This window comes from Mycobacterium sp. (assembly GCF_002863225.1).
In the GTDB taxonomy this organism is placed as follows: Bacteria; Actinomycetota; Actinomycetes; order Mycobacteriales; family Mycobacteriaceae; genus Mycobacterium.
In genome coordinates this window covers 1-83,388 of the sequence record NZ_PKEK01000073.1, presented here as the reverse complement: position 1 = coordinate 83,388, position 83,388 = coordinate 1, and the positions used below count along the sequence as shown (strand labels likewise).

The 83,388-nt window shown below is 67.4% G+C and carries 73 protein-coding genes and 3 pseudogenes; 23 read left to right on the top strand and 53 right to left on the bottom strand.

The genetic code is table 11. From position 1 onward, the window contains the following. The first annotated feature begins 500 nt into the window (after positions 1 to 500). The 3 genes from CYU59_RS22825 (at position 501) to CYU59_RS22815 (ending at position 4,892) form a co-directional block, all read left to right on the top strand. Complete coding sequence (locus CYU59_RS22825; RefSeq protein WP_293003057.1) at positions 501 to 3,602, top strand: AfsR/SARP family transcriptional regulator; 3,102 nt, start codon at positions 501 to 503, stop codon at positions 3,600 to 3,602. A 10-nt stretch (positions 3,603 to 3,612) separates the two neighbouring features. Next, positions 3,613 to 3,978 (top strand): hypothetical protein, encoded by a 366-nt coding sequence (locus CYU59_RS22820; RefSeq protein ID WP_293003055.1) that lies wholly within the window; start codon positions 3,613 to 3,615, stop codon positions 3,976 to 3,978. An 83-nt stretch (positions 3,979 to 4,061) separates the two neighbouring features. After that, positions 4,062 to 4,892, top strand: a complete 831-nt coding sequence (locus CYU59_RS22815) for a hypothetical protein (protein ID WP_293003053.1) — start codon at positions 4,062 to 4,064, stop codon at positions 4,890 to 4,892. Between the two features lie 7 nt (positions 4,893 to 4,899). Here the strand turns inward: CYU59_RS22815 and CYU59_RS22810 are convergent, their stop codons facing one another. The 4 genes from CYU59_RS22810 to CYU59_RS22795 form a co-directional block, all read right to left on the bottom strand. Beyond that, a complete protein-coding gene (locus CYU59_RS22810; RefSeq protein WP_293003051.1) occupies positions 4,900 to 5,226 on the bottom strand; it encodes a TM2 domain-containing protein in 327 nt (108 codons plus the stop codon). Next, complete coding sequence (locus tag CYU59_RS22805; protein WP_293003049.1) at positions 5,223 to 5,435, bottom strand: hypothetical protein; 213 nt, start codon at positions 5,433 to 5,435, stop codon at positions 5,223 to 5,225. Before CYU59_RS22805 ends, CYU59_RS22810 begins: the two co-directional genes overlap by 4 nt. Positions 5,436 to 5,437: 2 nt before the next feature. Continuing rightward, positions 5,438 to 6,793: a neutral zinc metallopeptidase gene (locus CYU59_RS22800; RefSeq protein ID WP_293003047.1), complete on the bottom strand. Its 1,356-nt coding sequence runs from the start codon at positions 6,791 to 6,793 to the stop codon at positions 5,438 to 5,440. A 91-nt stretch (positions 6,794 to 6,884) separates the two neighbouring features. After that, complete coding sequence (locus CYU59_RS22795; RefSeq protein WP_293003081.1) at positions 6,885 to 7,418, bottom strand: DUF4333 domain-containing protein; 534 nt, start codon at positions 7,416 to 7,418, stop codon at positions 6,885 to 6,887. Between the two features lie 221 nt (positions 7,419 to 7,639). Here CYU59_RS22795 and CYU59_RS22790 point away from each other — a divergent pair, with 221 nt between their 5' ends. Further along, complete coding sequence (locus tag CYU59_RS22790; RefSeq protein WP_293003045.1) at positions 7,640 to 8,260, top strand: hypothetical protein; 621 nt, start codon at positions 7,640 to 7,642, stop codon at positions 8,258 to 8,260. A 42-nt stretch (positions 8,261 to 8,302) separates the two neighbouring features. Here CYU59_RS22790 and ribD read toward each other — a convergent pair whose 3' ends face one another. From ribD to CYU59_RS22755, 7 genes are all read right to left on the bottom strand, one after another. Continuing rightward, complete coding sequence (gene ribD / locus CYU59_RS22785) at positions 8,303 to 9,319, bottom strand: bifunctional diaminohydroxyphosphoribosylaminopyrimidine deaminase/5-amino-6-(5-phosphoribosylamino)uracil reductase RibD (protein WP_293003043.1); 1,017 nt, start codon at positions 9,317 to 9,319, stop codon at positions 8,303 to 8,305. Next, complete coding sequence (gene rpe, locus CYU59_RS22780; RefSeq protein WP_293003041.1) at positions 9,316 to 10,014, bottom strand: ribulose-phosphate 3-epimerase; 699 nt, start codon at positions 10,012 to 10,014, stop codon at positions 9,316 to 9,318. The genes ribD and rpe overlap by 4 nt, the downstream gene beginning before the upstream one ends. Before the next feature lie 4 nt (positions 10,015 to 10,018). After that, complete coding sequence (locus tag CYU59_RS22775) at positions 10,019 to 11,494, bottom strand: RsmB/NOP family class I SAM-dependent RNA methyltransferase (RefSeq protein ID WP_293003039.1); 1,476 nt, start codon at positions 11,492 to 11,494, stop codon at positions 10,019 to 10,021. Further along, the gene (gene fmt, locus CYU59_RS22770) at positions 11,491 to 12,432 is read right to left on the bottom strand and encodes a methionyl-tRNA formyltransferase (protein ID WP_293003037.1); all 942 of its coding nucleotides are present in this window, start codon (positions 12,430 to 12,432) and stop codon (positions 11,491 to 11,493) included. The genes CYU59_RS22775 and fmt overlap by 4 nt, the downstream gene beginning before the upstream one ends. Positions 12,433 to 12,504: 72 nt before the next feature. Next, on the bottom strand, positions 12,505 to 13,212 hold the full coding sequence (locus CYU59_RS22765) for an LpqN/LpqT family lipoprotein (protein ID WP_293003035.1): 708 nt from the start codon (positions 13,210 to 13,212) through the stop codon (positions 12,505 to 12,507). A 55-nt stretch (positions 13,213 to 13,267) separates the two neighbouring features. Then, positions 13,268 to 15,214 carry a primosomal protein N' gene (locus tag CYU59_RS22760; RefSeq protein ID WP_293003079.1) on the bottom strand — a complete coding sequence of 649 codons (1,947 nt, stop codon included), beginning with the start codon at positions 15,212 to 15,214 and terminating at the stop codon, positions 13,268 to 13,270. Positions 15,215 to 15,267: 53 nt separating this feature from the next. Continuing rightward, positions 15,268 to 15,999 carry a lysoplasmalogenase gene (locus CYU59_RS22755; protein WP_293003077.1) on the bottom strand — a complete coding sequence of 244 codons (732 nt, stop codon included), beginning with the start codon at positions 15,997 to 15,999 and terminating at the stop codon, positions 15,268 to 15,270. Here CYU59_RS22755 and CYU59_RS22750 point away from each other — a divergent pair. The 3 genes from CYU59_RS22750 to CYU59_RS22740 all read left to right on the top strand — a co-directional run bounded on the left by CYU59_RS22750 (position 15,998) and on the right by CYU59_RS22740 (position 19,473). Continuing rightward, complete coding sequence (locus CYU59_RS22750; protein ID WP_293003033.1) at positions 15,998 to 16,948, top strand: alpha/beta hydrolase; 951 nt, start codon at positions 15,998 to 16,000, stop codon at positions 16,946 to 16,948. The genes CYU59_RS22755 and CYU59_RS22750 overlap by 2 nt on opposite strands. A gap of 4 nt (positions 16,949 to 16,952) precedes the next feature. After that, positions 16,953 to 17,912 (top strand): alpha/beta hydrolase, encoded by a 960-nt coding sequence (locus CYU59_RS22745; RefSeq protein ID WP_293003032.1) that lies wholly within the window; start codon positions 16,953 to 16,955, stop codon positions 17,910 to 17,912. Between the two features lie 73 nt (positions 17,913 to 17,985). Continuing rightward, positions 17,986 to 19,473, top strand: a complete 1,488-nt coding sequence (locus CYU59_RS22740) for an NAD(P)/FAD-dependent oxidoreductase (protein ID WP_293003030.1) — start codon at positions 17,986 to 17,988, stop codon at positions 19,471 to 19,473. A 51-nt stretch (positions 19,474 to 19,524) separates the two neighbouring features. On the opposite strand, the gene metK is transcribed toward CYU59_RS22740, so the two are convergent. The 12 genes from metK to pyrR form a co-directional block, all read right to left on the bottom strand. After that, positions 19,525 to 20,736: a methionine adenosyltransferase gene (metK, locus tag CYU59_RS22735; RefSeq protein ID WP_293003027.1), complete on the bottom strand. Its 1,212-nt coding sequence runs from the start codon at positions 20,734 to 20,736 to the stop codon at positions 19,525 to 19,527. 108 nt (positions 20,737 to 20,844) lie between these two features. After that, positions 20,845 to 22,086: a bifunctional phosphopantothenoylcysteine decarboxylase/phosphopantothenate--cysteine ligase CoaBC gene (coaBC, locus tag CYU59_RS22730; RefSeq protein WP_293003075.1), complete on the bottom strand. Its 1,242-nt coding sequence runs from the start codon at positions 22,084 to 22,086 to the stop codon at positions 20,845 to 20,847. A gap of 69 nt (positions 22,087 to 22,155) precedes the next feature. Next, positions 22,156 to 22,482: a DNA-directed RNA polymerase subunit omega gene (rpoZ, locus tag CYU59_RS22725; RefSeq protein WP_293003025.1), complete on the bottom strand. Its 327-nt coding sequence runs from the start codon at positions 22,480 to 22,482 to the stop codon at positions 22,156 to 22,158. 64 nt (positions 22,483 to 22,546) lie between these two features. Continuing rightward, positions 22,547 to 23,140, bottom strand: a complete 594-nt coding sequence (gene gmk / locus CYU59_RS22720) for a guanylate kinase (protein WP_293003072.1) — start codon at positions 23,138 to 23,140, stop codon at positions 22,547 to 22,549. Positions 23,141 to 23,252: 112 nt separating this feature from the next. Then, a complete protein-coding gene (gene mihF / locus CYU59_RS22715; RefSeq protein ID WP_003932123.1) occupies positions 23,253 to 23,570 on the bottom strand; it encodes an integration host factor, actinobacterial type in 318 nt (105 codons plus the stop codon). Positions 23,571 to 24,001: 431 nt separating this feature from the next. Then, positions 24,002 to 24,817, bottom strand: a complete 816-nt coding sequence (gene pyrF / locus CYU59_RS22710) for an orotidine-5'-phosphate decarboxylase (protein ID WP_293002949.1) — start codon at positions 24,815 to 24,817, stop codon at positions 24,002 to 24,004. Between the two features lie 2 nt (positions 24,818 to 24,819). Then, complete coding sequence (gene carB / locus CYU59_RS22705) at positions 24,820 to 28,167, bottom strand: carbamoyl-phosphate synthase large subunit (protein WP_293002947.1); 3,348 nt, start codon at positions 28,165 to 28,167, stop codon at positions 24,820 to 24,822. Between the two features lie 93 nt (positions 28,168 to 28,260). After that, complete coding sequence (gene carA / locus CYU59_RS22700; protein WP_293003070.1) at positions 28,261 to 29,367, bottom strand: glutamine-hydrolyzing carbamoyl-phosphate synthase small subunit; 1,107 nt, start codon at positions 29,365 to 29,367, stop codon at positions 28,261 to 28,263. Between the two features lie 5 nt (positions 29,368 to 29,372). Further along, complete coding sequence (locus CYU59_RS22695) at positions 29,373 to 29,885, bottom strand: transporter (RefSeq protein ID WP_293002945.1); 513 nt, start codon at positions 29,883 to 29,885, stop codon at positions 29,373 to 29,375. A gap of 84 nt (positions 29,886 to 29,969) precedes the next feature. Then, the gene (locus CYU59_RS22690) at positions 29,970 to 31,274 is read right to left on the bottom strand and encodes a dihydroorotase (RefSeq protein ID WP_293002943.1); all 1,305 of its coding nucleotides are present in this window, start codon (positions 31,272 to 31,274) and stop codon (positions 29,970 to 29,972) included. Beyond that, positions 31,271 to 32,245, bottom strand: a complete 975-nt coding sequence (locus CYU59_RS22685) for an aspartate carbamoyltransferase catalytic subunit (protein ID WP_293002941.1) — start codon at positions 32,243 to 32,245, stop codon at positions 31,271 to 31,273. The genes CYU59_RS22690 and CYU59_RS22685 overlap by 4 nt, the downstream gene beginning before the upstream one ends. After that, a complete protein-coding gene (gene pyrR, locus CYU59_RS22680) occupies positions 32,242 to 32,817 on the bottom strand; it encodes a bifunctional pyr operon transcriptional regulator/uracil phosphoribosyltransferase PyrR (protein ID WP_293002939.1) in 576 nt (191 codons plus the stop codon). The genes CYU59_RS22685 and pyrR overlap by 4 nt, the downstream gene beginning before the upstream one ends. A 126-nt stretch (positions 32,818 to 32,943) precedes the next feature. Between pyrR and CYU59_RS22675 the strand changes: the two genes are divergently transcribed. The 3 genes from CYU59_RS22675 (at position 32,944) to CYU59_RS22665 (ending at position 36,506) form a co-directional block, all read left to right on the top strand. Next, a complete protein-coding gene (locus CYU59_RS22675; RefSeq protein WP_293002937.1) occupies positions 32,944 to 34,674 on the top strand; it encodes a hypothetical protein in 1,731 nt (576 codons plus the stop codon). 78 nt (positions 34,675 to 34,752) lie between these two features. Beyond that, positions 34,753 to 35,967, top strand: coding sequence for a serine hydrolase domain-containing protein (locus tag CYU59_RS22670; RefSeq protein ID WP_293002935.1), 1,215 nt, complete (start codon positions 34,753 to 34,755; stop codon positions 35,965 to 35,967). Continuing rightward, positions 35,967 to 36,506 (top strand): GNAT family N-acetyltransferase, encoded by a 540-nt coding sequence (locus tag CYU59_RS22665; RefSeq protein WP_293002932.1) that lies wholly within the window; start codon positions 35,967 to 35,969, stop codon positions 36,504 to 36,506. Before CYU59_RS22670 ends, CYU59_RS22665 begins: the two co-directional genes overlap by 1 nt. 26 nt (positions 36,507 to 36,532) lie before the next feature. On the opposite strand, the gene CYU59_RS22660 is transcribed toward CYU59_RS22665, so the two are convergent. From CYU59_RS22660 to CYU59_RS22630, 7 genes and pseudogenes are all read right to left on the bottom strand, one after another. Further along, positions 36,533 to 37,699, bottom strand: a complete 1,167-nt coding sequence (locus CYU59_RS22660) for an acyl-CoA dehydrogenase family protein (RefSeq protein WP_293002930.1) — start codon at positions 37,697 to 37,699, stop codon at positions 36,533 to 36,535. 47 nt (positions 37,700 to 37,746) lie between these two features. After that, the gene (locus CYU59_RS22655) at positions 37,747 to 38,310 is read right to left on the bottom strand and encodes a TetR/AcrR family transcriptional regulator (RefSeq protein ID WP_293002928.1); all 564 of its coding nucleotides are present in this window, start codon (positions 38,308 to 38,310) and stop codon (positions 37,747 to 37,749) included. Between the two features lie 171 nt (positions 38,311 to 38,481). After that, positions 38,482 to 41,205 (bottom strand): annotated as a pseudogene (locus tag CYU59_RS22650) (aminotransferase class I/II-fold pyridoxal phosphate-dependent enzyme); the annotation flags it as partial. A 94-nt stretch (positions 41,206 to 41,299) separates the two neighbouring features. Then, positions 41,300 to 41,662, bottom strand: coding sequence for an antitermination protein NusB (locus CYU59_RS22645; RefSeq protein WP_293002926.1), 363 nt, complete (start codon positions 41,660 to 41,662; stop codon positions 41,300 to 41,302). Further along, positions 41,659 to 42,201 (bottom strand): transcription antitermination factor NusB, encoded by a 543-nt coding sequence (nusB, locus tag CYU59_RS22640; RefSeq protein WP_293002924.1) that lies wholly within the window; start codon positions 42,199 to 42,201, stop codon positions 41,659 to 41,661. The genes CYU59_RS22645 and nusB overlap by 4 nt, the downstream gene beginning before the upstream one ends. Beyond that, a complete protein-coding gene (efp, locus tag CYU59_RS22635) occupies positions 42,198 to 42,761 on the bottom strand; it encodes an elongation factor P (protein WP_293002922.1) in 564 nt (187 codons plus the stop codon). The genes nusB and efp overlap by 4 nt, the downstream gene beginning before the upstream one ends. Positions 42,762 to 42,775: 14 nt before the next feature. Further along, a complete protein-coding gene (locus tag CYU59_RS22630) occupies positions 42,776 to 43,876 on the bottom strand; it encodes a Xaa-Pro peptidase family protein (protein ID WP_293002920.1) in 1,101 nt (366 codons plus the stop codon). 33 nt (positions 43,877 to 43,909) lie between these two features. Between CYU59_RS22630 and CYU59_RS22625 the strand changes: the two genes are divergently transcribed. Next, complete coding sequence (locus tag CYU59_RS22625) at positions 43,910 to 44,632, top strand: B-4DMT family transporter (RefSeq protein WP_293002918.1); 723 nt, start codon at positions 43,910 to 43,912, stop codon at positions 44,630 to 44,632. On the opposite strand, the gene aroQ is transcribed toward CYU59_RS22625, so the two are convergent. The 4 genes from aroQ to aroC are packed head-to-tail and all read right to left on the bottom strand — an operon-like array spanning position 44,629 to position 48,010. After that, on the bottom strand, positions 44,629 to 45,069 hold the full coding sequence (gene aroQ, locus CYU59_RS22620) for a type II 3-dehydroquinate dehydratase (RefSeq protein ID WP_293002916.1): 441 nt from the start codon (positions 45,067 to 45,069) through the stop codon (positions 44,629 to 44,631). The two genes, CYU59_RS22625 and aroQ, sit on opposite strands and share 4 nt — an antisense overlap. Beyond that, positions 45,066 to 46,145, bottom strand: a complete 1,080-nt coding sequence (aroB, locus tag CYU59_RS22615; protein ID WP_293002914.1) for a 3-dehydroquinate synthase — start codon at positions 46,143 to 46,145, stop codon at positions 45,066 to 45,068. Before aroB ends, aroQ begins: the two co-directional genes overlap by 4 nt. Next, positions 46,142 to 46,804 carry a shikimate kinase gene (locus tag CYU59_RS22610; protein WP_293002912.1) on the bottom strand — a complete coding sequence of 221 codons (663 nt, stop codon included), beginning with the start codon at positions 46,802 to 46,804 and terminating at the stop codon, positions 46,142 to 46,144. Before CYU59_RS22610 ends, aroB begins: the two co-directional genes overlap by 4 nt. Next, the gene (gene aroC, locus CYU59_RS22605; protein ID WP_293002910.1) at positions 46,805 to 48,010 is read right to left on the bottom strand and encodes a chorismate synthase; all 1,206 of its coding nucleotides are present in this window, start codon (positions 48,008 to 48,010) and stop codon (positions 46,805 to 46,807) included. A gap of 130 nt (positions 48,011 to 48,140) precedes the next feature. Here aroC and CYU59_RS22600 point away from each other — a divergent pair, with 130 nt between their 5' ends. Together CYU59_RS22600 and CYU59_RS22595 are read left to right on the top strand one after the other, a co-directional pair. Beyond that, complete coding sequence (locus CYU59_RS22600) at positions 48,141 to 49,271, top strand: ferredoxin reductase (protein WP_293002908.1); 1,131 nt, start codon at positions 48,141 to 48,143, stop codon at positions 49,269 to 49,271. A gap of 16 nt (positions 49,272 to 49,287) precedes the next feature. Then, positions 49,288 to 50,496, top strand: coding sequence for an acyl-CoA desaturase (locus tag CYU59_RS22595; RefSeq protein ID WP_293002906.1), 1,209 nt, complete (start codon positions 49,288 to 49,290; stop codon positions 50,494 to 50,496). Here CYU59_RS22595 and CYU59_RS22590 read toward each other — a convergent pair. Then, a complete protein-coding gene (locus tag CYU59_RS22590) occupies positions 50,493 to 50,891 on the bottom strand; it encodes a hypothetical protein (protein WP_293002903.1) in 399 nt (132 codons plus the stop codon). The genes CYU59_RS22595 and CYU59_RS22590 overlap by 4 nt on opposite strands. Before the next feature lie 155 nt (positions 50,892 to 51,046). Between CYU59_RS22590 and CYU59_RS22585 the strand changes: the two genes are divergently transcribed. After that, positions 51,047 to 51,868, top strand: a complete 822-nt coding sequence (locus CYU59_RS22585) for an alpha/beta hydrolase (protein ID WP_293002901.1) — start codon at positions 51,047 to 51,049, stop codon at positions 51,866 to 51,868. Here CYU59_RS22585 and CYU59_RS22580 read toward each other — a convergent pair. The 9 genes from CYU59_RS22580 to CYU59_RS22540 form a co-directional block, all read right to left on the bottom strand. Next, positions 51,860 to 52,273, bottom strand: coding sequence for an A24 family peptidase (locus CYU59_RS22580; protein ID WP_293002899.1), 414 nt, complete (start codon positions 52,271 to 52,273; stop codon positions 51,860 to 51,862). The genes CYU59_RS22585 and CYU59_RS22580 overlap by 9 nt on opposite strands. 10 nt (positions 52,274 to 52,283) lie before the next feature. Then, a complete protein-coding gene (locus CYU59_RS22575) occupies positions 52,284 to 53,090 on the bottom strand; it encodes a shikimate dehydrogenase (protein ID WP_293002897.1) in 807 nt (268 codons plus the stop codon). After that, positions 53,080 to 54,348, bottom strand: coding sequence for an endolytic transglycosylase MltG (gene mltG, locus CYU59_RS22570; protein ID WP_293002895.1), 1,269 nt, complete (start codon positions 54,346 to 54,348; stop codon positions 53,080 to 53,082). The genes CYU59_RS22575 and mltG overlap by 11 nt, the downstream gene beginning before the upstream one ends. After that, complete coding sequence (gene ruvX / locus CYU59_RS22565) at positions 54,341 to 54,838, bottom strand: Holliday junction resolvase RuvX (RefSeq protein ID WP_293002893.1); 498 nt, start codon at positions 54,836 to 54,838, stop codon at positions 54,341 to 54,343. Before ruvX ends, mltG begins: the two co-directional genes overlap by 8 nt. Further along, the gene (alaS, locus tag CYU59_RS22560; protein ID WP_293002891.1) at positions 54,839 to 57,541 is read right to left on the bottom strand and encodes an alanine--tRNA ligase; all 2,703 of its coding nucleotides are present in this window, start codon (positions 57,539 to 57,541) and stop codon (positions 54,839 to 54,841) included. A gap of 103 nt (positions 57,542 to 57,644) precedes the next feature. After that, positions 57,645 to 58,034, bottom strand: coding sequence for a secondary thiamine-phosphate synthase enzyme YjbQ (locus CYU59_RS22555; RefSeq protein ID WP_293003068.1), 390 nt, complete (start codon positions 58,032 to 58,034; stop codon positions 57,645 to 57,647). A gap of 143 nt (positions 58,035 to 58,177) precedes the next feature. Beyond that, entirely contained in the window at positions 58,178 to 59,086 is a 909-nt protein-coding gene (locus tag CYU59_RS22550; protein WP_293002889.1) for a CoA ester lyase, read from the bottom strand. Positions 59,087 to 59,100: 14 nt separating this feature from the next. After that, complete coding sequence (locus CYU59_RS22545) at positions 59,101 to 60,285, bottom strand: CoA transferase (protein ID WP_293003066.1); 1,185 nt, start codon at positions 60,283 to 60,285, stop codon at positions 59,101 to 59,103. Beyond that, on the bottom strand, positions 60,285 to 61,637 hold the full coding sequence (locus CYU59_RS22540; RefSeq protein ID WP_293002887.1) for an LLM class flavin-dependent oxidoreductase: 1,353 nt from the start codon (positions 61,635 to 61,637) through the stop codon (positions 60,285 to 60,287). Before CYU59_RS22540 ends, CYU59_RS22545 begins: the two co-directional genes overlap by 1 nt. Before the next feature lie 77 nt (positions 61,638 to 61,714). Here CYU59_RS22540 and CYU59_RS22535 point away from each other — a divergent pair, with 77 nt between their 5' ends. Further along, positions 61,715 to 62,407 (top strand): GntR family transcriptional regulator, encoded by a 693-nt coding sequence (locus CYU59_RS22535; RefSeq protein ID WP_293002885.1) that lies wholly within the window; start codon positions 61,715 to 61,717, stop codon positions 62,405 to 62,407. 28 nt (positions 62,408 to 62,435) lie between these two features. On the opposite strand, the gene CYU59_RS22530 is transcribed toward CYU59_RS22535, so the two are convergent. After that, positions 62,436 to 63,776 (bottom strand): replication-associated recombination protein A, encoded by a 1,341-nt coding sequence (locus CYU59_RS22530; RefSeq protein WP_293002883.1) that lies wholly within the window; start codon positions 63,774 to 63,776, stop codon positions 62,436 to 62,438. A 119-nt stretch (positions 63,777 to 63,895) separates the two neighbouring features. Between CYU59_RS22530 and CYU59_RS22525 the strand changes: the two genes are divergently transcribed. After that, the gene (locus CYU59_RS22525; protein ID WP_293002881.1) at positions 63,896 to 64,933 is read left to right on the top strand and encodes a hypothetical protein; all 1,038 of its coding nucleotides are present in this window, start codon (positions 63,896 to 63,898) and stop codon (positions 64,931 to 64,933) included. A 3-nt stretch (positions 64,934 to 64,936) separates the two neighbouring features. On the opposite strand, the gene CYU59_RS22520 is transcribed toward CYU59_RS22525, so the two are convergent. Continuing rightward, positions 64,937 to 65,773 carry a DUF3097 domain-containing protein gene (locus CYU59_RS22520; protein ID WP_293002879.1) on the bottom strand — a complete coding sequence of 279 codons (837 nt, stop codon included), beginning with the start codon at positions 65,771 to 65,773 and terminating at the stop codon, positions 64,937 to 64,939. 118 nt (positions 65,774 to 65,891) lie between these two features. Between CYU59_RS22520 and CYU59_RS22515 the strand changes: the two genes are divergently transcribed. Next, entirely contained in the window at positions 65,892 to 69,230 is a 3,339-nt protein-coding gene (locus CYU59_RS22515) for a transglutaminase family protein (protein WP_293002877.1), read from the top strand. A gap of 14 nt (positions 69,231 to 69,244) precedes the next feature. Continuing rightward, a complete protein-coding gene (locus CYU59_RS22510) occupies positions 69,245 to 71,911 on the top strand; it encodes a circularly permuted type 2 ATP-grasp protein (protein ID WP_293003063.1) in 2,667 nt (888 codons plus the stop codon). 9 nt (positions 71,912 to 71,920) lie between these two features. On the opposite strand, the gene CYU59_RS22505 is transcribed toward CYU59_RS22510, so the two are convergent. Together CYU59_RS22505 and CYU59_RS22500 are read right to left on the bottom strand one after the other, a co-directional pair. Continuing rightward, entirely contained in the window at positions 71,921 to 72,976 is a 1,056-nt protein-coding gene (locus CYU59_RS22505; protein ID WP_293002875.1) for a putative zinc-binding metallopeptidase, read from the bottom strand. Next, positions 72,969 to 73,859, bottom strand: a complete 891-nt coding sequence (locus CYU59_RS22500) for a transglutaminase family protein (protein WP_293003061.1) — start codon at positions 73,857 to 73,859, stop codon at positions 72,969 to 72,971. Before CYU59_RS22500 ends, CYU59_RS22505 begins: the two co-directional genes overlap by 8 nt. 164 nt (positions 73,860 to 74,023) lie before the next feature. Here CYU59_RS22500 and CYU59_RS22495 point away from each other — a divergent pair, with 164 nt between their 5' ends. After that, positions 74,024 to 74,413 carry an MmcQ/YjbR family DNA-binding protein gene (locus tag CYU59_RS22495; protein WP_293002873.1) on the top strand — a complete coding sequence of 130 codons (390 nt, stop codon included), beginning with the start codon at positions 74,024 to 74,026 and terminating at the stop codon, positions 74,411 to 74,413. Between the two features lie 315 nt (positions 74,414 to 74,728). Then, positions 74,729 to 75,085: a transglycosylase family protein gene (locus CYU59_RS22490; protein WP_293003059.1), complete on the top strand. Its 357-nt coding sequence runs from the start codon at positions 74,729 to 74,731 to the stop codon at positions 75,083 to 75,085. A gap of 100 nt (positions 75,086 to 75,185) precedes the next feature. On the opposite strand, the gene CYU59_RS22485 is transcribed toward CYU59_RS22490, so the two are convergent. Both CYU59_RS22485 and aspS read right to left on the bottom strand, forming a co-directional pair. Continuing rightward, on the bottom strand, positions 75,186 to 75,623 hold the full coding sequence (locus CYU59_RS22485; RefSeq protein ID WP_293002871.1) for a nitroreductase family deazaflavin-dependent oxidoreductase: 438 nt from the start codon (positions 75,621 to 75,623) through the stop codon (positions 75,186 to 75,188). Between the two features lie 120 nt (positions 75,624 to 75,743). Beyond that, positions 75,744 to 77,555 (bottom strand): aspartate--tRNA ligase, encoded by a 1,812-nt coding sequence (gene aspS / locus CYU59_RS22480; protein WP_293002869.1) that lies wholly within the window; start codon positions 77,553 to 77,555, stop codon positions 75,744 to 75,746. A gap of 65 nt (positions 77,556 to 77,620) precedes the next feature. Here aspS and CYU59_RS22475 point away from each other — a divergent pair, with 65 nt between their 5' ends. Beyond that, entirely contained in the window at positions 77,621 to 78,502 is an 882-nt protein-coding gene (locus CYU59_RS22475; RefSeq protein ID WP_293002867.1) for an oxidoreductase, read from the top strand. Positions 78,503 to 78,528: 26 nt separating this feature from the next. Here CYU59_RS22475 and CYU59_RS22470 read toward each other — a convergent pair. Then, positions 78,529 to 79,995 (bottom strand): annotated as a pseudogene (locus CYU59_RS22470) (carboxylesterase family protein); the annotation flags it as partial. Positions 79,996 to 80,075: 80 nt separating this feature from the next. Between CYU59_RS22470 and CYU59_RS22465 the strand changes: the two are divergent. Beyond that, entirely contained in the window at positions 80,076 to 80,960 is an 885-nt protein-coding gene (locus CYU59_RS22465) for a neutral zinc metallopeptidase (protein WP_293002865.1), read from the top strand. 1 nt (position 80,961) lies between these two features. Here CYU59_RS22465 and CYU59_RS22460 read toward each other — a convergent pair whose 3' ends face one another. Beyond that, positions 80,962 to 81,972 (bottom strand): Rv2578c family radical SAM protein, encoded by a 1,011-nt coding sequence (locus tag CYU59_RS22460; RefSeq protein WP_293002863.1) that lies wholly within the window; start codon positions 81,970 to 81,972, stop codon positions 80,962 to 80,964. Between the two features lie 176 nt (positions 81,973 to 82,148). On the opposite strand from CYU59_RS22460, the gene CYU59_RS22455 reads away from it, so the two are divergent. Next, positions 82,149 to 83,120, top strand: coding sequence for a hypothetical protein (locus CYU59_RS22455; RefSeq protein WP_293002861.1), 972 nt, complete (start codon positions 82,149 to 82,151; stop codon positions 83,118 to 83,120). A 146-nt stretch (positions 83,121 to 83,266) separates the two neighbouring features. On the opposite strand, the pseudogene CYU59_RS22450 reads toward CYU59_RS22455, so the two are convergent. Then, a pseudogene (locus tag CYU59_RS22450) lies at positions 83,267 to 83,388 on the bottom strand (type VII secretion protein EsxI); the annotation flags it as partial.

Genomic DNA, 83,388 nt, shown 5'->3' with positions numbered 1-83,388 from the left:
GGGCGCGTTGCTGGGCCTGCTGATCGGCGGCAGGGGCCAACATGCCGACGAGCCCGAGGCTCTCGAATCCGAAGCCGTCAGCCCCGGGCTGTGATCGTGTTGATCCAGTCGGTGTTGGACGCGGCATAGAACGCCACCTCGCCTGAATGCATTCGCACGACGACGTGCGAATGCCCGCCTCGCACAGATCCTTTCGCCTCACAGACGGCTGACGATCTCGGACACCGGGATGTCAATTCCCTTGCCGGTCAACGTGATACCACGGCGAGCGGGGCTGGGTCCTGATGTCTAATCCGACGTTTTCGCCGTCGACCTTGATGCGCATGTGCGCGATGTAGGGCCCCTTCGGAGGGCGTCACAGTATGGCTGACGGCCTCCGCAATCCACAGGGTTTTCGCAGGCCGTACCACTGGTGTGCTGCAACCAGCAGGCGGTCCGACCTGGCGCCATGTATCGTTTGACCGCTAACAACGGTCAGAATCTTCGCTTGCGGTGGGGTCATGGTCGAATACCAGCTGTCCGGCGCGGTCGAGGCCCGCGTCGGCGGGGCACTGGTGCCGCTCGGCGGCCCCAAACAGCGATGCGTGCTGGCCATGCTGTTGGCCAACCACGGGACAGTGGTCAGCGTCGACCGGTTGATCGACGCGGTGTGGGATGACAAACCGCCCCCCAAAGCATTGGCCTCGCTGCGGGCCTACGTCACCAATTTGCGTCGTATCCTGCCGGTGTCCGCTGACGGCGCGTCGCCGACCACTCGACTTGCCTCCCGCGCTTACGGCTACCAACTCACGCTGCTCGACGGCGATTCGGTGGATCTGCACAGATTCGAGGCACTCGTCAAAGACGGTCGCGCGGCGCTGGTGCGCGGAGCTGCCGCGGAGGCGTTCGACAAGCTCAGCACTGCGCTGACCTCGTGGCAGGGCGACCCGTTCGGCGAGTTCACCCACCGCGACTTCGCGCACGCCGACGCGACTCGTTATATCTCGTTGCGGCACACCGCCATCGAAGCCCGGTTCGACGCGGCGCTGCAATCCGGTGACGGTGGCGACCTGGTCCCGGAAATCGAAGCTGCGATTGCGGCCGACCCGACCGAAGAGCGACTGTGGGGCCACTTGATGGTGGCGCTCTACCGCGCCGGACGGGCCTCCGACTCGGTCCGCGCATTCGACCGTGCCCGAGACACATTGGACCGTGAACTCGGTACGACGCCGGGCGACGGACTGCAGACCCTCTATCGCAAAATCAGCGACAAGGCTGCCGACCTGCACTTCGCATCTCCGGCCGATCCGGCGGCCGGCGCGCTCGGTCCCGGGCCGCACGGACGGATTCCGTTCGTGGGGCGGACATCCGAACTGGAGACAGTCGCAGCCGCACTGAGTCGGGCCCGCGGCGGATCGGGCGGGTCGATCCTCTTCACCGGCGAAGGCGGGATCGGCAAGACCGCACTCGCACAAAGGATCTCAGCACAATCCGGACAGTCCGGGATGACGATGGCATGGGCCGCTCATCCGCCGGGTGTCCGGTTGCCGTTGATGTGGACCTGGATACAGCTGCTGCGCCAACTCGGTGACCAACTCGGCCAGCCCGGCCGCAACGCGGTTCGTCGCGTCGCCCCCGGAGTGGTCGACGCGCTGGTCCCCGAATGGACCGACCGCGACGCCGTCAATCCCGGGGTTCGAACTGCGGCAACCGGTTTCGCGCTGATCGAGGGCGTGGTGGCCGCGCTGTGCGAGCTCGCCGCGCTCCGCCCGCTGCTGCTCATTCTCGACGACTTGCAGCTCGCCGATCCGCCATCTGTCAACGCGCTGTCTCTCCTGAGCGGACAACTCGAGCGCCTTCCGATCCAGGTGATCGGAAACTGGACGTACTTCGGTAGCGGCCGTCCCATCAACAGGTCCAGCTTCGAGCGGCTGGTCCGGTTGGAGGCGGTCCGGACAACCCATCTCGAGGGCATCGGGCAGGACGCCGCTGCCGCACTCGTCGATGCGCTCTCCGGAGCCGTCGCCGAGGGCGACGTGTCGCGGCACGTGTGGTCCCGTACTGGTGGAAACCCTTTGTACATCCGGGAACTCGTCTCGGTGTTGGTTGCGCACAACCGGCTTCAAGACGCCACCGACGGAAGCACCGACGACGTGTCTGCTGCCGTCGCGGGCATGGTCGGTCAGCGGTTGGGCCGCCTCGACCGGCCCAGTAGGCGTGCGCTGGCCGCCGCCGCGGTGATCGGATCGGAATTCGACGTCGCCGACCTCGCAGATGTCGTGGACCTGTCGGTGTCCACCGTGCAGGCCCGCCTGCGACCCGCCTACGAAACGGGCCTTCTCGACGAGGTGGTCGACCGGCCGGGCTGCTACCGGTTCGGGCACGGACTACTGCACGACGCAGTGCTGACCCAGGTTCCCGGTCCAGAGCAGGCGGCCGTCCACGCGGCCATCGCCGACAACAGCGCCGCGGGCATCGCCACCGCCGCTTACGAAGACGTCATCTCGGTCGCCGACCACGCCTGGCGGGCCGGTACCGAACTCAATCCCGAAACCGCACTCGCGATCTACGAGACGGCGATAGAACGGGCCCTCACCCGATCGGCTTACGACGACGTCGCCAATCTCGCCGACCATGCCATACAGGTGTGCCGCCGGCTTCCGCCCAAACCCGAACCCCTGCAACGCCAGGCCACGCTCTGGCTTCACCTGGCCGGTGCCCGCGCAATTCTCAACGGCCAGAACAGCCCAGCCGCCTCAGCCGCCGTACAGCGCGCATTCGAGATCGGTGAACACGCCAGCGGCAGGCATTACCACGGCGCCGTCGCCATGCAGTGCTACATGCTCTCCGTGCGTGGACGTCTCGACGAAGCGCAGGCTTTGGCCAGCGGGCTGGCTGCACAATACGCGGCATCCGGCGACCCCGACGTCGGAGTATCGAGTCACTTCGTCGCGGTCATGCTGCATTGGCTGCGCGGCGAGCTGGACGCAGGTGAAGCGGTCGCCGGAACCATGATGGCCCGATTCCCCCCGCCGGAGACCGTGGCTGACCCGTTGATCTTCTTCCATCCACGCGTGTACTGCTGGCTGGCGCTGGCCAGGGCGCTGCGGGGGGACCGCGCCGGCGCGCACCGCCAACGCCTGGTCGCGCTGGAATTGGCGCAGAGTCGCCGGTCCCACTTCGATGTGCTCGCAGCCAACATCGTCACGATCGAGATCGACGCGATCCTGGGCGTCACCGACGGCACCGTCGCCGCAGCCGAGGACGTCTACCACGAGTTGCTTGCCGCCGGCTCAGCCCAGTGGGCGGCCTGCGCTCGCTTGATCGGCATTTGGGCGCAGACCTTTTCGGGGGTCGGTGGCGATCCCGCGCTGGCGTTCGAGGCGTTCGACGACTACACCCGCGATGGCACGGTGGCGATGTCGCCGTTCTTCCTTGGGTTGCTCGCTGAGATCGAAGACCACCACGGCCGCGTGGATCATGCCGAACAACTGCGTGGCCGCGCCCGGGCGGTAGGCGATGCCACCGGCGAGCACGCGTGGGACCGGCTGCTGACGCGCCGGATCCCGGTTGCCAAAGCCAAGCGGCCGCGCTCCAATCAGGATCCAATTCCTCTTGGTTAGCGTCTTGCGGATGAGCATCAGCGAACCGCCCCCGCCCGAGCGCGGGCTCACCCGCGACGAGCGGGGACGAGACGTCAGCCCCGCGCAGGCCGAGGCTGAAGCGCAGACTTCCACCGTCCGTGGGCTTCTGCGGACGATGAGCCCCCGCTTCGTCTGGTCGCAGGCCGATGGCTATCCGGTCGTCATCAAGCAATTCCTGCAGTTCTGCCTGATCCTCATCTACCCGGCTTGGGTCTTCGGAATCCTGGCCTCCGTAGTGGCTCACTACGCGTTCTACGTCACCGTGTATCCCGTGTTGTGGGTGCTGTTTTGGCCCGTTCGTGCCTGGATGAAGAAGAACCGGCCCGAAGAATACGCAGCGAGCCAACAGAAATAGTGCGACGTCTTCTCCGTCCGGCCCGAGCACAGGTGACCGTGTCCCCGTCGGTCGTGTCGCCGGGTCAATCAGTTGACGTACGGGTGACCACGCCCAAAGCGATCGGCGGCGTGACGTCGGCACGTATCGAGCTGGGCTACCGGAATCACTTTCGCTACCGGTGGGCCGGGCACGCGGACGCCGCGGCAACGACTGCGACCGATACGATGTGGCTGACCCAGGACGTCGGAACCACCTACGGCACCGATCGCAACACCAAGGAATGGATCGGCATTTTTGTCGCCGAATTAGCCACTCCGACTTCCGAATTCACAGACGGATCGGCTACATTCCGGATTCCGTCGTGGGCACCGGCGTCGTCCGACCAGATCGCCACGTGGTTGTGCCGCCTGATTGTGCAGCGCCGCGGCATAGATGTCGACGAAGAGGCCGAGTTCACCGTGGCGACGCGCGTCGGCGACGCGTCGACTGATGTCGGGGAGCTCGAGCAGGTCACCGGTAGCGCAGCGTCCCGGCTCGACATCGAGTTGCCCCGCAGGGTGTTTCGGGCCGGCGAGATCATCAACGGAGGGGTCGTCGTCACCCCGAGCCGCGATCTTCCCGTCGGCGATGTTCGGGTGAAGTGGCAGTATCAACGGGACTCCCATCCACTCACCCGCATCCCGGGATTCGACGAGATCGTCAACGGGCGAAGCGTGCAACTCGGCAAGCACGTGGTGTTGCGCGAAGGCACCCCGGTGCGACTGCCGTTCCAGATCGCGCTCCCCGCGGACGCGGCTCCGACCGCCAGTGCCGTCAACTCGTCGCTTCGCTGGTTCGTCGGCGTCACAATGTATTACGCCGGATTCTCCAGTCCGGGCACCGAGTCCGTGCGATTGCCCATCACGGTGGTCAGCGCGGCCGGAGCAGAGTAACCACTTTTCAATCGCGCAAAATGCGACCCTGCGCGTCGGGCACTTTCCTGTTCAGGATCATGATGGCGTCGATCAACGGCCACAGCCCACCGAGTCCACAGGTCAACCACGTCACGGCGATCTGCGCGACACCCACCCCGAGGTAGCCGAGGTAGAAGCGGCCCACCCCGAGGGACCCGAAGAAGATCCCCAACAGTCCCGCCGTCACCCTGCTTCGGTCCGAAAGCGGTCGACCGTATGCGTCGACCGCCGACGGCCAACCGGGCGGCGGTGGATGCACCGGTGGCGGGTACGGGAAATCCTCAGCGGGGTAGGGATATTCGTGTGCCGTCACGTCAGCGACCCAGCCGCCTGGACCTGCCCGGCGCGGCGGCGGGCGATCGACCGCCGAATGCCGATGCCGCTGAACACCACCACCCCGATGAGGGCCAGCGACGCGTAGACCGTGACCGCGACGGTGAACATGATCGTCAAGACGTTGATCACCATCGCGACCGCGCCCAGGGCCAAAAACCCCAGCGAGAAACCGAGAACCGTGAACACGGTCAGCGAGTCACGCAGGCTTTGGCGCCGTTCATCACTCCGTCGCGGTAGGCGTCGACTCGGACCGAACCATGCCCCTGACGCGCCACATCACCGGAACCGCGAAAGACGATCAGTGCGGTGATCCCCTTGTCGAGGTCACCGGGCGACATCTTGAAGGCGCTGTCCGGGCGGTCCTCCAACAGGATGCTGGCAGCCCAAGCCCCCGCCATGCAATCGGCGCGTAGCGAGGAGGTCTTGTCGGACGCGTCCTGGCCGCCCCGCGAGAGCACTGCCAGCCCGTACTGGGTCGCGATGAGGGTGGCAACGGCGAAATCGCCGCCCTGGTCGTAGATCTCGGGCATCGCCTTGACCGCGTCGAACCCGACGTAATCCTCGGGCACGCAGTAGAAGAGCACATAGGCGGTAGTGGGCTGACCGCCACAGGTGGGCGCCTCAGCCGGATCGAACGCCCGCACCGGCTGCAGCGGCTTCCAAGGGTCTCCCCCGGCCAACTTCGGGTAGACCTGCGACCAGTAGTCCTCCAGATCAGCAGGTACACCCTTGACGATGTCCTCGTACGGCGCGTTGCCCCCGCTCTGGACGTCCGCCGCGCTGTTGAACGGGATCTCGACCACCGGCGGATCGCCGACTTTGTACCCCTTGCATGCGCCCGGACCGTTGTCGAATCCGGTTTGGAACGAGTTCACCCGGTCGAAGCCACTGCCGTGCGCCTGCGGGTCGTGCTTCTCCGTACCCGGCTCGTCACGCAGGAACAGGAAGCCGGCCAGAGCGTTGTCCAGGTCGTCTTCGCTGGGCTTGAACGTGTCGCTCTTGGCCGCGTGCGCCGCCCATGCTCCCGCGAAGCAGTCGGCCTGTATCTCCTTGACCACTGTCGGTCCCTGGAAATTGGCCCTCGCCTGGATGGCGTGACCCCACTCGTGAGCCAGCACCACCGGAATGACGAAGTCGCCGAAGCGCTTTCGCAGACTGGGCAGCAACTCTTCGATGTCCCACGCGACATCGTCGGCCTTGGAGCAGTAGAAAGCGTTGCCGGAGATGTCTGCGGCCGCCGTCGCGCACGGTGCGAAGTGGCCGGATGACGGCGTGACCGCGTAGAAGCCGCCCTTCACCGGCGTGTAGTCGTGACCATAGAGCTTGGGGAATTCACCGCCCCAGTAGTGCTGCAGGTCGGCGATCGCCTTGATGACGATCTTGTTCACCGGGTTGGAGGCATCACCGTGGATCTGCACCGAATCGGCGGCGTTGGCTGCGGTGGGTGCCGGCGCCGACGATTTCGTCGAACTGCAGCCACTACACGCCAGGACTACCGCTGCAGCAAATACCGCGAACCGTGAATACCAATTGTTTACTGGCATCAGCCGCCCTTCTATAGCTACCATTTTCTACATATGGCGCGGAGATATTACGCACCGATGTTTGGAAATTGATTGGAAACCGTTTGCGTCATTACTTTGCGTGATCGTCGACCTTGAAATCGAAGTGCACGTCGCCGGCGTCGACATCGGTGACGGTCACCGTCAGGCCGTAGGTTTCGCTGCCGTCCTTGAGCTCGCAACGCAGCGTCGAGCCCGGAGTCCCCTTCAGGTTGTCGGGACAGGTGACGGAGTCCGGCTTTTGTCCGACCTTCTCCGTGAGCTGCTCGCTGACCTTGCTCGCGACCAGGTCTTTGTCCACGGTCTCGACCATGTCGAACTCGACGTCATCGCCCTTTACGCTGGTAGCCGTCACGTTGACGTTGTAATCCTGGCCCTTGATCTTCATCGCGCAGTTCAGCTGGGCCCCGACCTGGCCTTTCAGCCCGTCGGGGCACGAGACCGAATCGGGCTTGTTGCCGGACGCGTCGGTCATCTTGGCGGTGATCTGCTTGGCGACGTCGTCCTTGCTCACCATCTTCGGACCGCTCGAGCAGGCCGAGACGCCGATCAGGGTGCCCGCAATTGCACCAGCGACAAATAGAGTCTTTGAAACCGAGTGAGCCATGTCCGCCTTTCGGGCATCTGAAGAAGATGAATCGGCGAAGTATTGCACGCTAAAGGAACCTGCCGGGTTGCAATAAACGTAAATTCTGGGTTAACTAGAGCAACCAAAACCCGATATTCATCGTCACCGACAGCTATGCGTCAGCTACGGTGCCAACAACCCCGGAATCGCTCTCCAGTCAATTGCGGAGCGGGCGGGCGAACCGACGAAGGAGCGCATTGATGAAAACCCCGGTGATAGCGGTAGCGGGCCTGACGGCAGCCACCGTGCTGGTGGGTCTGTCGACGACCGGCTGCAGCAAGTCGGACAAGCCGGCTTCGACGTCGTCCTCGGCATCGGCCACCGCGAAAAGCTCTGCCAGCTCCGAACCGAGTTCGTCGGACACCGCGTCGGGTGGTTACGCCAAGCTGTTGATCAAGCCTGACGAGATCGCGCTGCCCGGGGACACCTTCACGCTCACGCCGCCGACCGAGAACCCGAACGGAAAAGCCGGTGTCGCTGGGGTTTTCAGCAATCAGGCCGACACCCGTGAGATCGGTGACACGATCCTGATCCTGCCGGACGCGGCCGGCGCGGCCGCGGCGCTGGAGGGCGCGAAGTCGGCTGTCGGCAGCAACGTGACCGGGGACCCGCAGCCCGCCGCGGTCGGTGAGGGCGGAACGATCGTGCAGGGCCCCTCGCCGGACGGCTCGAAGTCGGTGACGGTGTTGCTCTTCACCGAGGGCAAAGCGTTTGTGACGCTCGAGTTCGACGGCAAGCCGGACGACCCGGTACCACCCGCGTTTGCCACCGACATCGGCCAGAAGCAGGACGCCGCTATCAAGAGCGGCCTCGCAGGCTGATCAGACCAGCTTGGTGCCGCGATTCCGGGACGGCGCTTGCGCCTATCGCGGCACCAAGCTCAACACCACGTCCGGGCCCACCCGCTCGATGCCGTCGTAGCGCCAGCGCAAGGCCCGGGTGAGGCTCGGCACCCCGACGTCGTCGACCGCGGTGATCGGTCCGCCGAGCAGAATCGGCGCGACGTAGGCCAGAATGCGGTCGATCGCCCCGGCCCGCAGAAACGCGCCGGCCAGGGTGGGGCCACCTTCGAGAAACACGTCGGTGCGATCGGACAAGGCTCGGAGCACCTCCGCCGGCTCATGGGTCCGAATCACCATCGTGCGCGAGTCGTCGTTGAGAACCTTTGACTCCGAAGGGATGTCGCGCATCCCGACCACGACGCGCATCGGCTGACGGTCCCGGAGACTGCCGTCGGGCAGGCGGGCGGTCAGGGTCGGGTTGTCGGCGAGCACCGTGCCGGTTCCCACCACGATCGCGTCGGCGCTGGCGCGCCGCACGTGCACGTCGGCGCGAGCGGCTTCGCTGGTGATCCACTGACTCGAGCCGTCCGCGGCCGCACTGCGACCGTCGATGCTGGCGGCGTACTTCCACGTCACGTGCGGCAGGCCGGTGCGTTGCTTGTGCAGCCATTCTCGCAGCGGTCCGGCGGTCACCAGATCGGTCTGCACGTCGCCGACGACACCGATGCCGGCTGAGGCCAGCCGCGCCGCTCCCCCGGCCGCGGCCGGATTGGGGTCGCTGACCGCGTAGATCACCGACGCGATGCCCGCCTCGATCAGCGCGTCGACACAGGGCGGAGTCTTGCCGTGGTGATTGCAGGGTTCCAGCGTGACCACCGCCGTCCCGCCGCTCGCCAGCCGGCCCGCCCGACGCAGTGCCATCACTTCGGCGTGAGCGCCGCCCGTCCGTTGCGTGCCGCCGACACCGACGACCCGGCCGTCCCGGTCCAGGATGACGGCGCCGACCGGTGGGTTGGGGTACGTCTTGCCTTTGACGAGATCCGCCTGCTCGACGGCCAATTGCATGGCGGCGTCGTAGGTGAGCGTCGCGCCAGTCATTGACGCAGATGCGGTGACACGGCACCGGCCTGGCGCCGCAGTGCCTGGACCGCGGCGGCCGGGTCGTCGGCGCCGTACACCGCCGACCCCGCGACGAAGCAGTCGACACCGGCCTCGGCGGCCTGCTCGATCGTGTCGGCGTTGATGCCGCCGTCGATCTCGACCAGGATCCTCAATTCGCCGGAGTCGACCAGCTTGCGCACCGCGCGCACCTTGCTCAACACCTCAGGAATGAATTTCTGGCCGCCGAAACCGGGTTCGACCGACATCACCAGGAAGGTGTCGAAGTCCTTGAGGATGTCCAGGTATGGGTCGAGCGGGGTGCCGGGCTTGATGCTCAGCCCCGCTTTGGCGCCTGCGGCGCGGATGTCGCGCGCCACGCCCACCGGATTCTCGGTGGCCTCCGCGTGGAACGTGACGTTGTAGGCACCGGCTTCGGCGTATGGCGGCGCCCACCGGTCCGGGTCCTCGATCATCAGGTGGCAGTCCATCGGAATGTCACTGGCGGCCAGCAGGCTTTCCACCACCGGCAGTCCGAGCGTGAGATTCGGCACGAAGTGTGCGTCCATGACGTCGACGTGCAGCCAGTCCGCGCCCTCGACGTCGGCGGCGGCGTCGGCGAGCCGGGCGAAATCGGCGGCCAGTATCGAGGGCGCGATCAGCGGCCGGTCGGTCTTGCCTGACATGTTCGTCACCTTACTAAGCGTCGACGTTGGGCGATGATGCGCGCCGCGCGCCACGCGAAGGCGCCGGCCCGTCGGACTTGCGCAGGGCCGCAGCGAACATCGCGTCGGTGCCGTGGCGGTGCGGCCACAGCTGAACGTAGGGTCCCGCTCCCAGATCGGGCACCGGGTCGAACAGCGGCCGGGTGTCCAACGCGGACACCGGATGTCGCCGTAGCGCGTCGCCGACGACTCCGACCGTCTCGGCCAGGTGTGGCGAGCAGGTGGCGTACAGCACCACCCCGCCGGGCCGGGTCAGCACGATCGCGGCCGCGAGCAGTTCGCGTTGCAGCTTGGTCAGCGCCGGCACATCCGCGGGCTGCCGCCGCCAGCGGGCATCCGGGCGACGCCGTAGCGCGCCCAGCCCGGTGCAAGGCACGTCGACCAGCACCCGGTCGAATCCCGGTTCGAGGCCGCTGCTGCGCCCGTCGACCCGCAACACGTCGACCGGCAGGCCGGCGGTGTTCTGGACGACGAGGTCGGCCCGGTGCTCGGCGGGCTCGACCGCGGTGACCCGGGCACCCGACCCGGCGGCCAGGGCGGCCAGCAACGCGGTCTTGCCGCCCGGGCCCGAGCACAGGTCCAACCAACGGCCCGCATCGTCGGCCACCGGCGCCAAAGTGAGTGCGCGCGCGACCAATTGACTGCCCTCGTCCTGGACCAGCGCCTCGCCGTCGCGGACCGCTGCGACGTCCGCGGGGTCGCCGGCGGGCAGATATACCGCGTACGGCGAATACCGGCCGACGGTGCCGTCGACCGCCAGGGCGAGATCCTCGGCGGTCAACACTCCGGGCCGGGCAGCCAGATGTACCTGTGGGCGCGCATCGTCGGCCTGCAGCGCCGCCGCGAGCTCGCCGGCGGCGCCGCCCAGCGCGTCGACGAAAGACTGCGCGATCCACCGTGGGTGGGCGTGCACGAACGCGGCGTTACCGATCGGGTCGGCGGACTTGGCGGGTGCGAGCTCGTCGAGCCACGACTGCTCGTCGCGGGTGCTGATGGTGCGCAGCACACCGTTGACGAAACCCGCTCGCGCCGAGTCGAATTCGATGGCAGCGTGTTCGACGGTGGTGGAGACCGCGGCGTGAGCGTCCACCCGGGTCCGCAGCAACTGATAGGTGCCGAGCCTCAGCAGATCCAGCAGCACCGGATCGATGCTGTCCGGTGACCGGTTGGCCGCCGCCCCGATGACAGCGTCCAGCAGCCCCCGCACGCGGCTGCTGCCGTAGGTCAGCTCGGTGGCGAAAGCGGCGTCCCGGCCGCTGATCCCGCGCTCGCGCAACAGAACCGGCAACAACAGGTTGGGGTAGGCGTCGCGTTCGCGAACCGCCTGCAGGACGTCGAAGGCGGCGCGCCGCGCCGGGTCCAACGGCTTGCGCCGCGGCGGACGTGCCGAGCGTTGCGGGGTGCGGGCCGGCGGCCGGTGGCCGCGTGACTTGTCCGGCGGTGGGCTCACGATGCGCGCACCCCGGCGTCGAGGCGCGCTCCACGGGCCCAGTCGACGGCGTTCATCAGCTTCTTACCCGGCGCCTGCACCTGGCCCAACCGCACCGCCTGCGACGCGGTGCCGACCCGCACGCTGCGCCTGTCGACGTGAATCTCACCGGGCGTCAATGGTTTCGGCAAGCTGTGCTCGTCGGTGTCGAGGTACACCGGCCCGAGTTTCACCCGCAGGTCACCGATCAGGGTCCACGCCCCGGGGTTGGGTGTGACGGCGCGGATGCGCCGATCGACGACCTCGGCCGGCAGGTCCCAGCGCACCTGAGCCTGCTCGACGGTGATCTTCGGTGCGACGCTGACGCCTTCGGCGGACTGCGGCACCGGGGTCAGCGTCCCGTCGGCAATGCCGTCGAGGGTGGCGGACAACAACGCTGCCCCCGAAATCGCCAGCCGGTCAAGGAGATCCGCGGCGGTGTCGATCGGGCGCACCGACTCGGTGACCACGCCGTAGACCGGCCCGGAATCCAGACCGGCTTCGATCTGGAAGGTGGTGGCGCCGGTGACGGTGTCACCCGCCGCGATGGCCGCCTGCACCGGAGCCGCCCCGCGCCAGGCCGGCAGCAATGAGAAGTGCAGGTTCACCCAGCCGCGCGGCGGTACCGCCAGCAGCTCGTCACGCAGCAGCGCGCCGAAGGCGACCACCGGGCAGCAATCCGGCTCCAGCTCGGTCAGCTCGGCGACGAACTCTGCCGAGTTCGGCCGCTGCGGGCGCAGTATCGGAACGCCGTGGTCCATGGCGAGCCGGGCCACGGGTGAGGGCTTCGGCTTGCCATGCCGGCCCGAGGCGGCATCCGGCCGGGTCAGCACCGCGACCACCTCGTGGCGTGACGAGTCGAGCAGACTCTGCAACGCAGGCAGCGCGGGTTCAGGAGTTCCGGCAAAGACGAGACGCACCGCATCAGTGTAGGAAGCCGTTGAGTCCGCTTCCCCGCCCAGCCGCGCCGTTCCGTGTCTGCGCGGGGCGGCCTAGTTGGTGATCGTGGTCTTCTCGTCGATCGTGACGGTCGCCGGGAGCGCCTGCGGAACCTGGTCCGGCAGGCAGTCGGCGTTGAGTTCCAACAGATAGATGTTGTCGTTGCCGTTGATCACGACGACCTTGTCCGCCACCGCCCGCTCCTGACCGTCCTGGGTCCAGGTGCCGCCCAACTGGAAGGCGGGAAATCCGCCGAGGTTGTCCTCGTTGCCGTCACCCATCGGCTTGAACCCGGGCAGGTTCTTCGTGGCACCGCCCGCGAGCTCGATCAGCTTCTGCGGGTCCACGTCGCCTTCGAGTTTGGACACCGTCGCGACGATGCTCGGGCTGTACTTGGCCGATTCCGGCCCTTTGTCGATGATGGCCCAGTAGGCCGTGGGTGGGGTGTCGGGGCCGGCGTCGGCCCATCCGTCCGGGAGCGGGAAGTTGATGGTCGGCGCGCCGGGGTCGCCCTTGTGGACGGGCGTCGCGTTGATGTGACTGTCCCTGAGATAGCTGGCGATGCTTGGGTTGGGACCCTCGGCGATGAGCCGCGGCGCCACCTTCGCCTGCGGCTTCGCCGGGGCCGACGTCGCCGCGGATGCGGTCGGTGTGTTGCTCGACGCGTTGTGGTTTTCGCTGGGCTGGGAACTGCATCCGGCCGCGGTGATCGAGGTGGCGACGATGGCGATGGCCGCCGCGCTGACTGCTGTCCGCTTCATTGAACTGCTCCTGTCGGTGGACGATTGGCCGAAGCATAGCCCGCTCGCCTTGGAGCTAGCCGATGTGAAGCGGGTCGATCTGCACCCGGACCGGGTCGCTGGTTTGGCGTGCGCTGACCACCGCGACACCGCGGCGCAACTCCCCGGCCAGCGCCAGGCCCTGATCGCGGCTGACCCGCACCAGCATCCGGGTGGCCGGCTCGTCGGCGGCCATCCCGGGTGGTCGTCGCACTCCCGGCGGCAGCGGCACCGGGCCGAGCAGCTCGGCGGTGTCCGGCAGCCGAACCTCCGCCAGCAGCGTCTCGACCGCCGCCCCGGCCCCGTCGACGGCGGCCATGTGCGCGCTGGGCGGCAGTGCGACCTCGGTGCGGGCGGCCAACTCTGCGTCGGCGTGGCCGACGGGATCCCAGCGGATCAGCGCCTGCACGGTCGGCACCGATGCTTCGGCGACGACGGTCACCACCCCGCCGTCCGCGCGGGATCGGACCAACGACGCCGCCGCCATCCATCGGCGCAAGGTGTCCTCGGCCGCGCGCAGATCCTGGCGGCCCAGCAGCGCCCAGCTGTCCAGCAGCAGCGCGGCGCCGTAGCCACCGACGGCGCGCGGTTCGGCACCGGGCGTCGCCACCACCAGGGCTGGTCGGGCGTCGACCTCGGCGACCATCGCCTCGCCTGCGGAGGTGATCACCGTCGTCCCCGCGAAGGCGCGACCGAGCTCCTCCGCGGTTCGGCGGGCACCCACCACGACCGCGCGCACCGCGTCGGACCCGCATGAGCCGCACCGCAGCGCGACCTCGGCCCGGCCGCACCAGCGGCACACCGGCGCCGATCCGTCCCGGTCGTTCAGCGACAGCGGGCCGGTGCAGTGCCGGCAGCGGGCCACCGCCCGGCACCTGGCGCACGCCAGCGACGGGACGTAACCGCGTCGCGGCACCTGCACCAGCACCGGCGCCCCTTCCTGGAGCGCCGCACGGGCGGCCCGCAAAGCGACCGACGGCAGTCGCGCGGTGCGCGCCGCGGGATCGCGCTCCTCGGCGTAGCCACCGTCGTCGAGGGCCACCACCCGAGGGCTGCGCGCGCGCACCACCGGCCGTGCCGCAACCAGGTCGTGCGCCCAGCCGCTGCGGACCAGCGCCTGCGCTTCGGCGGTCCGGGCGTATCCCCCGATCATTGCGGCGCAATGCATTTGGTGCGCCCGCAGCATCGCCACCTCGCGTGCATGCGGGTAGGGGGCCCTCGGCTCGGACAGCGTGTCGTCGCCGTCGTCCCACACCATCACCAAACCGAGATCGCTCACCGGCGCGAACACCGCGCTGCGGGTGCCGATCACCATCCGCGCGGTGCCGCGCAGCGCGGCGAGCCAGCGCCGATAACGCGCCGACGGACCCAAACCGGCCGACAACGCGACCACCCCGGCCTCGTCCAGCAGCCGCGTCGCGGCCCGCCAGAGCGTGTCGACGTCGGTCTGGTCCGGCACGATCGCCAGCACCGCGCGACCGGTCTGCACGGTCTGCGCGGCGGCCTCGGCGAACCGGTCGGCCCACGACTCTCCGGGTAGCGCCTGCCACACCGCGCGGGCAGCGCGGGTCTCGGCCAGTGCTGTCAGGAACTGCCCACCGCTGCCGTACGCCTCCCACCCGGCCCGGTCGACATCACCCACCGCGGAAAGCACCGGCGCAGTAGAGGTTTCACCCTCCACCTTGGCGTGCCGCGGCGGCACTGCCAGGCGCAGCACGTCAGGACGGGTTCCGGCGTAGCGTGCCGCGACGGCGTCGACCAGCCGACGGATCTCGGGGGTGAGGACCGTCTCGGACGACACCACCCGGTCCAGCCAGGCCAGCTTGCCGACGTGATCGGTGTCGGTGCGGCGTTCCAGGACGAACCCGTCGACCAGCCGGCCGTGGAAACGCAGCCGCACCCGGACACCGGGTTGGGCGTCGTCGGATTGTTCTTCGGAGACCAGGTAGTCGAAGTCGCGGTCAAGGTGCGGCACCGACAGCATCGGCAACACCCGCGCGACTGGTTCGAAAGCGGCGGCCTGCCGGGTCCGCGTGGTCACTCGCCAGGTGTAGCAGAGGTGGACGACGTCCGCCCGAAGAAAAAGCCGGCGGTGATCAGCACCTGAGCGGCCGCGTAGGTCCACCAGATCGGCACCGCCAGCGCCTCACTGCCGAGCACGAATCGGCTGATCCCGATCATCGAATCCGACCAGGCGAAGCTCACCGCGCCGACCGCGGTGAACACCGTCGGCAGCCGGGCCAGCAGCGCCGCCGACACCATCGCGACCAGCACCAGCATGTACACCGTGACGGGAATCGTCATTCCGTCGCGGCCCAGTTGCGGCCAGAACCAGATCAGCAGACCCACGCACGCCACACCGATCAGCCCGACCCCGATCACGCGGGCCCGCGGCCGATCCGATCGACGCGCAAGGGGGACCAACGCACCGAGAAAACACAAGTGCGCCAACAGGAATGCGCCCAGGCCCAACACGAAGGACGGCGGCCACCACGGCATGGCCAGCAGTGCGTCGCCGGCCGCCGAGAACAGCAGCGCCGGCATCAGCCAGCGGCGTTCCCGGACAACCGGATGCGCGGCCGATGCCACCACCAGCACCAGCGCCATCGACGCCTTGAACGCCGGCTGGCCGCCCCACACTCCGGTCAGTTCCGCGCCGGGCGGCGAACGCAGCGCCACGATGGTCAGGAAAACGCCGTAGCTGATACCGGCCCAACCGGCGGCCACCCAGGCGCCGAGCACCACCCGCGGTGCGTACGGTGTCTGCATGCCCAGCGTCGACGACCCCGGATCCGCGATCGATCCCATCCTGCAGAAGGTACTGGACAGGGTCCCGTTCCGGTTATCCGCCGACGACGGAATCGAGGCGGTCCGCGCAACGTTGCGGGATGTGCCGCGGCGCGCCTTTCATCCCGACCTCCGCGTCGAAGACCGCGCCATCGATGGACCCGCCGGACCGATCAACATCCGGATCTACTGGCCGCCAACCGATGACTCCGCTCCACCAGTGGTGGTGTTCTTCCACGGCGGCGGCTTCGTGGCCGGCGATCTCGACACTCACGACGGGACCGCGCGCCAGCATGCGGTGGGCGCCTCCGCGGTGGTGGTGTCGGTCGACTATCGGCTAGCGCCCGAACACCCCTACCCGGCCGCGATCGACGATGCTTGGGCGGCAACGCGATGGGTCGCCGAGCACGGTGGCGAGATCGGCGCCGACGCCGGTCGGCTCGCGGTGGCCGGTGACTCGGCGGGCGGCAACATCTCGGCGGTCGTCGCGCAGCGCACGCGGGACGAGGGCGGGGCGCCAATTCTGTTCCAGCTCTTGTGGTATCCGGCCACCCTGTGGGACTCGTCGCTGCCCTCGTTCAGCGAGAATGCCGACGCGCCAGTGCTGGACAGCGCAACCGTCGCCGCGTTCAGCCGCCACTACGCGGGCGGGATCGACCTGTTCGATCCTCCGGTCGGCATGGCGCCGGGTCGGGCCGAGAACCTGGCCGACCTGCCCGCCACTTATATCGCTGTTGCGGGCCACGATCCGCTGCGCGACGACGGGGCGCGCTACGGAGAGCTATTGGCCGCGGCGGGCGTTCCGGTCGAGGTGCACAACGCCACGTCGATGGTGCACGGCTACCTCGGCTACGCCGGCGTGGTCCCCGCAGCCACCGAGGCGATGGACCGCGGGCTGGCGGCACTGCGCGAGGCGCTGCACGTACGGTAAATCCATGACGGAGCCGACCACTACCCGACCGGAGATCGACCCCACGCTGAAGGCCCTGGTCGACGCATTCCCGATGACCTTCAAGGCATCTGACGGTGTGGAGGTCGCCCGGGCGCGGCTGCGGCAGCTGAAGGCGCCGCCGGAGATGCTGCCGGATCTGCGCATCGAGGACCGCACGGTCGGCCACGGCGATGTCACCGACGTCCCGGTCCGGATCTACTGGCCGCAGTCGGAACCCGGTAACCTGCCGATCGTCGTCTTCTACCACGGCGGCGGCTTCGCCCTGGGCGACCTCGAAACCCACGACCCGGTCGCGCGCGCCCACGCGGTCGGCGCCGAGGCGATCGTGGTCTCCGTCGACTATCGGCTGGCTCCCGAGCACCCGTATCCGGCCGGGCTGGACGACTGCTGGGCCGCATTGCAGTGGACCACCGACCACGCCGCGGAACTGGGCGGTGACCCCGCCCGGATCGCCGTGGCCGGCGACTCGGCCGGCGGCAACCTGGCCGCCGTGGTGGCCCAGCGGGCCCGCGACGAGGGCGGACCGCGTCTGGTGTTCCAGCTGCTCTGGTATCCGACCATCACCGCCGACCTGTCGCTGCCGTCCTTCACCGAGAACGCCGACGCACCGATCTTGGACCGCAACGTCATCGACGCCTTCCTGTCCTGGTACGTCCCCGGGCTCGACATCAGCGACCCGAAGTCGCTTCCCGCGACGCTGGCGCCGTGCAACGCCGCCGACCTGTCCGGGCTCGCACCGGCGTTCATCGGCAGCGCCGAGCACGATCCGTTGCGTGACGACGCGGCGCTCTACGCCAAGCTGCTGACAGCCGCGGGCACCCCCGCTGTGCTGAGCAACGAGGGCACCCTGGTCCACGGCTATGTCAGCTTCGCGCTGATCATCCCGGCCGCCGCGGAAGCAACCAATCGCGGTCTCGCCGCATTGCGAACGGCGCTGCACTAGCTTCATTCCGAGCCGAAAACGCGGTACCGTCGGTATCGGATATCGGCGCGGTGGCCGAACAAGGAGGTACTCGGTGAACGATGATCGGCCCGACTACCACTGCCTGATCGTCGGCGCGGGCTTCTCCGGCATCGGTGCCGCGATCAAGCTCGACCGGGCGGGCTTCACCGACTACCTGGTCGTCGAGGCCGGCGACGAGGTCGGCGGCACCTGGTACTGGAACACCTATCCCGGTATCGCCGTAGACATTCCGTCGGCGTCCTATCAGTTCTCGTTCGAGCGGCGGCCGGACTGGTCGCGGACCTACGCACACGGCGGTGAGCTGAAGGCGTATGCCGAGCATTGCACCGACAAGTACGGAATCCGGCCGAAGATCCGGTTTCGCACCAAGGTGCTCACCGCCGAGTTCGACGACGAGCAGTCGCTGTGGCGGGTCGCGCTCGATCCCGGCGGCGAGGTCACCGCACGCTTCATCTACAACGGATGTGGTGTGCTCACCGTGCCCAAGCCGCCCGACATCGACGGCGTCGACTCCTTCAGCGGAACCGTCGTGCACACCGCCCGCTGGGACCACTCCCTCGACCTGACCGGAAAGCGGGTCGCGGTGATCGGCACCGGCGCCTCGGCGGTGCAGCTTATCCCGCAGATCGCACCAATCGTCCAGCAGCTCAACGTCTTCCAGCGCACGCCGATCTGGTGTTTCCCGAAATTCGACGTGCAGCTGCCCAAGCTGGCGCATTGGGCATTACGCGTGCCCGGCGCCACCGCCCTGCAACGGCTGCTCACCCAGACCTACGTCGAGCTGACCTTTCCGCTGCCGGCGCAATATTTCACGGTCTATCCGCTGGCCCGGTGGATGGAGTTGCTCGGCCGCACCTACCTGCGACGTAAGGTGCGCGATCCCGTAGTGCGCAAAAAGCTCACCCCGAGCTACGCGATCGGCTGCAAACGTCCCGGCTTCCACAACAGCTACCTGTCGATGTACAACCGCGACAACGTCCGGCTGGTCACCGAACCGATCGACAAGATCACCCCGTCCTCGGTGAGCACCGCCGACGGCACCGACCACGAGATCGATGTGCTGGTGTTGGCCACCGGGTTTCACGTCTTCGACGCCGACACCACGCCCACCTTTGCGGTCACCGGCAGCGGAGGTAAGTCGCTGACCCGCTTCTGGGAGGACAACCGGGCGCAGGCCTACGAGGGAACCACCATTCCCGGCTTTCCCAACTTCTTCTCCACGATGGGCCCCTACGGCTACGTCGGGTCGTCGTACTTCGCGTTGATCGAGGCGCAGACCCATCACATGGTGCGCTGCATGCAGCGCGCGCAGCAGCGCGGCGCCACCCGCGTCGAGGTCAGCGAGGAGGCCAACGCCCGCTACTTTGCCGAGCAGTTGCGCCGCCGGCACAAGCAGGTGTTCTGGCAGGACAGTTGCCAGGCCGCCAACAGCTACTACTTCGACAAGAACGGCGACGTGGCGCTGCGGCCGGCGCACACTTTCGAGGTGTATTGGCGCAGTAGGCGTTTCGACCTCGACGACTACAACTTCACCAGTTGATGCGAAAAGCCCCCGCACGCACCAGCGTGGCGGGGGCTTTCGCGAAGGAAACTAGACGGCGCGCTTGAGGTCCTCGACCTTGTCCAGCCGCTCCCACGGCAGGTCGATGTCGGTGCGACCGAAGTGGCCGTAGGCGGCGGTCGGCGCGTAGATCGGACGCAGCAGGTCCAGGTCGCGGACGATGGCGCCCGGGCGCAGGTCGAACACCTCGGGCACGATCTTCTCGATCTTGACCGGGTCGACGGTGGCAGTGCCGAACGTCTCGATGAACAGGCCGACCGGGGCCGCCTTACCGATCGCGTAGGCAACCTGGACCTCGACCCGCTCCGCCAAGCCGGCGGCGACGATGTTCTTGGCCACCCAGCGCATCGCGTACGCGGCCGATCGGTCCACCTTTGACGGGTCCTTGCCGGAGAAGGCGCCGCCGCCGTGGCGGGCCCAGCCACCGTAGGTGTCGACGATGATCTTGCGGCCGGTCAGGCCGGCGTCACCCTGCGGGCCGCCGATGACGAACTTGCCGGTCGGGTTGATCAGCACGCGGGTCGACGAGGTGTCCAGTGTCTCGTGGGCCAGCTCGGCCAGCACGGCCTTGATGACGTGCTTCTGGAGATCGGGGTCCAGGGTCTTGACCAGGTCGATGCCTTCGGCGTGCTGGGTGGAGATCACCACGGTGTCCAGTCGGGTCGGGACGTTGTCCTCGTACTCGATGGTGACCTGCGTCTTGCCGTCCGGGCGCAGGTAGTCCAGCGTGCCGTCCTTGCGTACCTCGGTCAGCCGCCGCGCCAGGCGGTGGGCCAGCGCGATCGGCAGGGGCATCAGCTCGGGGGTGTCCGCGATCGCGTAGCCGAACATCAGGCCCTGGTCGCCCGCACCCTGCGAGTCCAGCGGGTCGGCTGCACCTTCGACGCGCGTCTCGTGGGCGGTGTCAACGCCCTGGGCGATGTCGGGCGACTGGCGGCCGATGCCGATGTTGACGCCGGCGGTCTCGCCGTCGAAGCCCTTGTCGGACGAGTCGTAGCCGATGTCGAGGATCCGCTGACGGACGATGTTGGGGATGTCGGCGAACGCCTCTTTGGCGTTCGTGGTGACCTCACCGATGACGTGGACCTGACCAGTCGTGACAGCCGTCTCGACGGCGACACGGGAGCGCGGGTCTCCGGCCAGCAGCGCGTCGAGCACCGAGTCGCTGATCGCGTCACAGATCTTGTCTGGATGCCCCTCGGTCACCGATTCGCTGGTGAACAACCGACCCTGTTCGCTCACACTCTCTCCCTTTCAAGGCATGTGGAAAAACGTTAGTTAGGCAAATTATATCGCCAGGCTGGTACATGTTACCGACCGATCCGTGGCGCATCAGAAGCCGCGTCGCGTCTAGGTGGCTTCCTCGGCACCCCGCTGCAGGAACGTGGCGATCGCGTCAACGATACGGCTGGCCATCAAAGTCTTCGACCCGGGTTGCAGCGCCGACTCGGTTCCGTCGGCCGCCAGCAGCCAGCCGTCGTTGTTGTCCACCTCGAAGGCCTTGCCGTCGCCGACCGCGTTGACGACCAGAAGGTCGCATCCCTTGCGCCGCAACTTGGCCCGCGCATGAAACAGCACGTCACCGTTGGCGTCGCCGGTCTCGGCTGCGAAGCCGACGATGGCCCGCATGTTCGGCAGCTGGCCCGCGCTGCGCGCCTGTACGGTCGCCGCGAGCACGTCGTCGTTGCGAATCAGGTCGATTCGCGGCGCCGAGTCGTCGGAGGCGACCTTTTTAATCTTCGCGGTTGCGACATGGGTGGGGCGGAAATCGGCGACCGCTGCCGCCATCGCCAGGACGTGGAAGTCGGGCGCGTGTTTGGACACCGCGTCACGCAGTTGCTGCGCGGTGCTGATGTGCACGACGTCGACGCCGGCCGGGTCGATCAGCCCGGCCGTGTGCCCGGCGATCAAAGTGACTTCAGCGCCGCGCTGGGCGGCGACCCGGGCCAGCGCATAACCCTGCTTGCCCGAGCTGCGGTTGCCGATGAAGCGGACGGGGTCGATCGGCTCGCGGGTGCCACCGGCGGTCACCAGGAGTTTGACGCCGGCCAGGTCGTAGGGCATGGCGTCGTGACGGTCCAACAGCAGCTTCGCGAAGGTGGTGATCTCTCCGGCTTCGGGCAGCCGGCCCGCACCGCTGTCCTCCCCCGTCAGCCGGCCGGACGCCGGTTCGAGCACGATCGCACCGCGGCGGCGGAGCGTGGCGACGTTGTCGACGGTGGCGGGGTGCTGCCACATCTCGGTGTGCATGGCCGGGGCGAACAGCACCGGACATCGTGCGGTCAGCAGCGTTGCGGTCAGCAGGTCGTCGGCACGGCCGTGGGTGGCCCGGGCCAACAGGTCCGCGGTGGCCGGGGCGATGACGACGAGGTCGGCGGCTTGCCCGATCGTGACGTGCGGCACCTGCGCAACGTTGTCGAACACCCCGGTCTGCACCGGCTGGCCGGACAGCGCTTCGAAAGTCGCGGCGCCGACGAATTTCAGCGCGGACTCGGTGGGGATGACGCGAACCTGGTGGCCGGCCTCGGTGAGTTGACGAACGACGGTGGCGGCCTTGTACGCGGCGATGCCCCCGGCGACGCCGACGACGATCCGCTTACGGTCCGTCGGCTCGCCCGTCGGGCTCCCTGAGCCGGTCACAGCAGGCCCGCCCCGATCCCGCTACTCGCCTTCGGTGTGCTCGAGCAGGTCGCTGTGGATCTCGCGCATGGCGATCGACAGCGGCTTCTCCTGCAAGCCCGGCTCGACCAGCGGGCCGACATACTCGAGGATGCCCTCGCCCAGCTGGTTGTAGTAGTCGTTGATCTGGCGGGCGCGCTTGGCGGCGTAGATCACCAGGGCGTACTTGCTCGATACCCGCGCCAGCAGCTCGTCGATGGGCGGGTTGGTGATACCCAGCGGCGTGTCGTACGCGCCGATCCCACCGGCTGACGGGTCGAACTGGTCTGGGACGGCGGCTAACGAAGCGTCGGTCTGCGAGCTACTCACTAAATATTCTCCTGGCGGCATATAGCGATCTGCGAAAATTCTCGAATCGAGTCCGGTTGGAAGATCACGCCGTCTGCGGCGCGGGTCCGACCAGCAATGATACCAATTCTGAGCACGCTGTTTCCAATTGACGATTCACGACCACTTCGTCGAAGTCGTGCTGAGCCGCCAATTCGGTGCGGGCGGTGGCCAGTCGACGCTCGATCACCTCGGGTGTCTCGGTGCCGCGGCCGATCAGCCGGGCCTCCAGCGCCTCCCAGCTGGGCGGGGCGACGAACACGGAGATCGCCTCGGGCATAGCCAGTTTGACCGCGCGGGCGCCGGCCAAGTCGACCTCGATCAGGACCGGGTGCCCGGCGCTCACCGCCGCACGGACCGGGGCGGCCACCGTGCCGGACCGGTGCAGACCGCCGTGAATTTCAGCCCATTCGAGCAGGGAACCACTGTCGATCAGGTCCTGGAAGCGGTCCTGCGACACGAAGTGATAGTCGACGCCGTCGACCTCACCAGGCCGAGGAGCCCGGGTGGTCGCCGAAACGCTGAAATGCAGATCTGGTATCCGCTCGCGAAGGCAGCGGACCAATGTTGACTTGCCCACCGCGGACGGACCGGACAGCACGATCACTCGTCCCGTGCCGACCGGTCCCCCGTCGGTGATCAACGACTCTCCCGGAAGATGCCCGGCTCTCCCTCAGGCCGTGCGGACGGTCGTCGAATCACCCAACCGTCCGACGCCTGGCCAGGCCTGACGGCCTGCATCGTCGCCGGGCTTAAGAAAAGTCGAACTTTTCCAGCAGGGCCTTGCGCTGACGGTCGCCGAGACCGCGCAGGCGGCGGGTCGGGGCGATTTCCAGCTCGGTCATGATTTCCTGCGCCTTGACCTTGCCCACCTTCGGCAATGCCTCCAGCAGCGCGGAAACTTTCATCTTGCCCAAGACCTCGTCGGTCTCGGCATCCTTGAGCACCTGCTTGAGATTGGTGCCGCCACGCTTCAGCCGGTCTTTGAGCTCGGCTCGCGCTCGACGTGCGGCGGCAGCCTTCTCCAACGCTGCCGCGCGCTGCTCGTCGGTCAACTGGGGAAGGGCCACGATTCCTCCGTATCAATCAGCAACAAATATCGATCTTTGTTTGTCTCGGCCAGGTAGTCCAGCCAGCGGTGACGACCGTACCCACGCCTTCAGACGAAATCTAACCCGCCCCCCTGGTTGAAGCTACAAAGACGCAGCTTATGGCGTCGAGAACGCACCTCCAGGGTGCTCGGCACAGGGTCCGCCGACCGGGCCTTCACCGCGCTCGGGCGATCCCCTCCACCGTGGCAAAATTGCTTTCACCTGCACTTTTGCCACAGCAGGCAGTGCCGCTGGGTGATCGCGAAGCCCACCGCCCGATCCACTCGAGACCGGGCGAAAAGCGAATTCTGGCCGGATCGCGATCGTCGCGGCGTGTCGCGCGTGTCGCCGCACACCTGGACCGGGGCTCGAAAGTGAACGACGTCGTGTCGTAGATCGCCCCAACCGGTTCAGCGAGCCAGGTGAGCCACCGCGTCGCGCATGCGCTCACCGGCCGCGCGAACGGCTGCCACGTCCGGACCGTCCCGCAGCACCTCCCGCGACACCGCGGGCAACAGCTGCCCGGAAACGGCCCCACCGAGGCCGCTGAGGGCATCAGGCCGCCCACCCTGGAAGCCGACACCGGGTACCAGGACCGGGCCGTCGAGCCCGCTGACGTCGGGCACCGCGGTCAAGGTGGCTCCGACCACGACGCCCACGGTGCCGGAGCCCAGGGCCCGGTTGCTGGCGGCGGCGTGGTCGACGATCGACTGCGCCACCGAGACGCCGCCGATCTCCGCGCGCTGCACGCCGGCGCCCTCCGGGTTGGACGTCGCCGCCAGGACGAACACCCCGGTGCCGCCCGCTGCGGCGCTGTCCAGCAGCGGCTGCAACGAGCCGAAGCCCAGATACGGCGAGGCGGTGACCGCGTCGGACGACAGCGGCGAGTCGCCGGTCCAGGCCGCCGCGTAAGCCGCCATGGTCGATCCGATGTCGCCACGCTTGGCGTCGGCCAGCACCAGCACGCCCGCCGCACGCAAGGCGGCGATGGTGCGCTCCAGCACGGCGTAGCCCGCGGCGCCGTAGGTCTCGAAGAACGCCACCTGGGGTTTGACGACGGCGAAATCGGCGTAGGCCGCGACGCAGATGTCGGAGAACTCGGCCAGGCCGCCGGCGCTGACCGGCAGACCCCACGCCTGCAGCAGTTCGGGATGCGGGTCGATACCCAGACACAACGGCCCGCGCCGGGATATCGCGTCGGCCAGCCGGGCGCCGAACCCGGGCATGACTACTTGCCGCCGCGATTCAGCGTGCTGTGCAACTCCTGCAGCGAGCGGACACCGATGTCGCCACGGATCCCCGCTTCGATGCCCTGCACTGCGGCCGACACTCCCTGGACGGTGGTGACGCACGGGATATTGACTCCGACTGCGGCCGAACGGATTTCATACCCGTCGATACGCGGTCCGGAGTTGCCGTACGGAGTGTTGAAGACCATGTCGACCTCCCCCGCGCGAATGGCGTCCACGGCGGACATCTTGGGCCGGCCCGGCTGCGCCTCCTCGAAGTGCTTGCGCACCTCGTCGCAGGGAATCCCGTTGCGGCGCAGCATTTCCGCGGTACCTTCGGTGGCCAGTACCCGGAACCCCAGATCGGCCAGTCGCTTCACCGGAAACACCAGGGAGCGTTTGTCCCGGTTGGCCACCGACACGAAGATCGTTCCCGACACCGGCAACGATCCGTAGGCCGCGGTCTGGCTCTTGGCGAAGGCGCTGCCGAAGTCACGGTCGATGCCCATCACCTCACCGGTCGACTTCATCTCCGGCCCCAGCAGCGAGTCCACCCCGGAGCCGTCGGCGCGACGGAAACGGTGGAACGGCAGCACCGCTTCCTTGACCGCGATCGGCGCGTCCGGCGCCGCGTTGCCGCCGTCGCCGGACGGCGCCAACAGTCCTTCGGCGCGTAGATCAGAGATCTTGGCGCCCAGCATGATCCGGGCACAGGCTTTCGCCAGCGGAATGGCGGTGGCCTTGGACACGAACGGCACGGTCCGGCTGGCCCGCGGATTGGCTTCCAGCACGTAGAGCACGTCGTCCTTGAGCGCGTACTGCACGTTGAGCAAACCCACCACGCCGATGCCATGCGCGATCGCCTCGGTGGCTGTGCGCACCTTCTCGATGTCGCTGCGGCCCAACGTCACCGGCGGCAGCGCGCATGCCGAGTCGCCGGAGTGGATGCCGGCCTCTTCGATGTGCTCCATGATGCCGCCGATGTAGACCTCGTCGCCGTCGCAGAGGGCGTCGACGTCGATCTCGATCGCGTCCTCGAGGAAACGGTCGACCAGCACGGGATGCTCGGGTGAGAGTTCGGTGGCCCGGGCGATATAACCCTGCAGCGTCTCGTCGTCGTAGACGATCTCCATGCCGCGCCCGCCCAGCACATAGGACGGCCGCACCAGCACCGGATATCCGATGTCGGCGGCGATCCGCCGGGCTTGCGCGAAGGTGGTGGCCATCCCGTAGCGCGGGGCCGGCAGCCCGGCCGCCGACAACAGGTCACCGAAGGCGCCACGGTCCTCGGCCAGATCGATGGCCTCGGGCGGGGTTCCGACGATCGGCACGCCCTGATCGGCCAATCGCTGCGCCAGCCCCAGCGGGGTCTGGCCACCGAGTTGCACGATGACTCCCACGACGCCCGGCCCGCCCTCGCCGGACACCTGCTCGGCGTGAAAGACCTCCAGCACATCCTCGAACGTCAACGGCTCGAAGTAGAGCCGGTCCGCGGTGTCATAGTCGGTGGACACCGTCTCCGGGTTGCAGTTGACCATCACGGTCTCGAAACCGGCCTGCGACAACGTTGTCGCGGCATGCACGCAGCTGTAGTCGAATTCGATGCCCTGGCCGATGCGGTTCGGGCCCGATCCGAGGATCAGCACCTTGGGCTTGTCGGTCTGCGGGGCCACCTCGGTCTCCGCGGAGGGATCCAGCTCGTAGCAGCTGTAGTGGTACGGCGTCTTGGCCTCGAACTCCGCGGCGCAGGTGTCCACGGTCTTGTACACCGGGTGGATGCCGAGCCGGCGCCGCAGCGAGCGCACGCCATCCTCACCAGCCAATTCCGGTCGCAGCGAGGCGATTTGGCGGTCTGACAGGCCGTTGTGCTTACAGCGGCGCAGCAGATCGCCGTCAAGGACGGGTGCACCGGCGACGTCCTCGCGCAACGTCAGCAACTCGGCGATCTGCGCCACGAACCAGGGGTCGATCCCGGAGGCCTCGGCCACCTTGTCCACCGACGCGCCGAGCCGCAGCGCCAGCTCGACATCGTAGAGCCGGCCATCGGTGGGCGTCCGCAGCCGCTCCAGCGCGTCCTCCGCGGTCCCGTCGTCATCCGGTCCGGTCCAGAACCCGGTTCGCTTGGTCTCCAGCGACCGCATCACCTTGCCCAGTGCCTCGATGAAGTTGCGGCCCAGCGACATCGCTTCGCCGACGGATTTCATCGTGGTGGTCAGCGTGGCGTCGGCGCCGGGGAATTTCTCGAACGCGAACCGTGGCGCCTTGACGACCACATAGTCCAGGGTCGGTTCGAAGCAGGCCGGGGTCTCCTTGGTGATGTCGTTGAGGATCTCGTCGAGGGTGTAGCCGACCGCCAGTTTGGCGGCGATTTTGGCGATCGGGAAGCCGGTGGCCTTGGACGCCAACGCACTCGATCGCGACACCCGTGGGTTCATCTCGATGACGATCAAGCGGCCGTCGCGCGGGTCGACCGCGAACTGGATGTTGCAGCCACCGGTGTCGACACCGACTTCGCGCAAGATGTCGATGCCGAGGTCGCGCATCTTCTGGTACTCACGGTCGGTGAGCGTCATCGCCGGCGCCACCGTCACCGAGTCGCCGGTGTGCACGCCCATCGGGTCGACGTTCTCGATCGAGCACACCACGACGACATTGTCTTTGCCGTCACGCATCAGCTCGAGCTCGAATTCCTTCCAGCCGTAGATCGATTCCTCGATCAGGACGTTGGCGCTCGGCGAGGCGGCCAGCCCGGCACCGGCCATCCGGTCGACTTCTTCGGCCGTGTGCGCCAGACCCGAACCCAGCCCGCCCATGGTGAACGACGGCCGGACCACGACCGGCAGGCCGAGTTCACCGACTGTCTCGCGCACCTCGTCCATGGTGAAACAGACTCGACTGCGGGCGGATTCACCGCCGACCTTGGCGACGATGTCTTTGAACATCTGCCGGTCCTCGCCGCGCTGGATGGCGTTGAAGTCGGCGCCGATCAGCTCGACGCCGTGCCGCTCCAATGCGCCGTTCTCGTACAGCGCGACCGCGGTGTTGAGCGCGGTCTGTCCACCCAGGGTGGCCAGCAGCGCATCGATCTTGTGGCCACGCTCGGCCTGCTGAACGATCACCTTCTCCACGAAGGCGGCGGTGATGGGCTCGACGTAGGTGTGGTCGGCGTATTCGGGGTCGGTCATGATCGTCGCCGGGTTGGAGTTGACCAGGCTCACCTCGAGACCTTCGGCGCGCAACACCCGGCACGCCTGGGTTCCGGAGTAGTCGAATTCGCACGCCTGCCCGATGACGATCGGGCCGGAGCCGATCACCAGGACGTGCTTGAGGTCAGTCCGCCGTGGCATTCCTTGCCTCTCCAATCAGGGCGCGAGCATGCACCGTTGTGCAGCTGTGACGGCGTGTCGGTGTACCGACACGCACCCTCGCCGGGGTGGCGCTCATTGGTGACCGCCCATCAAATCGACGAATTGGTCGAACAAGTACTCCGCATCGTGCGGACCGGCCGCGGCCTCCGGGTGGTACTGCACCGAAAAGGCCCGACCGTCAACCAGTTTGACACCTTCGACAACCCCGTCGTTGGCGCAGGTATGGCTGACCACCGCGGCACCGAACGGGGTGTCGAAGCGCTGGCCCGCCTCCCCTTCCAGCGCGAACCCGTGGTTCTGGGCGGTGACCGCGACCCGTCCGGTCGCATGGTCCAGCACCGGGATGTTGATGCCCCGGTGACCGAAGGTCATCTTGTAGGTCGACAGGCCGAGTGCGCGGCCCAGGATCTGGTTGCCGAAACAGATCCCGAACAACGGGATTCCGGCACCGAGCACTTCGCGCGTCACCGCGACGATGTGGTCGGCGGTCGCGGGGTCACCCGGGCCGTTGGACAGGAAGACACCGTCGGGCTTGAGTTCGGCGATCTGGTCGAAGGTCGCCGACGAGGGCAACACGCGGGTTCGTACGCCGCGGCGGGCGAAGTTGCGCGGTGTGTTGGTCTTGATGCCGAGATCGATTGCCGCGACGGTGAACCGCTGCGGCCCTTCGGATTCCACGAAGTAGGCATCGGGGGTGCTGACCTGACCGGCCAGGTCGGCACCCAGCATCGGCTGCTGCCCGCGGACCCGCTCGGTCAACTCCTCTGGCGAGGCCAGCGCTTCACCGGAGAACACACCCGCCTTCATCGATCCACGGCTGCGCAGGTGCCGGACCACCGCGCGGGTGTCGATGCCGGCGATCCCGACGATGTTCTGGCGGGTCAGTTCGTCTTCCAGAGTTCCGGTGGCGCGCCAGTTCGACACCCGCGGAGACGGGTCGCGGACCGCGTAACCGGCGACCCAGATCTTGTCGCCGCGGCTTTCGGCGTCCTCGCTGTTCCAACCGGTGTTGCCGATCTGCGGTGCGGTCGCCACCACGATCTGTCGGTGGTAGCTGGGGTCGGTCAGCGTCTCCTGATATCCGGACATGGCAGTGGAAAAGACTGCCTCGCCAAGTGTTTGGCCAACTGCACCGAACGCCGTTCCGGTGAAAGTCCGACCGTCATCAAGAACCAGCATCGCCTTCACGGCGCGACTCCTTCCGGCCAACTCTGCAGCCACCCCTTGTATTCGTCGCGGTTGTCGGCGCGAAATCCAGTGTCGATCTTGACGCCTGACGGCAGTCGCCACCGGATCGCCAGGATTCCGTCGCGGGCGGCGACCTTCCCGGCGATCACATGCTCAGTCCGGATTCCGGAGATCGACTCGGTCGGGATCCAGATCGGTTGTGCGCGGGTGCGCTCCACCAGAATTCCTTCGGGGTGGCGGGTCAGCACGGCCTTGCTGCGGTAGCCGAGGTCACCGACGGTGATCCGTTGGCTCCAGGCCGGCGCCATCGTGCAACCGACGTAAACACCGGGAGTGGTGATCGCCGCCGGTCCGACCTGACCCGGGATCTCCGGCAGGGTCCCGATCAACTCGGTCTGGCGCTCCGCACGCTTACGCCAGCCGCGCAACATCAGCTGGATGATGAACGCGATCACCAGCACGACCACCCCGGCCATGATCAGCGATGCGACCCAGGTCCCCTGGTTCATGGGCGCCGCTCCTCACCGGGACCACCCGCATTGTCGCCGGCGCGATTCATGAGCGCCGCTCCTCACCGGGACCGCCGGCGCGGTTCATGCCGGGCTCTTTCCGTCGCGCGCGGTGATCTTCCCGCGCAGCAGGGTTGCGGTCACGGTGGCCGGCAGTGTCATCGTCTCGTAGGGAGTGTTGGCCGACCGGCTGGCGAATTCGGCACCGGTGACGGTCCAGGTGGCGTCCGGGTCGACGACGGTCAGGTTGGCCGGCTCCCCGATCTCCAGCGGCCGGCCCTGGTCGGGCAAACCTGCTATGCGAGCCGGGTTTTCGCTCATCACCGTCGCGACACCGCGCCAGGTGAGCAGGCCGGGGACCACCATCGCCTGCACCACCGCCGACAGCGCGGTCTGCAGGCCGAGCATCCCCGGCAGAGCGGCGGCGAACTCGACGCACTTCTCGTGCTCGGCGTGCGGGGCATGATCGGTGGCCACGCAGTCGATCACACCGTCGGCCAGCGCCTGCCGCAACGCGACCGCGTCGGCGGCCTCACGCAACGGCGGGTTGACCCGATTCACGCCGTCGTAGCTGGCCAGTCGGCTGTCGTCGAGCAGCAGGTGATGCGGCGTCACTTCGGCCGTGATTGAGATACCTTGCGCCTTAGCCCATTTGACGATCTCGACGGTGCCGGCGGTGGAGGCGTGACAAATGTGCACGCGGGCGCCGGCATCGCGGGCCAGCAAGGCGTCGCGGGCCACGATCGACTCTTCGGCGGCCCTGGGCCAACCGGACAGTCCCAACTTCGCCGCGGTGGGACCCTCGTGCGCCACCGCGCCGACGGTCAGTCGTGGCTCCTCGGCGTGCTGAGCGATCAGCACACCAAGGCCGGTGGCGTATTCCAGTGCGCGGCGCATGATCAACGGGTCATCGACGCATTTGCCGTCGTCGGAGAACATCCGAACCTGGGCCGCTCCGGCGGCCATCATGCCCATCTCGGTGAGCTCTTTTCCGGCCAGCCCGACGGTGACGGCGCCCACCGGATGGACGTCGACCAGGCCGACCTGCTGCCCGCGATGCCACACGTGATCGGTGACCACCGGGCTGTCGGCGACCGGGTTGGTGTTCGCCATCGCGAACACGGCAGTGAAGCCACCGAGAGCGGCTGCGGCCGAACCTGTTTCGATGTTCTCGGCATATTCGCGGCCGGGCTCACGCAGATGGGTGTGCAAATCCACGAAGCCGGGCAGTAGCACCTGGCCGGTGGCATCGATGACGTCTGTGTCTTCTGGAAATCCTCCGGACTTCGCCAGCCCCGAGCCGATCTCCGCGATCTGGCCGTCGGCTACCAGCACGTCGACCGGGTCTCCCTCGCCGTAGAGCCGCACGCCACGCAGCACGACGCTCATGCCATCACCCCTTTGCCGGAGAGCCCCGCGGCGGCCGAATCGGTGCCGACCAGCAGATGGAACAACACTGCCATCCGAACGTGGACTCCGTTGGAGACCTGTTGCAGCACAGCCGATTGCGACGAGTCTGCCACCGACGACGAGATTTCCATGCCGCGCAGCATCGGCCCGGGGTGCAGCACGATCGCGTGACCGGGAAGCATCGACTGCCGCCGGTCGGACAGCCCGTAGCGCACCGAGTACTCGCGCGTGGAAGGAAAGAAGCCGCCGTTCATCCGCTCGGCCTGGACCCGCAGCATCAGCACCGCGTCGGCGGCCGGCAGTTCCGCATCCAGGTCGTGTGACACCGTCACCGGCCAGTCGGTGACGCCGACCGGCAACAGCGTCGGCGGCGCGACGAGTACGACCTCGGCCCCCAGGGTGTGCAGCAGCATGACGTTGGAGCGGGCCACCCGACTGTGCAGGATGTCGCCGACGATCACGATGCGACGGCCCTCGATGCCGCCGAGTCGCTGCCGGACGGTCAGGGCGTCGAGCAACGCCTGGGTGGGGTGCTCGTGTGTTCCGTCACCGGCGTTGATCACCGCGGGTCCGCTGTCGTCCGCGCCGGCCGTCCAGTGCGCAAGCTGGTGTGCCGCACCGGAAGCCGGGTGCCGAATGATCAGCGCGTCGGCGCCGGCGGCGCGCAGGGTCAGCGCGGTATCGCGCAGGGATTCGCCCTTGCCGACCGACGATCCGGCGGCGCTGACGTTGATCACATCGGCGCTCATCCACTTGCCGGCGACTTCGAAGGACACCCGGGTGCGGGTGGAGTTTTCGTAGAACATCGTGATCACCGTGCGACCGCGCAGTGTCGGCAGCTTGCGCACCTCACGGCCGACCAGCGCCTGCGCGAAGCGGTCGGCGTCGTCGAGGATCGCGGTGGCCTCGTCGCGGGACAGATCACCGGCGGCCAGCAGGTGCCGGGTCATGGCGCGTCCTCCCGGGAGATGACGACCGCGTCGCGACCGTCCTGCTCGGCCAGCTGGACGTGCACGTTCTCGGTCCGCGAGGTCGGCACGTTCTTGCCGACATAGTCGGCGCGCAGCGGCAATTCGCGGTGGCCGCGGTCGACCAGCACGGCCAGCTGCACCGCCCGCGGCCGGCCGACATCGCGCAACGCGTCCAGCGCCGAGCGGACCGAGCGGCCGGAGTACAGCACGTCGTCGACGAGGATCACCAGCGCGTCGTCGATACCGCCGGTCGGAATCGAGGTGTTCTCCAGCGGCCGCGGCGGCTTGGTCATCAGGTCGTCGCGGTAGAGAGTGATGTCGAGCGCGCCGTGCGGGATCTCAGCCCCGGAGAATTCGGCGATGTTCGCCGCGAGCCGGTCGGCCAGAGTCACACCGCGGGTAGGGATTCCCAGCAAGACCACCCGAGGCGCGTCGGCGCCGTCGAGGGCGGTCTTTTCGATGATCTGATGCGCGATACGCGAAATAGTGCGAGCCACATCGGCCGCCGACATCAATTCGCGGCCGGTGGCGGCGTCACCCGCGGCACCCATGCGAGATCTTGACCTCCTTCTCCGCCTCTCTGGACGGATCGTTAAAGGATGTCGACTGCCGGGCAGCGTAGCATTCGCGGCTCACCCTGGCGAAAAAGACAGGCGTTCCCACCGAAGGAGCTCGGGGTGCCCGAACGCAGTCTTCGGCAGTGGACCCGTGGCCGCCGCGGCGGACTCATGGTGGCGCTGCTCTACCTCGTCGGGGCGCTCGTCGTCACGCTCGGCGCCTGGCGTGGCCCGAGGTCCGGGTGGGCCGGCGGATGTTGCGACCAAGAACAGGCGATCTGGTACCTCGGCTGGACCCCGCACGCGCTGGCGCACGGTCTCGACCCGTTTTTCACCACCCAGATCGCGGCGCCGGCCGGCGTGAACCTGATGTGGAACCCGTCGATGCCACTGCTGGGGATGATCGGCTGGCTACCGGCGAAAATCGGCGGCCCGGTTTTCGGCTTCAACGTCTTGATGGTGCTGGGCATCGCCTCGAGTGGCTTCACCGCGTGGCTGGCGATCCGGCGGTGGACCGGGGACGGGCTGGCCCCCTTCGTCGGCGGAGCGGTGTACGCCTTCTCCCCCTACGTCGCCTCCCATGCGGCCCTGCATCTGAACCTGGCCACCGTCTGGGTTCCGCCGCTGCTGTTGCTTGTCCTCGACGAGCTCGTGGTCACCCGCCGGCGCCCGGCGTGGCAGTCGGGAATTGCGCTCGGAGTGCTGTGCGCGGTGCAACTGCTGATCAGCGAGGAGATTCTGGCCCTCAGCGTGGTGGCGGGTGCGGTGCTGGTCGCGGTGATGGGGGCGGTCCGCCGGGACGGGCATCTCGCCCGACTCGTTCCCGGCCTCGCCGCGTCGTCGGTGACATTTCTGGCGCTCGCCTGCTGGCCGTTGGCAGCCCAGTTCTTCGGGCCGCAACGCATCAGCCGGCCGGTGCAGAATTCCGCGACTTTCTCCACCAACCTGGCTAATGCCATCCTGCCGACGCCGCACCAACTGATCGCGCCGCCCTGGGCGACGCGGATCTCCGGTGAGTTCAGCGGACTTTCCCACGAGGCGACGGCATACCTGGGTGTTCCGCTGCTGATGCTGATTGTCGTTGCCGCCGTGCGATATTGGGCCGACGAGCGGATCCGCATTGCCGCTGTCACCGGTGCGTTGATCTTGGTGCTGTCGCTCGGGCCGTGGCTGCACATCGGCAGTGCCGCTCTGCGCGTTCCGTTGCCGTGGCTGGCTGTAGGGAAGCTGCCACTCCTCCAGCACGCACTGCCGGGCCGGCTGACGCTGTTCGTCTGGCTGGCGGTGGCCATCCTGGTCGCGACGGTCATCGCCCGTGCCGGCCGCCTCGCCCCGCGGCGGGCGACACAATGGCGGGTGGCGGTGGGCTTGTCCCTGACCCTCCTACTCCCGGCTCCACTGGCCAGGGCAGAGTTCACGACGCCGGCGTTCTTCCGCAACTGGTCCGACCAGCACATCGGCTCCGACGAAACCGTCCTCGTTGCACCGTATTTCGTGAATGGCAACGAGGCAGCACCGATGGTCTGGGCCGCGGTGGCCGACTACGGGCTGCGGATGCCCGAGGCCTACGCCTACGTGCCGCAGCCGGACGGCGGAACGTATTCCGGTCCGGCCCAAACCCAACTGACCTACACCATGTACGTGATCCAGCAGCGTGGCGCCTGGCTGGTCGCGCGCAACGACATTCGCGCGCAGGTCGCCGCCGACCTCGCCGCTGCCGGCGTGCGCCATGTGATCGTCGGCCCGACGCGGCACTGGCAGCAGCTGGTCGCATTCTTCACCGACCTGTTCGGCCAGCCGCCCACCATCGTCGAGGGCGTCGCGTTCTGGCGTGACGTCACGGTCCGGTGACCAGCGACTCGACCCGGTGACCGGAACGCCGGGCTCCCCGCGCTCCCGTCGGCCCGGTGGCCGATTAGCCTGAATCGGGTGAACCTCGAGGGCAACCAGACCTCCATTCGTGACGCCTGCGACGCGGGCCTGCTCGCGGGTGCGGTGACGGTGGTGTGGCAGCGCGGAGAAGTGCTGCAGGTCAATGAAATCGGCTTCCGCGATGTCGACGCCCAACTGCCCATGCAGCGCGACACGGTGTTTCGTATCGCCTCGATGACGAAGCCGGTCACCGCCGCCGCCGCAATGAGTTTGGTCGACGAGGGCAAGCTGGCGCTGCGCGACCCGGTCGTGCGGTGGCTGCCGGAGTTCGCCGACGTGCGGGTGCTCGACGACCCGAACGGGCCGTTGGACAACACCCGTCCGGTCGACCGGTCGATTCTGGTCGAGGATCTGCTGACCCACACCAGCGGCCTCGGATACGGATTTTCGGTGGGCGGGCCGATTTCGCGGGCGTACATGCGACTGCCCTTCGGGCAAGGACCGGACGCGTGGCTGGCCGCGTTGGCCGAACTCCCGCTAGTGCATCAACCGGGTGCGCGACTGACCTACGGTCACTCCAGCGATGTGGTGGGCGTGTTGGTGTCACGGGTCGAGGGCAAGCCGTTCCACGAGGTGCTCGACGAACGAATCCTGAAGCCGCTGGGCATGATCGACACCGGCTTCCACGTGACACCGGAGGGCCGCCGCCGCACCGCGACCATGTACCGGCTGGACGGCAACGATCGCCTCCAGCACGATGTCATGGGTCAACCACACCTCACGCCGCCGGCGTTCAGCAATGCCGGTGGCGGACTCTTCTCCACCGCGGACGACTACCTGCGGTTCGTCGAAATGCTGATGCGTGACGGCGCTGTCGACGGGGTGCAGGTGCTCTCACCGGAGTCGGTGCGGCTGATGCGCACCGATCGACTCACCGCCGAGCAGAAGCGGCACCCATTTCTCGGCGCGCCGTTCTGGATCGGGCGCGGGTTCGGCCTCAACCTGTCGGTGGTCACCGATCCGCTCAAATCGACGCCGCTGTTCGGGCCCGGCGGCCTGGGCACATTCGGCTGGCCCGGCGCATACGGAACCTGGTGGCAGGCCGACCCGAGCGCTTACCTCATTCTGCTCTACCTGATCCAGAACATGCCCGCGTTGTTGGCCGACAACGCGGATGCCGCCGCCGCCGTCGGTGGCAACACGTCGCAGACGAAACTGCAAGCGGTGCAACCGAAGTTCGTCCACCGCACCTACCGGGCACTGGGATTGTGATGGCCGAGTTCACACCCGAACGCATCGACGGGCCCCGCCTGGTGTTGCGCCCGCCGGTAGCCGACGACGCCGGGCCGCTGTTCCAGCGCGTCGCGCGCGACGCCCAGGTGACCAAGTATCTGCTGTGGACACCGCATCCGGACGTGGCGGTGACACAGCGCGTGATCTCCGAGCGGATGAACGTCGACCCGCACCTGCGAACCTGGGTGATGGCGTTGCAGCACAGCGGCGAGATCGTCGGGATGATCAGTTGCGGACGACCGCTGGCCTACACCGCCGAGATCGGCTACTGCGTCGGGCGGCGTTGGTGGGGCAAAGGTTTGATGTCCGAGGGGCTCGGCATGCTGATGGACACTCTGCAGGCCGACACCGACGTCTACCGGGTGTGGGCATCGTGTCATGTCGACAACGAGCGTTCGGTGCGACTGCTGGAACGCGCCGGATTCATCCGGGAAGGCCGGTTGGCCCGGCACGCGATCTACCCCAACCTGGGCACCGAGCCGCTCGACAGCCTGCTGTTCGGTAAGGCGTTGCGGTAGAACAACTCTGGGGCCGAGGTCGACGCCTAGACCATCGCGAACGGCGAGACGCTGGCCCCGATCTCCAGCGCGCCGGCCAGTTCGCGACTGCCGTCATAGTCGAAGACCACGTGCCCGGAGATCACGTCGACATCACGCTTGGCGCGCTGCAGCGGGTGGTCCAGGAATTGCGCGCTGGCACCGGAGGCCTCGAGCAGATCGGCGATCACAGAACGCGATTCGTGCACCACATGCGCCGCGGCCGCACGCACACCGGCCCGCACTTTGCGGCTGATGTGGTCCCCGCTGACGACTCGGGCCTGGATGTCTTGTGCGGCCGCGTCGGTCAGCGCCCGCATCGCCCGAAGCCGGACCCGGGCATCACCGAGTCGAACTTGTGCGGCGGGCTGATCCTTCTGCGCCGCACCGGAATACGCGATGACCCGCTCGCTGAGCCGTCGAGCGAAGAGGTCGGCCACCAGCTCCGCGGATCCCAGCGCCGGCATCGCCGCAACGAGCGCCAGCGCGGGCACCATCGGCCAGCGGTACACCGCCGCGCTGTGCAATTCGGCTCCGGGCGCCGTTCCGCCGTAGATATCGGTGACCGCAACCAACCGATGTTCGGGCACCCAGACGTTGTCGACGATGACGTCGTTGGACCCGGTGGCGCGCATCCCCGCGGTGTGCCACACGTCTTCGACGCGAGTCTCGTCGACCGGTAGCAGCACCAGCGCCGGGTAAGGCGCGTCGTCGGGCCCGCAAATCGCGCCGACCAGCACCCAGTCGGCGTTCATGATCCCGGTCGCCCATGACCAGCGCCCGGTCAGCCGGACGCCCGCGCCGTCCGGGGTGGCGCGACCGGTCGGCGCCAGCGGCGCCGGGCACAGCACCGGGCCGTCGGCGAACACTTCGTCCTGGGCCTGCTCACCGAACAGCGCCAGCATCCAGTTGTGCAGTGTGTAGAAGCCGAGCGTCCAGGCGCTGGACGTGCATCCGTGCGCCATCAGACGCACCGTCTGCAGAATCTCCGGGAACTCCGCCTGGACACCGCCGTACCGCTTCGGCAGCAGCAACCGGGCCAGACCGGACTCGCGGTAGTCGTCGACGGTGGCTTCCGGCAGCCGGCGTAGCTTCTCCGCATCCGCTGCCCGCTCGGCGAGCCGCTCGACGAAATCGGCGCCGACCGCTGGGCGCGGCAACTGCGACGACGTCATGGCCCGAAACATTACCATACCTTTTGGTATGGAGACTCGGGCCGATTTCACCGCCGCAACATGACGTCCAAAAATTGCTCGCGGCGTCCGGCGGCCATCGGACTGGGTCGCGCACCCGAAAGGTGCAGAAAACCGATGCCCGCGGCGAACGTCGCGGTGGCGCGCATCTCGGACTCCTCATGGTCGAAGCCGGCGTCCTGAAAAGCCTCCCGAACGGCGGCGACCACGCTGAGGTCGGATGCCCGCACCGCGGCGGCAGCCGGAGGCTCCGATCGCGCCCATTCCCGCATGGCGCGCTCCAACACCCAGTGCCGTGGGCTCACGAGCGCGGTCATCATTCTCGACAGCCGCTCGCGCGGAGGCAGACTCGCCAATTCGTCGAAAGACCGATCCTCGTCGCGGACGACCGCCCAGGTGTCGAACAGTGCTGTGCGATAAGCGGTCATGTCGGTGAAATGCCAGTAGAAGCTGCCCTTGGTGACGCCGAGTCGGCTGCACAGATGGCCCAGTGTCAGGGATTTGACGCCGTCCTCGGCCAGCACCCGGAAGCCCTCTTGCACCCAGTCATCCACCGACAGGCGGGCGTTCGTCGCGCTAGCCGAAGACCCCATGGGCGGTAATGCTAGACCGGCGACGACGTAGCGGCTCGATACGACCCGACGGTCATCGCTCCGGCGCGCCGCGGCGGCGCCCAGCGTGAAACTGTTGCGAGGAATCCGTCTGAGTTTCGCAACGGTTTCACGTTCGATGCAGCCCAGCTAGCCGATCACGGTGTCCGAACCGCGTGCCGCGTTGATCCGCTTCAGCGCGTCCTCGGTGAACACCGACAAGCCCAGATCGGGGTTGTAGCCGTGGATCTCTTTGATGTCGAGCTGGGCGAGGAAGTACAGGATCTGCTTGGACACCACCTGGCCGGGCACCAGCACCGGAAATCCCGGCGTATACGGAACCACGAATCCGGTTGACACCAGCGACTTTCCATCGGCCAGCCGGCGGCCTGCCTCCCCGATCATCACGTGCTCGCGGTCGGCGTCCTCGTAGCCGGCGTAGAACGCCGAGCGCATGTCACCGAACGAACTGGCGTCGTCGGGCTTGAACGCGCTGTCGAATTCGCTGAAGTCCGGCAACGCCGGAAGGTCCTCGGTGATCTCCTCGACGCGACGCTGATGCAGGGCGCGGTCGTCACGGCTGGCCGCGGCTTCGGTGTGGTCGAAGTCGGTGGCGACCCGGCGCAACACATCGAGCAGGTAATGCACGCTCGACCACGTAACGCCGATGGTGAAGATCAGCAGCACACTGTTGATCGATGTCTTGTTGATCTGGATCCCGAACCGCTCCATCAGGACCTTCTCGCGGAAGTCGTATCCGTTCATACCGGTCTGACCCAGGTACAGTGTGACCCGCGTCGGATCGAGCACGAATTGGTCGGAGCGCCACGCCTCGTTCCAGTCCGCCAGGGCGCCCTGGCGCACCTGCCGATACGAACTGACCGCCGACAACCGGAATTCGTTTGGCACCAAGTCGGATTCGTCGAGGATGCGGAACCACTTGCTGATCAACCGGTCCTTGCGGACCCGGTGCCGGAACACCAGCGCCATGTCGTAGACGTAGCGCACCATCTGGAAGCCCTCGATGTCGACCTGCCGGCGGGCCAGGTCCAGCGAGGCCAGCAGTTGCTGGTTGGGCGAGGTCGAGGTGTGGGTCAAGAACGCCTCACCGAAAGCGTCCCGGGACTGCGAGTTGAAGTCCTGGTCGCGGATATGGATCATCGAGGCCTGCCGCAGCGCCGACAGCGACTTGTGGGTGGAGTGCGTGGCGTACACCCGAACCCGGGCCTTACTCGGATCGGGCAACAGCCGGTGCTCACCCCACTCGCTACGCGGAATGCCCTGCATGGATTCTTTCCACTGCAGGTATTCCTGGGCGTAGACCGGCGACGCCAGCATCGATTCGAGGCGTTCGGCGGCGACCATCGCGGTGCGCTGGCGTGCCCACGGCACCGCGGTGGCGAACGCGTACCAGGCCTCGTCCCACAGGAAGCAGATGTCCGGCTTGATCGCGAGCACCTCTTCCATCACTCGCCGCGGGTTGTAGACGACGCCGTCGAAGGTGCAGTTGGTGAGCAGCAGCATGCGCACCTTGCTCAGCTGGCCGGCCGCCTCCAGATCGAGCAACGCCTTCTTGATGGTTGCCAGCGAGACCGCGCCGTAGATCGCGTACGGCTGCAGTTCGTAGGCGTCGAGGTAACGAGGGTATGCCCCGGCCAGCACCAGGCCGTAGTGGTGCGACTTGTGGCAGTTGCGGTCGATCAGCACGATGTCGCCCGGACGGGTCAGCGACTGCACGACGATCTTGTTGGCGGTCGACGTTCCGTTGGTGACGAAGTAGGTGTGGTCGGAGTTCCAGGTGTGCGCGGCCTTGTCCATCGCCTTCTTGATGTTGCCGTGCGGATCGAGCAGCGAGTCCAGGCCGCCCGAGGTGGTGGACGTCTCGGCCATGAAGATGTTGCGGCCGTAGAACTCCCCCATGTCCTGCAGGGTCTTGGAGTTGAAGATGCTGGCGCCGCGGGCGACCGGCAACGCGTGGAACTGGCCGGCCGGGCGCGCGGCGTAGGCCCGCAGGGCGTCAAAAAACGGTGTGGCGTAACGATTTCTGATGCCGGCCAGCACAGTGCTGTGCAGGTCGGTGACGTCGTTGAGCCGATAGAAGGTGCGGTCGTAAACTCCCGCGACGTCCTCGGTCTCCGCGGCGATCGACTCGTCGGTCAGCAGGTAGAGGTCGATGTGCGGCCGCAGCTCGCGGATCCACTCGCCGCACTCGATCCAGTCGTGGGTGCGGTCGGTGGCCACCACCTCGTCGTTCGGGCCCAGCAGCGTGGTCATCAGCGGCACCCGGTCCTGGGAGCGCAGCGGGATGTCGTGCCGGATGATCGCGGCCTGGATCTCGCCGTTCAGCGCGACCGCGGTGATGGCGTCCTCGACGCTGGACACCACCAGCAACTCGAACTGCACGTCGTCGGCGACGTCGCGGATGGCACGCAGGCTCTCGGCCAGCCCTTCGGGTGCGTTGACCGGCGCATCGTCGGCGAGCAGCACGGTGTAGAACTGCTGCTCCTTGGCCCGCGACACCAGCTCTTGGTCGGCCAGCGACGAGGAGGTGTCGAAAAGCGCTGCGCGATCGCCGTATTCGGAGAGCAACCGCACCGCCAGCGACACCTGCTCGGCCAGGCTGACCGTGGCCAGCTGGTCCAGGTAGCCGCAGAAGTTCGCCAGGTTCGCCGGGCCGGGGTAGATCCAGTACCGCTCGTAGGCACCGAGCCGGTTGAGCAGACGCCGCACCCGGGCCACCTCGTGGGTGGTGTCCATCCCGGCCCGGTCCACGACCGCGAGCTGGTGGCACGCGTCGTCGAGCAGATTCCAGGTGTCGATGCGCGAGTACGACGGGTTGGCCACCGCCGCCAGCGCGGAGACACACAACCGCCTCGGGTGCCTGCCGTCTCGGTCCATCACGCCAGTGTGTCCCTCCGTCAGCAGCGATGCGGGCGTTTTGTCAGCTCAACCCAGATTGTCACAACTGCCCCAACAGACTCTCGGCGGCAGCTCAGGCGTCCCATTGGTCTTCGTCGGATTTACGACCGCGGGTGAGCGGAATCCAGCGCCGCGCGGGCGCCACCTCGGTCACATCGGACAGCGATCGCACGACGGCCTGGCTCAGTGCCATGATCGCCGCCATCACCGGCAGCAGCGGCCGGAATGGCGTGGCGGCCGCACGCACGGTCTCGATGCGGCGGGCCAGCACCAGACGCTCGATCGAGTGATACAGCCACGCACCGACGCCAAGGGCGTAGATCGCCAGCGCCGCCGCGATCGCGGCCTGCCCGTACGCGGCGCACAGCACCGCACCGAGCACCACCGTCGCCGCCAGGATCCCGGAGACCAGGACGCGCAACTCCAGCCGGGTCATGAGTCGCCGGCAGCGGCGTCCACGTGTCCATCTCCGTCGTCGGGCTCGTCGGAGACCTGCTCCGGCGACGGCCGAAGGGCTTGAGCCGCGGCCCGGATCTGTGGGGTCACCAACATCACCTGCCCCAGCACGCCGTTGACGAAACCCGGTGAGTCGTCGGTGGACAACTCTTTGGCCAGTTCCACCGCCTCGTCGACGGCGACCGGGGCCGGCACGTCGTCGGCGTGCAGCAGCTCGTACACCGCAACCCGCAGGATGGCGCGGTCGACGGCCGGCAGCCTGTCCAGCGTCCACCCCTGCAAGTGCGAGGAGATCAGATCGTCGACGTGGGCGGCGTGTTCGGTGACACCGTGCGCCACGGTCACCGTGTACGGATGCGGGGGTGCCACCTCGTCGTTGGACTCGGCCAGCGCTGCGCGCGCATCGGCGGCCTGAGCCGGGGTCCATCCGCGGGCCTCGGCTTCGAACAACAAGTCGACAGCGCGCTTACGTGCCTGATGCCGCCCTTTGACAGGCCGCGCCGGACGGGCAGAATTCACGCGTTGACACGACCCAGGTAGCTGCCGTCACGGGAGTCGACCTTCAACTTGTCGCCGGTGTTGATGAACAGCGGCACCTGCAGTTCGGCGCCGGTCTCCACGGTTGCCGGCTTGGTGCCCGCACTGGAGCGGTCGCCCTGCAGCCCCGGCTCGGTGTGGGTGACGACGAGTTCGACGGTCACCGGCAGCTCGAGGTACAGCGGCGCGCTGTTGTGGAACGCGACCTGGACCGGCAGACCCTCCAGCAGGAACCGGGCGGCGTCGCCGACCAGCGACTCCGGCAACGGATGCTGCTCGTAGTCCTGGCTGTCCATGAACACGAAGTCGGTGCCGTCACGGTAGAGAAAGGTGGCGTCGCGCCGGTCGACGGTCGCGGTCTCCACCTTCACCCCGGCGTTGTAGGTCTTGTCGACGACCTTGCCCGAGAGCACGTTTTTCAGTTTGGTGCGCACGAAGGCCGGACCCTTGCCCGGTTTGACGTGCTGGAAGTCGGTGATCTGCCACAGCTGGCCGTCGATCACCAGTACAAGTCCATTTTTGAAATCGGCGGTGCTTGGCACGGTCGGTGAATCTCCTACACGATGGCCAGTTCCTTGGGGAACCGGGTGAGCAATTCCGGTGCGCTACCAAGGGCTTGCCCCGGGTCTGCCACGACAAGCGTGTCCTCGATGCGGACCCCGCCACGGTCGGGCAAATAGACGCCGGGCTCCACGGTCACCACGGAGCCCGCACGTAGTGTACCGGCGGCGGTGGCATTGATCCCGGGCGCTTCATGGATCTGCAGGCCCACCCCGTGACCCAGGCCGTGGCCGAAGTGGTCGCCGTGACCGGCTTCGGCGATCATGCGACGCGACGCATCGTCGACGTCGGCCAGCCTCGCCCCGGCTGCCAGCGCTTCCCGTCCGGCCCGCTGCGACGCACTGACCAGCTCGTATATCTCCCGCTGCCAGTCCGCGGCGTGGCCCAACACGAACGTGCGGGTCATGTCGGAGTGATAGCCGCCGACCAGCGCGCCGAAATCGATCTTGACGAAGTCGCCGGCCGCCAGCACCGCTTCGGTGGGCCGGTGATGCGGGATCGCCGAGTTGGCGCCGCTGGCCACGATCGTCTCGAAGGACACCCCGTCGGCGCCGTGTTCGAGCATCAGCGCCTCCAGCTCGCGGCCCACCTCACGCTCGGTGCGGCCAGGTCGTAAGCCGCCGTGGTCGACCAGATCGGTCAGCGCCGCATCGGCTGCCTCGCAAGCCAGTCGTAGCAGCGCCACCTCACCGGCGTCCTTGATCTCGCGCAGCGCCTCGACGGCGTACGAGGCGCGAACCAGTTCGGCCCCCTCCGACGCGGCGCTGAGGGCGTCGTATCCGTCGACGGTCACGACATGACTCTCGAAGCCCACCCGGCGCGCCTGTGCGGCGGACGCCCGACCGGCAAGATGGCGCCCACAGGCCCGTTCGATGGCGATTTCCAGGTCGGGCGCCTGCTGCGCGGCCTGCGTGCGGTAACGCCCATCGGTGGCCAAGACGGCGTCGCGGCCGTCGGCGAACACCAGCAATGCCGCATTCGACCCGGTGAAGCCGGACAGATATCGCACATTGATCAGGTCCGTGACCAGCATCGCGTCCAGATCCGCCGCCTGGAGGTGAGCTCCGAGTGCGGCTCGCCGCTGGGAATGTGTCACGTCAGCGAACGCTACTCGCTACGCTGTGGCCCCATGACTAACTGGATGCTGCGTGGCTTGGTGTTCGGCGGCGCGATGGTCGTCGTTCGGCTGTTCCAGGGCACGCTCATCAGCGTGTTGCAGACGCAGGCCACGCTGATCAGCCTGGTGTTGATGGCCTTGTTCCTGGTGGGCGTGGTCGTCTGGGGCCTGATCGACGGACGTGAGGACGCCTCGAGCAACCCCGACCCGGATCGACGTGAGGACCTCGCGATGACCTGGCTGCTGGCCGGTCTGGTCGCCGGACTGCTCAGCGGCGCGGTGACCTGGTTGATCGCGGTGTTCTACAAAGCGCTCTACGTCGGCGGGCTGGTCAACGAGCTCACCACATTCGCCGCGTTCACCGCGCTGGTGGTCTTCCTGGGCGCGATCAGCGGGGTGGCCGTCGGTCGCTGGCGCATCGATCGATCGGGCAACTACAAGCCCAAGAGCGGCAGCAGCTCGGGCGGCGACGAGGATCGCGCCGACACCGACGTGTTCGCCGCCGTCCGGTCCGACCAGGCCGGCTCGGACGGCACCGCGGTTGCCGAATGGCCACAGGAGCAGTCGACCGCGGTCGCGACCGCCGAGCGCGGCGAGTACGACGCCCCCACCGCCTACAGCCACGAGGCCGACGCGACGGCCGAGGCTCCCGCGGCCCATCGCACCGAGAAGACCGAGACACTGCCGGCCCACGAGCCGGTCACCGAGCAGATCGAAAAGCCGAAGACCGACTAGTCGTTCAGGCTCGCCAGATAACGCAGGGCCAGCACGTAGCCCTGCACGCCCAAGCCCACGATGACGCCACTGGCAATCGGGCTCAAGTAGGAGTGGTGGCGAAACTCCTCGCGGGCGAAGACATTCGAGATGTGCACCTCGACGAGAGGAGCACTCAGCTCGGCACAGGCGTCCCGTAGCGCGATGGAAGTGTGCGTCAGACCGCCGGCATTGAGGATCACCGGCTCTGCGGCGTCCGCGGCGGCGTGAATCCAATCCAGCAGCTCGGCCTCGCTGTCACTTTGCCGCACAACGGCTTTGAGACCGAGCTCGGTTGCCTCACGCTCGATCAGCGCGACGAGATCGTCATGGGTGGTGTCGCCGTAGACCTCCGGCTCGCGCCGTCCGAGCCGGCCGAGGTTGGGCCCGTTGACGATGTTGACAGTCGGCCCGCTCATCGCGTGCCCACCTCCGCGTAGGCCGCCGCCAGCAGCGCCGGGTCCGGCCCCTCGAGCCTGCCCGGCTTGGCCAGCCCGTCGAGCACCACGAACCGCAACACCCCGGCGCGGGTCTTCTTGTCGCCGGCCATCGACTCCAGGAGTTGCGGCAGCGCGTCGGCGTCGTAACTCGTCGGCAGCCCGAGTGAAGTCAAGATGTCGCGGTGGCGCTGCGCGGTCGCATCGTCGAGACGGCCTGCCAGCCGGCCCAATTCGGCGGCGAACACCATTCCCACCGACACCGCGGCGCCGTGCCGCCACTGGTAGCGCTCCCGCCGCTCGATCGCATGACCCAAAGTGTGGCCGTAGTTCAGAATTTCGCGCAGCGCCGACTCCTTCTCGTCGGCCGCGACCACTTCGGCCTTGACCGCGATGGCGCGCCGGATCAGCTCCGGCAGCACCTCCCCCGACGGGTCGAGCGCCGCCTTCGGGTCGGCCTCGATCAGGTCGAGTATCACCGGGTCGGCGATGAAGCCGGCTTTGACGACCTCGGCCATTCCGGCCGCGATCTCGTTGTGCGGCAACGTCTGCAGCGTCGCAAGGTCGACCAGCACTGCGGTCGGCTGATGGAACGCGCCGACTAGGTTCTTGCCGGCGTCGGTGTTGATGCCGGTCTTGCCGCCGACGGCCGCGTCGACCATCGCCAGCAGCGTGGTCGGCACGTGGACGATCGACACCCCGCGCAGCCAGGTGGCCGCGGCAAAACCCGCGACGTCGGTGGCCGCGCCGCCGCCCAGGCTCACCAGCGCGTCTTTGCGGTCAATCCCGATGCGTCCCAACACCTCCCAGATGTAGCCGACGACGGGCAGGTCCTTGCCCGCTTCGGCATCCGGAATCTCGATCTGGTGTGCGTCGATACCCTTGTCGGCCAAGTGGTTCCGGATGGCCTCGGCGGTCTGCGTCAACACCGGTTGGTGCAGGATCGCGACGCGGTGCCGCCCGGCGAGCACGTCGCCGAGTTCGCTCAGCAGTCCGGTGCCGATGATGACCGGGTAGGGCGGGTCGACGTTGACCTGCACGGTGATCGGATCGCTCATTTGCCTGCCTCCCGACGGGCGGCGGCCAGTGCGGCCGGGGTGGCGGGTGTCGGGGGTGGCCCGGTACGAGGTTCCGGCACGCCGGGTGTCTCTGGCGTGGTGGTGCGACGCCACGGTGGGCGACGCCGGTTGCGCGCCGCGTGGCCAGGTTTCGGGTCGTTGAGCCGGCACATGATGTGGCGGACGACGGCGCCGGGGTTGCGACGGTTGGTGTTCACCCGGATCGTGGCGACCTTCCGATAGAGCGGCACGCGCTGGGTCATCAGCGCGCGAAATTTCTCAGCCCGGTCCGGACCAGCCAGCAGCGGCCGCACGGTGTTACCGCCGGTGCGCCGAACCCCTTCGGCCGCAGTGATTTCCAGGTATACGACATTGTGGCCGGCCAGTGCGGTGCGGACCCCGGGCGTGGTGACAGCGCCACCGCCGAGTGACAGCACGCCGTCGTGGGATGTCAGCGCCGCCCGGATCACCTCTTCCTCGATCCGGCGGAACTCCTGCTCCCCGTCGGTCGCGAAGATGTCGGCGATGCTGCGTCCGGTCTGCTCCTCGATCGCCGCGTCGGTGTCGAGCATCCCGACGCCGAGCGCTTTGGCCAGCCGTCGACCGATGGTGGACTTGCCGGATCCCGGCAGTCCCACCAGCACGGCCCTGGGCGCCATTTACCCGGACGCCCGCATCTCGGTCACCGGCTCGCGTGCGGCGACCGACCGCCGGTACGCCTCGATGTTGCGCCGGGTCTCGGTCAGCGAGTCGCCACCGAACTTCTCCAGCGCCGCACGGGCCAACACCAGCGCGACCATCGACTCGACGACCACCCCGGCGGCCGGCACGGCACAGACATCCGAGCGCTGGTTGATCGCGACCGCCTCGTCACCGGTCGCCATGTCGACGGTGGCCAACGCGCGCGGCACCGTGGAGATCGGTTTCATCGCGGCGCGCACCCGCAGCGGCTGACCGTTGGTCATGCCACCCTCCAGGCCGCCGGCCCGGTTGGTCGAGCGGACCACGCCGTCGGGGCCGGGATACATTTCGTCGTGTGCGCGGCTGCCGCGTCGCCGCGCGGTTTCGAAGCCGTCGCCGATCTCGACACCCTTGATCGCCTGGATCCCCATCACTGCGGCGGCCAGCTGACTGTCGAGCCGGTTGTCGCCGCTGGTGAACGATCCCAGTCCGACGGGCAGGCCGACAACAACGGCTTCCACCACGCCGCCGAGGGTGTCGCCGTCCTTCTTGGCGGCCTCGATCTCGGCGATCATCGACGCTTCGGCGGCCTTGTCGAAGGCACGCACGCTACTGTCGTCGATCGCCGCCAGATCACCCGGTTGCGGCGGCGGACCGTCGTAGGGCTCCGAGTCGCCGATCGAGATGACGTGGGACAGCACCTCGACACCGAGCGCCTGACGGAGGAACTGACGGGCAACCGTGCCGGCCGCGACCCGGGCCGCTGTCTCGCGGGCGCTGGCCCGCTCGAGCACCGGACGGGCGTCGTCGAACTCGTACTTGAGCATGCCCGCGTAGTCGGCGTGACCGGGCCGCGGCCGGGTCAGCGGCGCATTGCGCGCCACCTCCAGCTCAGCAGCGTCGACCGGGTCCGGGGCCATCACGGTCTCCCATTTCGGCCACTCGGTATTGCCCACCTCGATGGCGATCGGGCCACCCAGGGTGATCCCGTGCCGCACGCCGCCAAGCACGGTCACCTGGTCTCGCTCGAACTTCATCCGCGCGCCGCGACCGTAGCCGAGGCGACGACGGGCCAGCTCGTCGGCGATGTCGGTCGAGGTGACGGCGACGCCGGCGACCATGCCTTCGACCAGAGCCATCAGGGCCCGGCCGTGGGATTCACCAGCAGTAGTCCATCGCAACACGGGTCCCATCTTCCCATGGCGGACCCCGACAGCGAAAAAAGTGAAACCGACACAAGTGTTTACTTACTTGCGAGTAGGGTAACTACGTTCGCGTGACTGCGGTCACACAGTCAGCGAGCGAAAGGTAGTCATGACATCGGCCTTGAAATCTGCGATGCGCTGGGCCCGGCGGCCGGCGAAAGATGTGGATTCGACATCGGGGTCTTGGGTGAACATGGTCCGCGGTTTGGCGGCCCGGGCAACGACTCCGTTGCTTCCCGACGACTATTTGTCGTTGCTGAATCCGTTGTGGTCAGCCCGCGAACTGCGTGGCGAGATCGTCGAAGTCAAACCAGAGACCGATGACACGGCAACGGTCATCATCCGGCCGGGCTGGGGCTTCTCCGGCGACTACCAGCCGGGCCAGTACGTGGGCATCGGCCTGCGTGTCGACGGCAAGTGGCATTGGCGGTCGTATTCCCTGACCTCGGTGCCGGAGCACGGCGACGGCAAAATCTCCATCACGGTCAAAGCCACGCCTGAAGGCTTCTTGTCAGCGCACCTCGTCAACGGCGTCGAGGCCGGCACCATCATTCGCCTGCAGTCGGCCAAAGGCGATTTCGCACTGCCCAATCCGCCGCCGTCGCAGATCCTGTTCATCACCGCCGGCAGCGGGATCACACCGATCATGGGGATGCTGCGGTCCCTGCGGGGACGCGGCCAGTTTCCCGACATCGTGCACCTGCACTCCGCGCCGTCTGAGGACGCCGTCATCTTCTTCGACGAACTTCGCAGCATCGAAAAAGAGGAGCGCGGTTACCGACTGCATCTGCAGCTCACCGAGTCCGACGGCAAGGTCGACTTCGGCGAGATCGACGAGCTCGTCTCCGACTGGCGGGACCGTTCGGCGTGGGCATGCGGACCCGCCCCCATGCTCGATGCCGTCGAAAAAGTCTGGAAAGACAACGACCTCGCCGACGAATTGCACATGGAGCGATTCACCATCGCCGCCACCGACAAGGGCGGTGAAGGCGGCACCGTGAAATTTGCGATCTCTGACAAAGAGGTTGAAATCGACGGCGCTACAACCATTCTCGAGGCAGGCGAGAAAGAGGGAATCCAAATGCCCTTCGGCTGCCGCATGGGTATCTGCCAAACCTGCGTACTGCCGCTCGAAGACGGCAATGTCCGCGACGTTCGCTCGGGTCAAGAACACGGCGCCGGCGACCGCATCCAGACATGCATCTCCACCGCATCCGGCAACTGCACCATCAAGGTCTAGGGAGGGACTGAATCTCATGGCTATCACTGACATCAAGGCGTACGCACACTTGACTCCGCAGGACGTCGAGGACTTGACGGCCGAACTCGACGCGATCCGCGCCGACATTGAAGAGTCGCGTGGCGAACGCGATGCCCAGTACATCCGTCGGGCAATCCAATTGCAGCGCGGACTCGCGGCTTTCGGCCGGCTGGCGCTGTTTGCCAGCAGCAGCAAGATCGCCCGGCTGGCCGGTATCACCACCCTGGCGTCGGCAAAGATCATCGAGAACATGGAGCTGGGCCACAACATCATTCACGGCCAGTGGGACTGGATGAACGACCCCGAGATTCACTCCACCGAGTGGGAGTGGGACACCACGTGCCCCTCGTCGCAGTGGAAGCGCTCGCACAACTTCGTCCACCACAAGTACACGAACATCGTCGGCCTGGATGCCGACGTGGGCTACGGCATCATGCGGGTGACCCGCGACGAGCGGTGGTCGCCCTGGATGATCGGCAATCCGATCTACAACCTCCTGCTGGGGACACTTTTCCAATGGGGCGTCGCATTGCACCACGTCGAGACCGCCAAGGTCCGCAAGAAGGAAAAGACGTGGGCCGAGGTGCGAAAAGATCTGCGCGTCATGGGAAAGAAGATGGGACGCCAGGTCGGCAAGGACTACATCGTGTTTCCGGCGCTGGCCGGCAGCAACTGGAAGCACACGCTGAAGGCCAACGCGATCGCGAACCTGATCCGCAACTACTGGTCCTACATGGTCATCTTCTGTGGGCACTTCCCGGACGGCGCCGAGAAGTTCACCCGCGACAGCTTCGAAGACGAATCGCGTGGTGAGTGGTACCTCCGCCAGATGCTGGGCTCAGCCAACTTCAACGCCGGTCCGGTCATGGCCTTCATGAGCGGAAACCTGTGCTACCAGATCGAACACCACTTGTTCCCCGACCTGCCGAGCAACCGGTACGCCGAGATCAGTACCCGTGTGCGCGCAGTGTGCGAGAAGTACGACCTGCCCTACACGACCGGGCCGCTGCTGCGTCAGTACTGGCAATCGTTCTGGACGATCCTCAAGCTGGCGGTGCCGAACAACTGGCTGTCCGCCACCCCGGACGACGCACCGGAAACCCACTCCGAACGGAAGTTTCGTAGCCGGGAGCCACGCGAGGTCAACGGCAAGCGATACGGGTTGCGCAGCGCGATCAAAGGCCGTAGCCCCGCGGCGGCCTAACCCCGGCGCAGGGTCCAGACCTGCCAGGAGCCCAGCACCAGCATCACCACCCCGGCACCGACCAGTGCCGCGTTGCCCGCACGGGTCAGTCCTAGCCAGCCGTATTCGGCGGCGGCCCATGCGAGCGGCGTCAGCACGGCGTTGGTCACCACGAAACCGGCTACCAGCCCGCGCGTCACCCTGATCCGCCGCAATCCCAGCAGCAGGATGGGCCCGAGGATGACGAAGCCGATCCCGGCGTCGAGGAGCACCGTGCGTGAGATGCCCCATGTGCGGGCCAGCGGCCCGCTCCCGACGGCCACGACCCCACCGGCGGCGGTCCAGAACACCAGATCGGCAGTGACGGACCACCGGCGGGTGGAGTCGGTGCGGTGCGTGATCGAGGTAGTTGTCATGCCTCGATGATCGGCCGCAGCTACTGCCGACTCCAGTCACGGCGCTGCCAGACACTGCCATTCACCTCGCCGAGCGTGCAGTCGTGGCGACGAATCGGCCGGAAAGTCGCCGCCATTGCACGTTCGGCGATCGCGACGAGCCCCATAATGCGCTCATGGCTGCGGACGGCTCAATGCTGGTGCCCACCTCGCTGGGGCGGTTGAACACCACCCGGGTCGGCTCCGGGCCGCCGGCGCTGCTGTGGCACAGCCTGTGGGTCGACTCGAGCAGCTGGGGACCGCTGGTCGATGAACTGGGTGCGCACCGCCAACTGCTGGTCGTCGACGGGCCCGGGTATGGCCGCAGCGATCCGATCCATCGCGACTTCACTCTGGGCGACTGCGCAAACGCCGCCGTCGAGGTGCTCGGGCAGCTCGGCGTCGACGGGCCGGTGGACTGGGTCGGCAACGCGTGGGGCGGACACGTGGGCATAACTCTGGCAGCCGGCGAGCCGTCCCGCATACGCACGCTGAGCACGATCAACGCGCCCCTGCTGCCGGTCGGTCGGCGACAACGATTGACGACGAGCTATCCGCTGGCGCTGCTCTACCGGCTGCTGGGTCCCAGCCCCATCGTCGCCAAGCCGCTGTTCGACACCCTGCTGGGCGCCGAGGCGATCGATGCGCAACCGGAACGGGCCGCCCAGATGGTCAGCGCGTTCGAGCACGCGGACCGCGGATCGATGCGGGCCACCATCCGTTTCATGCACCACTGGAAGCCGCTGACCGACAAGCTGCCCGCGATCACCGCGCCGACCCTGTTTCTCACCGGCAACGTCGACGGCCAGCAGTGGTCTCCCGCAAGCGCCGAGGCCGCCGCGGCGACGATGCCCGACGCACGCGTGGTGAGACTGCGCGGTGCCGGGCATGTGAGCCCGCTGCTGCTCGACACCGACCTGATCGCGCGCACCATCGCCGACTTCTGGCAGTCACGCTAGGACGATCGCCGCCATACTGGCCGCACACATCGACGGTCCGTGCGGCACCGACCGCGCCGACCAACCCAGCCGCGCCACCGTCGCGATCACCGCGGTCAGCAGCGGCGCGCCGATGGCCGCGAGCAGCCACACGTCGGCTCCGAAACCTCCTGTCAGCGAACCCAATCCGAGGGCAAGCTTCACATCGCCGGCGCCCATCGACCCGGGGGCCAGCAGGTGCGTCAGCAGATAGACGACCGCCAGCGCCGCGGCCCCAGCCAGTGCCGCCGGGCCATGGCCCGAGCCGACGGCGACCGAGGTGATCACCGCGAAGCCGGGCAGCGTCAGCCAATTGGGCAGCCGGCACTGTCGGAGGTCGTAACCGGCCAGCGTGGCCATCCACAGCACGGCGAGGCCAATCAGCATGCTGGGCAGGCTAATCCAGCGCGGCCTCCATCGCCGCTCGCGGAGCCGGTAGGCCTGTGAATTGTTCGACTTGCGCGAACGCCTGGTGCAGGAGCATCTGCAGGCCGCTGATCACCCGGCCACCCGCGGCGCTGACCGCTGTGGCCAGTGGCGTCGGCCACGGATGGTAGATCGCGTCCAAGAGCACCGGCGCACTGCTGAATTCGCCGGCGAAGCGGGCTGCGACCTCAGCCGGCAACGTGCTGACCAACACCTGGGCGGACGCGACCACGTCAGCGAGCGAGCCGTCGTTCAAGTCGCAGAAACGGGCTGCGGTGCCGACGCGATCGGCCAACTCGACGAGCGCCGCGGCCTTGTCGGGGTTGCGGGCGGCGATGGTGATGTCGGTGGCGCCCAGTTGGGCCAGAGCTACGACGGCCGCCGGAGCGGTGCCGCCGGATCCGGCCACCACCGCCGCGCCGCTCGCCGAACCCAATGCACCGGCCACGCCGTCGACGTCGGTGTTGTCGGCCCGCCAACCCTGCGGCGTACGCAGCAACGTATTGGCCGACCCGACCAACCGCGCCCGGTCGGTCTGTTCGTCGGCGAACCGCAGCGCGGCGAATTTTCCGGGCATCGTCACCGACAGCCCGACCCACTCCGGTCCCAATTCGCCTACCACACCGGGCAATTCATCGGCATCGCATTCGATGCGCTGGTAAGTCCAATCATTCAGGCCGAGCTCGCGGTAAGCGGCCAGATGCAGTTGCGGCGAACGCGAATGGGTGATCGGCGAACCGAGGACTGCTGCTTTCCTCGGCCCCTGACTAGCGGGCACTGTCGAGGACACCGTTGCGTTTGGCCAATTCGATATTGGCCAGATGCTGCTGGTAGTCACGGGTGAACAACGTGGTGCCCTGCGGGTCGATGGTGACGAAGTACAACCAATCACCATCCTCGGGATGCTCGGCCGCTTTCAAGGCATCGGTGCCCGGCGAGCAGATCGGCGTCGCAGGCAACCCGTCGTTGGCGTAGGTGTTCCACGGCGTGCCCTGCGCACGGTCGCCGTCGGTGGTGGCCACCTCGCGGCGGTCGAGCGGGTAGTTCACCGTCGAGTCGAACTCCAGCTTGCGGTGCTCGGCCAGCCGGTTGTAAATCACCCGAGCCACTTTCGCGAAATCCTGCGGCTTGGCCTCGCGCTGGACCAGCGACGCCACCACCAGCACGTTGTACGGGGAGATGTTCATCGCGTTGGCCGTGTCCTGCAGACCCAGCTTCATGTAGAGCTCGGCGCTCGAATTGATCAGCCTCGACACGATCTGCTCGGGCGGCGCCGCGGGGTTGATGTTCCACGTTCCGGGCGCGATGAGCCCTTCGATCCGACGGTGGTCGCTGCCCATCGCCGACACCGACGGCACCGCCCAGGGTGGCACCAAAAGCGAAGTCAGGTCTGTCTTTTCAGCTGCCGCACGCAGATCGGCATCACTCACGCAGCGCTTGTTCCCGTCCAGCTCGACGCAGCTGGCATTGGCGATCATCGTGAATATGCCGGGCGTGGTGGCGTTGGTCTTGACATCGGCGGTGTCGTCGAGCTGCTGACCCTCGGGTATGACCAGCTTGCCCACCCGGCTGCCCGGGTCGACGAGTCGCTTCACCGCCGACGCCGCCGGAAGCTCGGTGCGCAGCCGGTAGTAGCCGGGCTGGATCGCTGAAATCGCCTGATTGCCCTGCGCCGCTTCGAGAAACGCCTTGACGGTCCGCACCACGTCCTGCTTGTGCAGCGTCTCACCGATCGCCGTCGTGGAGTCTCCGGCGTGCACCTCGACCACCAGATCCTGTTTGCCGCCGCCGGCGAAGTCGTATTTCGAGCCGCCACCGTGCCACAGCCTGGAGCCGACGAAGACCGCGGCGATGACAACCCCGATCACCAGGCTCAGCAGGATCCCGCGGGTCGTCTGCCGTCGACGCCGTTCCCGCTCGGCGCGGGCCCGGTCGGCTCGCGAGGTTCGCCCGCGGGAAGCCCCTACCGCCACCGGCTCGGCCCGCGAGCCAGAGCGCCTGGCCGTACGCGCCCGGCGCTCGCGGCTGTCAGACACCGTTGACCTCCCCGGGCAGCATGGCGCGACGTTCGTCCAGCCAACCTTGCAGGATCGCCACGGCCGCCGCCTGGTCGATGACCCTACGCTGACCTTTCGCCCGAACCCCGGCCTGCCGCAGCGAGCGCTGTGCACTGACGGTGGTCAGCCGCTCGTCGGCCATACGCACCGGAACCGGCGCGATCCGGCCGGCCAACGCATCGGCCAAATCGATCGCGTCGAGTGCCGACGGGCCGGTGCGGTCGGCGAGGGTCCGCGGCAGTCCCACGATCACCTCGACGATGCCCAACTCGGTGACCAATGCGCCCAGTCGGCGCAGGTGTCTGGCCGTGCGGTCGCGGCGGACCGTCTCCACCGGGGTGGCCAGGATGCCGTCCGGGTCGCAGGTGGCCACACCGATACGCACGCTGCCCACATCAATTCCCAGCCGTCGTCCAGGTCCGGGGTCGTCGCCACCGGGCCGGTCCGGCAGTCGATGCGACGAGTCCACTCAGCGCGCCTTCGCGATCTCGGCCCGCAGCGCGTCGAGCGCCACGTCGATGCCCGCCGAATCCTTCCCCGAGCCCTGCGCGAGATCGGCCTTCCCGCCGCCGCGACCGTCGACCGCGGAGGCGAGTTGCTTGACCAGGTCATTGGCGCGCAGTCCCAGCTCCTGCGCAGCGGGATTGGCCGCCACCGCGTAAGGAACACTGCCGCCGTCACCCTCGGCGATCAACGCGACGACAGCGGGGCTCTCGCCGAGCTTGCCGCGGATGTCACCGACCAGCGACCGCAGATCCGCGGCGGTCATCCCGGCCGACATCCGCTGCGCCACCAAACGGACGTTTCCGATGTGCTGTGCCCCGGCGGCTGCGTTTGCGGCAGCTGCCCGCGCACTCGCCAATCGGTTGCGCTCGATTTCCTTCTCCGCCGCCTTCAGCCGCTCCACCAGATTCGCGACCCGGGCCGGCACCTCGTCCGACGGCACCTTGAGCGACGAGGCCAGCCCGGCCATCAGGGCGCGTTCCTTGGCCAGGTGCTTGAACGACTCCAACCCCACGTAGGCCTCGACCCGCCGCACGCCGGAACCGACCGACGATTCGCCGAGGATCGTCACCGGGCCGATCTGCGCGGAGTTGTGCACGTGGGTTCCGCCGCACAGCTCCATCGAGAACGGCCCACCGATTTCCACCACCCGCACCTGATCCGGGTAGGACTCACCGAACATCGCCATCGCGCCCATCGCCCTGGCCTTGTCCAGCTGCTCCAGGAAAGTGTGCACCTCGAAGTCAGCCAGCACGGCCTCGTTGGTCACGGCCTCGACCTGACCGAGCTGATCGGCGCTCAGCGCGCCCTGGCTGTTGAAGTCGAAACGCAGATAACCCGGCCGGTTCAGCGATCCTGCCTGAACGGCGTTGGGTCCCAACACCTGTCGTAGCGCCGCGTGCACCATGTGAGTGCCGGAGTGCCCCTGGGTCGCACCCTTGCGCCAGTCGGGATCCACCGCGGCGACGACGGTGTCACCTTCGACGAACTCCCCCGACTCCACGTTGACCCGATGCACCCACAGGCTTTTCGCGATCTTCTGCACGTCGGTGACAGCGGCCCGGGCGGTCTCGCTGGAGCCGGTGCCGCTGATGCTGCCCGCATCGGCGACCTGACCACCGGATTCGGCGTAGAGCGGCGTGCGGTCCAAAACGATTTCGACGCGGTCGGCACCGGCCGCCCCGTCAGTCCCGTGCGCTACCACCGGCACTCGTTTGCCATCGACAAAGATCCCGAGAATCGTTGCCTGTGAGGTCAATTCGTCGAAGCCGGTGAATTCGGTCGGTCCGGCGTCGACCAGTTCCCGGTAGGCCGTCAGGTCGGCGTGGGCGTGCTTTCGGGCGGCGGCGTCCGCTTTCGCGCGGCGGCGCTGCTCGGACATCAGCTCGCGAAACCCGACTTCGTCGACCTGCAGATCCGCCTCGGCAGCCATCTCCAGGGTGAGCTCGATCGGAAAGCCGTAGGTGTCGTGCAGCGTGAAGGCATCCGAACCGGACAGCGTGCCGACACCGGATGCCTTGGTGGCACCGGCCACCTCTTCGAAGAGCCGCGACCCCGATTGCAGCGTGCGGTTGAACGCGGTCTCCTCGGCGACCGCGATCCGGCTGATCCGATCGAAGTCGGCGACCAGCTCGGGGTAGGACGGGCCCATCGCATCGCGCACGGTGGCCATCAGCTCACCGACGATCGGGCCGTCAATGTCGAGCAGCTTGGCGGAGCGGATGACCCGGCGCAGCAGCCGGCGCAGCACATAACCGCGTCCGTCGTTGCCCGGGCTGACGCCGTCACCGATCAGAATGGCCGCGGTGCGGCTGTGGTCGGCGATGATCCGGTAGCGCACGTCGTCGTTCTTGTTTCCGACGTCGTAGCCGCGTGGGGCCCGATCGGCCACCACATCGATGACCGGACGCAGCAGGTCGGTCTCGTAGACGTTGGAGACACCTTGCAGCAGAAAGGCGACCCGCTCGACCCCCATGCCGGTGTCGATGTTCTTGCGTGGCAACGGGCCCAGGATCTCGAAGTTGTCCTTGCCGGTGCCTTCGCCCCGCTCGTTCTGCATGAACACGAGGTTCCAGATCTCGATGTAGCGGTCCTCGTTGGCTTCCGGTCCGCCCTCGACACCGAATTCCGGTCCGCGGTCGTAGTAGATCTCCGACGACGGACCACACGGCCCGGGGATGCCCATCGACCAGTAGTTGTCGGCCATACCGCGCCGCTGGATCCGCTCGGCCGGCAGGTCCGCGATCTCGCGCCACAGCTGCACGGCCTCGTCGTCATCCAAATAGACCGTGGCCCAGAGCTTTTCAGGGTCCAAGCCGTAGCCGCCGTCGTCAACGTTGATGGTCAACAGCGTCCAGGCCAGCGTGATCGCGTCCCGCTTGAAATAATCGCCGAACGAGAAGTTGCCGGCCATCTGAAAAAATGTGTTGTGACGCGTGGTGATCCCGACCTCGTCGATATCCGGTGTGCGAATGCACTTCTGGATACTGGTCGCGGTCGGATACGGCGGCGTGCGCTGCCCGAGAAAGTACGGGACGAACTGCACCATGCCGGCGTTGACGAAGAGCAGGTTGGGGTCGTCGAGGATCACCGAGGCGCTCGGTACCTCGGTGTGGCCCGCGTTCACGAAATGATCGAGGAACCTCTTCCTGATCTCGTGTGTCTGCACTTCTCCGCTTCCTTTACATACCGACGGGTAGCCGCCGCTTTCGACCGCATCACAGTACCGGTCGGCCTACCCCAGCCGGAAAAGCGACGAGCCAAAACGGCGTCTAGCCCTGAACGAAGGACAGGCGCACCGAACGTTGCGGGTTGTCCCGGTTCAAGTCGACCAGGACCACGCTCTGCCAGATGCCCAGGAGCGGCTCCCCCGCCTGGACCGGCACGGTGATCGACGGCGCCACTATTGCGGGCATCACATGGTCGGCCCCGTGACCGAAAGACCCGTGCGCGTGCCGGTAGCGGTCGTCTCGCGGCAGCAGTCGCTCCAGCGTGTCGATCAGATCGTCGTCGGAGCCGGCGCCGGTCTCGATGATGGCGACCCCCGCCGTAGCGTGCGGAACGAAGACGTTGCACAGCCCGTCGCCCTTCGGAGAGCAGAACGCGCGAACCGAGTCGGTCAGATCGACGATACGGCGACGCGCGGTGTTGACATCCAGCACATCGGTATTCATCCGACCAGCCTACGGAAGTGCCGTTTGACGTGCCGAGGGCCGCATCGAAAGCGCCCAGACCGACGTCAGCGAGACATTTTGCGGGAGAGGAGCACGCTGGCGTCGATTTCGGCGCCAGCGTGATGTGCCGCTCAGCGTTTGCCACACAAGGCGGCGCGCTCGAGAGTGGCCTGGGCCATCTTCACGTGGGCCGCGTCGACCAGCACCCCGTTGACGCCCACCGCGCCGAGGCCCCGCTGCTCACCTTCGCGGTAGGCCGCGACGTTGCGCTCGGCGAGCGCGATCTCCTCCTCGGTCGGCGCGTAGACCCGGTTGGCGACCTCGATCTGACTGGGGTGGATCGCCCACTTGCCGGTGTATCCCATCAGCCCGGCACGTCGCGCGTCGCGCTCGTAGCCCGCCAGATTGCCGTAGTCCGGGTACGGCGCGTCGATCGCGTCGATGCCCGCGATCCGGGCGGCGACGATCACCTTGTTGCGGGCGTAAGCCCAGAAGTCGCCGGGGTATTCGCCCAGCGGGTCGAAGTTGGTGTCGACCCGGGCGCCCTGCGACAGCGAGAAGTCGCCGACGCCGAAGATCAGCGCATCCAATCGCGGGCTCGCGACGGCGATCTCCTCGGCATTCGCCAGCCCCTCGACCTCCTCGATCAGCACCTCGAGCCGGATCTGGCGGGACAGGCCGAGCTTGGTCTCCAGCTGGGTCAGCAGCACGTCGACCCACCAGACATCGCGTGCCCGAAGCGCTTTGGGAATGATGATGGTGTCGAGATTCTCGCCCGCCTGAGTGACGACCTCGACGATGTCGTCATGGCACCACTGAGTGTCGAGACCGTTGATACGGATGGCCCGCGCGGTGCGGCCCCAGTCGAGCTCGTTGAGCGCCGCAACCACCTTCGGCCGTGCCGCCTCCTTGTGCGCGGGTGCGGTGGCGTCCTCGAGGTCCAGGAAGACCAGGTCGGCCTCCGACGCGGCAGCCTTGACGAACATGTGGTCGTTGGCGGCGGGAACGGCGAGCTCCGAGCGGCGCAGTAAAGACGTCATCTAGCGGTTTCCTTTCACAGCACGCCTCTGGCAAGTAGGCCGTCGATGTCGTTGTCGCCCAGACCAAGTAGTTCCCGGTAGACCTCGGCGTTGTTTTCACCGATTCGGGGGCCGAGGTGGCCCACCCGGCCGGTTGCCCCGGAGAACCGCGGCACCGGAGCCTGGACCGTCATGGTGCCCAGCTCGTCGTCGGCGACCTTGACGAAGACTTCCCGGTGCGCCAGCTGCTCGTCGGCCACCAGCTGAGTGATGTCGTACACCGGCGCGGCGGCCACCTCGGCGGCGTCGAAGATCGCCATCGCCTCATCGAGAGTTTTGGTGATCACCCAGTCGGCGACCACCTGGTCGACCTCTCGGGCCCGCGCCAGCCTGCGCTGCGGGTCGGAGAAGTCGGCGTCGTCGACCAGGTCGGCTCGGCCGATCGCGCGAAAAACTCTGAGCGCCAACGTCGGTGAGCTACCCGACATGGCCAGCCACTTGCCGTCGGCGGTGCGGTAGGTGTTGCGCGGCGCCGAGATGTCCCAGCGGTTGCCGGCCCGCGTCGGCACCAGGCCGAGTTGGTCGTAGCCGAGCAACGTCTGCTCGAGGAGACGTGCCAGCGGATCGATCAGGTTGATGTCGATCAGCTGCCCGGGGGCGCCGTGCACGTCGCGGTGGTACAGCGCCATCATCACCGCGTACGCGGCGTTCAGCGACGCCACCCCGTCGGCGAGCATGAACGGCGGCAACGTCGGGGGGCCGCTCTCCTCGCCGGTGATGTTGGCGAAACCGCTCATCGCCTCGCCGAGCGTGCCGAAACCGGGTCGCTCGCTCTTGGGTCCGGACAATCCGTAGCCGGTGATATGCAGCATCACGATCTTGTCGTTGACCGCACGCAGCGCCTCGTAGTCGAGGCCCCACTTGCGCAGCGTCGCCGGCCGGGTGTTGACGATCACCACGTCGGCATGTTCGACGAGTTGCCGAAGCAGCGCCTGACCCTCGGCGACCCTCAGGTTGAGGGTGATTGATTTCTTGTTGCGCGACAACGACTTCCACATCAACCCGACGCCGTCGACCTGGTTGCCCCAGGTACGGATCGGATCGCCGCCGTCGGGCTGCTCGACCTTGATGACGTCGGCGCCGAACTCGCCGAGATAGGTGGCGGCCAGCGGTGCGGCGGCCAGTGTCGCGACGTCGAGAACCCGGATGCCTTCGAGCATCATGCGTTGACGGGCACGCCGACCGGGCGCTGCAACCCGAGGTGATCGCGCAGCGTCGAACCGCTGTAGGAGTCGCGGAACAGGCCGCGGTGTTGCAGCTCCGGGATCACCATACGGACCACGTCTTCGAACGCGCCGGGCAAATGCGTTGCAGCCAAGACGAATCCGTCGCAGGCGCCGCCGTGGAACCACTCCTCCATCTGATCGGCGACCTGCTTTCCGGTCCCGACGAATCGCGGGCCCTGCAGCAGGGTCGCGCGGTGGCCGGCCAGGTCGCGCAGGGTGATCTTGTCACCGATGTGAGCGCGCAGGTTCTGCACCAGACCGCGGATTCCCGACACGTTTTCGATCATCTCGTCGGTGATCGGGTCGTCCAGATCGTGTTTGGCGAAGTCGTAGTTCATCAGCTCCGAGAGCAGGGTCAGCGACGCCATCGGGTGCACCAGGTCATTGAGGAAGACCTGCTCGCGTTCCTTGGCGTGATCCTCGGTTTCACCGACCACCGCGTAAGCCATCGGGCAGAGCTTAACCGAGTCCGGATCGCGGCCGGCCGCCCCGAGGCGCTCTTTCTGGTCGGCGTAGTGGCTGCGGGCCACCTCGATGCCCGGGTCTCCGGTGAAGATCAAATCTGCCCAGCGCGAGGCGAATTCACGCCCGCGGCCGGACGAACCGGCCTGGATGAGCACCGGTCGGCCCTGCGGGGTGCGCGGCACGGTGAGCGGTCCGCGCACCGAGAAGAACTCACCCTTGTGGTGCAGCTCGTGGACCTTGTCCGGGTCGGCGTAGATGCCGTTGACCCGGTCGTGCAGGATTGCGTCGTCTTCCCAGGTGTCCCACAGTCCGACCGTGGCCTCGAGGAATTCCTCGGCACGGTCGTAGCGGGCGTCGTGGCCCAAATGTGTTTCCAGGCCGAAGTTCTGCGCCTCGCTGTCGTTGACCGATGTCACGATGTTCCATGCTGCTCGGCCGCCGGACAGGTGGTCGAGGGTCGCGAAGGTGCGGGCGATGTGGAACGGCGTGTAGTACGTGGTGCTGCCGGTCGCGCCGAGGCCGATGTGCGAGGTCGCCTGCGCCAGCACGCCCAGGACGATCGACAGATCCAGCTTCACCGGACGCGCGCCGTACTTGACCGCGTCGGCGACCGAGCCGCCGTAGATACCGGGCATCGCCAGCCGATCGTCGAAGAACATCAGGTCGAAACAGCCCTCCTCGAGCGTCCGACCGATCTTGGCGTAGTACGAGGCGTCGAGGTAACCGTGCTCAGTGGCAGGGTGCCGCCACGAGCCCGCGTAAACCGACGTACTGCCCGCTTGCATGAAGGCGACGAGTGCCATCTGTCGTTTCGAAGTCATAGTTGATGTCTAACATCTGATATATTAGATTTCAAGTCCCTCCCCGTTCTAACCCGACTGCCCTTAAGGTCCTCGCCATGGCTCCGAACGACGGTGTTGATATCGGCGGCACGGTCCGCGAGCGCGCCGCCCGGGAACTGCGCGACCGCATCCTGACCGGTGTCCTGCCCGCCGGCACCCGGCTGGACCTCGACGCGATCACCAAGGAATTCGCCACCAGTCGCACTCCGGTGCGGGAAGCATTGCTGGAACTGTCCTATGACGGGCTGGTTCGCGTCGCACCGCGCAGCGGGATCACCGTGATCGGAATGAGCCCCCAGGACGTCCTCGACAGCTTCACCATCCTGGGCGTACTCACCGGTCAGGCCGCCGCGTGGGCGGCCCAGCGGGTGACCGACGACGGCATCGCACGACTGCGGGAGCTGTCCACCGAATTCGAGGTGCACGCCGGCGAGAGCGGCATCGTCGACGCCAACTGGCAGTTCCACCGGGAGATTCACCGGGCCGCGCACTCTCGGCGGCTGCTGGCGCAAATCCGTCAGGCGGTCCGGGTGGTCCCGTCGAACTTCTTCGGGATGTTTCCCGACCACGAGCACAACGCGATCGAGGAGCACGCGGCGCTGGTGGCGGCGCTGGCCGATCGCGACTCCGACAAAGCCCGCGATATCGCCGAGCGGCACGTGCTGGACGCCGGCCATTCGCTGGCCGACTGGCTGCAGCAGGCGGATGGCTCGACTACCACCAGCCCTGCCGGCCCCACCGGTCCCTGACCGGGACGGGTGATGAGACCAGCGTGACTCAGCGCCGCCGTCGGATGATGGCCCGCAACTTGTCCAGCCGACCGCTGATTTCTCGCTCGGCCCCGTGGTTGGTCGGCCGGTAGTAGTCGACACCGACCAGCTCATCTGGCGGATACTGTTGTGGGACAACACCATCCGGGTCATCGTGGGCATATTTGTAGCCCTGCGCGTTGCCCAGTGACGCGGCGCCCGAATAGTGACCGTCGCGCAGATGCGGCGGCACCAGGCCGGCCTTGCCCGCGCTGATGTCCTGCATCGCCGACCCGATCGCGGTGGTGACCGCGTTGGATTTCGGCGCGGTGGCCAGGTGGACGGTGGCGTGCGCCAAGGTCAATTTGGCTTCCGGCATGCCGATCAGCGCGACGGTCTGCGCTGCAGCCACCGCCGTCGGCAGAGCCGTTGGGTCGGCCATGCCGATGTCCTCGCTGGCCAGGATCATCAGCCGCCGCGCGATGAACCGCGGGTCTTCGCCCGCCACCAGCATCCGGGCCAGATAGTGCAGGGCGGCGTCGACGTCGGAGCCGCGAACCGACTTGATAAAAGCGCTGATCACGTCGTAGTGCTGATCGCCGTCCCGGTCGTAGCGGACCGCCGCCTTGTCCAGCGACTGCTCCACGGTCTCGACGGTGACACGCTCCCCCGCCTCGGCCGCCACTTCCAGCGCGGTCAGCGCCCGCCGCGCGTCGCCCGATGCCAGCCGGACCAGCAGGTCGACGGCCTCGGGGGTCACGCGCACCCGGCCACCCAGTCCGCGTGGGTCGTCGATCGCGCGCTGCACCACCGCACCGATGTCCTCGGAGCTCAGCGGATGCAGCTGCAGGATCAGCGATCGCGACAACAGCGGCGCCACTACCGAAAACGACGGGTTCTCAGTGGTCGCAGCGACCAGCAGCACCACCCGGTTCTCGACGGCGGCGAGCAGCGCGTCCTGCTGGGTCTTGGAGAACCGGTGCACCTCGTCGATGAACAACACGGTCTGTTCACCGTGCGCGGCAGCGCGCCGGGCGGTGTCGATCACCGCACGGACTTCCTTGACCCCTGCCGACAGAGCCGACAGCGCCTCGAACCGGCGACCGGTGGCGTGCGACACCAGCGACGCCAGCGTCGTCTTTCCGCTGCCGGGTGGGCCGTACAAGATCGCCGAGGCCATTCCCGAGCCTTCGACCAGTCGCCGCAGTGGCGAACGCGGCTGCAGCAGGTGCGCCTGCCCGACCACTTCGTCGAGACTGGCCGGGCGCATCCGCACGGCCAGCGGCGCAGCGGCGCCGGTGAGCGCGGAATTGCCGGGGCCGATCTCGTCGGGGACGTCGAACAGACCGTCGGGCACGGACACAGGCATACCACGTCGTTGCGACACGTGAACGCCGAGTGTGAGCTCACAGCGCCGAAGCCGATTACTTGCTAAGTTCTCGAAGGCGCACGCCTGGACATCTCCCCTACGACGAGGCAGGAGCGGCTATGAGCGAGCACCCTGGCAACCCCCACCAGCCCTACGGCGGCAACCCCAATCCGGGTGACTACCCGCCGCCGCCCGGATACGGACCGCCGCCCGGACCCCCGCCGGGATACGGGCCGCCGCCAGGCCAGCCGCAGCCCGGTTACGGACCGCCGCCCGGATACGGCGCGCCGCCACCACCCCCCGGGTACGGGCCCCCGCCTGGTTACGGACCGCCGCCCGGATACGGTGCGCCGCCACCACCTCCCGGCTACGGGCCTCCGCCCGGTTACCAGGGCAGCCCGGGCTATCCCGCGAGTCCGGGCTACCCGGCCGGACCCGGCTCAGCGTTCAGCGTCGGCGACGCTTTCACCTGGGCCTGGAGTCAGTTCAGCAAGAATCTGGGTCCGCTGATTCTGGCCACGGTGATCTACTTCGTGATCCTCACCGTCGTCGACATTCTGATCTTCGCGCTGCTCGGCGGGGCGACAGCCAACACTGCGGACCTCGGCAGCGACTACGGCGCATCGTTCACGGCGAGCCTGGGTGCGGGCGGCACGCTGGTCTTTTCCATCGTGTCGTTCGTGGTCTTCGTGTTCGTGCAAGCCGCGTACCTGTCCGGCGGGCTCGATCTGGCCGACGGCCGGCCCGTCACGGTCGGCTCGTTCTTCAAGCCGCGCAATTTCGGCAACGTGGTCCTGGCCGGCGCGTTGCTCAGCGTGATCAGCGCCGTGTTGAACCTGATCTCGCTGCCCGGCTTCGTGTTCGCGTTGCTGTCGTTCCTCGCGCTTCTGGTCTTCGGCTTTGCTTCGGTTTTCACGCTGGCATTCGCCATCGATCGCGCGCTTCCGCCGATCGACGCACTGAAGGCCAGTCTCGACACGGCGCGATCCCACATCGGCGAGACACTGCTGTCGCTGTTGGTGCAGGGCCTGGTGCTCGTGGTGGGCATATTCGCCTGCGGCATCGGCCTTTTGGTGGCATTCCCGGTGGCCGGGCTGATCCAGGTCTACACCTACCGGCGGCTGTCCGGTGGACAGGTCGCGCCGCCGACCCCGTAGCCGCTAGGGCTGGGTGACGAAGTCGATCAACTCCTCCACCCGGCCGATCAGCGCCGCGTCCAGGTCGGTCCAGTCGCGCACCTGAGCGCGGATGCGGCGCCACGCGGCGGCGATGTCGGCCTGGTCGGCGTGCGGCCAGCCGAGCGCCTCGCAGATCCCGTGCTTCCACTCCGTTCCGCGGGGTATCACCGGCCACTGCGACATCCCCAGCCGGGCCGGCTTGACGGCCTGCCAGATGTCGACGAACGGGTGGCCGACCACCAGCGTGTGCGCGCCGCCGGGTCCGCGGTTCACCGCGTCGGCCAACCGCGATTCCTTCGAACCGGCGACCAGGTGGTCGACGAGCACGCCCAGCCGTCGCTGCGGGCCCGGCCGGAACTCGGCGACGATGTTCACGAGATCGTCGACGCCGCCGAGGTATTCGACCACCACCCCCTCGATTCGCAGGTCGTCACCCCACACCTGCTCGACCAGCTCGGCGTCGTGGCGGCCCTCCACATAGATCCGGCCGGTCCGGGCGACGCGGGCCCGCTGTCCGGTGACTGCCACCGATCCCGACGCGGTGCGGGCAGCGGCCGCGGGGGCTGGGCCGCGCGGCGCCAGCAGGATCACCGGTTTGCCGTCGACCAGATATCCCGGGCCGACCGGGAACGGTCTGCGCCGGCCGTGCCGGTCTTCGAGCTGCATCCGGCCGTACTCGACGCTCACCACCGCGCCGACGTAGCCGGTTTGCGCGTCCTCCACGACCATGCCGATCTCCAACGGCACCTCGGCGGAGCGGGGTCTGCGCGAGTTGTGCGGGTCGCGCGCGAGAACGTCTGAGCCGTAACGATCATCCACTCGAGCGATCCTAGGAAGGGTCGGGGGTCGAATCCGGTACGCCACTCCGCCGACAACATCCGGAAAGACTGAGTTTGCCGCGCTGCGTCAATCAGGTTGGCGTGATGAGATGGCGGGCATGACCATCAAAGTTGCGCTGGAGCACCGCACCAGCTACACCTTTGACCGGCCTGTCCGGGTGTTCCCGCACGTCGTCCGGCTGCGCCCGGCGCCTCATTCGCGGACGCCGATCGAGGCCTACTCGCTGCGGGTTGAACCTGCCGACCACTTCGTCAACTGGCAACAGGACGCTGTGGGCAACTTCATCTACCGCCTGACCTTCCCGAATCCGACGAGCCGACTGACCATCACCGTCGGTTTGATCGCCGACCTGAAGGTGATCAACCCGTTCGACTTCTTCATCGAGGACTGGGCCGAGACCTGGCCCGACGGCGGATTCGTCTATCCCGAGCCGATGGCCGCCGAGCTCAAGCCCTACCTACAGCCGGTCGACGAGGACGGCCCCGGCTCAGGTCCCGGCGAGCTGGTCCAGGCCTGGGTGCGCGATTTCGCGGTGCCGCCGGGCACCCGCACGATCAACTACCTGGTGGAGCTCAACAGGCGGATCAACGTCGACCTGGGCTACAGCGTTCGGATGGAACAGGGCGTACAGACACCGGATTTCACGCTGCGAAGCGCAGTGGGCTCCTGTCGCGACTTCGCCTGGCTGCTGGTGTCGGTCGCGCGCCAGATGGGGCTGGCCGCCAGATTCGTGTCCGGCTATCTGGTGCAGCTGACATCCGACGTGAAAGCACTCGACGGGCCGTCCGGCCCTACCTCGGACTTCACCGACCTGCACGCGTGGGCCGAGGTCTTCGTCCCCGGCGCGGGCTGGATCGGGCTGGATCCGACGTCGGGCCTGTTCGCCGGTGAGGGCCACATTCCGCTGGCCGCCACGCCGAGTCCGGCCAGCGCGGCCCCGATCACCGGCGGCGTCGAGCCGTGCCATTCGACGCTGGAGTTCTCCAACACGGTCACGCGCATCCACGAAGATCCGCGTGTCACGCTGCCGTACACCGACGCGGCGTGGGCCGGCATCCAGAAGGTCGCCCAAGGTGTGGACGAGCGGTTGACCGCAGGTGATGTGCGGCTCACCATGGGCGGCGAGCCGACGTTCGTCTCGATCGACAATCAGGTCGACGACGAATGGACCACCGACGCGGACGGCCCGCACAAGCGTCGACTTGCTTCCGCGCTGGCCGCCCGACTCAAGGAGCAGTGGGCACCGCAGGGTCTGGTACACCGCGGGCAAGGACGCTGGTATCCCGGTGAACCGTTGCCGCGCTGGCAAATCGGGCTCTATTGGCGAACCGACGGCGAACCACTGTGGCCCGACGAGACGCTACTGGCCGACCCCTGGGGTGGTCCTGCGACCGCGCCGCCGGCGGACAGCACGACAGCCAAGGATCTGCTGGCCGCGATCGCCACCGATCTGGGGCTGCCCGACTCGCAGGTTCGGGCGGCCTACGAAGACCCGCTGTCGTGGTTGGCCGCCGAAACCCGGCTGCCCCAAGGCGATCCGGTGCCGTCCAGCGCGGACCTCGATCCCGAGACCGGCCGGGACACACCTGCGGCCCGCGCCGAGCTCGTCACGCGACTCGACGAGTCCAGCACCAGTCCGAGCGCATTCGTCCTTCCACTGCATTGGCGGGAGGACGACCTCGGCTGGGCCAGCGCCAACTGGCGGCTGCGCCGCGGCCGCATCGTCTTGGTCGCCGGCAATTCACCCGCGGGGCTTCGGCTGCCGCTGGATTCGATCAGCTGGAAGCCGCCCCGGCCGTCGTTCGCGAAAGACCCGACCACCGCTGACGAAGCGCTGGACTCACCGTCGGTGGACGCGGTGGTGGACGACGACGGCGACGCGCCGACAACCGCAATGGTCGCCGAAGCACGTGACGGCTTGCTGTACGTCTTCCTGCCGCCCACCGAGGCATTGGATCATTTCGTCGACCTGATCGGCCGGGTGCACGCCGCCGCGGCGAAGATCGGCCGCGCCGTGGTCATCGAAGGCTACGAACCGCCGGCCGATCCGCGGCTGACGTCGACGACGATCACCCCCGACCCGGGCGTCATCGAAGTCAACGTGGCGCCCACCGCAAGTTTTGCCGAACAGGCCAGCCAGCTCGAAACCCTCTACGAACAAGCCAGATTGGCGCGGTTGTCCACCGAGTCGTTCGCCCTCGACGGTAGCCATGGCGGCACCGGCGGCGGCAACCACATCACACTGGGCGGCGCGACGCCGAAGACCTCTCCCCTGCTGCGGCGCCCCGACCTGTTGGTCTCGCTCCTGACGTACTGGCAACGGCATCCATCGCTGTCCTATCTGTTCGCCGGGCGGTTCGTCGGCACCACTTCCCAAGCTCCTCGGGTCGACGAGGGCCGCGCCGAGGCGCTGTACGAACTCGAGATCGCGTTCGCTGAGATCGACCGGCTCACAACGGCTTCCGGCGCCGAAGCGCCCCGACCATGGATCATCGACCGGGCGCTGCGGCATCTGCTGACCGACATCACCGGTAACACGCACCGCGCCGAATTCTGCATCGACAAGCTGTACAACCCATACAGCTTGCGCGGCAGACTCGGCCTGCTCGAGTTGCGCGGTTTCGAGATGCCACCCCACTTGCGGATGGCGATGGTGCAGTCGCTGCTGGTGCGGTCGCTGGTGGCCTGGTTCTGGGATGAGCCGCTGCGCGCGCCGCTGATCCGACACGGATCAAACCTGCACGGTCGATATCTGCTGCCGCACTTCCTGATTCACGACATCGCCGACGTCGCCGCGGACCTGCGCGCACACGGCATTCCTTTCGAGACCAGCTGGCTGGACCCGTTCACCGAATTCCGCTTTCCCCGGATCGGCACCGCGGTGTTCGGCGGTGTGGAGATCGAACTGCGGGGAGCGATCGAACCGTGGAACACCCTCGGCGAGGAGTCGACGGCGACCGGCACCGCCCGCTATGTCGACTCGTCGGTGGAGCGCCTGCAGGTGCGGGTGATCGGCGCCGATCGGGATCGGTATGTGCTGACGTGCAACGGCTATCCGGTGCCGCTGCTGGCCACCGACAACCCCGACATTCACGTCGGCGGTGTGCGGTTCCGAGCCTGGCAGCCGCCGAGCGCGCTGCACCCGTCCATCACTGTCGACGGACCGCTGCGGTTCGAACTCGTCGACCTCACCACCTCGACGTCGCGCGGCGGTTGCACGTACCACGTTTCCCACCCGGGCGGTCGCGCCTACGACGACCCGCCCGTCAACGCGGTCGAGGCGGAGTCGCGTCGCGCGCGACGTTTCGAGGCCACCGGGTTCACCCCGGGCAAGCTGGACATCTCCGAAATCCGGGAGATGCAGGCCCGAATTTCCACAGACATCGGCGCGCCGGGCATCCTCGATCTGCGGCGCGTGCGTACCGTCCTGCGGTAATGGCTATCGGCGACATGGCTGACATCGTTCAGCACCCCGGTGAGTCATCGGCAGCCTTCCAAGACCGCCCCGATGTCGACCGGCTGCTGGCCGGGTACCGGACCGCGCGCGCCCAGGAGACGTTGTTCGACCTGCGGCCGCCCGGCCTGCAGGGGCCGGTGATCGGCTACGACGAGTTCCTCGAGCCGAACGGCGCGGTACGTCCGGCCTGGGCCGACCTCGCCGACGCGGTCGGTGATCGCGGCCGGGCCGGCATGAGCCGGCTGGGCTCGGCGGTCCGCCAGCTGGTGAACAACGACGACATCAGCTACACCGAAGTCGATCCCGCCAAACAGCCCAGCGCCGGCGGCCACGGGGAATCTCGACCGTGGCGCCTGGACCCGCTGCCGCTGGTGGTGCCGGCCGGCGACTGGGACACCCTCGAGACCGGGCTGGTGCAACGGTCCCGGGTGCTCAATGCCGTGCTGGCCGACCTGTACGGCAATCGGCGCACCCTGGTCGAGGGGGTGTTGCCCCCGGAGTTGTTGTTCGCCCATCCCGGATATGTCCGCGCCGCCAATGGAATCGAGGTGCCCGGCCACCACCAGCTCTTCATGCATGCCTGCGATGTCAGCCGGCAATCCGACGGCTCATTCCAGGTGAACGCCGACTGGACCCAGGCGCCGTCGGGCGCCGGGTATGCGCTCGCCGACCGACGCGTCCTCGCCCAGGCCTTGCCGGATCTCTACGAGAAGGTCGGACCGCGGCCGACGACCCCGTTCGCGCAAGCGTTGCGGCTGGCTCTGATCGATGCCGCACCCGACGGCGTGCAGGACCCGGTGGTGGTCGTGCTGAGCCCCGGTATTTACTCCGAGACGTCGTTCGACCAGGCGTATCTCGCGACGCTGCTGGGTTTCCCGTTGGTCGAGAGCGCGGATCTGGTGGTGCGCGACGGCAAGTTGTGGATGCGGTCGCTGGGCACCCTGAAACGGGTCGACGTGGTCTTCCGCCGCGTCGACGCCGCCTACACCGACCCTCTCGATCTGCGCGCCGACTCCCGGCTGGGGGTGGCCGGACTGGTGGAGGCGCAGCACCGCGGGACGGTGACGGTGGTCAATACCGTCGGCAGCGGAATCCTGGAAAGCGCCGGGCTGCAACGATTCTTGCCCGAATTGGCCACTCGACTACTCGGCGAGTCGCCGCTGTTGTCCAGCGCGCCCAGCTACTGGGGTGGTATCGACAGCGAGCGCTCCCACTTGTTGGCCAATCTCTCGTCGCTGTTGATCAGGCCCACCATCGGCGGGCAGACGCTTGTCGGCCCGACATTGTCGTCGGCGCGGCTGGCCGAGTTGTCCGACTGCATCAACGCGATGCCATGGCAGTGGGTCGGACAGGAGTTGCCCGAGTTCTCCTCGGCGCCAACCAGTTACGCCACCGAGTTGTCTTCGGGCGGAGTAGGTATGCGACTGTTCACTGTCGCACAACGCGGCGGCTACGCGCCGATGCTCGGCGGCCTAGGCTACGTGCTGACCCAGGGTCCGTCCGCGTACACACTGAAAACCATTGCGGCCAAGGATGTCTGGGTTCGACCCACCGACCGGTCGCGCACCGAGACGGTCACCCTGCCGGCTCCGGAAACGCCGGTGAAGGCCGGCGCGGGCACGTTGGGCGTCAGCTCCCCACGCGTTCTGTCCGACCTGTTCTGGATGGGACGCTACAGCGAGCGCGCCGAGAACATGGCCCGGCTGTTGATCGCGGCTCGCCGCCGCTACTACGAATTCCGGCACCGTCAGGAGATTTCCGAGAGCCAGTGCGTGCCGGTGCTGATGGCCGCGCTCGGCCGCATCACCGGAACCGACCCCGGACCGGAGGATCAGGCCGAGACGATTGCGATCGCACCCTCGACGCTGTGGTCGCTGACCATGGACCGCGACCGCCCCGGCGCCTTGGTGCACTCGGTGGACCGACTGGCGCTGGCCGCCCGAGCTGTGCGAGACCAGTTGTCCAGTGACACCTGGGGCGTGCTGGCGGGTGTCGAGCGGGCACTGGCGCACAACGCCGAGCCTCCCGACTCGCTCGCCGAGGGCGACGCGGTGCTGGAGACGGCGCAGTCCCAGACGCTGGTCGGCATGCTGACCCTGGCCGGGGTGGCCGCCGAGTCGATGGTGCAGGACGTCGGCTGGACCATGATGGACATCGGCAAGCGCATCGAGCGGGGCTTGGGCCTGACCGCGCTGCTGAGAGCCACGTCGACCACCGTCCTGGCGCCGGCCGCCGAGCGGACCGTGATCGAATCGACCCTGATCGCAACGGAATCCGCGGTCATCTACCGTCGGCGAACGGCCGGCCAGGTCAGCGTGGCCGCACTGGCGGAGCTGATGCTGTTCGACTCGACCAACCCCCGGTCGCTGGTGTATCAGCTGGAGCGACTACGGACCGATCTCGGCGATCTGCCCGGCTCGTCGGGCTCGTCCCGCCCGCAGCGGATGGTCGCCGAGATCAGCACGCTGTTGCGCCGATCGCATCCCGCCGAGCTGGAATCGGTCTCCCCCGACGGGCGCCGCGAGAAGTTGGCCCAACTGCTCACCACCACCCACACCGCGCTGCGCGAGTTGGCCGAGGTCATCACCGCGACTCAACTTGCCCTGCCGGGCGGCACCCAGCCGCTGTGGGGCGGCGACGAGCGGCGGACTATGCCGTGACCGCAGCCCTCACGCGCTGAGCGGGTCGGATTTACCCGACACCGCGGTCACCTCGTCGATGACGTTGTGGATGAACTTCATCTTCTCCAGGACCGCGATCGGCAGCACGAACGGATAGAGATCGTCGTGGCCCATCGAACGGTTCACCATGTTCAACGACCACGACACCGGAAGCCACATGTCGATGATCGTCATGAATGCGCTCGGTCCCAGGACCGGCCGATCGAAGGTGGCCGTCGCGGGCGCGAATCCCGACCACGCCGCCGTGTCGAGCGTGTCCCGGATATGCAGGTAGTGCGCGAACGTCTCGGCCCAGTCCTCGGCCGGATGCATCGTCGCGTAGGACGACACGAACGTCTGCTCCCAGCCCGCGGGGGCACCTTCGCTGTAATGCCGGTCCAATGCCGCCTGATAGTCGGCATTCGCGTCGCCGAACAACTCGGTGAACCGCGCGTCGAACTCTGCGGACGGTGTGATCAGCCGGTAGTAGTAGTAGTGCCCGACCTCGTGGCGGAAATGTCCGAGCAGCGTGCGGTACGGCTCGTCCATCTCGACCCGCAGCTGCTCGCGGTGCACGTCGTCGCCTTCAGCCAGATCCAGTGTGATGACCCCGTTTTCGTGCCCGGTCATCACCCGCTCGTTCGCGCTGGAGAGCAGCCGGTAGGCAAGTCCGTAGTCGGGATCCTGGTCGCGTCCGACGATCGGCAACTTCAACTCGTGCAATTCGACGATCAGCCTGCGCTTTGCGGCCTCGGCCCGGGCGAACTCCACCAGTCCCGCGGTGTCCGAATCGTTTGGCCGCTCGATGGTGAGTGAACACGACGCGCACAACCAACTCGGCTGTCGCATCGGGACGAGCCAATTGCATTTGGCGAGATTGCGATTGGCGCACAGCTCGTACTCGCTGGCGCTGACGAATCCGGCCCGGCCCGCGTCGTCGCCGGTGGTGATCACCAGCAGTGCCATCTCGTAGAGCGAGAATCCGAGCGCGCTACCGCACGCCAGGCACGCGGAATTCTCGAACGTCAGCCGCTGGCCGCAATTGGGGCAGTGGAAGTCACGCATACAACTGGTCACCTTCGTAGGGCGCAACGTCGACCGCGACGTCGATCACGCTGTTTTCGGCATTGGTGTAGATGATCCCGCGCAGGGGCGGCACGTCGGCGTAGTCGCGACCGCGCCCGACGATGACGTATCGCTCGTCGACCATCTGATTGTTGGTGGGATCCAGTCCCAGCCATTCGAATTGGCCCGGCGGCTGGGGCGTCCACACCGCGGCCCACGCATGGGTCGCGTCGATTCCGATCATGCGCTCCTTCCCCGGTGGCGGGTTTGTGGCCAAGTAGCCGGACACGTAGCTGGCGGCTAGGCCGTTGGCGCGCAGACAGGCGATCGCCAAACGCGCGAAGTCCTGACATACCCCCTCGCGGGCTTTCAGAACCTCTTTGACGCCAGTCGATACCGTGGTCGATCCAGAGCGATAGGTGAAGTCGGTGTAGATCCGGGTGGTGAGGTCGCCCAGCACCTCGGCGAGAGGTCGGCCGGGTTCGAAACTCGGTGCAGCGTAGTCGCGTACTTCGTCGGTGATCTCCGGCGGGTTGAGGTCCAGCGCGAACTCTGTCGCTAATGCTCCCCGCACGCCCACCGGACGGGCCTGCTCCCACGGAGCCAGCGCCGGTCCTCCGCCCCAGCGTTCAGGCGGCGACGGGTACACCTCGACAATGGACTCACTGGTGATCGTCAGTGTCTGGTGCGGCTCGGTGACGTGAAAGTACGAGCTGATGTTTCCGAAGACGTCCGTGCTCGTCGAGCTGTCGGCCGGCGTCGGGGAGATCCGCAGCTCATGAGACAGGCAGCGCTGGCGGGTCAGGTCGCGAGGGGTGAGGAACCCCCGGCCGTAGGAACTGGTCACCACGTCGGAGTAGCGGTACTCGGTGCGATGGGTGATTCGGTAGCGCGACCTCGGACCCGGCGGATGCGGATCGGGTGACGGCCCCGGATTGGTCTCGGGGCTCGGCGACGTCACGCTCCAACAGTAGTGAGGCTCGCAGGCGCGCGCATCGGCGCAGCGCGATCAGCACCGTACGCAGGCCTCCGGGAGCACAATGGGTCATGGCCACCTGGGACGACGTCGCCAATGTCGTCGGCGAGCTGCAGCTCACCAGGGAGGAGTCGCCGCACGAATGGCGGGTCGGCAAGAAGCTGATCGCCTGGGAGCGCCCGCTGCGCGCATCCGACCGTCAGGCGCTCGCCGATCGCGGGATCGAGCCACCTGCGGGCGACATTCTCGGCGTCCGGGTCGCCGACGAGGGAGTCAAGTTCGCGCTGATCGCCAGCGAACCGAACGTCTACTTCACGACCCCACACTTCGACGGCTACCCGGCGGTGCTCGTCAAACTTGCCGCCATCGACGAGCGCGGCCTACGTGAGCTGATCGTCGACGCATGGTTGACGCAAGCGCCGAAACGCCTGGTACAAGAGTTTCTCGACCGCGCACGCTGACGCGAACCTGGGTATCTCCTGTCACTCGAGTAACAGGAGTATCACACGTCACTCTAATTCACTCCATCACGACAAGATAACTAGCGCCTCATATAACTCACTAGTTATAAAACGCACCAATTGCCTCAGTAATTGACTTGAATAAGCAATAGCAACACAAAACACGTTATTAAACTTTAATCTCATTGATTGCTAAAGCCCCACTCATTGACTCCTTTAACTCCTGCTTGTTAGACCTGTTAAATGAGTCATTTAGGTGGGTTTCTGAGCACGATGTGCAAGCACCTGGTGATAGCCACACTGGTTGCTCTGGGCATGACGCTGCTGGTAAATCCGACCACTGGGGTGGCCTATGCGGACGGCATGAACTGGGATGCCGTCGCGCAATGCGAATCCGGGGGCAACTGGCATGCCAACACCGGCAACGGGTTCTACGGCGGATTGCAATTCAAGCCGGCTACCTGGGCCGCCAACGGTGGTGTCGGCGACCCGGCGACGGCATCGCGCGAGCAGCAGATCGCGGTGGCCAATCGGGTGCTGGCCACTCAAGGGCCCGGTGCGTGGCCGAAATGCGGCGGCAACGGGCAGTTGTTCCCGATCCAGATCGTGAACATCTTCCTGCATCCGGTGCGCGGGACCTTGGAGACGATCATGTCGCTTGTTCCGCACTAAACCGTCGGCGGGCGACGTGACCGCGCTGTGATAGCAGTCGTGATAGCCCCGTAACCGCGTGTTCCGAGGGGTCGGTTGACGGGCTAACTATCGCGCAGGGCTAACTCACCGGTTGCAGCTCGAACACCGGGATGACCCGCGACGTCTTCGCCTGATACTCGGCGAAACCCGAGGCGACGGCCGTGATCTTCGGAAACAGCTCGTCGCGTTCGTCCCGCGGCAATTCACGCGCGACGACGTCGGAGGACTCGTTGCCGACCTCGATATGAGCCGACGGGTTGGCCCGCAAGTTGTGCACCCAGGCCGGGTTGACGTCGGCGCCGGCGAACGACCCGATGATGACCAACTTCCCGTCGATCCGGAAGTACGCCAACGGCGACAGCCGCTGCTGGCCCGACTTGGCGCCGGTGGTGGTCAACAGCAGCAGGTCGGCACCCTCGAATCGACCGCCGACCTTTCCGTCGTTGGCGCGGAACTCCTCGGCGATGTCCTGGTTGAAAGATTTGATCGACTCGATGTCGGGAAATCCTGCGGGCATATCGGTCCTCCTCGTCGATGCGCTCTGCGCTGTCACGACGCGCAGGCGTGCCTCGACAAACCCGGCGTCGACCGGTCTCTATTCCGCGAACTGGAAACGAGGGTCGCGGCCAGCGCCGATCTACTGCCCCGGCGTCTGTTTCGCGGGAGCGGACGCCGAGCGGTCCCGCTTCTCCTCGGGCTTGGCGTCGATGCCTGATTCCTTGCGCTGCTGGGCGGTGATCGGCGCCGGGGCGTCGGTGAGTGGGTCGACACCGCCGCCGGACTTGGGGAACGCGATCACCTCGCGGATCGAATCCAGGCCGGCGAGCAGGGCCACGATGCGGTCCCAGCCGAACGCGATACCACCGTGCGGCGGCGCGCCAAAGGTGAACGCGTCCAACAGGAATCCGAACTTCTCCTGCGCCTCGGCAGCCCCGATGCCCATCATCGCGAACACGCGTTCCTGGACGTCGCGACGGTGGATACGAATCGAGCCGCCGCCGATCTCGTTGCCGTTGCAGACGATGTCGTAGGCCGTCGCCAATGCGGTGCCGGGGTCGGTGTCGAAGGTGGCCTCCGACTCGGGCTTCGGCGAGGTGAACGCGTGGTGCACGGCCGTCCACGCCCCTGAGCCGACGGCCACGTCCCCCGCCGCGGTGGCGTCGTCCGCGGCCTCGAACAGCGGCCAGTCGACCACCCAGGTGAACGCCCAGGCGTCCGGGTCGATCAGGTCGAGGCGCTTGGCGACCTCGATGCGCGTCGCCCCCAGCAGGGCTCGCCCTGCCTTGACCGTGCCCGCCGAGAAGAAGATGCAGTCCCCCGGCTTCGCGCCGACGTGCCCGGCCAGGCCGTCACGTTCGGAGTCGGTGAGGTTCTTGGCGACGGGCCCGCCCAGCGTCCCGTCCTCGGCCACCAGCACGTAGGCCAGGCCCTTGTGACCGCGCTGCTTGGCGAATTCCTGCCAGCCGTCCAGTGTCCGGCGGGGTTGCGACGCACCGCCCGGCATGACGACCGCGCCGACGTAGGGCGCCTGGAAAACCCGAAAAGTGGTGTCGGAGAAGTACTCCGTGCATTCCACGAGCTCGAGACCGAAGCGCAGGTCGGGTTTGTCCGAGCCGAACCTGCGCATCGCCTCGGCGTAGCTGATCCGCGGCAGCGGCGTAGGCACGTCGTAGCCGATTACCGCCCACAGTGCTCGGAGGATCTCCTCCGACACCGCGATGACGTCGTCCTGGTCGACGAAGCTCATCTCCAGGTCGAGCTGGGTGAACTCGGGCTGGCGGTCGGCGCGGAAATCCTCGTCGCGGTAGCAGCGCGCGATCTGGTAGTAGCGCTCCATGCCCGCGACCATCAGCAGCTGCTTGAACAGCTGCGGGCTCTGCGGCAGCGCGTAGAACGAGCCTGGCTGCAAGCGGGCGGGCACCAGGAAGTCGCGCGCCCCCTCGGGCGTCGACCGCGTCATCGTCGGCGTCTCGATCTCGACGAAGTCGTGCCGGGCCAGCACCTCGCGCGCTGCGGCATTGACCTTGGAACGCAACCGAATTGCATTCCCGGGGCCCTCGCGGCGCAGGTCGAGGTATCGATACTTGAGCCGGGCCTCCTCACCCGCCGTCTCGTCGAGTTGGAACGGCAGCGGCGCGCTCTCGTTGAGCACCGTCAGCGACCTCGCGTTCACTTCGATCTCACCGGTGGCGATTTCGGCGTTGGCGTTGCCGTCCGGACGGATCTCGACGACACCGTCGACGGCGACACAGAACTCGGCACGAAGCCGATGAGCCTGGTCCAAAACGTCGGCGGCGCGGAACACCACCTGCGACACCCCGGTGGCATCCCGCAGATCGATGAAGATCACCCCGCCGTGGTCGCGGCGGCGCGCCACCCAGCCGGCCAGCGTCACTCGTTGACCGGCGTCGGTGGCCCGCAATGAACCAGCGGCGTGACTGCGCAGCACGAATACTCCTCGCAAATGGTGGGGACGACAGCCCAGTCTAGGAGGCGGTAATTTCGGTGCTTGTCATGGATATTGCCGTTGTTGGTCCAGGAGCCGTCGGAACGACGCTCGCCGCGTACCTGTCCGCCGCCGGAAATGCAGTGCGAATCTGCGGACGCACCCCGAGATCACAGATCGAGCTGCGGCCCGACGGTGCCGACCCGATCACGGTGCCGGGCCCGATCTGTACCGATCCCGACGACATCACCGGGCCGGTCGCCGTGGTGCTGCTGGCGGTCAAGGCCACTCAGAACGCCGACTCGGCGCGCTGGCTGGCCAGGTTGTGCGACGCCGACACCATCGTCGTCGTCCTGCGTAACGGCGTCGAGCAGGTCGCACAGGTGCAGCCGCTGTGCGCGTCGTCGACGGTGATCCCCGGCATCGTCTGGTTTTCGGCCGAGACTCAGCCGGCAGGCTGGGTGCGACTGCGCACCGAAGCACGCCTGACCCTGCCGGCCGGGCCCGCCGCGTCGACCGTCGCCGACCTGTGGCGCGCTGCCGGCGGCGTCGCCGATTGCGACCCCGACTTCGTCACTGCGGCGTGGCGCAAGTTGCTGGTCAACGCGGTCGCCGGCCTGATGGTGCTCACCGGTCGGCGGTCGGGGATGTTTCGCCGCGACGACCTCGCGGAGTTGGCCCGCCGCTACGCCGACGAATGTCTCGCGGTCGCCCGCGCCGAGGGCGCGCAACTGGCTGACGATGTCGCCGCCGGCACGGTGGAGATGTTTCGCCAGGCACCCGTCGACATGGGCACCTCGATACTGGCCGACCGCGAGGCCGGCCGCCCGCAGGAGTGGGACATCCGCAACGGCGTGATCGTCCGCAAGGCACGCACGCACGGGATTGCGACGCCGATCAGCGACGTTCTGGTGCCGCTGCTGGCCGCCGCCAGCGACGGCCCGGGCTGACGGCGATCAGCAGCAGCCTTGCCACGCGCGACGCGACGGGACGCATCCGGGTCGTCGACCACGACGTCACGCCGAGACCCGATGATGCGGGTCGGACGCCGTCGGGTGTCGTAGCGCGGCCAGTCGCTCGACCACGGGACGTCACCGGTGGCGAAATCGACCCAGGCCCGCTGCGTCCGGCGCCCCACGGCCGGTGTTCGCCACCTGCCGGTGGGATGCAGCCGTCGACCCAGATGCGAGCCATAGGTGTGCAGGATGTGCACGATCTCACTGCCGTGCACCGCGCCCAAACGGGTCACCCGCAACGTGGCGGGCGTGTGGTCGAAGCGGTAGACGTACGTCGGGGCCAGCTGGCTGTAAGCGTCGGCGAAGGCCCATGTCGGCGCGACGAACATCGCGTCGGCGCCGATGGCCTCCAGTGCGCGGCGTCCCGGATAGCGCGGGTAGGCAGACAGCAGCCGTTCCCGGATCTCCGGCGGGAATCTACTGAAGTAGCGCTGCACGGTGTCCGGCGTCGTCGGCAGCATCGGCGGCTTGTCCCGGACGAACAGCGCCGCCTCGCGTTGGTTGGTGCCGATGATCAACGGGACGCGGGCGATGGCGGACATTCGGGCCGCCTCGATCGGATGCAGCGGCAGTAGGTCCACCCCGTACGTCAATCCGTGTGCGAGCATCGGTGACGACGTGACGCTGTCGAGCTGCAATTGCCCAGCGGCACCGCGCAATTGGCGAGGCGGCAGCTCTTTCAACTCCGTCGCGCTCACGCCGAGTCGAGCCAGAAACCGCTGCGCCTGGTCCGCCCGGGTGACACGATCGGCGATCAGCGGCAGCGCCGGACTCTGCGCGATCGCGCGGGTGAACAGGCCGTCGGCGGCCGGACTGGCGAGCAATGCCAACACCGAAGTGGCACCGGCAGATTCGCCGAACACCGTCACCCGCTCGGGATCACCGCCGAACGCCGCGATGTTGTCTCGCACCCAGGTCAATGCCGCGATCTGGTCGCGCAGGCAGAGATTGTCGTCGAAACCCGCGCCGAGGTCTCCGAGTTCGAAACCGCCGAAAACGCCGACCCGATACGTGACGTTGACGACCACCACGTCGCCGTCGGCGGCCAGCCGCGACCCGTCGTAGAGCTGTAATTGCCCAGCGCCGTTGAGAAATGCCCCGCCCGGTATCCACACCAGCACCGGCCGCGATCCAGAGCTATCGGGAGACCACACCGTCACCGTGAGGCAGGCCTCGTCGCGAACCTTCGGATCGTTGCGGTCCCCCGCGGCCATCGATCGGCTCTGCGGCGGCAACGGACCGTGCTCGAGGGCATCGCGGACACCGGTCCACGGCGACAGCGGAGCGGGCGCGGCGAAACGACGCTCCCCGATCGGCTGCTCCGCGTAGGGCACGCCGCGCCACACGGCGACGCCACCTTCGACGCTGCCGCGAAGCTCGCCGAGCGCCGTGCGCGCAAGAGCTGGAACTTCGGCAACCGCGGGCACGCCTGAATCGTAGTGTGCAAAGCTGATCTTGCCGGGCTGCGAACCCGTGCCAGCGCCGCCTCGACCCAACGGAGAATGCGATGACCTTCAACGAGGGTATGCAGATCGACACCAGCACAACGGCGTCGTCGGGTGGCGGCGGCGGACGGGGAATCGCGATCGGCGGCGGACTCGGCGGGCTGCTGTTCCTGGTGGTCGCTCTGCTCCTGGGGGTCGACCCCGGAAAGGTGGTCAACCAACTGCCGGCGCCGAGCGCGAGCCAGGACGTTGCGCCCGGCTTCGACCTGAGCAAGTGCCGGACGGGGGCCGACGCCAACCAGTACGTGCAGTGCCGGGTGGTCGCCACCGGCAACTCGGTCGACGCGGTGTGGAAGCAGCTGATGCGCGGCTACACCCGCCCGCGGGTCCGGCTGTTCAGCGGCCAGGTCGACACCGGATGTGGCGCAGCCAGCACCGAGGTCGGGCCGTTCTATTGCCCGGTGGACAAGACCGCGTATTTCGACACCGGCTTCTTCGATGTGCTGCGCACCCAATTCGGTTCCAGTGGTGGACCTTTGGCGCAGGAATATGTGGTGGCCCACGAGTTCGGCCACCACGTTCAAGACCTTCAGGGTTCACTGGGACGGGCCCAGCAGGGCGCACAGGGCGCCGGTGGCAACGGGGTGCGGACCGAGTTGCAGGCCGACTGCTACGCCGGAGTGTGGGCCCATTACGCCTCCACGACCAAACAAGAAGGCACCGGCGTTCCGTTCCTGGAACCGTTGAGCGACAAAGACATCGCCGACGCGCTCTCGGCCGCGTCGTCGGTCGGAGACGACCGCATCCAGAAATCGTCCACCGGCCGCGTCAACCCCGAATCCTGGACTCACGGCTCCTCGGAGCAGCGCCAGCACTGGTTCACCGTCGGCTATCAGAGCGGTGACGCCAACCAGTGCGACACTTTCCGCGCACCCGACTTGAACTAGCTCAGAAGAGGGTCGGCTGCACCGTCCCGGCCGACGGCCGCGGCGGCGCGGCTTCCATCTGTCGACGCTCGCCGGCCAGTCCGTGTCTGGCGAGCAACGGCGCCGCCCTTGCCCGGAGGTCGTCGCGATACTCTTGCGGCAAATATGCTCCGCGCCGGTACAACTCGCGATACCGGGTGACCAGTTGCGGGTGAGCCTGCGACAGCCACGACATGAACCAGCCGCGGGTCGACCCACGCAGATGCAAACCGAACACCGTGGCGCTGCCGGCTCCGGTCGCCGCTATCTGCCCCAGCAGCCCGTCGAGATGTTCGGCGGAATCCGTGAGATACGGCAGGACGGGAGCCACCATGACGTGGCAGTCCAACCCGGCGTCGCGAATCGCGGCGATCAACCCGAGCCGGGCCTGTGGGCTCGGCGTGCCGGGCTCCACCTGCCGGTGCAGCTCGGCGTCGCCGACGGCCAGCGATACCGAGACGCTCACCGGTACCTGCTGCGCGACGTCGACGATCAGCGGTAGATCCCGGCGCAGCAGTGTTCCCTTGGTCAGAATCGACAGCGGCGTGCCCGATTCCGCCAGTGCCGCGATGATGCCGGGCATCAACGCGTACCGCCCCTCGGCGCGCTGATACGGGTCGGTGTTGGTGCCCAGGGCCACCGTCTCGCGACACCACGACCGTCGGCTCAGCTCTCGGCGCAGCACCTCGACGACGTTGGTCTTGACGACGACCTGGCTGTCGAAGTCGTTGCCGCAGTTGAACTCCAGATACTCATGCGTGGGTCGGGCGAAGCAGTACCGGCAAGCGTGCGAGCAGCCGCGGTAGCCGTTGACGGTGTACTGGAACGGCAGCGCGGTGGCGTTCGGAACCCTGTTCAGCGCCGACTTGCACAGCACCTCGTGAAAGGTGATGCCCTCGAATTGAGGCGTGCGCACACTGCGGACAAATCCGATGCGCTCCAACCCGGGCAGCGCTCCATCGTCCACCCGGATACTTTGCTCGTCCCAACGCATACTGCATTCGAACGCTTGTTCGACAAATTGTCAAGCCTGTTAGTGGGCTGAGAAAGAACGCGTTCAGGACCGCCGCGCAGCCAAAACACCTGCGGTAGCGGGCTTGTCATTTAAGCTGAACCACCGTGACGTCCGATACTGACGCCCCAAAAGACAATAAAAATCTTAAGTGGGCCATGGGTGGGGTGGCCGCGGTTGCCGTACTGGCAACGATCGTCGCGGCTGTATTGCTGTTCGGCGACGGGGGTTCCGGGGGGCCGAAGGGCGGCTCCGACAGCGGACCTGGTCAGGAGACCGCGGCGGTGGCCAGCGCGAAAGACACTGGGCCGGTGGCGGTCATCACCGACGACCCGACCTGTCCGGCGTGGGCGTCGATCAACAACGACCTGGCGAACAGCGGACAGGGGTTGTGGAACGACCGCGACCGATCGGTGCCAGCTTCGGCCTGGACCCCCAAGCAGCGCGCACAGTACGTGGCCGCGGCGCAGTCGATGCGCAGCGCCGCGGCGCAAACGGTCGGCCTGGTCAAGTTGACGCCGCACCGCGTCATCCGTGAGCTCTATCAGCAGTTCATCGCGTACGCCCGGGCGTACTCCGAGCGGATTCCGAAATACACGCCGACAGACAACAATCTGGCCGGCGCGGCGAACAGCGCGTCCTCGGCACTTGGGGCGATCTGTGCCGCCATCAGCGACGGTCCGGCCGCGGCCCGGGGACCCCTGGTGACGCCGTCGGCGCCACCCTCGGACATCGCCCCGGTCGGCAACCTGGCCAGCCCGCAGCCCTTCCTGACATCTGACAACAATGTGTGCCCGGAATGGAAGTCGGCGCTCGACCAGTTCGGCCAGCAGACCGCGCAGTGGCAGCAACTCGACCCCAACGTCCCGTCGATCTACTGGAACAAAGAGCAGAAGGCGGTCAACTACGCGGTGGGGCCGGTGATGAACTCGTTTGCGGGCAAGCTGGAACAGCTTGGCAAGCAGAGCGATAACGCCATCTGGCAGGACTTGGCGAATCTCTCGGCGCAGTATCGTCGTGCGTTCGTCACCGCATTGCCGACCTACACGCCGACTGACAACCACCTGGCCAACGCGGCCAACTTCGCGTCGACGACCATCCTCGGTGGTTGCGCCGCGGTGGCGGAGTAGGGTCCGCCGCAAGCCGCCGACACCGGTGGCCTCTGAGAAGTAAACGGCTGCAATGCTTTTGCAGCCGATTTAGCCGGACAAAACAAAACACACCGGGCATCGGAATGCCCGGTGTGTTTGTGTCTCGACCCCGAAGGGTTGAAGCGTCAGGCCCAGCTGCCGCCGACGGCGGCGTCGGTGCTCGACATGTTGTTGCCGGCGGTCTGCACCTTCTGGCCGTGGCTGTTGGCCTGCTCGTAGATCACCTGGAAGTTGCGTCCCAACGAGG

Excerpts from the sequence above, each read along its gene's own strand:
- CYU59_RS22795 (WP_293003081.1), bottom strand. The coding sequence starts at position 7,418 with ATGGCTCACTCGGTTTCAAAGACTCTATTTGTCGCTGGTGCAATTGCG.
- CYU59_RS22665 (WP_293002932.1), top strand. The coding sequence starts at position 35,967 with ATGGCCGAGTTCACACCCGAACGCATCGACGGGCCCCGCCTGGTGTTG.
- CYU59_RS22475 (WP_293002867.1), top strand. The coding sequence starts at position 77,621 with ATGGATATTGCCGTTGTTGGTCCAGGAGCCGTCGGAACGACGCTCGCC.
- CYU59_RS22535 (WP_293002885.1), top strand. The coding sequence starts at position 61,715 with ATGGCTCCGAACGACGGTGTTGATATCGGCGGCACGGTCCGCGAGCGC.
- CYU59_RS22495 (WP_293002873.1), top strand. The coding sequence starts at position 74,024 with ATGGCCACCTGGGACGACGTCGCCAATGTCGTCGGCGAGCTGCAGCTC.
- CYU59_RS22585 (WP_293002901.1), top strand. The coding sequence starts at position 51,047 with ATGGCTGCGGACGGCTCAATGCTGGTGCCCACCTCGCTGGGGCGGTTG.
- CYU59_RS22760 (WP_293003079.1), bottom strand. The coding sequence starts at position 15,214 with ATGCTGTCGGTGCCGCACCTTGACCGCGACTTCGACTACCTGGTCTCC.
- CYU59_RS22505 (WP_293002875.1), bottom strand. The coding sequence starts at position 72,976 with ATGCGTGACTTCCACTGCCCCAATTGCGGCCAGCGGCTGACGTTCGAG.
- CYU59_RS22745 (WP_293003032.1), top strand. The coding sequence starts at position 16,953 with ATGACGGAGCCGACCACTACCCGACCGGAGATCGACCCCACGCTGAAG.
- CYU59_RS22660 (WP_293002930.1), bottom strand. The coding sequence starts at position 37,699 with ATGACGTCGTCGCAGTTGCCGCGCCCAGCGGTCGGCGCCGATTTCGTC.
- ribD (WP_293003043.1), bottom strand. The coding sequence starts at position 9,319 with ATGACTGGCGCGACGCTCACCTACGACGCCGCCATGCAATTGGCCGTC.
- carA (WP_293003070.1), bottom strand. The coding sequence starts at position 29,367 with ATGCTGGTTCTTGATGACGGTCGGACTTTCACCGGAACGGCGTTCGGT.
- CYU59_RS22625 (WP_293002918.1), top strand. The coding sequence starts at position 43,910 with ATGACTAACTGGATGCTGCGTGGCTTGGTGTTCGGCGGCGCGATGGTC.
- CYU59_RS22790 (WP_293003045.1), top strand. The coding sequence starts at position 7,640 with ATGAAAACCCCGGTGATAGCGGTAGCGGGCCTGACGGCAGCCACCGTG.
- aroB (WP_293002914.1), bottom strand. The coding sequence starts at position 46,145 with ATGAGCGATCCGATCACCGTGCAGGTCAACGTCGACCCGCCCTACCCG.
- CYU59_RS22820 (WP_293003055.1), top strand. The coding sequence starts at position 3,613 with ATGAGCATCAGCGAACCGCCCCCGCCCGAGCGCGGGCTCACCCGCGAC.
- CYU59_RS22540 (WP_293002887.1), bottom strand. The coding sequence starts at position 61,637 with ATGACTTCGAAACGACAGATGGCACTCGTCGCCTTCATGCAAGCGGGC.
- CYU59_RS22690 (WP_293002943.1), bottom strand. The coding sequence starts at position 31,274 with ATGAGCGTCGTGCTGCGTGGCGTGCGGCTCTACGGCGAGGGAGACCCG.
- CYU59_RS22550 (WP_293002889.1), bottom strand. The coding sequence starts at position 59,086 with ATGACGTCTTTACTGCGCCGCTCGGAGCTCGCCGTTCCCGCCGCCAAC.
- CYU59_RS22825 (WP_293003057.1), top strand. The coding sequence starts at position 501 with ATGGTCGAATACCAGCTGTCCGGCGCGGTCGAGGCCCGCGTCGGCGGG.
- carB (WP_293002947.1), bottom strand. The coding sequence starts at position 28,167 with ATGCCACGGCGGACTGACCTCAAGCACGTCCTGGTGATCGGCTCCGGC.
- CYU59_RS22765 (WP_293003035.1), bottom strand. The coding sequence starts at position 13,212 with ATGAAGCGGACAGCAGTCAGCGCGGCGGCCATCGCCATCGTCGCCACC.
- CYU59_RS22515 (WP_293002877.1), top strand. The coding sequence starts at position 65,892 with ATGACCATCAAAGTTGCGCTGGAGCACCGCACCAGCTACACCTTTGAC.
- CYU59_RS22595 (WP_293002906.1), top strand. The coding sequence starts at position 49,288 with ATGGCTATCACTGACATCAAGGCGTACGCACACTTGACTCCGCAGGAC.
- CYU59_RS22600 (WP_293002908.1), top strand. The coding sequence starts at position 48,141 with ATGACATCGGCCTTGAAATCTGCGATGCGCTGGGCCCGGCGGCCGGCG.
- CYU59_RS22465 (WP_293002865.1), top strand. The coding sequence starts at position 80,076 with ATGACCTTCAACGAGGGTATGCAGATCGACACCAGCACAACGGCGTCG.
- CYU59_RS22695 (WP_293002945.1), bottom strand. The coding sequence starts at position 29,885 with ATGAACCAGGGGACCTGGGTCGCATCGCTGATCATGGCCGGGGTGGTC.
- CYU59_RS22590 (WP_293002903.1), bottom strand. The coding sequence starts at position 50,891 with ATGACAACTACCTCGATCACGCACCGCACCGACTCCACCCGCCGGTGG.
- CYU59_RS22755 (WP_293003077.1), bottom strand. The coding sequence starts at position 15,999 with ATGCAGACACCGTACGCACCGCGGGTGGTGCTCGGCGCCTGGGTGGCC.
- CYU59_RS22460 (WP_293002863.1), bottom strand. The coding sequence starts at position 81,972 with ATGCGTTGGGACGAGCAAAGTATCCGGGTGGACGATGGAGCGCTGCCC.
- CYU59_RS22655 (WP_293002928.1), bottom strand. The coding sequence starts at position 38,310 with ATGGGGTCTTCGGCTAGCGCGACGAACGCCCGCCTGTCGGTGGATGAC.
- CYU59_RS22800 (WP_293003047.1), bottom strand. The coding sequence starts at position 6,793 with ATGCCAGTAAACAATTGGTATTCACGGTTCGCGGTATTTGCTGCAGCG.
- aroQ (WP_293002916.1), bottom strand. The coding sequence starts at position 45,069 with ATGAGCGGGCCGACTGTCAACATCGTCAACGGGCCCAACCTCGGCCGG.
- CYU59_RS22485 (WP_293002871.1), bottom strand. The coding sequence starts at position 75,623 with ATGCCCGCAGGATTTCCCGACATCGAGTCGATCAAATCTTTCAACCAG.
- CYU59_RS22510 (WP_293003063.1), top strand. The coding sequence starts at position 69,245 with ATGGCTGACATCGTTCAGCACCCCGGTGAGTCATCGGCAGCCTTCCAA.
- CYU59_RS22610 (WP_293002912.1), bottom strand. The coding sequence starts at position 46,804 with ATGGCGCCCAGGGCCGTGCTGGTGGGACTGCCGGGATCCGGCAAGTCC.
- pyrR (WP_293002939.1), bottom strand. The coding sequence starts at position 32,817 with ATGGGTGCCGCGGGTGACGCCGCCACCGGCCGCGAATTGATGTCGGCG.
- CYU59_RS22530 (WP_293002883.1), bottom strand. The coding sequence starts at position 63,776 with ATGCCTGTGTCCGTGCCCGACGGTCTGTTCGACGTCCCCGACGAGATC.
- CYU59_RS22545 (WP_293003066.1), bottom strand. The coding sequence starts at position 60,285 with ATGCTCGAAGGCATCCGGGTTCTCGACGTCGCGACACTGGCCGCCGCA.
- CYU59_RS22645 (WP_293002926.1), bottom strand. The coding sequence starts at position 41,662 with ATGACCCGGCTGGAGTTGCGCGTCCTGGTCTCCGGGATCCTGGCGGCG.
- pyrF (WP_293002949.1), bottom strand. The coding sequence starts at position 24,817 with ATGCCCGGGTTCGGCGCCCGGCTGGCCGACGCGATATCCCGGCGCGGG.
- CYU59_RS22490 (WP_293003059.1), top strand. The coding sequence starts at position 74,729 with ATGACGCTGCTGGTAAATCCGACCACTGGGGTGGCCTATGCGGACGGC.
- CYU59_RS22525 (WP_293002881.1), top strand. The coding sequence starts at position 63,896 with ATGAGCGAGCACCCTGGCAACCCCCACCAGCCCTACGGCGGCAACCCC.
- CYU59_RS22455 (WP_293002861.1), top strand. The coding sequence starts at position 82,149 with ATGGGTGGGGTGGCCGCGGTTGCCGTACTGGCAACGATCGTCGCGGCT.
- CYU59_RS22685 (WP_293002941.1), bottom strand. The coding sequence starts at position 32,245 with ATGACCCGGCACCTGCTGGCCGCCGGTGATCTGTCCCGCGACGAGGCC.
- CYU59_RS22750 (WP_293003033.1), top strand. The coding sequence starts at position 15,998 with ATGCCCAGCGTCGACGACCCCGGATCCGCGATCGATCCCATCCTGCAG.
- CYU59_RS22580 (WP_293002899.1), bottom strand. The coding sequence starts at position 52,273 with ATGCTGATTGGCCTCGCCGTGCTGTGGATGGCCACGCTGGCCGGTTAC.